Origin of the sequence: Pedobacter metabolipauper, assembly GCF_004362715.1 — a bacterium.
GTDB lineage: Bacteria > Bacteroidota > Bacteroidia > Sphingobacteriales > Sphingobacteriaceae > Pedobacter > Pedobacter metabolipauper.
Genome location: NZ_SNYC01000004.1, coordinates 57,672 through 173,014, shown reverse-complemented (window position 1 = coordinate 173,014; position 115,343 = coordinate 57,672). Strand labels below are relative to the sequence as shown.

Annotated in this window: 105 protein-coding genes (2 of these 105 cut by a window edge); 44 read left to right on the top strand and 61 right to left on the bottom strand. The window is 40.1% G+C overall.

The features are described from left to right. Positions 1-9, top strand: the end of a protein-coding gene (gene meaB, locus ATK78_RS07340; RefSeq protein WP_133575445.1) for a methylmalonyl Co-A mutase-associated GTPase MeaB. It extends 882 nt beyond the left edge of the window; the window shows 9 of its 891 coding nt (coding positions 883-891); the start codon falls outside the window, past its left edge; its stop codon occupies positions 7-9. Between the two features lie 83 nt (positions 10-92). Here the strand turns inward: meaB and ATK78_RS07335 are convergent, their stop codons facing one another. Further along, entirely contained in the window at positions 93-704 is a 612-nt protein-coding gene (locus ATK78_RS07335; RefSeq protein ID WP_243732475.1) for a glycosyltransferase family 32 protein, read from the bottom strand. 369 nt (positions 705-1,073) lie between these two features. Here ATK78_RS07335 and ATK78_RS07330 point away from each other — a divergent pair, with 369 nt between their 5' ends. The 5 genes from ATK78_RS07330 to recG all read left to right on the top strand — a co-directional run bounded on the left by ATK78_RS07330 (position 1,074) and on the right by recG (position 6,027). Then, positions 1,074-2,411 (top strand): OmpA family protein, encoded by a 1,338-nt coding sequence (locus tag ATK78_RS07330; protein WP_133576406.1) that lies wholly within the window; start codon positions 1,074-1,076, stop codon positions 2,409-2,411. A gap of 75 nt (positions 2,412-2,486) precedes the next feature. After that, the gene (locus tag ATK78_RS23085) at positions 2,487-2,627 is read left to right on the top strand and encodes a DUF6728 family protein (RefSeq protein ID WP_317126193.1); all 141 of its coding nucleotides are present in this window, start codon (positions 2,487-2,489) and stop codon (positions 2,625-2,627) included. After that, positions 2,624-3,004, top strand: coding sequence for a RidA family protein (locus ATK78_RS07325; RefSeq protein WP_133575443.1), 381 nt, complete (start codon positions 2,624-2,626; stop codon positions 3,002-3,004). Before ATK78_RS23085 ends, ATK78_RS07325 begins: the two co-directional genes overlap by 4 nt. Position 3,005: 1 nt before the next feature. Beyond that, a complete protein-coding gene (locus ATK78_RS07320) occupies positions 3,006-3,917 on the top strand; it encodes an EamA family transporter (protein WP_133575442.1) in 912 nt (303 codons plus the stop codon). A 4-nt stretch (positions 3,918-3,921) separates the two neighbouring features. Beyond that, entirely contained in the window at positions 3,922-6,027 is a 2,106-nt protein-coding gene (gene recG / locus ATK78_RS07315) for an ATP-dependent DNA helicase RecG (protein ID WP_133575441.1), read from the top strand. On the opposite strand, the gene ATK78_RS07310 is transcribed toward recG, so the two are convergent. The 4 genes from ATK78_RS07310 to ATK78_RS07295 all read right to left on the bottom strand — a co-directional run bounded on the left by ATK78_RS07310 (position 6,028) and on the right by ATK78_RS07295 (position 11,264). Then, a complete protein-coding gene (locus ATK78_RS07310) occupies positions 6,028-7,248 on the bottom strand; it encodes a serine hydrolase domain-containing protein (RefSeq protein WP_133575440.1) in 1,221 nt (406 codons plus the stop codon). Positions 7,249-7,346: 98 nt separating this feature from the next. Next, positions 7,347-8,090, bottom strand: coding sequence for a LytR/AlgR family response regulator transcription factor (locus ATK78_RS07305; RefSeq protein WP_133575439.1), 744 nt, complete (start codon positions 8,088-8,090; stop codon positions 7,347-7,349). Further along, positions 8,090-9,856: a sensor histidine kinase gene (locus tag ATK78_RS07300; protein WP_243732474.1), complete on the bottom strand. Its 1,767-nt coding sequence runs from the start codon at positions 9,854-9,856 to the stop codon at positions 8,090-8,092. Before ATK78_RS07300 ends, ATK78_RS07305 begins: the two co-directional genes overlap by 1 nt. 1 nt (position 9,857) lies before the next feature. Beyond that, a complete protein-coding gene (locus ATK78_RS07295; RefSeq protein WP_166664847.1) occupies positions 9,858-11,264 on the bottom strand; it encodes a TlpA family protein disulfide reductase in 1,407 nt (468 codons plus the stop codon). 195 nt (positions 11,265-11,459) lie between these two features. Between ATK78_RS07295 and fumC the strand changes: the two genes are divergently transcribed. The 3 genes from fumC to ATK78_RS07280 are packed head-to-tail and all read left to right on the top strand — an operon-like array spanning position 11,460 to position 14,194. Further along, complete coding sequence (gene fumC, locus ATK78_RS07290) at positions 11,460-12,857, top strand: class II fumarate hydratase (protein WP_133575437.1); 1,398 nt, start codon at positions 11,460-11,462, stop codon at positions 12,855-12,857. Positions 12,858-12,859: 2 nt separating this feature from the next. Next, the gene (locus ATK78_RS07285) at positions 12,860-13,372 is read left to right on the top strand and encodes a fumarate hydratase (RefSeq protein ID WP_243732473.1); all 513 of its coding nucleotides are present in this window, start codon (positions 12,860-12,862) and stop codon (positions 13,370-13,372) included. Between the two features lie 21 nt (positions 13,373-13,393). Next, the gene (locus ATK78_RS07280; RefSeq protein ID WP_243732472.1) at positions 13,394-14,194 is read left to right on the top strand and encodes a S1/P1 nuclease; all 801 of its coding nucleotides are present in this window, start codon (positions 13,394-13,396) and stop codon (positions 14,192-14,194) included. A 75-nt stretch (positions 14,195-14,269) separates the two neighbouring features. Here ATK78_RS07280 and cphA read toward each other — a convergent pair whose 3' ends face one another. Beyond that, positions 14,270-16,885, bottom strand: coding sequence for a cyanophycin synthetase (cphA, locus tag ATK78_RS07275; RefSeq protein WP_133575436.1), 2,616 nt, complete (start codon positions 16,883-16,885; stop codon positions 14,270-14,272). A gap of 298 nt (positions 16,886-17,183) precedes the next feature. On the opposite strand from cphA, the gene ATK78_RS07270 reads away from it, so the two are divergent. The 4 genes from ATK78_RS07270 to ATK78_RS07255 all read left to right on the top strand — a co-directional run bounded on the left by ATK78_RS07270 (position 17,184) and on the right by ATK78_RS07255 (position 21,906). Continuing rightward, the gene (locus tag ATK78_RS07270; RefSeq protein ID WP_133575435.1) at positions 17,184-18,059 is read left to right on the top strand and encodes a cyanophycinase; all 876 of its coding nucleotides are present in this window, start codon (positions 17,184-17,186) and stop codon (positions 18,057-18,059) included. A gap of 1 nt (position 18,060) precedes the next feature. Then, positions 18,061-18,903, top strand: coding sequence for an isoaspartyl peptidase/L-asparaginase (locus ATK78_RS07265; RefSeq protein ID WP_133575434.1), 843 nt, complete (start codon positions 18,061-18,063; stop codon positions 18,901-18,903). Positions 18,904-18,923: 20 nt separating this feature from the next. Beyond that, positions 18,924-19,604 carry a tetratricopeptide repeat protein gene (locus tag ATK78_RS07260; protein WP_133575433.1) on the top strand — a complete coding sequence of 227 codons (681 nt, stop codon included), beginning with the start codon at positions 18,924-18,926 and terminating at the stop codon, positions 19,602-19,604. 187 nt (positions 19,605-19,791) lie between these two features. Beyond that, on the top strand, positions 19,792-21,906 hold the full coding sequence (locus tag ATK78_RS07255; RefSeq protein ID WP_243732471.1) for a carboxy terminal-processing peptidase: 2,115 nt from the start codon (positions 19,792-19,794) through the stop codon (positions 21,904-21,906). Between the two features lie 303 nt (positions 21,907-22,209). Here ATK78_RS07255 and ATK78_RS07245 read toward each other — a convergent pair whose 3' ends face one another. Together ATK78_RS07245 and ATK78_RS07240 are read right to left on the bottom strand one after the other, a co-directional pair. Next, the gene (locus ATK78_RS07245) at positions 22,210-23,313 is read right to left on the bottom strand and encodes a CapA family protein (protein ID WP_243732470.1); all 1,104 of its coding nucleotides are present in this window, start codon (positions 23,311-23,313) and stop codon (positions 22,210-22,212) included. Between the two features lie 6 nt (positions 23,314-23,319). Beyond that, positions 23,320-23,874, bottom strand: coding sequence for a C40 family peptidase (locus ATK78_RS07240; protein ID WP_133575430.1), 555 nt, complete (start codon positions 23,872-23,874; stop codon positions 23,320-23,322). Between the two features lie 277 nt (positions 23,875-24,151). Here ATK78_RS07240 and pdhA point away from each other — a divergent pair, with 277 nt between their 5' ends. From pdhA to hisS, 3 genes are all read left to right on the top strand, one after another. Continuing rightward, a complete protein-coding gene (gene pdhA / locus ATK78_RS07235) occupies positions 24,152-25,147 on the top strand; it encodes a pyruvate dehydrogenase (acetyl-transferring) E1 component subunit alpha (protein WP_133575429.1) in 996 nt (331 codons plus the stop codon). Between the two features lie 32 nt (positions 25,148-25,179). Next, positions 25,180-26,829: a pyruvate dehydrogenase complex dihydrolipoamide acetyltransferase gene (locus ATK78_RS07230; protein WP_133575428.1), complete on the top strand. Its 1,650-nt coding sequence runs from the start codon at positions 25,180-25,182 to the stop codon at positions 26,827-26,829. An 87-nt stretch (positions 26,830-26,916) separates the two neighbouring features. Next, complete coding sequence (hisS, locus tag ATK78_RS07225) at positions 26,917-28,317, top strand: histidine--tRNA ligase (RefSeq protein ID WP_133575427.1); 1,401 nt, start codon at positions 26,917-26,919, stop codon at positions 28,315-28,317. On the opposite strand, the gene ATK78_RS07220 is transcribed toward hisS, so the two are convergent. Next, positions 28,314-29,081, bottom strand: coding sequence for a dienelactone hydrolase family protein (locus ATK78_RS07220; RefSeq protein WP_133575426.1), 768 nt, complete (start codon positions 29,079-29,081; stop codon positions 28,314-28,316). The two genes, hisS and ATK78_RS07220, sit on opposite strands and share 4 nt — an antisense overlap. 31 nt (positions 29,082-29,112) lie before the next feature. Then, positions 29,113-29,580 carry a nuclear transport factor 2 family protein gene (locus ATK78_RS07215; protein ID WP_133575425.1) on the bottom strand — a complete coding sequence of 156 codons (468 nt, stop codon included), beginning with the start codon at positions 29,578-29,580 and terminating at the stop codon, positions 29,113-29,115. 59 nt (positions 29,581-29,639) lie between these two features. On the opposite strand from ATK78_RS07215, the gene ku reads away from it, so the two are divergent. Next, positions 29,640-30,407 (top strand): non-homologous end joining protein Ku, encoded by a 768-nt coding sequence (gene ku / locus ATK78_RS07210; protein ID WP_133575424.1) that lies wholly within the window; start codon positions 29,640-29,642, stop codon positions 30,405-30,407. A 3-nt stretch (positions 30,408-30,410) separates the two neighbouring features. Here the strand turns inward: ku and ATK78_RS07205 are convergent, their stop codons facing one another. The 4 genes from ATK78_RS07205 to hutU form a co-directional block, all read right to left on the bottom strand. Beyond that, the gene (locus ATK78_RS07205; RefSeq protein WP_243732469.1) at positions 30,411-30,803 is read right to left on the bottom strand and encodes a response regulator transcription factor; all 393 of its coding nucleotides are present in this window, start codon (positions 30,801-30,803) and stop codon (positions 30,411-30,413) included. A gap of 237 nt (positions 30,804-31,040) precedes the next feature. Beyond that, entirely contained in the window at positions 31,041-32,342 is a 1,302-nt protein-coding gene (locus ATK78_RS07200; RefSeq protein WP_133575422.1) for an ABC1 kinase family protein, read from the bottom strand. 6 nt (positions 32,343-32,348) lie between these two features. After that, complete coding sequence (locus ATK78_RS07195; RefSeq protein WP_133575421.1) at positions 32,349-33,002, bottom strand: TetR family transcriptional regulator C-terminal domain-containing protein; 654 nt, start codon at positions 33,000-33,002, stop codon at positions 32,349-32,351. Positions 33,003-33,070: 68 nt separating this feature from the next. Continuing rightward, on the bottom strand, positions 33,071-34,741 hold the full coding sequence (gene hutU, locus ATK78_RS07190) for a urocanate hydratase (protein WP_208112324.1): 1,671 nt from the start codon (positions 34,739-34,741) through the stop codon (positions 33,071-33,073). A gap of 72 nt (positions 34,742-34,813) precedes the next feature. On the opposite strand from hutU, the gene ATK78_RS07185 reads away from it, so the two are divergent. Next, the gene (locus ATK78_RS07185; RefSeq protein ID WP_133575420.1) at positions 34,814-35,149 is read left to right on the top strand and encodes a hypothetical protein; all 336 of its coding nucleotides are present in this window, start codon (positions 34,814-34,816) and stop codon (positions 35,147-35,149) included. A 103-nt stretch (positions 35,150-35,252) separates the two neighbouring features. After that, positions 35,253-37,553 carry a TonB-dependent receptor gene (locus ATK78_RS07180; RefSeq protein ID WP_133575419.1) on the top strand — a complete coding sequence of 767 codons (2,301 nt, stop codon included), beginning with the start codon at positions 35,253-35,255 and terminating at the stop codon, positions 37,551-37,553. Positions 37,554-37,649: 96 nt separating this feature from the next. On the opposite strand, the gene hutH is transcribed toward ATK78_RS07180, so the two are convergent. Then, a complete protein-coding gene (gene hutH / locus ATK78_RS07175; protein WP_133575418.1) occupies positions 37,650-39,140 on the bottom strand; it encodes a histidine ammonia-lyase in 1,491 nt (496 codons plus the stop codon). 87 nt (positions 39,141-39,227) lie between these two features. Here hutH and ATK78_RS07170 point away from each other — a divergent pair, with 87 nt between their 5' ends. After that, entirely contained in the window at positions 39,228-40,217 is a 990-nt protein-coding gene (locus ATK78_RS07170) for an alpha/beta fold hydrolase (protein WP_133575417.1), read from the top strand. A 55-nt stretch (positions 40,218-40,272) separates the two neighbouring features. On the opposite strand, the gene ATK78_RS07165 is transcribed toward ATK78_RS07170, so the two are convergent. Further along, entirely contained in the window at positions 40,273-41,052 is a 780-nt protein-coding gene (locus ATK78_RS07165) for a M90 family metallopeptidase (protein ID WP_133575416.1), read from the bottom strand. Between the two features lie 2 nt (positions 41,053-41,054). Continuing rightward, positions 41,055-42,068 (bottom strand): Gfo/Idh/MocA family oxidoreductase, encoded by a 1,014-nt coding sequence (locus ATK78_RS07160; RefSeq protein WP_133575415.1) that lies wholly within the window; start codon positions 42,066-42,068, stop codon positions 41,055-41,057. A gap of 80 nt (positions 42,069-42,148) precedes the next feature. On the opposite strand from ATK78_RS07160, the gene ATK78_RS07155 reads away from it, so the two are divergent. Beyond that, positions 42,149-42,523 carry a hypothetical protein gene (locus ATK78_RS07155; protein ID WP_133575414.1) on the top strand — a complete coding sequence of 125 codons (375 nt, stop codon included), beginning with the start codon at positions 42,149-42,151 and terminating at the stop codon, positions 42,521-42,523. Positions 42,524-42,676: 153 nt separating this feature from the next. On the opposite strand, the gene ATK78_RS07150 is transcribed toward ATK78_RS07155, so the two are convergent. The 6 genes from ATK78_RS07150 to ATK78_RS07125 form a co-directional block, all read right to left on the bottom strand. Continuing rightward, positions 42,677-43,357 carry an OmpA family protein gene (locus ATK78_RS07150; protein WP_133575413.1) on the bottom strand — a complete coding sequence of 227 codons (681 nt, stop codon included), beginning with the start codon at positions 43,355-43,357 and terminating at the stop codon, positions 42,677-42,679. A gap of 175 nt (positions 43,358-43,532) precedes the next feature. Beyond that, entirely contained in the window at positions 43,533-44,231 is a 699-nt protein-coding gene (locus tag ATK78_RS07145) for an ABC transporter ATP-binding protein (RefSeq protein ID WP_133575412.1), read from the bottom strand. A 2-nt stretch (positions 44,232-44,233) separates the two neighbouring features. After that, positions 44,234-45,706 (bottom strand): DUF5687 family protein, encoded by a 1,473-nt coding sequence (locus ATK78_RS07140; RefSeq protein ID WP_133575411.1) that lies wholly within the window; start codon positions 45,704-45,706, stop codon positions 44,234-44,236. Between the two features lie 63 nt (positions 45,707-45,769). Then, positions 45,770-47,050: a replication-associated recombination protein A gene (locus ATK78_RS07135; protein ID WP_133575410.1), complete on the bottom strand. Its 1,281-nt coding sequence runs from the start codon at positions 47,048-47,050 to the stop codon at positions 45,770-45,772. A gap of 18 nt (positions 47,051-47,068) precedes the next feature. After that, positions 47,069-48,286 (bottom strand): DEAD/DEAH box helicase, encoded by a 1,218-nt coding sequence (locus ATK78_RS07130; RefSeq protein ID WP_208112323.1) that lies wholly within the window; start codon positions 48,284-48,286, stop codon positions 47,069-47,071. 42 nt (positions 48,287-48,328) lie between these two features. Next, positions 48,329-49,072 (bottom strand): DUF4197 domain-containing protein, encoded by a 744-nt coding sequence (locus ATK78_RS07125; protein ID WP_133575409.1) that lies wholly within the window; start codon positions 49,070-49,072, stop codon positions 48,329-48,331. 124 nt (positions 49,073-49,196) lie between these two features. Between ATK78_RS07125 and ATK78_RS07120 the strand changes: the two genes are divergently transcribed. Together ATK78_RS07120 and ATK78_RS07115 are read left to right on the top strand one after the other, a co-directional pair. Next, the gene (locus tag ATK78_RS07120) at positions 49,197-49,775 is read left to right on the top strand and encodes an RNA polymerase sigma factor (RefSeq protein WP_133575408.1); all 579 of its coding nucleotides are present in this window, start codon (positions 49,197-49,199) and stop codon (positions 49,773-49,775) included. Then, positions 49,768-51,090 (top strand): carboxypeptidase-like regulatory domain-containing protein, encoded by a 1,323-nt coding sequence (locus ATK78_RS07115; protein ID WP_133575407.1) that lies wholly within the window; start codon positions 49,768-49,770, stop codon positions 51,088-51,090. Before ATK78_RS07120 ends, ATK78_RS07115 begins: the two co-directional genes overlap by 8 nt. Here ATK78_RS07115 and ATK78_RS07110 read toward each other — a convergent pair. From ATK78_RS07110 to ATK78_RS07080, 7 genes are all read right to left on the bottom strand, one after another. Next, positions 51,087-52,097 (bottom strand): inorganic phosphate transporter, encoded by a 1,011-nt coding sequence (locus tag ATK78_RS07110; RefSeq protein WP_133575406.1) that lies wholly within the window; start codon positions 52,095-52,097, stop codon positions 51,087-51,089. The two genes, ATK78_RS07115 and ATK78_RS07110, sit on opposite strands and share 4 nt — an antisense overlap. Positions 52,098-52,109: 12 nt before the next feature. Next, positions 52,110-52,751, bottom strand: coding sequence for a DUF47 domain-containing protein (locus tag ATK78_RS07105; RefSeq protein ID WP_133575405.1), 642 nt, complete (start codon positions 52,749-52,751; stop codon positions 52,110-52,112). 87 nt (positions 52,752-52,838) lie between these two features. Continuing rightward, on the bottom strand, positions 52,839-53,864 hold the full coding sequence (locus ATK78_RS07100; RefSeq protein WP_133575404.1) for a sensor histidine kinase: 1,026 nt from the start codon (positions 53,862-53,864) through the stop codon (positions 52,839-52,841). A gap of 19 nt (positions 53,865-53,883) precedes the next feature. Continuing rightward, positions 53,884-54,762, bottom strand: a complete 879-nt coding sequence (locus tag ATK78_RS07095; RefSeq protein ID WP_243732513.1) for a TIGR03915 family putative DNA repair protein — start codon at positions 54,760-54,762, stop codon at positions 53,884-53,886. Between the two features lie 3 nt (positions 54,763-54,765). After that, positions 54,766-56,022 (bottom strand): putative DNA modification/repair radical SAM protein, encoded by a 1,257-nt coding sequence (locus ATK78_RS07090; RefSeq protein ID WP_133575402.1) that lies wholly within the window; start codon positions 56,020-56,022, stop codon positions 54,766-54,768. A 136-nt stretch (positions 56,023-56,158) separates the two neighbouring features. Continuing rightward, positions 56,159-56,809: an HD domain-containing protein gene (locus ATK78_RS07085; protein WP_133575401.1), complete on the bottom strand. Its 651-nt coding sequence runs from the start codon at positions 56,807-56,809 to the stop codon at positions 56,159-56,161. A gap of 39 nt (positions 56,810-56,848) precedes the next feature. Next, positions 56,849-57,121 carry a helix-turn-helix domain-containing protein gene (locus ATK78_RS07080; RefSeq protein ID WP_133575400.1) on the bottom strand — a complete coding sequence of 91 codons (273 nt, stop codon included), beginning with the start codon at positions 57,119-57,121 and terminating at the stop codon, positions 56,849-56,851. A 315-nt stretch (positions 57,122-57,436) separates the two neighbouring features. Here ATK78_RS07080 and ATK78_RS07075 point away from each other — a divergent pair, with 315 nt between their 5' ends. From ATK78_RS07075 to ATK78_RS07065, 3 genes are all read left to right on the top strand, one after another. Beyond that, positions 57,437-57,670: a hypothetical protein gene (locus tag ATK78_RS07075; RefSeq protein ID WP_133575399.1), complete on the top strand. Its 234-nt coding sequence runs from the start codon at positions 57,437-57,439 to the stop codon at positions 57,668-57,670. A 116-nt stretch (positions 57,671-57,786) separates the two neighbouring features. Further along, positions 57,787-58,989 carry an HlyD family secretion protein gene (locus ATK78_RS07070; RefSeq protein ID WP_133575398.1) on the top strand — a complete coding sequence of 401 codons (1,203 nt, stop codon included), beginning with the start codon at positions 57,787-57,789 and terminating at the stop codon, positions 58,987-58,989. Next, the gene (locus ATK78_RS07065; RefSeq protein ID WP_133575397.1) at positions 58,986-61,232 is read left to right on the top strand and encodes a peptidase domain-containing ABC transporter; all 2,247 of its coding nucleotides are present in this window, start codon (positions 58,986-58,988) and stop codon (positions 61,230-61,232) included. Before ATK78_RS07070 ends, ATK78_RS07065 begins: the two co-directional genes overlap by 4 nt. On the opposite strand, the gene ATK78_RS07060 is transcribed toward ATK78_RS07065, so the two are convergent. Further along, entirely contained in the window at positions 61,227-62,420 is a 1,194-nt protein-coding gene (locus tag ATK78_RS07060; RefSeq protein ID WP_133575396.1) for a THUMP domain-containing class I SAM-dependent RNA methyltransferase, read from the bottom strand. The genes ATK78_RS07065 and ATK78_RS07060 overlap by 6 nt on opposite strands. 72 nt (positions 62,421-62,492) lie before the next feature. On the opposite strand from ATK78_RS07060, the gene ATK78_RS07055 reads away from it, so the two are divergent. From ATK78_RS07055 to ATK78_RS07040, 4 genes are all read left to right on the top strand, one after another. Continuing rightward, complete coding sequence (locus ATK78_RS07055; RefSeq protein WP_133575395.1) at positions 62,493-62,861, top strand: DUF3127 domain-containing protein; 369 nt, start codon at positions 62,493-62,495, stop codon at positions 62,859-62,861. Positions 62,862-63,076: 215 nt separating this feature from the next. Next, a complete protein-coding gene (locus ATK78_RS07050) occupies positions 63,077-63,664 on the top strand; it encodes an NADPH-dependent FMN reductase (protein WP_243732468.1) in 588 nt (195 codons plus the stop codon). A gap of 113 nt (positions 63,665-63,777) precedes the next feature. Then, on the top strand, positions 63,778-65,622 hold the full coding sequence (locus tag ATK78_RS07045; RefSeq protein ID WP_133575394.1) for a sensor histidine kinase: 1,845 nt from the start codon (positions 63,778-63,780) through the stop codon (positions 65,620-65,622). Continuing rightward, the gene (locus tag ATK78_RS07040) at positions 65,619-66,314 is read left to right on the top strand and encodes a response regulator transcription factor (protein WP_133575393.1); all 696 of its coding nucleotides are present in this window, start codon (positions 65,619-65,621) and stop codon (positions 66,312-66,314) included. The genes ATK78_RS07045 and ATK78_RS07040 overlap by 4 nt, the downstream gene beginning before the upstream one ends. On the opposite strand, the gene ATK78_RS07035 is transcribed toward ATK78_RS07040, so the two are convergent. Next, positions 66,311-67,081 (bottom strand): GLPGLI family protein, encoded by a 771-nt coding sequence (locus ATK78_RS07035; protein ID WP_133575392.1) that lies wholly within the window; start codon positions 67,079-67,081, stop codon positions 66,311-66,313. The genes ATK78_RS07040 and ATK78_RS07035 overlap by 4 nt on opposite strands. Before the next feature lie 5 nt (positions 67,082-67,086). After that, positions 67,087-69,870, bottom strand: coding sequence for an outer membrane beta-barrel family protein (locus tag ATK78_RS07030; protein ID WP_133575391.1), 2,784 nt, complete (start codon positions 69,868-69,870; stop codon positions 67,087-67,089). 192 nt (positions 69,871-70,062) lie between these two features. Here ATK78_RS07030 and ATK78_RS07025 point away from each other — a divergent pair, with 192 nt between their 5' ends. Then, the gene (locus tag ATK78_RS07025; RefSeq protein ID WP_133575390.1) at positions 70,063-72,354 is read left to right on the top strand and encodes a helix-turn-helix domain-containing protein; all 2,292 of its coding nucleotides are present in this window, start codon (positions 70,063-70,065) and stop codon (positions 72,352-72,354) included. Here the strand turns inward: ATK78_RS07025 and dapF are convergent, their stop codons facing one another. Continuing rightward, complete coding sequence (dapF, locus tag ATK78_RS07020) at positions 72,355-73,167, bottom strand: diaminopimelate epimerase (RefSeq protein ID WP_243732467.1); 813 nt, start codon at positions 73,165-73,167, stop codon at positions 72,355-72,357. A 170-nt stretch (positions 73,168-73,337) separates the two neighbouring features. Here dapF and ATK78_RS07015 point away from each other — a divergent pair, with 170 nt between their 5' ends. Then, positions 73,338-74,885 carry a trypsin-like peptidase domain-containing protein gene (locus ATK78_RS07015; RefSeq protein ID WP_133575389.1) on the top strand — a complete coding sequence of 516 codons (1,548 nt, stop codon included), beginning with the start codon at positions 73,338-73,340 and terminating at the stop codon, positions 74,883-74,885. Positions 74,886-74,940: 55 nt separating this feature from the next. On the opposite strand, the gene ATK78_RS07010 is transcribed toward ATK78_RS07015, so the two are convergent. Beyond that, positions 74,941-76,053, bottom strand: coding sequence for a peroxiredoxin family protein (locus ATK78_RS07010; RefSeq protein WP_133575388.1), 1,113 nt, complete (start codon positions 76,051-76,053; stop codon positions 74,941-74,943). Positions 76,054-76,186: 133 nt separating this feature from the next. On the opposite strand from ATK78_RS07010, the gene ATK78_RS07005 reads away from it, so the two are divergent. The 3 genes from ATK78_RS07005 to ATK78_RS06995 are packed head-to-tail and all read left to right on the top strand — an operon-like array spanning position 76,187 to position 79,669. Next, positions 76,187-76,867 (top strand): succinate dehydrogenase cytochrome b subunit, encoded by a 681-nt coding sequence (locus ATK78_RS07005; protein ID WP_133575387.1) that lies wholly within the window; start codon positions 76,187-76,189, stop codon positions 76,865-76,867. 25 nt (positions 76,868-76,892) lie between these two features. Beyond that, positions 76,893-78,872, top strand: coding sequence for a fumarate reductase/succinate dehydrogenase flavoprotein subunit (locus ATK78_RS07000; protein WP_133575386.1), 1,980 nt, complete (start codon positions 76,893-76,895; stop codon positions 78,870-78,872). A gap of 26 nt (positions 78,873-78,898) precedes the next feature. Then, positions 78,899-79,669 carry a succinate dehydrogenase/fumarate reductase iron-sulfur subunit gene (locus tag ATK78_RS06995; RefSeq protein ID WP_133575385.1) on the top strand — a complete coding sequence of 257 codons (771 nt, stop codon included), beginning with the start codon at positions 78,899-78,901 and terminating at the stop codon, positions 79,667-79,669. Positions 79,670-79,737: 68 nt separating this feature from the next. Here ATK78_RS06995 and ATK78_RS06990 read toward each other — a convergent pair whose 3' ends face one another. The 7 genes from ATK78_RS06990 to ATK78_RS22725 form a co-directional block, all read right to left on the bottom strand. Then, the gene (locus tag ATK78_RS06990) at positions 79,738-80,214 is read right to left on the bottom strand and encodes an energy transducer TonB (RefSeq protein WP_133575384.1); all 477 of its coding nucleotides are present in this window, start codon (positions 80,212-80,214) and stop codon (positions 79,738-79,740) included. Positions 80,215-80,228: 14 nt separating this feature from the next. Continuing rightward, positions 80,229-82,295, bottom strand: coding sequence for a M56 family metallopeptidase (locus tag ATK78_RS06985; RefSeq protein ID WP_133575383.1), 2,067 nt, complete (start codon positions 82,293-82,295; stop codon positions 80,229-80,231). Next, positions 82,292-82,669: a BlaI/MecI/CopY family transcriptional regulator gene (locus ATK78_RS06980; RefSeq protein ID WP_133575382.1), complete on the bottom strand. Its 378-nt coding sequence runs from the start codon at positions 82,667-82,669 to the stop codon at positions 82,292-82,294. Before ATK78_RS06980 ends, ATK78_RS06985 begins: the two co-directional genes overlap by 4 nt. 191 nt (positions 82,670-82,860) lie before the next feature. After that, entirely contained in the window at positions 82,861-84,429 is a 1,569-nt protein-coding gene (locus ATK78_RS06975) for a M28 family metallopeptidase (RefSeq protein WP_243732466.1), read from the bottom strand. A 159-nt stretch (positions 84,430-84,588) separates the two neighbouring features. Further along, a complete protein-coding gene (locus tag ATK78_RS06970; RefSeq protein WP_133575381.1) occupies positions 84,589-85,371 on the bottom strand; it encodes an ABC transporter permease in 783 nt (260 codons plus the stop codon). Position 85,372: 1 nt separating this feature from the next. Beyond that, positions 85,373-86,281, bottom strand: a complete 909-nt coding sequence (locus tag ATK78_RS06965) for an ABC transporter ATP-binding protein (RefSeq protein WP_133575380.1) — start codon at positions 86,279-86,281, stop codon at positions 85,373-85,375. Between the two features lie 3 nt (positions 86,282-86,284). Next, complete coding sequence (locus ATK78_RS22725) at positions 86,285-86,461, bottom strand: hypothetical protein (RefSeq protein ID WP_166664846.1); 177 nt, start codon at positions 86,459-86,461, stop codon at positions 86,285-86,287. Positions 86,462-86,690: 229 nt separating this feature from the next. On the opposite strand from ATK78_RS22725, the gene ATK78_RS06960 reads away from it, so the two are divergent. Both ATK78_RS06960 and ATK78_RS06955 read left to right on the top strand, forming a co-directional pair. Then, positions 86,691-87,716: a sensor histidine kinase gene (locus tag ATK78_RS06960; RefSeq protein WP_133575379.1), complete on the top strand. Its 1,026-nt coding sequence runs from the start codon at positions 86,691-86,693 to the stop codon at positions 87,714-87,716. Then, positions 87,713-88,465, top strand: a complete 753-nt coding sequence (locus tag ATK78_RS06955; protein ID WP_133575378.1) for a LytR/AlgR family response regulator transcription factor — start codon at positions 87,713-87,715, stop codon at positions 88,463-88,465. The genes ATK78_RS06960 and ATK78_RS06955 overlap by 4 nt, the downstream gene beginning before the upstream one ends. Here the strand turns inward: ATK78_RS06955 and ATK78_RS06950 are convergent. The 4 genes from ATK78_RS06950 to ATK78_RS06935 are packed head-to-tail and all read right to left on the bottom strand — an operon-like array spanning position 88,462 to position 94,751. After that, entirely contained in the window at positions 88,462-89,208 is a 747-nt protein-coding gene (locus ATK78_RS06950; protein WP_133575377.1) for a lysophospholipid acyltransferase family protein, read from the bottom strand. The genes ATK78_RS06955 and ATK78_RS06950 overlap by 4 nt on opposite strands. 37 nt (positions 89,209-89,245) lie before the next feature. Further along, entirely contained in the window at positions 89,246-89,800 is a 555-nt protein-coding gene (locus ATK78_RS06945; protein WP_133575376.1) for an NUDIX domain-containing protein, read from the bottom strand. Positions 89,801-89,834: 34 nt separating this feature from the next. Next, a complete protein-coding gene (locus tag ATK78_RS06940; protein ID WP_133575375.1) occupies positions 89,835-92,243 on the bottom strand; it encodes an outer membrane beta-barrel protein in 2,409 nt (802 codons plus the stop codon). A gap of 18 nt (positions 92,244-92,261) precedes the next feature. Further along, positions 92,262-94,751 (bottom strand): outer membrane beta-barrel family protein, encoded by a 2,490-nt coding sequence (locus tag ATK78_RS06935; protein ID WP_133575374.1) that lies wholly within the window; start codon positions 94,749-94,751, stop codon positions 92,262-92,264. A gap of 98 nt (positions 94,752-94,849) precedes the next feature. Here ATK78_RS06935 and ATK78_RS06930 point away from each other — a divergent pair, with 98 nt between their 5' ends. Next, entirely contained in the window at positions 94,850-95,449 is a 600-nt protein-coding gene (locus ATK78_RS06930; protein ID WP_133575373.1) for a thioredoxin family protein, read from the top strand. Between the two features lie 27 nt (positions 95,450-95,476). On the opposite strand, the gene ATK78_RS06925 is transcribed toward ATK78_RS06930, so the two are convergent. Next, the gene (locus tag ATK78_RS06925; RefSeq protein WP_133575372.1) at positions 95,477-95,758 is read right to left on the bottom strand and encodes an ATP-dependent Clp protease adaptor ClpS; all 282 of its coding nucleotides are present in this window, start codon (positions 95,756-95,758) and stop codon (positions 95,477-95,479) included. An 81-nt stretch (positions 95,759-95,839) separates the two neighbouring features. Between ATK78_RS06925 and ATK78_RS06920 the strand changes: the two genes are divergently transcribed. Further along, a complete protein-coding gene (locus ATK78_RS06920; protein WP_133575371.1) occupies positions 95,840-96,886 on the top strand; it encodes a 3-oxoacyl-ACP synthase III family protein in 1,047 nt (348 codons plus the stop codon). 1 nt (position 96,887) lies between these two features. On the opposite strand, the gene ATK78_RS06915 is transcribed toward ATK78_RS06920, so the two are convergent. The 4 genes from ATK78_RS06915 to dcd all read right to left on the bottom strand — a co-directional run bounded on the left by ATK78_RS06915 (position 96,888) and on the right by dcd (position 101,837). Next, positions 96,888-97,763 carry an SDR family oxidoreductase gene (locus tag ATK78_RS06915; RefSeq protein ID WP_133575370.1) on the bottom strand — a complete coding sequence of 292 codons (876 nt, stop codon included), beginning with the start codon at positions 97,761-97,763 and terminating at the stop codon, positions 96,888-96,890. A gap of 3 nt (positions 97,764-97,766) precedes the next feature. Beyond that, positions 97,767-98,528 (bottom strand): enoyl-CoA hydratase/isomerase family protein, encoded by a 762-nt coding sequence (locus ATK78_RS06910; protein WP_133575369.1) that lies wholly within the window; start codon positions 98,526-98,528, stop codon positions 97,767-97,769. Between the two features lie 10 nt (positions 98,529-98,538). After that, positions 98,539-101,226: a carboxypeptidase-like regulatory domain-containing protein gene (locus ATK78_RS06905; protein ID WP_133575368.1), complete on the bottom strand. Its 2,688-nt coding sequence runs from the start codon at positions 101,224-101,226 to the stop codon at positions 98,539-98,541. A 74-nt stretch (positions 101,227-101,300) separates the two neighbouring features. Continuing rightward, positions 101,301-101,837: a dCTP deaminase gene (gene dcd, locus ATK78_RS06900; RefSeq protein ID WP_133575367.1), complete on the bottom strand. Its 537-nt coding sequence runs from the start codon at positions 101,835-101,837 to the stop codon at positions 101,301-101,303. 67 nt (positions 101,838-101,904) lie between these two features. Between dcd and ATK78_RS06895 the strand changes: the two genes are divergently transcribed. The 3 genes from ATK78_RS06895 to ATK78_RS06885 all read left to right on the top strand — a co-directional run bounded on the left by ATK78_RS06895 (position 101,905) and on the right by ATK78_RS06885 (position 104,028). Continuing rightward, positions 101,905-102,546, top strand: a complete 642-nt coding sequence (locus tag ATK78_RS06895) for a 4'-phosphopantetheinyl transferase family protein (RefSeq protein ID WP_133575366.1) — start codon at positions 101,905-101,907, stop codon at positions 102,544-102,546. 11 nt (positions 102,547-102,557) lie between these two features. Next, positions 102,558-103,253, top strand: a complete 696-nt coding sequence (lipB, locus tag ATK78_RS06890; RefSeq protein ID WP_133575365.1) for a lipoyl(octanoyl) transferase LipB — start codon at positions 102,558-102,560, stop codon at positions 103,251-103,253. A 67-nt stretch (positions 103,254-103,320) separates the two neighbouring features. Beyond that, positions 103,321-104,028, top strand: coding sequence for an SGNH/GDSL hydrolase family protein (locus ATK78_RS06885; RefSeq protein WP_133575364.1), 708 nt, complete (start codon positions 103,321-103,323; stop codon positions 104,026-104,028). A gap of 2 nt (positions 104,029-104,030) precedes the next feature. Here ATK78_RS06885 and ATK78_RS06880 read toward each other — a convergent pair whose 3' ends face one another. From ATK78_RS06880 to ATK78_RS06835, 10 genes are all read right to left on the bottom strand, one after another. Continuing rightward, positions 104,031-105,458 carry an L-serine ammonia-lyase gene (locus ATK78_RS06880; protein WP_133575363.1) on the bottom strand — a complete coding sequence of 476 codons (1,428 nt, stop codon included), beginning with the start codon at positions 105,456-105,458 and terminating at the stop codon, positions 104,031-104,033. A gap of 67 nt (positions 105,459-105,525) precedes the next feature. Beyond that, on the bottom strand, positions 105,526-107,163 hold the full coding sequence (gene groL, locus ATK78_RS06875) for a chaperonin GroEL (RefSeq protein WP_133575362.1): 1,638 nt from the start codon (positions 107,161-107,163) through the stop codon (positions 105,526-105,528). 54 nt (positions 107,164-107,217) lie between these two features. Next, positions 107,218-107,511, bottom strand: coding sequence for a co-chaperone GroES (gene groES / locus ATK78_RS06870; protein ID WP_133575361.1), 294 nt, complete (start codon positions 107,509-107,511; stop codon positions 107,218-107,220). A gap of 218 nt (positions 107,512-107,729) precedes the next feature. After that, complete coding sequence (gene secG / locus ATK78_RS06865) at positions 107,730-108,098, bottom strand: preprotein translocase subunit SecG (RefSeq protein WP_133575360.1); 369 nt, start codon at positions 108,096-108,098, stop codon at positions 107,730-107,732. Positions 108,099-108,112: 14 nt separating this feature from the next. Continuing rightward, positions 108,113-109,669 carry a hypothetical protein gene (locus ATK78_RS22875; protein ID WP_208112322.1) on the bottom strand — a complete coding sequence of 519 codons (1,557 nt, stop codon included), beginning with the start codon at positions 109,667-109,669 and terminating at the stop codon, positions 108,113-108,115. Between the two features lie 33 nt (positions 109,670-109,702). Further along, on the bottom strand, positions 109,703-110,200 hold the full coding sequence (locus ATK78_RS06855; protein WP_133575359.1) for an LptE family protein: 498 nt from the start codon (positions 110,198-110,200) through the stop codon (positions 109,703-109,705). Positions 110,201-110,202: 2 nt separating this feature from the next. Then, a complete protein-coding gene (locus ATK78_RS06850; RefSeq protein WP_133575358.1) occupies positions 110,203-111,435 on the bottom strand; it encodes a sigma-54 interaction domain-containing protein in 1,233 nt (410 codons plus the stop codon). 16 nt (positions 111,436-111,451) lie between these two features. Then, positions 111,452-112,900, bottom strand: coding sequence for a tRNA (N6-isopentenyl adenosine(37)-C2)-methylthiotransferase MiaB (gene miaB / locus ATK78_RS06845; RefSeq protein WP_133575357.1), 1,449 nt, complete (start codon positions 112,898-112,900; stop codon positions 111,452-111,454). A gap of 94 nt (positions 112,901-112,994) precedes the next feature. After that, on the bottom strand, positions 112,995-113,396 hold the full coding sequence (locus ATK78_RS06840) for a hypothetical protein (protein WP_133575356.1): 402 nt from the start codon (positions 113,394-113,396) through the stop codon (positions 112,995-112,997). A gap of 1 nt (position 113,397) precedes the next feature. Beyond that, a complete protein-coding gene (locus ATK78_RS06835; protein WP_208112321.1) occupies positions 113,398-113,967 on the bottom strand; it encodes an RNA polymerase sigma factor in 570 nt (189 codons plus the stop codon). Between the two features lie 136 nt (positions 113,968-114,103). On the opposite strand from ATK78_RS06835, the gene ATK78_RS06830 reads away from it, so the two are divergent. Next, positions 114,104-114,445: a hypothetical protein gene (locus tag ATK78_RS06830; protein WP_133575355.1), complete on the top strand. Its 342-nt coding sequence runs from the start codon at positions 114,104-114,106 to the stop codon at positions 114,443-114,445. A gap of 108 nt (positions 114,446-114,553) precedes the next feature. After that, positions 114,554-115,343: the start of an outer membrane beta-barrel family protein gene (locus ATK78_RS06825; RefSeq protein ID WP_166664845.1), read on the top strand. 1,694 nt of this gene lie beyond the right edge of the window; 790 of the gene's 2,484 nt are visible here — the first part of the coding sequence; it begins with the start codon at positions 114,554-114,556; its stop codon lies off the right edge, out of view.

Below are 115,343 nucleotides of genomic sequence, written 5' to 3'. Positions count from 1 at the left end.
TTAAGATAGCCGAAGGATAGTAGTTTTAATATTTTTTGAGCGCGTTCACCACCTTTGATAAGGTTTGAGGAACTTAAAGGCGTTTACCCTGTTTAAGGTTTAAGAACGGAACTGGTTATTTGTAGTTTCTTCCAATGATCCGATTTTTTCTCATACAGGAAGAATTTTCCGAGCTTATACTTAAATTTAAGATGTTTGCCATATTCTATTCCAAAAACGCGGTGAGGGATTTCTGGATTTTCTTTAAGGCATGCTTTTATGGCTAAAGAATATACGGTAGGCCCCGTCATGTGATGAACATCGTGAGGAAACCTATTGTTTCTGATGTTGTCATACATCATTTCCAAAGTCTTTTTTAAAAACGGATGTCCAGCCTCATAGATCATTGCCCATTGTACATAACATACCGGATTTTTTTCTGGGGAGATGACTGCCACATCATCGGATCTGATGAGGTTGTCAAGTCTGCCATTGATGCTGCTGTCAATATCCAGGTATACCCCTCCCTTTTTATAAAGTATGGCATACCTGAAAAAATCTGCTTTAGCGGCTCCTATATTTATTTGTTTATAGAGCTGGTAAACTTCATCATCAAATTCTGTTTGAAGAAATTCTTCGATACGGGTATCGTCATAGAACTCATATTGATATTCCGGGTTTCTTTTTCTAAATCCTGAAATGTGCCATTTAGTTAATAACGGCAATTTTGAAGATTTAAAGGTTTGATGTATTATTTTCGGAATTGACATGTTTTACGGTTCTGGAAAGGGTAAAAGTATCTGTTTTATGTGTATATCTCAAAATTGTATGACGGAAATGGTACGTGATGTCTTAAAAACTGGACTTTTTTTTAAAAGGATTAGGACAGTTCAATAGGAAATTTATGTTTATAGTGTTCAGATATACAATAACTTAGACAGGATTGGCGTTTGTGGTAAATATTGTTTAATATTGTCATGGAGCAAGTTTGGAACGGAGTTTGTATAAGACTTTGAGAAATTAAAAATTTGTTTAATTTTGCTACACAAAAAAATTATACAATTAAAATTTGTTTAACCTTAAAAAAGAAAATTATGAATTATTCTACTTTAAAAAAGAGTCTAGCAGTTTCTTTTGTAGCATTAATGGGAGTTACATCTCTCGCTAGTGCTCAGGATTCTACTTCGACTTCTTCTTCTGCCAAGGTATTTGGTGGTAGAGGTCAGTACAGAACGTGGTCTTTCGGTATCAATGGCGGTGTTTTAGCTCCAGTTGTTGCTATTGGCGGATCTAACGATTTTACCAACTGGGATGCTAACTTAGGTTACGGAATCTCACTTAAGAAACAATTGGGACATGCTTTTGGCTTAGAAGGTAACATTTTCCGCGGAAAATTATCTGGAAGCAATAAAGATGTTGCTGGTGGTTCTGTAAATGGTATCTCAGATTTCGAAACTGAAATCGGTTATTCAGCAGACATCAGAGGTGTTGTTAACGTTGCAACTGTTGATTTCTTACGTCGTGAGAACTCAGTAAACTTCTTCGTAACTGCTGGTTACGGTTTAATTGCTTATGCTCCACATCCAAACACTGCAAATCCTGCAACTGACTGGAAAGATGTTGCTGGCGCTGATCGTGATAAAAAATATGTTAAAGAAGCTTATATCCCAGTAGGTGCTGGTGTTAAATTTAAAGTTTCTGACCGCGTTGCGTTTAACTTAGGTTACACGATGAACTTTGTTGATGGTGATAATGTTGATGGAGTTTATGCTAAAGGAACTACTAAAGATAAATTCTCTTACAGCTATGCTGGTTTAGAGTTTTCTCTAGGTTCTTCAGCTAAGCCTAACCTGGATTGGGTTAACCCACTTGCTTTAATGTATGATGAATTAAAAGATCCTACATTGCGTCAAGAAGTTGAAGCATTGAAAAACCGTGTTTCTAACATTGAGAAATCTGTTGAAGATCTTAAAAAAGATACTGACGGTGACGGTGTTGCTGATCAATTTGACAAATGCCCAGGAACTCCTGCTGGTACTGCTGTTGACGGTTCAGGATGTCCTCTTCCAAAAATGACAACTGAAGTTGCAACTGGTACTACTGCTACTGGTTTTGAAACTATCCAATTTGAATTCAACTCATCAGTTTTAAAAACTGAAGCATATCCTGTATTAGATAAATTATCTTCAGTATTGCGTGAAAACGGTGGTAAAGTAACTGTAAATGGTTACGCTTCAAGCGAAGGTACTGCTGCATACAATTTGAAATTATCTAAAGACAGAGCTAATTCTGTTAAAACTTACTTAGTTAACTCTGGTGTTAACGCTAGTCAAGTTGCAACTAAAGGACTTGGTGAAGCTAACCCAATTGCTTCTAACGATACTGAAGAAGGTCGTATCCAAAACCGTCGTGTTGAGACTGCTAGAAACTAAGATTTTCTAAATAAATAAAAAAGAGGGCTTCAAATTTTGAAGCCCTCTTTTTTTTATTCCTACATTTGTAACCAGATGTATCTTTTTAGAAAAAAGGACCCGAACAGGCCGACTAATATTAACATTAAAATAATGCACATTATTAATGCAACAGCTATTATTGTATTTGCTGCAGGGGTATTGTGGAAACTGATTGACTTGATCTTATTAAAATGAACAAAATAGTAAACACTACAAATGCTCCAGCTCCTATTGGTCCATATAGCCAAGCCGTAATTGCAAACGGTTTTTTGTTTTTATCCGGACAAGTTGCTATAAATCCTGAAACAGGTGATGTTATCAAATCTTCTGTTGCCGATGAGACGCACCAGGTAATGAGAAATATTAAGGCTGTTCTGTTAGAAGCTGGTTATGGTTTTGAAGACGTTGTTAAAGTGACTATCTTTCTTTCTGATATGGATCTTTTTGCGGAGATCAACGAAATATACGGATCGTATTTTGAAGGTAATTTCCCTGCACGTGAAACACTTGCTGTAAAAGGATTGCCTAAAGGCGTAAACATCGAGATCTCTGTTACCGCTTATAAATCTTAATTTGCCTAAATCAAACCTGAAGTATTTCTTTGCAGCCATTCTCTCTGTTAGTATTTGGGGTTTTTTCTCTATTCCTCTAAGAAACCTGAAAGCATACGCTTCTGATGAAATTCTTTATTACCGGGTATTTACTTCACTCGTACTCATTTGGATTGCCATCTTTATGTTCAGGAGGAAGCAGCTTAAAGCCGACTTGGCTTACCTGTCTTCTGTTTCATTGCGAGAAAGAAAGCTCGTTTTGCTCCAGGTTACCGGCGCAACAGCCTTGCTGGTTTTAAATTGGTATACCTTCATTTATGCGGTTAATAACGTCAGCTTACAGTCTGCTGCATTTGCTTATATGGTTTGTCCGCTGATCACGGCTTTTGGTGGTTTTATTCTTTTAAAGGAGAAATTGTCCAGATTACAACTATTCTCTTTATTAATTGCACTGGTTAGCATTATCCTGCTCGCTACCGGATCTTTTATAGAAGTGCTATGGTCTGTGGTAATTGCACTATTGTACGCCTTATATCTCATTATTCAGCGTAAGATGCAGCACCTTGATAAATTGCATGTATTGGCTGTTCAAATTGCAATGGCTGTTCTGATGATGCTTCCTTTTTATTTGTACCATCATGAGTCTTTTCCCGTAGAAACTTTGTTTTGGGGCAACATTGTTATTATTGCATTGTTGTTTACCATCATTCCTTTATTTTTAAGTTTATATGCACTCATTGGCATTCCTTCTTCTACGCTAGGGATCATCATTTACATCAATCCGACTATCGCTTTTATTGTGGCCATTTTATATTTTAATGAAACACTGGACCCGAATAAACTATTTGCTTATTCATTGCTGGTTGCATCTGTTCTTATATTTAATTGGGGCATACTAAAAGATATCCTTACATTTAAGAGAAAAAATATTTAACGGTTTGTTTGCTGCAACTCTAGATACGACTATTGAATTTCTTAAGGGCGTAGGACCTAAACGTGCTGAACTTTTTCAGAAAGAGTTGGGTATCTTTACTTACGAGCAGCTGATTAGCTATTTTCCTTTCCGTTATATAGACAGAACCCGCTTCTATAAGATCAATGAGTTAGATCCTGAATTGCCCTATGTACAAATACTGGGCAGGATAACCAGTAAAGAACAAATTGGTGAAAAGCATAAGAAACGGATTGTTGCCCGGCTTACTGATGAAACCGGATCTATTGAACTGGTGTGGTTTCAAAGCCTGAAATGGGTGGATGATCATGTAAGTAAGGGAAAGGTTTATATTGTGTTTGGAAAGCCTTCCTTATTTAACGGGACTTTTAGCATTTCGCATCCAGAGCTGGAGCATTATCCAAGGCCGGCAACGGTGACTGGTAATTTAAGGCTACAGCCTGTTTACCATTCAACAGAAAAGCTTAAGAAGTTTTTTTTGGACAGCAGGGGCATACAGAAGCTGCAGGCTATATTGATTGAACAGCATCTGGCCGAGATCCGGGAAACTATCCCTCCATATATCCTGGAAAAATATAAAATGATCACCCGTAAGGAATCCATTTTAAATATTCATTTTCCAAAAGATGTAAAGTCACTTAAGGAAGCGGAGCGTCGTTTAAAATTTGAAGAGTTGTTTTTCATCCAGCTTCAGCTGCTTCATAATAAACAGCTTAGGGAACGTAAATTTAAAGGTCACTTCTTTAGTATTGTCGGTGAAAAGGTAAATACTTTTTATAAAGAGATCCTTCCTTTTGAGCTGACCAATGCACAAAAAAGGGTGATCAAAGAAATCCGTCTGGATACCCAGCGAGGCATTCAGATGAATCGTTTAGTGCAAGGTGATGTTGGAAGTGGCAAGACTGTTGTCGCGTTGATGAGCATGCTGCTGGCAAATGACAATGGGTACCAAGCTTGTATGATGGCCCCTACGGAAATCCTGGCACGCCAGCATTATCAATCTATCGTTGATCTGCTTGGTGATGGTCTGGTTAAGGTTGCCATACTGACCGGAAGCACTACTAAAAAACAACGAACCATACTGCATAAGGAGCTGGAAGATGGAGAAATCCATGTCCTTGTTGGCACGCATGCACTGATAGAGGATAAGGTGGTTTTTAAAGATCTGGGGCTTGTTGTAATTGATGAGCAGCATCGTTTTGGTGTGGAACAACGCGCTAAACTTTGGAGGAAAAATGTGGTTCCGCCACACATACTTGTAATGACCGCTACCCCCATACCACGCACCTTGGCCATGACCATGTATGGTGATCTGGATGTCTCTATCATTGATGAGCTTCCGGCAGGCAGAAAACCAATAGAGACTAAACATCTTTATGAAGGCCAGCGACTGCGGATGTTTGGTTTTATGAAGCAGGAAATTGCAAAGGGGCGACAGGTATATGTAGTTTATCCCCTCATTAAAGAAAGTGAAAAATTAGACCTTCTGCACCTTGAAGCTGGTATTGAGCAGATGGGTTACCAGTTCCCATTGCCGGATTATCAGATCAGTATTGTTCATGGAAAGATGAGCAATGCCGACAAGCAGTATGAAATGCAGCGGTTTATTACTGGTAAAAGCCAGATCATGGTGGCTACTACAGTAATTGAGGTCGGGGTAAACGTTCCGAATGCTTCTGTGATGGTCATTGAAAATGCAGAACGGTTTGGTCTATCACAGCTTCACCAGCTTCGCGGTCGGGTGGGCAGAGGTGCTGAGCAATCTTTCTGTATTTTAATGTCGGGCAATAAGCTGAGTAAAGACGGGAAACTTCGTTTAGAGACCATGGTAAAAACCAATAATGGCTTTGAGATCTCAGAGATTGATCTCCAGCTTCGTGGTCCGGGAGACATTTCTGGTACACAGCAAAGCGGAGTTCTTGATCTTAAGATTGCAGATCTGGCAAAAGACCAGCTGATCTTACAGGAAGCCAGAAGTACGGTTATCGAAATACTTGCCAAGGATTCTAACCTGGAGCAGCCTCAAAATAGTTTATTGCGAACTTATCTCAGCAAGAGAAGCAGAGGGATTGCTTTTGATAAGATCTCTTAATTAATCCTCGTCACTTCCTGGCAAAGATCCTGTACCAGAATAAGCACCTTTACGGATAACTGGTGTGTTTAAGTGCTTATAAAGTTCATCCAGATGCATTAAACTTCCATTGGTCAGGTTTCCTAAAAATATGATGACAATATTCTTCTGTACATCACGTACATAAATATGTCTGAAACCATGCCACCATCCGGTATGGTATACCACTTTTCTTCCCTGATCGCCATCGAAGATTCTCCAGCCATAGCCGTAATTAAAGTGTCCGTTGATGGGTTTGTTGTGACCTTTATAAGCAGAATCCAGGCTTGCTTTTTTTAGCAGTCTTCCGTTTTTCAGAGATTTATCAAATAATAAAAGATCATGCAGGGTGCTGTAGATTCCTTTATCACCAACTGGCCCGTCCAAAAAATTCTGCACTACTGAGTATCTCCAGGTGCGGTCATGCCCTACTACATCAACAGGGATCTTTGGATAAACTGTTGTAGAATATACATGTGTATTTTTCATGCCTGATGGTTTGAAGATATTTTCCATCATGTAATCTGCATAGGGCTTGCCGGTTACTTTTTCTATAATGGCAGCAAGTACCATGTAGTTGGAATTGTTATAATGAAAACGGGTGTCTGGCTTAGCATACCGGTTGGGTTTATGCTCGGCAATCAGGTTCATCACGTCGACATTACTCATTGGTTTTTTCTTATCTTTCCAAATGCCATCTGTAAAATAAACGTAGTTCATCATTCCGCTGCGGTGGGTAAGCAGTAATTTGACATTAATCCCTTCATAAGGAAAGTTGGGATAGAACTTTTTAACATCATCGGTTAAAGAAAGCTTTCCTCTTTCGATCAGCTGCATGATGGCTGTTCCTGTAAATGTTTTGGTTACCGAGGCAAGTTCAAATTCTGAATTTATTTTAAGACTGTCGCGGTGCAGATAATCGGCCCATCCAATTGCTTTTTCATAGAGGATCTTACCATCTTTAGCGACAAGCATATTGCCGTTGAAGCCATATTTTTTATGGAGGTTCTGTACAAAATCTGCGATCCACTTATCGCCTTTGGCAGGATTATATACTAAAAGCAGGCTATCTGCTTTATCATCATCTATGGTACGTTCGGTACTGGGTTCTTTTAGCGTTGCACTTTTTTTCGAGTTGGAGGAACAGGCAGTAAATAAAAAAGTGGCCATTGCAGCCACGGCTAATATATTACGATAATTCATGAATGGGTAGATACAGTTTAAAAGCCCGAAAATTAAGGATTATTAAGTCTTTAAACGCAAAAGAGTTTTAAACATTGTAAACCATACCGGAATACAGCTTATTTATTCAACAGGTTTTTTACACGCTCCCGGTTTGGTTTGGACACCGGAATCTTATAACCATCTGTTAATAAGAGGATACCGCCATCCTCTTTGAGCCAGCTTTTTACAAATGCCGGATTAACAAGATGTGACTGGTGGCTTCTAATAAAACCCTGTGGCTGCAGCATGTCTGCATATTCTTTTAGGGATCTTGAAACCACGATTGTTTCTCTGTTGATCAAAAAGAAGCTGGTATAGGTATTTGATGCTTCACAGCGGATAATATCATTTATCTGTACATACCTGATTTCCTGCAGTTGCGGTAAGGCAATTTTTACCGGGTTTTTTTCATCTTTCCGAACCAGGCTTAGTAAAAAGTCGAGCTGTTTATTTTGTGTTTTTTCTTTGAGTTTTATTGCGGCTTTGTTTACTGAAGAGATGAGTTCGTCGATATCTACTGGTTTTAGCAGATAATCTAATGCTGCAAACTTTACGGCCTGAATTCCATATTGGTCATAAGCGGTAACAAAGATCACCTCAAAGGATTTATTGGGCAGGAGCTTCAAAAGGTCAAAGCCGGATTCCGGTCCCATCTGGATGTCGAGAAAAATCAGATCAGGCTGATGCATGTTTGCCAGTTTGGCTGCACTAGCGATATCTAAAGCTGTCGCGAGGATATGAACCTGCCGGCAATGCCTGTTGAGCAGTGCCTGCAGGTTTTCTATATTGGAAGGTTCATCATCAACAAGGATCACATTCATTATAACCAGTCTTTTAGTAAAATTGTAATTATAGTACCTTCATTTGATGAATTTATGGAGAGTTCAGCAGGTGTATCTTTATAAATGGTGTTTAACAATTCTATTCTGCTCTTTGATAAATTCAGACCAAATGTAGGATAATTTAACGTGCTGTCGAACCCTTTACCATTATCACTTACCTGAAGTACCAGGTTGTTTTGTTTTTTGGTGATGGCGATCTCTATTTTGCCATCAGTACTTAACCCGGCAATTCCATGTTTAACGGCGTTCTCTACGAATGGCTGTAAGAGCATTGCAGGAATTTCAGCAATAGTGGCGTTAATTTCATCATCAATCTTTATGGAGTAAGTAAAGCCAAACCGCAACTGTTCCATTTGCAGGTAATCATCTAAAAGCATCTTCTCATCTGCAATGCTAATCAGTTCGTTGCTTTTTTCATCCAATACATTCCTTGTTAGGCGTGCAAACTTACCTAAGTAACGGTTCGCTGTATCGATATCATTCTTGTTCATCAGGTTTTGTATCCCTGCCAGGGCGTTGAACATAAAATGTGGATTTAATTGTGCCCGAACGGTACTGAGCTGCATGACGGCAAGTTCTTTTTTCTGTTTTTCAGTAATTAGCCTGATCCGGTTTCTCAGGATGAAGTACCAGATGACAAGCCCTGCAAGGGTGATTATGCTGAGTATACTTAAGGCAAACTCTTTATAAGTAATTAATATGGATTGATTGAGCGGCGGCAATACGGTAAATTTATAATGTGCCGCTTTACCGTTTAATAAACTAATGTACTTGCCTCCGGGAGGGAAAACCTTGGGTGTGAAGATCAGTTCATATTCTCCTGGCAGTTTCCAGTACTCTCTATATACATATAATTGACTGCGGTAGTCATAGAGATCTATAATCTCTGTCGTTCCTTTAATCGTTCTTTTTAATTTGACATTATAATTAAACGACCCGCTTCTACCCAATGAAATGTTTAACCTTACCAGCGAGTCACTTATCCTGAATTTTTTATGGTTAAGATCGGTGGTTTCTATGAAATTTTCATATTTATGGATATTTAATTCATCCAGGGAACTGTAAACCGGCCGGCTTGACAGATTATCTCTTATACTTTCTACCCCAACGGATAGTTTTGCAGGTTTAATCTCTCTCCAATCTATAACGATAGCATGTCTCTTTCTATAATTCTTGATATTGTAGATCTCAACTAATAACACCTGGTTAGGATGGTAATCAAATTTTCCAAGATAAGCGTATGCTGCTTTACCATTTTTAGTGGTTCTAAATATATCTGGCGTTTTCCATTGTACAAGTTCGTTATTAAAGTTTTGAACAATGTGATATCTGTAATCTTTTGCATCTTCTTTGGTAATTGATACATAAGCAAAATCAACACCGGCCTTTCCGTCAATAATTATTGACGGAATATCACGATTTCCCATACTTGTTTTTACGCCTTCATAAATTGCAGAGCCTGTGTTTTTTTCAAAGCGAACAGCCAAGGCTGCATTTGCATTAAACAAGGGGTCTCCTAAAAATAAGAACCGGTCCTTTTTTATAGCATCAAGTATTTCTTTTTTTTTGATGAAATCCAGTTGCTCCTTTGTTGCTTTACGAATGTCTAAACGTATGCTTCCAATAAATTTGAAATATTTATCATTAGTGTCTTCTGCTGTTGTATCTGCCGGAAGGTCTTTTTTCTGTGCATTGGTTTCTATAATAAAACAGACAAGGGCCAACAAAACAAGTATCTTTTTCATTTTATTTGCTGATCTGTGTGTTTAATATTGCTCTTAATTTCTCGGGGTTACTTGGCCTTGGTGCATCGGGGTCAACCATTTTCCCTTCTTTATCTATTATTATAAAGCGTGGTATTGAATTGGCGAAATACCGGTCTTGGACCTGGTTCTCCTGATCTTCTAGTTGTAACCACTCCGGCTTGGTCTCTTTTAAGATTTTATACCGGTTTGCCCTCGTCGTATTGTCATTTACTGCAATACTGATGAACGCAATCTTATCGTTATTCTTATACTCCTGATATACCTTATTCATATATGGGTTTTCTTCCCCGCATGGTCCACACCAGCTTGCCCAAAGATCGATATAAATTACTTTGCCTTTTAGGGAGGTTAGACTGTGCAATATTCCGCTGGTATCTGGTAAGTTAAAATCAGGAGCTGGTTTGCCAATCTGAAATGAAAACAATGTTTTCTTCCTTTTCGCGACCATGTTTAGCAGCATAGCCTTCTTATCTTCTGCGCTGATTAGATTTATGTTACCAGTTAAACGATCCAGTTCATCAGACTTTACAATGAAAGGAATCTTGTTTTTGAGATTATCTGTAAGCGCATGATCGAGTACTTTACCTTTATATAGCTGGATGATCTTTTCTGTGGGTGATGTCTCTCTATTTGCTTTCCGGTCTTTCTCCAGTTCGCTGTATAAGTAGGTGTCTTTTATAACAAAGCAGGCTAATCCACTTGTTAGATTTTTATCCTCATTCAAATCTGTCCATTTGAACTTTGGAAATACCTTATTAACTAACTTGTCCGTTTGTTCAGGAGTATAGTTGTTGGGATAGGCATATTCATAGAGTATGTTGAGTATTGTACTGTATTGCTGATCGATTAATACGCTCTGTTTAAAAAAAGCAGCGTAATGATCGTTTTTTATTCCATTAAATACTTCATCTGCCCTCTTTCTATTATCGAATCTTTCACGTTGTTTCCTGGCATAAGTGTCCTCGTCTTTAAGCTGCCACTTTACAGTGTCGGATATAAATCCTTTTACCGGTAAATGCTCCCAATACTTATTTACTGCAGCACCTTTTCCTGAGTATTTGATGGACTCTCTTGCAGATGTATGGTCTTTCACATCGGCACTGATCTGAATGTCGTAACCGGGAGCGAGGAAAATTTGAATCTGTATTTGTTTGCGGTTGGTGATGCCTGCTTTGAAAGGCTGGTTGATTGCTAAAGTTTCATAGCTAAATGTACCGTCACTATTTACAAGGATGCTGTCGGCAAAAATCCCTGCTTCCGAAGACGGCAAAATTTCCAGTACGCGGCTGGTACAGTTTAACAGTTTGCCGGTAATCTTTACTTTTTGCTGTGCCTGGGTAACTGTTGAATAAACCAGCAATGCTGCCAGCCAAATAAGTTTTTTCATAATTATAGCATTTGTTATTCTGTAAACCTGCATGTAAAAAGTGAACTCTAAAACCATTACTTAGTAAAGTCTGCTATTTACCGGGTATCCATACCTATTGAGATAGAATTTTTTTCACGGTGTATTAAACATCTGACAATTAAGGGCACATTAAAAGTATAAAAAACCTAAATTTGCGCTATAAACAAAAAAACGATGGATTTTAGAATAGAACACGATACGATGGGTGAAGTGAAAGTGCCTGCTGATAAATATTGGGGTGCTCAAACTGAACGTTCAAGAAATAACTTTAAAATTGGTCCGGAGGCTTCTATGCCAAAGGAGATCATACATGCATTTGGATATCTTAAAAAGGCTGCAGCTTTAGCCAATACTGAGCTTGGTGTTTTAACTGCTGAGAAGGCCGCATTAATTGCAAATGCTTGCGATGAGGTGATTGCCGGAAAACTGGATGATCAGTTTCCGCTTGTGATCTGGCAAACGGGATCTGGTACGCAAAGTAATATGAATGCCAATGAGGTCATTGCTTATCGTGCACATGTATTAAATGGTGGTGAACTGGGTGATGACAAGAAAGTTCTGCATCCAAATGATGATGTGAATAAATCTCAATCTTCTAATGATACCTATCCAACTGCAATGCATATTGCCGCATACAAACAAGCGGTTGAGATCACTATTCCGGGATTGGAGAAATTACGCGATACCTTAAGTGCAAAAGTTGCTGCGTTTAGCGGGATTGTTAAGACCGGCCGTACGCATTTTATGGATGCTACTCCGTTGACGCTTGGCCAGGAATTTTCTGGCTATGTTCAGCAAATAGATAATGGGATCAGGGCCGTGAAAAATGCATTGGTAATGATCACTGAACTGGCTCTAGGTGGTACAGCTGTTGGAACTGGTTTAAACACACCAAAAGGATATGATGTTTTGGTTGCTCAAAAAATTGCTGAGTTAACCGGTCTGCCTTTTGTTACTGCACCAAATAAATTTGAGGCTTTGGCTGCTCATGATGCAATGGTTGAGCTTTCTGCTGCTTATAAACGCAATGCCATTTCGTTAATGAAAATAGCAAATGATATCCGGATGCTAAGCTCTGGTCCGCGCTGCGGAATTGGTGAAATTATCATTCCTGATAATGAGCCGGGATCGTCAATTATGCCTGGTAAGGTTAATCCTACCCAGCCCGAGGCGCTTACCATGGTTTGTGCGCAGGTGATGGGTAATGATGTTACTGTAGGTATTGGTGCTAGTAACGGACATTTTGAATTGAATGTTTTTAAGCCTGTTATCGCGGCAAACGTACTTCAGTCGGGCAGATTACTAGGCGATGCCTGTGTTTCATTCAATGACAATTGTGCAGCGGGTATTCTTCCAAATTTACCGGAGATCAAAAAGCACCTTGAAAATTCATTGATGCTGGTTACGGCATTAAATCCACATGTTGGTTATGAGAATGCGGCTAAGATTGCTAAGAAAGCACATAAAGAAAATAAGACCTTACGTGAAACGTCTATAGAGCTTGGTTTATTGACCGGAGTACAGTTTGATGAGTGGGTAAAACCTGAAGATATGGTAGGAAGCTTAAAATAAGCATGGATAAATATCTTAACCAGTTTCTGCTGGTAATCTTGTTGTTCAGTTCATTTACCTTGTTACCGGCATGCAGAAGATTGCCGAATGTACAAGGGGAGGGATCGGCATTTTTGCAGGGTGTCTGGAACCAGGATCGTGTTTTGAATGCAGGTAATTTGTTGAGCTATACCCAGCATAAATTTAAGTTTACCTGCGATTCTTTTTATGTGGACTTAACCACTCATTCCAAGGTAAACTATTATGCAGACTCCTGCTTTAATAAAGGGGTATGGAAAGAACATGCGAAGGGTGTTTATGAAGTACGTTCAGACAGCCTTTTTTTGGAAGGTACTTATACCAAAGAAAATTACAAACAAAAGATCTCCGGATGTTACCAGATTGGACAATACATCAAGAGCTTTAAAGTTAAGCGGGGAGATTCTGCGTCCTTGTTTCTGGAAAGCACAGATAACCAGCGATCCATTGATCTTGTATTGAAAGAGAAGGTGGTGTGTAAACCCATGCAATTGTAAAAGACAAATTAGAAGTATAAAATGAAAAGAATCCAGGTTAATACCATTAAAATCATTGCCATTTGTATCATGGCTTACCTGCCTCTAACTTCAAGTGCCTGGGGGATGCTCGGACACCGGATTGTAGGACAAATTGCAGAGGAGCACCTGAGCATCAAGGCCCGTAAAGGTATCAAAAGCGTATTGGGCAATGAAAGCCTGGCTATGGCCAGCAACTGGGGAGATTTTATAAAGTCGAACCCGGCCTATAATTATTTGTACAACTGGCATTTTGTGAACCTGCCTGCCGATTTGGATCAGAAAGGAGTCTTTGATTTTCTTGAAAAAGATACCGCCGCAAATGTTTATAATAAAGTGCCTGCAATGGTTAAAGTTTTGAAGGATAAGCAAAGTACTGCAGATCAGAAAAAATTAGCTATGCGGCTATTGATCCATTTGGTGGGCGACTTAAATCAACCGATGCATACGGCGCGTAAGGAAGATCTTGGAGGAAACAGGGTTGTATTAACATGGTTTGGCGAAAAGTCTAATCTGCACCGCGTTTGGGATGAATCGCTGATTGGATACCAGCAGCTGAGTTATACTGAATATGCTGATGTGATCAATTTCCCGGCGAAAGCTCAATTGGAACAATGGAAGAATAATTCATTAAGAGATTTTGTATACGGATCTTATGTAGCTTGTAACCGCATCTATGCAGAAACTAAGGCAGATGATAAGCTAAGTTATAAGTACAACTATGATTTTGTAGATCTGTTGAACGAGCAGCTGTTAAAAGGAGGGATTTGCTTAGCAAATGTCCTTAACGATATTTATAAATAATTGAGAATGAATTTTAGTAATAACGCAAAGAGCGGCTCATCCAGAGCCGCTCCTTGCGTTATTACTATTTAAGTGTTAAACGCCGAATTCCTTATCCAGATATTCTGATACCTTACCAATTGCATTGTCGATCGTATCACTTAATATTGTGATAAATGATCCTGATTTTGCGGTAGCTATTAAATATTTCAGGCAATCGTCTCCATTATTATTGATAATGACCTCCATGCCCGGTTTAACTTCATTAATACCCTGTATAAGCAGATCAATCAGCTCCTGCTGTTCGCGGCCACGTAAATATTTTTCCTGACAAATGATTATTTTATCAAACATTTGTGCGGCAATGCGTGCTGTTTCTATAATGTCACCATCTCTTCTGTCGCCTGTACCTGATATTACACCAATATGCTCTGTAGCTTCTATGGTTTTGAGGTATGTTTTTATCCCGTTAAAGCCATCGGGGTTGTGTGCAAAATCAACAAGGATTTTAAATTCTTTAAATTTAAAGGTGTTCATTCTGCCCGGTGTTTGGGCTGCTGATGGAATAAATGTTTCCAGTGACATTTTGATGTCTTCGATCTTATATCCCCATAAGAAAGTAGAAAGGGTTGCTGCCAGTACATTCTGGATCATAAAATCAACACTTCCGCCAAAGGTTAGCGGGATGTGTGTAACTTTTTCAACCCGGATCTTCCAATCGCCTTTTTTAATGGTGATGTAACCGTTTTCATAAACAGCAGAGATTCCTCCTTTTTTGCTGTGCTCTACAATAACCGGATTTTTCTCATCCATGCTAAAGAAAGCAACATTACAATCTGCATTGGCTGCAATCTTAATGCAATACTTATTGTCTGCATTCAACACGGCCCATCCTGAACGTTTAACTGCGCCTATTACTACTGCCTTTACCCTGGAAAGATCGTCAAGCGTATCAATGTCAGAAATGCCTAAATGATCTTCCTGGATATTCGTTACTACGCCTATATCACATCTGTTAAAGCCGAGTCCGGCTCTCAAGATACCTCCACGGGCAGTTTCCAATACAGCAAATTCAACGGTAGGATCTCTTAAAATAAACTCTGTACTAACCGGGCCGGTTGTGTCGCCCTTCATCAGTAGTGTGTTTTGCACATAGATGCCATCTGAGGTTGTAAAACCTACCCGTGTTCCATTGCTCTTTACAATATGCGCAATTAGTCTCGTAGTTGTTGTTTTTCCATTCGTACCGGTAACTGCGATGATGGGGATCCTGGCGGATTTCCCCAGTGGATAAAGCATGTCTATCACAGGAGCAGCAACATTTCTCGGCAAACCTTCGCTTGGTGCCAGGTGCATTCTAAAACCAGGGGCTGCATTTACCTCAAGTACCACACCGCCGTTTTCTGGCAATGGTTGGGTCAGGTTTTCTGCCATGATGTCGATACCGCAGATGTCCAGTCCGATTATCCTGGAAATCCGTTCGCTGATAAACACATTTTGCGGATGAACCAGGTCTGTTACATCGATTGATGTGCCGCCAGTACTTAAATTGGCGGTAGATTTCAGATAAACGGTTTCTCCATTAGGAGCAATGGTATCCAATGTATACTGTTTCTTTTCCAGCAGATCCAGGGTATCCCGGTCAACAATGATCTCCGTTAATACATTTTCATGCCCATAGCCTCTTCTTGGGTCTTCATTTTCTTTATCGATAAGCTGCTGGATGGTACTGCTTCCATTGCCGGTAACATGGGCAGGAACGCGTAATGCTGCAGCCACCATTTTATGATCAATAACCAGGATCCTGAAATCGTATCCGGTTATAAATTTTTCAATGATAATCTTTCTGGAGTAGTTCTTAGCATATTCAAAGGCCGCGTAAGCAGCTTCATCTGTTTTTACATTGATTGATGCCCCTTTACCATGGTTTCCGTCCAATGGTTTAAATACGAGCGGATAGCCAACTTTTCTAATTGCATCCGGCAGGTCTTCAATTTCAGAGATGGTTACACCTTTTGCAACGGGTATTGCAGCATCTTGTAACAAACGTTTTGTTTCATCTTTATTACAGGCAATATCTACGGCGATGCTATTTGTTCTTTCGGTCATGGTGGCCCTAAAGCGAACCTGGTTTTTTCCATAGCCCAATTGAACCAGTGAACTTTTGTTTAATCTGATCCATGGGATATCCCTTGAGATTGCTTCGTCTACAATGGAACCTGTACTTGGGCCTAATCTTTCCAGTTCCCTTAACTCACGCATCCTCTGGATATCAGCCTCCAGATCGTATTCCAGATTATTGATCAATGCATCTGCAATCCTTACCGCTGCTTCGGCAGCATAAAGACCTGCCTTTTCTTCAGTATAGCTGAATACTACATTATAAATACCTTCTGTTTTTGTTTGCCTTGTTCTTCCAAAACCGGTATCCATGCCCGCCAGGGTTTGAATTTCCAGCGCGATGTGTTCAATCACATGTCCCATCCAGGTACCTTCATCTACCCGGCTTAGAAAACCTCCTGGTGCTCCTTTAGAGCAGCGGTGTGTGTATAAGCTGGGGATCAGCTTTTCTATACGTTCTCTAAATCCATCGATCACGTTTGTCGGGCTTTGTTCAAGTTCCTCCAGGTCTAAACGCATTTGGATCAATTTTTTTCTATTTATAGACCAGATGTTTGGTCCGCGAAGCACTTGTATGCCTAATATTTTCATTGATGTTTGTTTTTTATTCTTGTTTTAAGGTTAGGCTTCATAAGCCAGCACAATCAAAGAGAGGTAATTGCACCTGTTTTCTGCTTATCTATATCTACTTTAAATGGAAAGATCAAATTAGATATATTTCTTTAAATAAACGCATCTTCCCTATAAATGTTTTTTAACATCATTTGGGCAGGTAAAACAGTAAGTTTAATTGGGTAATTGTTGATAAGGTACTAATATTGATAAAAAAATCTAAAATATTTCACTATTGCATATATATTTGGAATTATTCGAAATATAATCACTTAAAATGACTCCGAAGGGTAAATTAATTATTATAGGGGGTGCAATAAATACCGGTAGTTTCACAGAGACACAGTTCGGGTTGCCCCAAAATATGAACTTTTTTGAAAGGGGTATTTTAAAGAAAATTACAATAGAGTCTGTCCACAATAAAGACTCCCGTTTTGAGATCATCACTACTGCATCTTTAATTCCTGAAAAAGTAGGGGAAGAGTATATCAAAGCTTTTTCACAGCTGGATGTACACAATGTTGGGGTTTTAGGAATCAATAACCGGGAACAAGCAAATTCAGCAGAGAATTGTGCACGCATCAAGGCTGCCGACGTTATTATTTTTACCGGTGGTGATCAGCTTCGTTTATCGTCCATTTTTGGAGGTACCTCTATTCATCAGATCCTGCTGGATAAATACCAGAACGAAGAGATTGTAATTGCAGGAACTTCTGCGGGTGCTGCGGCAAGCTCAAAGAACATGATCTATCAGGGAAGTAGTAAAGACGCGCTGTTAAAAGGCGAAGTAAAGATTACCGGCGGGCTGGGCTTCATCGATGGCGTTATCGTTGATACACACTTTGTACAGCGCGGAAGAATAGGCCGGCTTTTGTATGCTGCGGCAAGTAATCCTGGTATTTTGGGTATTGGCCTTGGCGAAGACACAGGTTTATATATATCTAATGGCAACAGGATGGAAGCAATTGGCAGCGGTATGGTTATACTGGTTGATGGCAGGCACATGGCGGATACCAATTTAACAGATGTCGAAATGGGCCAGCCGGTATCTATCAAAAATATGGTTGTGCATGTGATGTGCGATGGGGATATCTACGATCTTACTGACCATAAATTAACCATTCATCATCCTAAGTCGCTCCCTGTAAATTAATATGAAAGTAATCATCCACGGTGGATTTTTTAGTGAATCGGGTACCAACCAGGAGACCAAGAAGGCCAAACAAGATGCATTAGCTGCAATTGTTAGCGAGGCCTATACTTATCTTAAAGGGCATACAGCTTTAGAAACTGTAGTATATACTGTAAGCTTACTGGAAGATAATGAATTGTTTAATGCGGGGCTGGGTTCTCAGATACAAAGCGATGGAAAGGTTCGGTTGAGTGCATCGCTTATGGATGGTAAAACACAACGTTTCAGTGGTGTTATCAATATTGAAAATGTAAAAAACCCAGTGCAGGTATCCGAGAAACTTCTGGCTTGTGCAGACCGTGTACTTAGCGGTTCAGGAGCTGCTGCTTTTGCCCTTGATCATGGGTTTGAATACTTTGATCCGATCACTACACAAAGACAGGCAGAATATGAGGCTAAACTAAATCAGCAGGAGCGTAAGGGGACCGTTGGTTGCGTTGCGTTAGACCAGGACGGGAATTTGGCTGCAGCAACATCTACAGGGGGCAAGGGCTTCGAAATTCCATGCCGGGTTAGTGATTCTGCGACCGTAGCGGGAAATTTTGCGAATAATTTTGCAGCGATCTCCTGCACAGGTGTGGGCGAGGATATTGTAAATACAGCACTTGCTGCAAAAATTGTTACCCGGGTAACGGATGGATTTACTTTAAAGGAAGCAACTGAAAGATCTTTTAATGAATTGAAAACAATTGACGGCTTTGCAGGCGTAATCGGGATATCCGCAACTGGAGAAGTTTATCACCAGGATTCTCACCCCTACATGGTTTGGGCCTCTTTTGATGGTAGTTTACAGTTGTTTGCATAATTTTATTGTATCTTTATACAATGGATAAGCGCTTGTTAATTATTATTTTTCTTGGTTTTTTTAATCAGGCAATTTCGCAGACCCCTAGTTCACAACCGCAACAACCATCGGTAAGTCCGGGTGCAATCAATATTGTGGTTTCCAACCTGGAAGAGAATGAAGGAAATACTTATTTTGCTGAAGCGGAAAAGAACGAAAGAAGAGGTGAATATAATGAAGCCATCACTTTATTCGGAAAGGCTGCTTTCGAATACAACAGTGCCAAACAATTTTCAAGATATGCTGCTGCGCTTTTAAAACTCAGTAATGCGCACTACGCCCTTTCGCATTATACAGAAGCAGAACAGGTAGTGCTGAACGTAGCCCTAAAAACCTATTCGAAGATTGGCAGTAAAGCCGGCCAGATGGATTCTTATAAACAACTGGGTAAAATTTACCTGGCAGCGAATAAGTTTACACAATCCCTGTGGTTTTATACCCAGCAAGGGATTCTGGCCAAGCAAATTGGAAATAACTCCGCCTATATTGAATCGGTACTTGGTATTGCCAACGTGAAAATTAAGAAAAAAGAATATGTAATGGCATCCAGGGATATTAACCGGGCAGAGTTACTGGCTAAAGCAGCCGGCACCACAGCCTTTAGGGGCCAGATCAAAGAAGCCAGGTCCATGATCATTTCAAAAACAGGAAGTAAGAAATAATTTTAAAAGGCTTAATTGACGATTAAACGGAGCTGTTTTTTTAACTCGTTATTTAGTAGTTATTTAATTACTTTTGGTAAGTTTACAGAAAAGAGACAGTAATAATACTGTCTCTTTTCTGTTTATTTATGAAATTGGTATCATATTAGTGCATAATTATAAAATGGATTTTAAATTAGTAAAAGAGATGTTAAGAAGAATATTACTGGTAACCTTTACCGCCGCTGTACTTGCATGTCATGCATCACCAAAGACCCAGCCCATAGTTGATGGCGTAAGTAATATTGTGCCGGATGAAAAACAATCTTTAGTTTGCAAGGAGATTGTTGCGCTGATTGAAAACTATAATTATAAGAAGATAAAGATCACGGATTCGATTTCTTCCATTATTCTTGATAAATATATAAAGGACCTGGATCCATCAAGATATTACTTCTTAGAATCTGATATTAAAGATTTTGAAAAGTTTAGATATGAGCTTGATGACGATTTTAGAAACGGTGATCTTAGTGCGCCTTTTTATATTTTTAATATGTACCTAAAACGGTATAATGAATGGATCAGCTATGGATTAAGCCAGATAAAATCATCTTATGATTTTAATCAGAATGATACATATGTGTTCGATCGCGAAAATATGCCATGGAGTACTTCTGTTTCAGACTTAAATTCCATTTGGAAGAAAAGGGTAAAATATGAGTTGGTTAACCTTAAAATTTCAGGTACAGCTCCAGAGAAGAATGTTGAGGGGCTTACTAAAAGATATGAGAACTTAAGGGTTCAGGCTTCAAAAATCAATAATCAGGATGTTTTTCAACTGATTATGGATGCATTTACTGAAACCATAGATCCGCATACCAATTATTTTAATCCAACAAATGCCCAGGCTTTTACGGAAGATATGGCACGTTCTTTTGAGGGGATTGGCGCAAGACTGCAACTGGAGAATGAGATCCTTAAAATTGGCGAGATCATTCCGGGCGGACCTGCTTTTAAAAGTAAATTGTTAACCACTGGCGACCGTATTATTGGTGTTGCTCAGGGAAGTGCTGAATTTGAAGATATTACCGGTTGGAGAATTGAAAACTCTGTTGCTAAAATTAAAGGACCTAAGGGTACTAAAGTACGCCTGAAAATTATTCCTGTTGGTCAGGATGTATCGTCTAAACCCGTCATCATTGAATTGACCCGTGAAAAGATCGTTATGGAAGAGCAGTCTGCTAAAAAGACAGTTAAATCCATTCAGTCAAACGGCAAGCCGTATAAAATAGGGATCATTACTGTACCTGCATTTTATGCAGATGTTAATGCTGCAAGAAATGGTGATAAGAATTATAAGAGTACTACGAGGGATGTAAGGCTATTGATTGATACACTAAAGAACAAAGATCATGTGGATGCTATTGTGATGGATCTAAGGGCTAATGGCGGAGGTTCTTTAACGGAAGCGATTGACCTTACTGGTTTGTTTATTGATAAAGGTCCGGTGGTTCAGGTTAAGGATCTTAAAAATGAAGTTGATGTTAGTGAAGATACAAATCCGGGCGTTGCGTGGGATGGACCATTTGGGGTTATGATCGACCGTTTAAGTGCATCGGCTTCAGAAATCTTTGCAGGTGCGATACAAGATTATGGCCGCGGCATCATTATGGGAACTCAAACCTATGGTAAAGGAACAGTACAATCATCTATCAGAATGGATGATGTTGTTAACCCATCTATCTTACAAAAATTAGCGATGCTTGTTGGTAAAACCGGAGGTGCTGGCTCTTCTGCGCAAGCACAGCCACAGTTAGGGATCATTAACTTAACGATGGCAAAGTTCTATCGCGTAACAGGCAGTAGTACACAGCACAAAGGTGTAATGCCAGACATTGCATTTCCGTCTTTATATCCTATGGATAAGATTGGAGAGGATACGGAGAAATCTGCATTGCCATGGGATGAGGTAGGGAAGTCTAAGTTCATTCCTGTTGCCAACCTAAGTACAATTAAGCCTGAATTGATTAAACTACACCGGGATAGAATGGCCAAATCTTTAGATTATAAAATTCTGGAACAGGATCTTGCTGATGCTAAAAAGCGTGAAGGAGAAGTTTCGGTAACCTTAAATGAAGCGAAACTGAAAGCAGAGCGGGATAGCCTGGAAGCAAAAGCATTGGCAAAGACCAACCAGCTTAGGGCTTCAAGAGGTTTAGCTGCGCTTAAAAAAGGAGATAAGATTACAAAAGAAGAAAGCTTTGATTTTGTAGAAGATGAAAGCCTGAAAATAATGGCTGATTTTATGCAGATCCAAAAATAAAAAGGTTATAAATCAGAGAAAGGGATTGCAGTTTATGTAATCCCTTTTTTTGTGGCGTAGAATTTAAATATCGGGCATAGATATTGTAATAGCCATGGTCATCTAACTAATAATTTGATTTATGAATGTAAAACGTACTTTCGGAACTATCCTTACCATTTTAGGGATTATAGGACTTATTTATGCTGGATATGGTTTTGTTCAGCATTCGATACAAACTCGTGAACTCCTTGTAATTGGTATTATAGGAATTATATTCTTTGTGTCGGGAATTGGGCTGGTAAAGAATACTAAAGACGAAGCTTAATTGCTTTCTAATGCGATGCGGCCATTTCCGGAAAATTGAAGTTGATTTTCCGGAAAATCTGCATTGGTTAAAGACTTTATCTTTTTAAATGCACTGAAGGTGGTATCTAGCGTTAGGCGGTTTATTTTATCCTGTTTAACAGAAACTATGTCTGCAAAAAGAAAATTTCCCTGCCTGTTTATTTTAAGCTGCAGCAGCGGCGCAAAGCCATTGGATCCTTTCAGGCTAAACATGCCGTACGTACAGAAGTTACCCAGACTATAAGCAATAAATTTGTTTTTATATACTTCAACTGCACGGGTAACATGCGGACCGTGCCCCAATACCACATCTGCGCCGGCATCGATAACCCCATGTGCAAAAGCATATACGTTACCCCTGTTCTCCTGATAAAAGATTTCATTTTTTCTTGGTACATGCTCAAATTTAGCACCTTCTCCACCACCATGAAAAGAGACAATAACAATATCTGCCTGCTTCTTTAATTCAGCAACCAATAGTTTTGCGCTGTCAATCTTATTAATCGACATTGTGTTTTCATTGGGTGCAAATGCACAGAATGCATAGGTAATGCTATCCTTTGTAAATATTGAAAAAGGATGGGTCTGTAAACCGGCGTAGTTTATCGCCAGAGAATCCAGAATCGTGGTAGTTCGCTGGCGACCGTTTAATCCGAAATCACCAACGTGGTTATTTGCCAGGCTTAATACGTTGAACCCTGCATTTTTAATGATGCCGGCATAACGCTCAGGGACTTTAAATGCATAGCAGCTGGTGCTATTTGGATCTTTGCATTTGGTGGATCTGCCATTATTTAAAAAGCAGCCTTCGAGATTGGCAAATACAATATCTCCTTTTAAAAAAGTGTCTACTTCTTTAAAGCTGTGAATGGCATCATCTGCGGGAAGATTTGAAGCGGATGGGTAAGATGAACCCAGCATGATATCGCCAACGCCTATGATCGATATGGTGTCGTTTAGGAGCGCAGGTGTATCAATCAGGATGTTGCTTTGAGGTATGGTATTGGTATTGCCCATCCTGCAGCTTAGCAGAACTAAGAAGCCGGCAATAGTAAAGAGACCTGTATTTAAAAATTTCAATCGGGGTTATTCTTCAATAAGATCGTTTTTAACCGCATCAATTATTCTACCGCCTTTATAGAAGTATCTGGAATAATAAGGTTCGTTTAAATTACTGATTACGACGCCGCGGGTTGAAGAAGCATGTGCAAAACGATTATCACCTAAATAAATTCCAATGTGGGTAATGCTTCTGCTCTTTATTTTAAAGAATACCAGGTCGCCTTCTTTAAGTTCATCTTTAGGCAATGGATTTACCATGCTGAAGATATCGCGTGAATTTCTGAGTATGGTAGTGTTGAAAACTTTATCGTAAATGGCCTTGGTAAAAGCCGAACAATCGATGCCTTTTTTTGTATTTCCACCAAAACGGTAAGGTGTTCCAATCCATTCATAAATGAATTTATAAAGCTTAATATTAGATGTTGCATCAACAGCAACGCCCATTACCTGCGAAAAATATTGTGAGGCTAAGTTGTCCGGGTCTTCTAATTTATTAGTTTCTTTTGTTTTTGTTTGTGCGTTTAACGCAGAGATGCTGCACAATACAATTATAGTAGACAACAAAAACTTTTTTATCATGTTATACTGTTAAGTTTGGGTTATAGGCACTTACACTTAAACGTACACCACCAGGGGCTTATTGTTTGAATGGCAAACATATAAAATTTAGAAGTGTTATCCAAATGTCATCTGCATATTGTTGGAAGTTATTAACATTTTGCGCTTAAAGATTTGTTGATAACCTTATGCATTTAATTTGTGTTGTAACCTTAGTGTGCATTTTACATCATTTCTCTTCGAATTGTTGCAATAAAAAAGTAGATTTGCTCTCGTAAATAAAAATCAACACCCAACAATGAGTGCAGTAGAAATTAATAAAGATACCTATCTGAAGTGGTTTGAGTCGATGTTGCTGATGCGCAAGTTCGAAGAAAAAACTGGTCAACTTTACGGACAGCAAAAGATCCGTGGATTTTGTCATTTATATATCGGCCAGGAGGCTGTTGTAGCGGGAGCAATCTCTGCATTACAACCTGAGGATTCCATGATCACTGCGTATCGTGACCATGCTCATGCCCTTGCAAAAGGCGTTAGTGCGAATAGCATTATGGCTGAAATGTACGGTAAGGCTACTGGTTGTTCTAAAGGTAAAGGCGGATCAATGCACATGTTTAGTAAAGAGCATAATTTTTACGGCGGACATGGTATTGTTGGAGGTCAGATTCCATTAGGTGCAGGAATTGCATTTGCTGAAAAATTTAAAGGCACAAAAAATCTGAATGTTTGTTACATGGGTGACGGAGCAGTTCGTCAGGGTGCTTTGAACGAGGCATTTAACATGGCTATGTTGTGGAAATTACCTGTCATATTTGTTTGTGAAAACAATGGATATGCGATGGGAACTTCTGTGGAGCGTACTACAAACATGACTGATATTTATAAAATAGGTTTAGGTTTTGACATGCCTTGCGCACCGGTTGACGGTATGGATCCTGTTGCTGTTCACAATGCAATGGATGAAGCTGCTCAACGTGCAAGAAATGGTGAAGGACCAACATTCCTTGAAATGAGAACGTACCGTTACCGCGGACATTCCATGTCTGACCCAGCTAAATACCGTACAAAAGACGAATTAGAAGAATATAAAGCTAAAGATCCTATTGAAGCGGTTAGAGAAGTAATTCTTAAAGAAAAATATGCAGATGAGGCATGGATCGAGGAGATCGAGAATAAAGTAAAACAGATTGTTGATGAGTCTGTAAAATTTGCTGAAGAGTCTCCATGGCCTGAAGCATCAGAACTATATACTGATGTTTATGTGCAACAAGACTATCCATACATACAAGATTAATTTAGAACCCGTTTCAATAGATATATTATAGAATGGCTGAAATAGTTAGAATGCCCAAAATGAGCGATACCATGACCGAAGGGGTAATGGCTAAGTGGCATAAAAAAGTTGGCGATAAAGTTAAAAGCGGTGATGTTATGGCCGAAGTGGAAACCGACAAGGCAACCATGGATTTAGAATCATATTGGGATGGTACTGTTTTATACATTGGTGTAGAAGAGGGTAAAGCTGTTCCTGTTGATGCTGTTATTGCTGTTATTGGTAAAGAAGGCGAAGATTATAAAGCGGCTCTTGATGCTGAAACTGGCAGTACTCCTGCTAAAGAAGACAAAACAGCAGATAAACCTGCAGATGAGGCTGCTCCGGCACCGGCTGCTGCAGGATTAACGGATGCTGACATTGAGAAAATGGGTGTTACCGTAGTTCGTATGCCTTTATTAAGCGATACCATGACTGAAGGCGTAATTGCTGAATGGCATAAGAAAGTTGGCGATAAAGTAAAGGATGATGATATTCTTGCTGATGTAGAAACCGATAAGGCAACTATGGAAGTAATGGGATATGCTGAAGGAACTTTATTACACATTGGTGTTGAAAAAGGTCAGGCTGCGAAAGTAAACGGGATCATTGCCATTGTTGGACCAGAAGGAACAGACATTAGCGGAATTCTTAGCCAGGGCGATGCACCTGCTAAACCGGCAGCTGATCAGAAATCTGATGCTCCTGTTGCCGAAAAAACTGCTGCACCAAGCACTGAAAGCTCTTCTGAAAAAGAAGAAGTATCTGCTGATGGAAGCCGTGTTAAAGCGTCTCCATTAGCCAAAAGAATTGCTAAAGAAAAAGGAATTGACCTTAAACAGGTTTCAGGTAGTGCTGATGGCGGAAGGATCATTAAGAAAGATATAGAGAATTTTAAACCAGCTGAAAAAGCGGCTCCTGCATCAGCATCTGCTGCACCTGCAGAGAAAGCTGCTGCTCCGCTTCCGGTTTATGTTGGCGAAGAGAAATTCACAGAGAAGCCTGTTACTCAAATGCGTAAGGTAATTGCAAAACGATTATCTGAAAGCTTATTCACTGCTCCGCATTTCTACTTAACCATGAGCATTGATATGGATGGCGCTATAGCTGCCCGTACTAAAATGAATGAATTTGCCCCGGTTAAAATATCATTCAATGATTTGGTATTGAAAGCGGTTGCAATTGCATTAAAACAACATCCAAATGTGAACTCATCATGGTTGGGAGATAAGATCCGTTACAATGAACATGTTAATATTGGTGTTGCTGTAGCTGTAGAGGATGGCTTATTGGTGCCTGTTGTTCGTTTTGCAGATGGTAAATCACTATCCCGCATTTCTGCAGAGGTTAAAGACTTTGCACAACGTGCCAAGGCCAAGAAATTGCAACCTGCAGATTGGGAAGGTTCTACATTTACCATCTCTAATTTAGGCATGTTTGGAATCGATGAATTTACAGCGATCATTAACCCGCCGGATGCATGTATCCTTGCTGTTGGTGGTATATCACAAGTGCCTGTTGTTAAAAATGGTGCTGTTGTTCCGGGAAATGTGATGAAAGTTACGTTGAGCTGTGATCACCGTGTGGTAGATGGTGCTACTGGTTCTGCATTTTTGCAAACCTTAAAAGCACTATTAGAAGAACCTGTAAGGTTATTGATCTAACGGTTGTCCGAATAAAATTTAGTAAAGGTTGTCTGTGTAATGCAGACAACCTTTTTTATGCCTGTTAGTTTTTGTACTTTTGCACCCATGTCGAATATTAAGCCTTCTTTAGCAAAAGGAACCCGGGATTTTTCTCCACAGGAAATGGTTAAACGTAATTATATTTTTGATACCATTAAAAAGGTATTTAAGAAATATGGTTATGCAGAAATACAAACCCCTTCCATGGAAAATCTGTCTACTTTAACCGGTAAATATGGGGATGAAGGCGATAAACTGATCTTTAAGATCCTGAACTCAGGAGATTATCTTTCTAAGGCAAACCCGGGTCACCTCTCGGCCATGAACTCCAATGGACTGATCTCATCCATTAGTGAAAAAGCATTGCGTTACGACCTTACTGTTCCATTTGCACGTTACGTGGTAATGCACCAAAATGACATTGCCCTTCCGTTTAAACGTTTTCAGGTACAGCCGGTATGGCGGGCAGACCGTCCGCAGAAAGGCCGTTACCGTGAATTTTATCAGTGTGATGTGGATGTGGTTGGCTCTGAAAGTTTACTGAATGAAGCAGAGTTTATACTGATCTATCAGGAAGCACTGAGTAATTTGGGAATGACAGATTTTACCATTAAGATCAATAACCGCAAGATCTTATCCGGAATTGCAGAGATCATCGGAAAGCCTGAACTTATTGTAGATATGACCGTTGCGATTGACAAGCTGGATAAGATTGGGCTGGACGGTGTAGCTAAAGAATTGCTGGAACGTGGCTTTACTGCGGCAGATATTGATCAGTTGAAACCTGTTATTTTGCTGGAAGGATCGAATCAGCAAAAGCTCGAAAGTTTAAAGCAGGTGCTTTCGGCTTCCGCTACGGGTTTAAAGGGAATTGAGGAAATTGAAAAGGTATTTGTCTATGTTCAAACCTTATTAAGCAGCAGTACAATTAAACAGCCTGATCTGGAACTGGATATTACGCTGGCACGTGGTTTAAATTATTATACCGGGTGTATTTTTGAGGTAAAAACGAATGAAGCTGCCATGGGCAGTATAGGCGGTGGCGGTCGTTATGATGATCTTACCGGAATGTTTGGATTAAAAGGACTAACAGGTGCAGGTATTTCCTTTGGAGCAGATCGCATATATGATGTATTGCAGGAATTAGGTCTGTTTCCTGAGACTGTAGCAGCAGGTACAAAGGTGCTGATCAGTAATTTTGATGCAGAAGCCGAGCTTTATGCTTTACCTCTGTTACAGAGGCTTAGAGAGGCTGATATACCGGCAGAACTTTATCCTTCATCATCAAAGCTTAAAAAACAAATGAGTTATGCAGATGCCAAAGCTATTCCATACGTGATCCTGATTGGTAGTGACGAAATGCAGAGCAATAACCTGACCTTAAAAAATATGCAGTCCGGAGATCAGCAGAAGCTTACTGCTGATGAGATCATCGGATTGTTAAAGGCTGAGACCTTGGCCAGCTAATTGGCTAAGATCTCAGTTAAAAATAATTTCATATGTTCCCATGATCTTTTGGCAGCAAGTTCATTATATGCGGCTCCTTTAGCATTGTCATTACCTGCCTCCGGTTCCGTAAAAGCATGTACAGCATTTGCATAATAGATCATTTGCCAATCTGCTTTTGCATCTCTCATCTCTTGTTGAAAAGCCTGAACTTGTGCGGGTGGTACCGAAGGATCATCTGCACCATGAAGTACCAATACTTTTTGAGTAATTGCATTTGCTGTACGCGATGCTTCTTTTCCGAGTCCGCCATGAAAAGAAACCACCCCTCTAACCGGGAAGTTTGCCCTTGCTGCTTCTAGTGCACCGGTACCTCCAAAGCAATAGCCAATTACGACGATTCTGGATGCATCGGCACCTGCTTTTATTAATTCTTCCATGGCCACTTTGATCCGCTGCTGGTATTCCTGGAAGTTCTTTTTATAATAGCCAGACTTTTCGCCAGCACTTTTAGCATCTACAGGGTAATTGCCTTCGCCATATATATCTGCAACAAAAGCATAATAACCCAGCTTTGATAGCTCTTCTGCTACCTTTTTAGAATGATTGTCAATTCCTTTCCACGCCGGTAATATAAGTATTCCCGCTTTTTTCATCCCCGATTTTGAGGGACTCATAGAAAATCCATTTAATTTTTGGTTGCCATCTTTATAAGAAACAGGCTTAAGCTGGGCATAGCCGTTAACAGTTAAAACCGTAAGTATGCAAATAAGAAGTTTTTTCATGAATGTATAAGTTAATGCGAATGACTGTCAATTATTGTGCCTTCATATACGACAGCAGGTTTTTTGCGGCTTTCTTCCTGATCTTATTCTTTATAAATGGTGTCCAGCCCAATAGTAGTCCGGGTAATCCCAATGCTTGTTTTGCCCAGATATAAAAATTAAAGTTATCTTTATGACTGATTATTTTTCCATCCTTAAGAATAAAGGATGCTTTAATTTTATTCAGCACTTTTCGTCCGGTAACAGAGAAGGTGTATGCCGCTTGCCAATCTGCAGTTGCAGTATGCTCGTCTGCATAGATATTACTGAATTTAATTTCCAGATCCTTTCCGCTTTTAATGAGCATGGCCCACATGGACCGAACCTGTTTTGTGTCCAGATCTTTAAATACAGCGTCGCTAAAATCAGCCTCCTCAGCATAGCATTCCTGCATGCCTGAAATGTCTTTATGTTTAAAGCAGGTATAGAAATGCTGGATAAGTTTTTCGTTCGTATTCATATACCAATATAGCAAACAAAGCAACATTTCCGGTGTTAAAACAATATAAATCAATAATTATGAAGGCAGTTTGGAAGGGGTCTATCGGATTTGGACTGGTAAATATACCAATACGTCTTTTCTCTGCAGTGCAGAACAGTAACCTGGATCTGGATATGCTGGATGGAAAGGACCATTCAAAGATCAAGTTTCAGCGGATCAATGAGAATACCGGGAAAGTTGTTCCTTATGAGCGGATTGTCAAAGGATTTCTGCTCCGCGATAAATATGTGATACTAGACGATGATGATTATGAAGATGCCAGTCCTGAAAAGAGCAAAATGATCGAACTGGAAAATTTTGTGGATATCGATGAGATCAATCCTATTTATTACGAGTCCTCTTATTATGCAGAACCAGAGAAACAAGGTCAAAAAGCATATGCCTTATTGCTCAAGGCACTGATCAAATCAAATAAAGCAGGCGTAGCACGCTTTGTGCTTAGAAGTACGGAGAATTTATGTGTAATCCATCCTATGGATGAGATTATCGTGGTTACAAAGATCCGGTTTCCGGAAGAGATCCGTTCTCATGAAGAGATTGAAGTTCCTTCTTTAGCGGCCATCAGTAAGAAAGAACTGGATGTAGGTTTAGCACTTATTAAACAATATACTTCTGATTTCGATATTACAGGCTTCCATGATGAATACAGTAAAGAACTGCTTCGCATCATTAAGGCTAAAGCTAAGGGTAAGCGTGCAACTGTAAAGAAACTAAAGCCAAGAGAAGAATTAAGTGATGATCTCTATGGTCAGCTGATGAAAAGCCTGGGTAAGAAAGGGGCTTAACGATTAGTAGGTTTTTCCTGCCAGAATACCTTCTATGCGATCTAAAAGATCATCAATATCGAACGGCTTGGCTAAAAATCCATTTGGTTTGAAATCACCGTGTTCTACGTTTTGTGCAGTATAACGTGCAGAGATCATCAATACCGGAATAAGCTCTGTAGTTTCATTAGACCTCAGTTCTGATAATAATTCCCGGCCGTCACCGTCAGGAAGCATAATGTCTAAAATGATAAGATCTGGTTTAAACTGGTCTATATGCGGCATCATATCTACACTTTTATTGAGACCGGTAACTTTATATGCCTCACTTTGCAGGATCAAAGTGATCACATCTAAAATAGCGTGATTGTCTTCAATAACAAGAATGTTCTTATAAACTGTATCGCTTTTTGCCAAAATCGAGTTATAATTAGAATGCAAATATATTAAGTTGTTTGGTTTGTTCATAGTTTATTTAAAATTTATAAACAATAAATCAAATTGTGTGTCATTTATTTTACAAATTTTGGATACCTGCCGGCCTATGTTAAATTAATGTTATTCAATTTGAAACCTTTTGCACTTTTTGCAGTCTTATATATAGTTTTTAGTTTTAGGTTAGGTAGAGGTACAGTTGTGGCGGCTGTACCTCTCTTATTTTACATGGGGCTTATACGTGTCTGTATTTACCACAGCCTTTAATTCCTGTAAGATGCTGTATAGACCAAAGTTGGTGCGGTTTACATAAATAAAGTGCTTAACACCCCTTGCTTGTTTAAATTCGGGCATTTTAGAGATCTTTTCACCATACAGGTAAAGTTGGTTAAAGAAGTAAGGATTGTCGAAGTTAAATGTTTTATGGGTATACGGCATTGCAAATAAGGAGATCATTTCCCGGTATGCTTTATGGTAAAACTCAATCTGGTCATTGGTGTCATTTGGAAGGATCATCTCCAGTTTACGAAACGCTTCAATGGTTTTTTCCTGATCATGGATCACATCTGTGGAGATCAGGGAGAAAAAAGGGTAGTAAAAATCATCAGGCATTTCTTTAATACACCCAAAATCAATTACACCTAATTTTTCATCTGGTGTAATCAGAAAATTTCCAGGGTGCGGATCGGCATGGACTGCCCTTAATTCATGCTGTTGAAAATTATAAAAGTCCCACAGTGCTTGTCCGATCTTATTGCGCAGTTCCTGTGAAGGGTTTGTTTTTAAGAATTCTTTCAGATGCTTTCCATCGATCCAGTCCATAGAAATAATTCTTTTTCCGGACAGTTCGGGATAATAAGTAGGAAATACCACATGATCAAGATCTTTACAGGCTTCAGAAAATTCAATAGAACGCCTAACTTCAAGCTCATAATCGGTTTCTTCCAGTAAACGTTCTTCAACTTCTTTAATGTATATGTTCAATTCCTTTTCGCTCATTCCCAATAGCCGGAATGCAAAAGGCTTAACGAGCTTAAGATCTGAGGAAATACTATCTCCAACACCTGGATATTGAATTTTAACAGCTAACTTTTTTCCGTTTAATTCAGCGGTATGGACCTGGCCTATAGATGCAGCATTGCTGGAATGCAGATTAAATTTATCATAGATCTGGTCCGGTGTCTTTCCAAAGTTTTTGGTAAATGTCCGTACAATTAGCGGACCTGATAATGGCGGAGCGTTATACTGTGACTGGGTAAATTTGTCTACATAAGATTTAGGGAGGATATTTTTATCCATGCTCAGCATTTGCGCAATTTTTAGCGCACTGCCCTTTAACTCACTTAACGATTTATAAATATCGGTAGCATTGTCTTCATTCAGCTCATCCCTGTTCATTTGTGGATTAAACAGTTTCTTGGAGTAGTGCTTGATGTAATTTCCACCAATCTGGAAACCTGTTTTAACAAATTTAGCAGATCGCTGTGATTTGGTAACCGGGATACTATTTTGCTCTTTCATGCAGTTCTAAAGCCCCATCTTTTCTCTAAATTTCCCATTTCTGGATAGAAACTTACCGTAGTCAAGCAAATTATCGATTGGCGAATGCTGAAAGAGATCGAACGTTACATTGATCCCTTTCTCTATGGCTTCATCTGTTTTCTCAAATCCGGTACTATCATCATGAACCCAAAATTTGACTATAAATGCAAATTGCAGCCATACTGCATCCTTATACCGTTTGCTCAAGAACTTTCTTTGTGCCAGCTCTCCGCTTTCCAGTCCGTCATTGATCACATCATCTGCAAAATGTTCGAATATGGGTTTAACGCCTGAAAGGACATCAGGTGTATTCAAGCTATTCTTTGCAGACTTTAAGCTGTATATGATGAAACTTCTCTGTTTTTTGAGTACTTCAACGTAGCTGTAGAAAAAAGCAAGGATCTTATCCCGTGATGAATACTCTGCCCACACTTCCTGCTGTTGAAGCGTATCAATGGTTTCAACCGTCATCTCTACCCAAATGGTTTTTTCTATGCTCTCAAATGATGCATAGAACTCATAGAATTCGGATTCCGAGATCTTTAATTTTTTAACAAAGCTATAAACGGATTTAGGTTTTTCATCGTGTGTTAATACATAATCGATGTAGCCATTTTTAATTTGCTGAGCAGTTGCCATTTCTTTTTATTTATATAACGTGTAAGTAATCTGCTTGTTTTACAGAGTACTTAAAGTTAAGACATTATTTAATCATCTTTTTGTAATAATCCAAGGCGATGTTTTCTAAGCGTGTCTTTTGCAATATCATAACCGGCATCTGCATGTCTGATCACGCCCATTGCCGGATCATTGTGCAATACACGTTTTATCCGCGCCTCGGCGTCAGCTGTTCCATCTGCAACGATCACCATGCCGGCATGTATGGAATAACCGATGCCTACACCGCCGCCATGGTGCAGGGATACCCAGCTTGCCCCGCCTGCAGTGTTGATAAGGGCATTTAAAACAGGCCAGTCTGCAATTGCATCAGAGCCATCAAGCATCGCTTCTGTTTCACGGTTTGGCGATGCAACAGAGCCGGTATCTAAATGATCGCGGCCGATAACAAGGGGTGCTTTTACTTTCCCTTCTGCAACAAGTTTATTAAATGCTACTCCGGCCTTTTCCCTTTCACCCTGACCAAGCCAGCAGATCCTTGCAGGGAGGCCCTGGAAAGCAATGCGTTCCTGCGCCATCATGATCCACTGTTTCAGGCTTTCGTTCTCAGGAAACAGTTCGATGATCAACCGGTCTGTTTCATAAATATCCTGTGGATCGCCACTTAGTGCAGCCCACCTAAAGGGTCCTTTTCCTTCGCAAAAAAGGGGGCGTATGTAAGCGGGTACAAAACCTGGAAAGTCAAACGCATTTTTAACACCGGCCTCGAGTGCACGGCCGCGCAGGTTATTCCCATAGTCAAACGTAATGGCACCGCGTCTTTGCAGTTCAAGCATGTACTGCACATGCTTTGCCATAGTAGCATAAGCCAATGCGATATATTTTTCGGGATCTTTATTTCTAAGATCATTGGCATCCGCAACGCTTAATCCTTCTGGAAAATATCCGATCAGGGGATCATGCGCCGAGGTTTGGTCTGTTAAGGTATCCGGAATGATATTCCGGTCTGTTAGGCGCTGCAGGAGGTCTACCGCATTACAAACCACCCCAATAGATCTTGCTTTTCCTTCTTGCTTATATTGCAGGGCACGGTCTATCGCAATATCAATATTAAATTCAATTTCATCAATGTAGCGTGTTTCCAGTCTTTTGCAGATGCGCCACTCTTCAACTTCGGCTGCAAGGCAAACTCCTTTATTCATGGTTATGGCCAAAGGCTGTGCCCCGCCCATGCCACCGAGTCCGGCGGTAACATTTAAAGTATACTGCAGATTTCCATTAAAATGTTTTTTAGCCAATGCGGCATAAGTTTCGTACGTGCCCTGAACAATACCCTGAGATCCGATATAGATCCATGAGCCAGCAGTCATCTGTCCGTACATGATGAGGCCTTTATCTTCCAATTCATCAAAATGCTGCTGTGTGGCCCATTTTGGAACCAGTTGTGAATTAGAGATCAATACCCGTGGTGCATCTTTATGGGTAGGCAATATGCCTACAGGTTTTCCGGATTGGATGAGCAGTGTTTCATTTTCCTCCAAACTTTGAAGTGCCTTAATGATCAATACCAGTGCTTCCTTGTTTCGTGCCGCTTTTCCACGGCCACCATAAACAATGAGTTCTTCTGGCCGCTCCGCCACATCGGGATCGAGGTTATTTAAGAGCATGCGTAAGGCTGCTTCCTGCACCCAGCCTTTGCAGCTCAAAACATTGCCTGTTGGCGTTTGTTTTTTGCTGAGATCTAAGTTTAAATCCATCATGACTGTTATATATTGGTAATGTTATTAAACAAATGTATAGAATAATATATAATTGACTAGTTTTGCATCAAGTTGAGACGTAAACAAGCACATATCCATAAATTTCTGGCAATCTCATTGCTGTTGGTATTTGCCATTGCGCTCACGCCTTTTAGCGCATTTCATCATCATAATGATGAACCTAAGTGTGCTAAAGAGGGTTATACGTGTACACATAAATCTCATATTGGTAATCATGCAGAAAAATGCCTGGTCTGTGCCATGCATTTTGAGAAAAACTATACGTATTCTTCCTATCATTACCAGTTATTCGAACAATTAAGCCATAATACAATTGGCACAGCTGCAGTTAGCGGCACCTATTCTGAATTAATCAGTTTAGCGCTCAGGGGTCCTCCTGTAGTTTAATCTATTTTCTTTCTAAGGGAGCATGGCTCCTTAACCCAAATTTATAATTCTATTATGAACCCGTTCATTCGTGGTTCATGATTATTCACACAAATAAAATCTAATGAAAAAGATCCATCTTTTACTAATCATATTATTATATACATTTTTTTCTGTACGTAGTTTTGCTGCCGGACTTGCGGAATTTAAGGGAAAGGTTATTGACGCTGAAACCCAGGCCCCATTGGCAGGAGCAACCATTTATATTACAGATCTAAAAGCAATAACGAATACCAATGCACAAGGAGAGTTTATACTTAAAAATGTTCCTTCTAAGGGGCGGTTTTTACTGGAAGTACGTTATATAGGCTATAAAACACATTCCCAATATATTGATCTTGCTAACCCGGTTTCGATCAGCGTTGCATTGGAAACCTCCATCATTGAAAGTGCTGAAGTGGTGATCACTGGTTCTCCGTTTAGTTCTAATAATAAGACAAACAGTCTTTCTGTAGTTTCTATTGGAAAGGATAAGATAGCCCAATCCGGAGGAACAAACTTAATCGATGCGGTTTCAAAGGTACCGGGTATTTCACAAGTTAGTACAGGCGGGGCGATCTCTAAACCTGTAATACGTGGCTTAGGTTATAACCGGGTCCTTACCATGGTTGATGGTGCAAGAGAAGAAGCACAGCAATGGGGAGATGAGCACGGTATCCAGGTTGATCAGTTTTCTGCCGCCCGCATAGAGATACTAAAGGGTCCGGCAAGTTTACTTTATGGTTCAGATGCACTTGGTGGTGTTATTAATATTATTGATGATATTGTTCCTGCCCCGGGAGATTTTAACGGTAGCTTTACTTCAACCTATAGCACAAATAGCGGATTAACAGCTTCTTCATTGATGCTGCAGGGTAATGATAACGGTTTTGTTTACCGCGGACGCGCATCTTATAAGAATGCGTTTGGCTTTGGCTATAAAGATGCAATTGTTCCAAATTCAGGGTTTAATGAATTTAACCTGAATGGGATGGTTGGCCTAAACAAAAGCTGGGGTTATTCGCACCTGAGCTTTTCACGTTTCAATACCAATATTGGACTTGTTGAAGAAGGGCCGGATGACGCAGGGAATTACCTGAATGAGGATGGCGATGTAATTTCCAGATCACAGGCAAAGGACCGGAAATTAGGACTTCCTTTTCAAAATATCAACCATTACAGGGCAGCACTAAACAGTAACTTTATTCTTGGTGAAGGACAGCTGAAAACTACTTTTGCCTATCAGAAAAACCTGCGCAAAGAGTTCGAAGAAAGTATGGACGAAGCAGGGTTAAATCTGGATCTAAGTTCGTACACCTATGATCTGAAATATTATTTCCCTAATGCAGGGAAATGGGAACCTGCCATTGGTGTTCAGGGAATGTACCAGAAGAATGTCAATGAAGGAGATGAATTTCTGATCCCCGATTATAGCAGTAATAATATCGGTGCCTTTGCTTACCTAAAACGTAATTTTGAAAAAGGTGCCATCAACATAGGTGCACGCTATGATTATAAGAAGATAGAAGGTAAGGATCTGAACTTTGATGGGGAAGAGGTTTTTAATGGCTTTAATAATAAGTTCTCTAATGTTTCCGGATCATTGGGATTTGCCTTTGAGATTGCTAAGAACCTCGTGTTAAAAGGTAATGCTGGTTCTGGTTTCAGGGCACCAAATATTGCAGAACTCGGCGCTAATGGCCGTCATGAAGGAACGTTCCGATATGAAATAGGTAACAGCAATCTGAAACAGGAGACCAGTTTACAGTTTGATCTTGGGCTGGAATACACTGCTCAGCAGGTTACTTTTGGACTAAATGCCTATGCCAACCATATTTATAATTACATTTATCCGGGAAATTTCAATAACGAGACCATTGATACAGAAAATGAAAACGGTAGTGTAGAAACCTTACCGGTATATCGTTTTGTACAGACAGACGCACAACTATATGGCGGAGAGGCTTCTGTAGATTTTCATTTGATCAAATCTTTACATTTCGAGAATTCATTTGCTTATGTTAAAGGGATTAACCGTGCTGATGATCAGCCTTTACCATTTATTCCTGCTGCAACCATTAGCAATGAGCTACGTTTTGAACCTGTTGTAAAAGGCCTTTCAGATACCTATATTAAAGTTGGCGTAAGCAATGTTTTAAAACAAGCGCGTTTTGATTCATTTGAAACCCAAACCAACGGTTATACGTTGCTGGATGCAGGATTCGGGACGAGTATACAGACTAAAAATGGTAAGTTCAATGTTTGGGTTACCGGACAGAACCTATTGAATAAGGAATATTACAACCACCTGAGCCGGTATAAGCCAGCAGGTATTTATAATCCGGGAAGGAACGTTACTTTTGGAATCAATGTGCCTTTTATGTAAGGTATATTAACAGCTGATTAAGAGGTTTTTTTAATTTTATGTCATAAGAACCCGGTCCTGATTCTTTGAGATCCTGATTTTTTGAATGTCATAAATTTAAAAGAGCCTCTTTTTTTGCATGAAGGTAATTGTTGAAGCAACGTCTGCAGACATGAGCCGGTCCGCATCATTAAACGAAACCACCTCTCTATATGCGTTTATCAGTTCATCAATTCGTATGGATGATCTAAGCGGCTTTCTAAGATCCAGTGCTTGTGCTGCGGTTAATAACTCGATAGCCAGAATACGTTCTAGGTTGTTTAATACCCTTAAGCATTTTGTAGCTGCGTTAGCCCCCATGCTTACATGATCTTCCTGCCCATTGCTGGAAACAATACTATCTATGGATGCAGGACTGCACAATTGCTTGTTTTCACTGGCAATGGAAGCCGCAGTATATTGTGCGATCATCAACCCTGAATTTAATCCCGCATTTTTAACCAGGAATGGAGGCAGACCACGCTGTCCTGAGATCAGCTGGAAAGTACGGCGTTCTGATATGGAGCCAAATTCTGACAGTGCCAGGCATAGAAAATCTAAAGTAAGTGCCAAAGGCTGTCCGTGAAAATTGCCGGCAGAAATGATCCGGTCTTCATCAGGGAAAATGTTCGGGTTGTCGGTTACCGAATTGATCTCTGTTTCGAATACAGATTGAATGTAACGGATGCTGTCTTTGCTTGCGCCGTGCACCTGTGGAACACAGCGAAAGGAATAAGGGTCCTGTGTTTGTTTCCCGGGTTGATCAATCAGCTCGCTTCCTTTAAGCCAGCTGCTGATGCTTTCTGCGGTTTGAATTTGTCCGGCATGCGGACGGATCAAATGACTAAGCGGGTGAAAAGGGTCTATCCGGCAATCAAAGCTATCTATAGCAACTGCTGCAATGGCATCTGCCCATAAAGCAAGCTCATTGGATTTAATTAAGCAATAAACGCCATATGCACTCATAAATTGGGTGCCGTTTATTAATGCAAGGCCTTCCTTAGACTTTAACGTAAGCGGCTGCCAACCCAGTTCTTTATATAACTCTTTTGTGCTCGTTCTTTGCCCTTTATACCTAACTTCTGCTTCGCCAATTAAAGGTAATGCGAGATGTGCAAGAGGTGCCAGATCACCGGAGGCGCCTAATGAACCTTGTGTATAAATTACCGGAAGAATATCGTGGTTGTAAAAGTCTACCAGCCGCTGTATGGTTTCAAGCGCTATTCCGGAATGTCCATAACTCAGGGATTGTATCTTAAGCAGCAGCATCAGTCTGACAATTTTCTCAGGAACTTCTTCGCCGGTGCCACAGGCATGAGATAAAAGCAGGTTATGCTGGAGCTGAGATAACATTTGGTCTTCAATTTTTACGTGCTGTAAATAACCGAAACCTGTATTTATCCCATAAATGGGTTCATCGTGATTCGCCAGCTTGTCATCGAGGTATCTTCTGCACTTTTCTATTCTTTCAATAGCGATATCTGATAATCTTATCGCCGTCTGTTCCGTAATAATTTTAGAGATCAGGTTAAGGTCTAACCTTTCAATTCCAATCAGATAAGTACCCATTCTCAGTTTATATTTTAACAAAAATATAAATAATGCTTAAGTTTAGAACTTTCAATACCCATTTATTGTTCTCTTTAAAAATTAACTATGTTTAAGAAACTATTACGCGTTGCTCTTGTTTCGCTTTGCACTTTATCTACTGCCTTCGCTCAAAAAGCAGACACATTATCGATTACCCTTGAGAATGTAAAATACGATTACCCTGTAAAATTTTTCCCGGTAACGACAGAAGGTCAGGATTTGCGTATGGCCTATATGGACATTGCCCCAACACAGCTTGCCAATGGTAGAACGGTAGTTCTTTTTCATGGAAAGAATTTTGGTGGTTACTACTGGAAAGATGTGATCAAAGCGTTAACGAGCAGAGGTTTTAGGGTAGTGGTTCCGGATCAGATCGGGTTTGGTAAATCATCAAAAGCATTTATCCACTACAGCTTTCATCAAATGGCGCGCTGGAATAAAGCGTTGCTTGATACACTGGGTATTAAAAAAGCAAATATCCTGGGGCACTCCATGGGTGGAATGCTTGCCACGCGTTTTGCATTGATGTATCCGGAAGTTACAGAAAAGCTATTGTTAGAGAATCCTATCGGTTTAGAAGATTACCGCAATTTTGTTCCATACGTAAGTACAGAACAACAGTATAAAACAGAATTGAAGTCTACTATAGAAAGCGTTAGAAAATATTATCAAAGCTCCTACTTTACCGTATGGAAGCCTGAATACGAAACTTTGGTTAATGTTGCTGGGGGGGTAACTTTTAGTGCTGATTTTCCACGGTATGCAAAGATTGCTGCCATGACATTTACCATGATCTATGAGCAGCCCGTTGTTTATGAGTTTTATAATATAAAGGTTCCAACCGTTCTGTTCATTGGCAAGCAAGACCGTACCATTGTTGGCAAGGGGCTTTTAACACCTGATCAGCAGGCTATCCATGGCTTGTATAATATTTTAGGTAAACAGACTGCTGCTAAGATTCCAGGAGCGAAAATCATAGAGTTTGAAGGCTGTGGTCACATTCCGCACATTGAGATCCCGACAGAATTTACTGTGGCCCTATTGGGAAGTTTATAAATGCTTTAAGTTCACGGAATGTTCCAGGAGCTTAAAGCATTTTGCAGTACTTAGATCATGCTTTTTGTTGTACCGGGTCCTGTAGAAATGTTTGTGCTAATATTTCATATAACTCCGGATGTTTCTTTTTGAACTGATCGGGTTTTTCAAAGAAATACTCAGAAACCACAGCAAAGAATTCTGCTTCATTGGTAATGGCATAAGGGTTAATGTCTGATTTTCCCTTTTCAATGCGCTGCATTTCCTGATGGACCATTTTTATCCATGGTAATGTATATTCATGTTTCATGAGGTTTTCAGGAATGCCATCCGTTGCCCCATCAGATTTATCCAGCAGGTGAACAAACTCGTGGATACCTGTATTTTCTTTATCTGCTGCATTTGAGAATCCAAGTAACAAGGCAGATCTGGATAAGATCATTTGCCCATTCATATAGCCTTCTCCAACCATGCCCATAATTTGCCGTTCAGCACCTTCAAACTGGAAGTCTTTATTGAAGGTGTCTGGATAAAGCAAAACGTTTGTTAAGTTATTGTATTTCCACTTGTCAAATCCAAATATTGGAATAATAGCACTTGAAGCAACTAAGAGTCTATCCAATGGACCAATAACGATACCAACCCCTTCTATGCGGATATAACTGAGAAAAGTTGCGATCTTATTTTCAAAAGTTACTTTCTTTTGCTCATCAAGTTCACGGTAAAAGTGAACATAGTCTGATAAGATCTTTTTATCAGAGCTGGTTAATATCACATTGTTCTTTGAACGGGATTGATAACCCCTGTATATGTAAAAAGCCACAATGACAAACAGGGTGATCAGGATGTATGACATGCTTAAGCCTCCAGGATCTCCAATTGTGTAATTACCTGTTCCTGTGTAACCGGATAGTCAATATCATTAACAATGCTTTGGTAAATGGCTTCAAATAACGGCAGATAGCTGCCTCTTAAAGAAGGAACCGGATGAACAGTTTTGTTTCCTTGCTCATCAATCAAGGTAAGTTTTCCGGCTGTACCTTCAGCTTCGAATCCATATGCTTCATCATTAAGCTTCATTCCTTTTAGCAGTTGCTCTTCCTGACCGTCGGCCCTAACCTTTTGTAAAGATCCGTCGGTACCATTTAACACAAAAGCAGGAAGGGCATCAACAACCAGCATATTCGAATGCACAAATACATTGACACTGTCCGGATAACTCAGGTGAATAGAGAAGTAATCATCCACTTTAGTATCCTTGCGGTTCTTTCCTAAAATTTTATGGAATGATTCTGGTTTACCAAAAATACTTATTGCCTGATCCAGAAGATGCGGTCCAAGGTCGTACATCAAACCGCTTGCTGCTATTGGTTCTTCCTTAAATAGTTTAATACCAATGGTTGCACGGTATCGGTCATATCGAAAATGAACTTCATTGAGCTTGCCCAATTTGCCGCTTTCAATAATCTGTCGTACCGCAGTAAAGTCGCTGTCCCATCTTCTGTTCTGGTAAAAGAAGATCTTTTTACCTACCTGTTCGGCCAGGCTAAATAATTCCTTTGCTTCAGCAGATGTTGCTGTAAAAGGCTTTTCAACCAATATATGTTTGCCCGCATTTAATGCCTTTACAGCGTAATCAAAATGCGTGTAATTTGGGGTATTGATGATCATGAGTTCAATGGCTTCATCATCAAAAAGCTCATCCAGCGTGTTGTAGCTGATTATCCCGGGATAATCGTTCTTTGCATTTTTTTGATTTCGTTCCGTTATTGCATGTAATTTAAAGCCGGGATGCGCATGTATAAAAGGCGCATGAAAAACTTTCCCAGACATACCATAGGCCATTAAGCCTGTTACGATTTCTTTGTTCATAGGCTAAAAATAGTAAATCACTTTACTAAACGCTACATTTTATTGCAATAAAGCTTCTTTCGTAATTGTATCTTTGTATCATGAAACCTGCAGAAACACATGCAAAATGGAAAGTCTTACAGCAAAAGATTGCTCATGAATTTGATTCAGATATCCCCGATCTTAAGGTTGTTCTTTTTTTAATTGGTGTACAGGAACTTGGAAAAGGACCAGGGAAGTACAGCAAGCGACAGAAAGAAGAACTGATGCATATTGCTACCTGCAGATTATTAAGTGAAATGGGTTTCTATGAATTAGAAGGTCTTGACCAGGATGGATGGCCGCATTGGAACCTGGTAAAACCTGTGCCTTCTTTTGCAATGATGGAACAGGAACTTCTCCTAAAATCACTTGCTATACACTATTTTGAAGATATCTATGGCGAAGAAAGCGGTAGTAATTCAGAAAGTATTTAGAGAACGTTTATAGAACATTCAGAAAGTGTCCCCGGAGCGTTAGAAAAACGTTGAGAACGTTATAAGTTGAGAATATCGTAAAAACTACGTCTAATAAAAAACCCGATACACATGGTGTACCGGGTTTTGTTTTTTATAGGTAGATGATATAGATTATTTTCCTTGAGCCTGGGCTTCTTTTTTCAATTGGTCATTGGCAACAATTACTACCTCAACCCTACGGTTGGCAGATCTTCCGTCTTCAGTTGCATTATCAGCAATTGGCTCAGAGAATCCTTTACCTAAAGTGATCAAACGTGATGAAGGAACACCTTGTGAAACGGCATAAGCTTTAACTGCAGCGGCTCTTCTTTCAGAAAGCCCCATGTTATAAGATTCTGTACCTTTATTATCTGTATGACCTATGATCTTAATATCCGTTCCAGGATATTGATTTAATGAGCTTGCTAGTGACTGAACATTAGTTTTAGCCTGTGCTGTTAAGTCTGCTTTGTCAAAGCCAAATAGAATACCACTATCAAATTTTACAATGATACCTTCACCTTCACGGATCACTTCTGCATTCGGAATTGCATTCTGGATTTCTGCGGCTTGTTTATCCATTCTTTTTCCAATAAATCCACCAGCTGTACCACCTACAGCAGCACCAATTACAGCACCTACTGCAGTATTACCTGCTTTTTTACCAATAATAGCACCAATTACACCACCGGCAGCAGCACCGATACCTGCGCCTTTTTGTGTTTTTGTTAAACTATCGCATCCTTGAAATGCCATTGCACCAATTGATAATGCTATACTAAATGTTGCTATTTTAAATTTTGAAGTAATCATAATATTTTTATTTATTTACATCCGGTGTTAATCAAACGTAGTGCCAGTTTTAGCCTTTTGTATTTTTATTGTTGCAAATAATGAATTTAGCCAGCGCACATAAGATCAAAGGACATTAAAGATCCTTTGAGGGCGACTAAAATTCAGTACAATTGTTTTATTTTAAAATTTGATTTTATTCTGAGAAATAGGCTTCCAGTTCTTTTAATGTATTCTCATCCGTATGAAAATCTTTAATCACAATACCTTTCTCTAACAGAATGATCCGGTCGCACACGTCAGTAACGTGGTTTAAATCATGACTGGAAATTAATGTGGTCATTGTACGTTCTGTTTTTAATGTTTTTATCAGGGTTTTTAATCTGATCTGTGTAGTAGGGTCAAGATTTGCAAAGGGCTCATCCAGCACTAAGAACTCCGGATCCTGCATCAATGCAGCAGCAATTCCAATCTTATTCTGATTGCCCTTGCTAAAATCGCGGATATACTTGCCGCTATTTAAGATCTCACCATTAAAAAAATCAGCATACTTTGCCAGGTATGCTTTTACATCAGCTATGCTTAAATCGTGCAGGCTTCCTATAAATGTGAAATACTCTTCCGGAGTTAAATAATCGATCAGGAAACCCTCATCTAAAAATGATGCGGTATAGTTTTTCCAGGCGTCGCTCTGCATTACATTTTCTCCCTTTGATAAGATCGTACCTTGTGAAGGGCGAATCAGATCCAGAAGCATACGGAAAAAGGTAGTTTTACCGGCACCATTATTACCGACCAAACCAATAGTTTCTCCTTGTTGAATTTGTATGTTCTCAATATTTACAACAGTTTTACCGCCATAAATTTTCTGTAAATTGTTAACTTCTAAAATCATAATTATTCTCTATAACCCTCAGACATTTTATATCGTTGTTGTTCAAATCTTTTGGTAATATAATTTACCCAAAACCCACGCATCAGCAGCATGATCAATCCAAATGCAGAAAGAACCATTAGACCTACATAAGGCATATTTAATGCCCCAAAAGGTAAATAAATTAGAATAGGCGTTAATGCATATGGCAGAACAAGAATCCATTGCGTTGCTCCCATACCCTGGTAATTAAAGCTTGCACTTTTTGTAATGTCTAATCTTTTATAGTTCATGGTGCCCAAATACAGGACAACTACGATTCCGAACCCTACATTATACAGATAGGTAGCTACATGAAGCAATAGTAATTTAGGACTTAAAAACCCATAAAAGCTGGCCAGTATAGTTACCAGCGTACATGCGATGGTGAACAACAGGAATTTGGCCTTTATAAAATCTTTAAAATTGATCTTATTGCTCAGTAAACCATCAAAGTGCGTGCTCTGCCATGCAAATAAGAATTGTCCGTAGGTGATGATAAAGATACCTGTCATAAAGATTGCGCCGAACATCATCTTCCCGAACTCATTCCCGGCAATGGCCTTTTCTTTGTAAAAGATGAAGCCGTATAACAGGAACAAAAATCCAAGCATTGCTGTTGAGCGCGACCGTTTATGCCGCAGAATTAATTTTAATTCTAAGGCTGCAAGGACACCGACCTTTCCAAAGCGGTTTAAAAACGCATAATCTGTACTAACCTTTTTCTCTTGTGCCGTACTTAGTTCTTCTACATATAAGTTCTTGCGCAGGTAGGTTGAGTTGATTGTAAAAATCCCGAATGCAGCTGCAGTAAAGATCAGACCTAAGTAGGGCTGAGCAGCAATTGAGCCGAAAATGGCATCAGATGCTTTCATAATAGAAATCACTTTGTAATATTCCAGCGCAGCAAACGCAGCAAGAACACCCAGACCAATAACAGTATATATGATGTTAGAAATGGATTTTCTTTTAATGTATAATACAAGGTAGTTGTTAAACACCATGATAGACAGGATGGCTACAATGTACATCAGCGTAGTCAGGCCGCCGTATGCCGATAGTATATGGATAAAGCAGAATGGCAGAAAAATAAAGAACGGCCAAAGGTTAAATGCAGAAAACATGGCCTTTGCATTCAGAAACTGGATGATCTTCCGTTTTGGAACTTTAAGGTGCAGGTAAGGAATGATGCTTAATGTTGGCAGCTCCTGCAGCTGCATCCGCATTAAAAAATCAAAGGCAAAGTAGTATAAGATTAAACCATTAAAGCTGGTAATGGCATCCTGGTCTTTAAATATCTTTGGTAGAAAACTGGCCATCCCGAATCCAATAGCCAGGGCAATTGCTAGAAAATAAAGCATAAAAAAGCCGAGTACGACTTGTGCAGCTATGCTGCCTCCTTTATTTCGGGAGCGCCAAAATGACTTTTGTTGATGGCTTAAAAAGGTTTTTAGCATATCAGGTATTAGTAGTTATTCTTTATTTGTTTATTAGGATTGGATATTTTTGCTTTTGTTACATCAATATCCATATTTGTCCTTCCAGTTGTGCCTGAGTTTTTCCCTCATTTTTTCTTCTGCGGCATTTTTACCAGGGTCATAAAGTTTGGTTCCGCTAAGTTCATCCGGAAAATATTCCTGCGCAGAGAAATTTCCGGCATAACCGTGAGCGTATTGATAATCTTTCCCATAGCCAATGTTCTTCATCAGTTTGGTGGGCGCATTTCTGATGTGTAGCGGGACGGGCAGGTTTCCAGTTTGTCTTACTAACGCCTGCGCCTGGTTGATGGCTTCGTAAGAAGCGTTGCTTTTTGCTGAACTGGCCAGATAAGTTACGCACTGGGATAAAATGATCCGGGCTTCCGGATAGCCAATGACATTGACTGCGGTAAAGCAGTTGTTTGCCAATAGCAAAGCATTCGGGTTTGCGTTTCCAATGTCCTCAGAGGATAAGATCAATAATCTGCGGGCAATAAAGAGCGGGTCTTCACCCCCTTCAATCATTCTTGCCAGCCAGTATACCGCAGCATTGGGGTCACTTCCGCGTATAGATTTAATAAATGCAGAAATAATGTCGTAATGCTGCTCTCCGGCCTTATCATATAAGGCTAGGTTTTGCTGGGCATGTGCCAATACATTTTCATTGGTCAACACAATTTTATTGCCGCCAATTCCATTTACAGCAATCTCTAAAACATTTAATAACTTCCTGGCGTCACCACCAGATAAACGGATCAGCGCTTCATGCTCCTTAATGGTAATCTTCTTTTCTTTAAGCACAACATCCTGTTTGATGGCCGTTTGCAGCAAGCCGGAAAGTTCGGTTTCGTCCAATGATTTAAGAATGTAAACCTGGCATCTGGAAAGCAAAGCAGAGATGACCTCAAAAGAAGGATTCTCTGTGGTTGCCCCTATTAAAGTGACTAATCCACGTTCAACCGCACCAAGTAAGCTATCTTGCTGAGATTTGCTAAACCGATGAATCTCATCTATAAATAGGATGGGAAGCCCCATCAGGCTATTTTTAAGCTGTGCTGCCCTGTCAATAACCTCTCTAATATCCTTTACACCAGAATTGATGGCGCTTAAATTAAAGAACGGACGGTCCAGTGTTTGCGATATGATATATGCGAGCGTAGTTTTTCCAACTCCCGGCGGACCCCAAAAGATCATTGATGGAAGCTGACTGCTTTGTATCGCTTTTCTTAATACAGCCTCTGGCCCCACCAAATGTTTTTGCCCAACATACTCATCGAGATTTTGGGGGCGCATACGTTCAGCTAAAGGAGGGAGGTTCTGCATAAAGTAAAGATATGAATTTTACTTAGGTTTCTTTTTCCAGAATTTTCGTTTTTGATCGGTTTTTGGACGACCTACAGATGATGCTGCAGAAGCAGTTTCTGAAGGTGCTTCGCCCAGATGCTCAGGTAAAGGCATGCGGTCAATCTTCTTATCTATCAGTTTTTCAATGTTTGCAAACTTACGCTTGTCCTTGTCATTTACAAGGGTAATCGCGGTGCCTGTAGTGGCAGCCCTTGCCGTTCTTCCAATCCGGTGAATATAATCTTCAGGATCATGCGGAACATCAAAGTTAATGACCAAACTGATTCCTTCAACATCTATGCCTCTTGAAAGAACATCTGTACCTATCAACACAGGAACTCTTCTATTCTTAAATTCAAGTAAAATGCTCTCCCGTTCTTTTTGGTCGAGATCAGAATGAAATGCTTCAGCTTTAAAACCAAGTCCGCGGAATACTTTACCTAATGTTTTTACTTTATCTTTTGTGGAGGCAAAGATCAGGATACTCGGATATTCCACATTTTTCATGAGTTCAGTAAGCAATTTTACTTTTTGTTCATCATGAACGATATAGGCTTGCTGGTTAATACCGGCAGCGGGTTTTGAAATCGCAATACTGATCTGTTCCGGATTGTGCAGTAGTTTACCTGCCAATGTTCTAATCTTAGGTGGCATAGTTGCAGAGAAAAGAACAGTTTGCCTCTTTTCAGGCAAAAAGCTAACAATGCGCATAATATCGTCATAGAAACCCATGTCCAGCATTCTGTCTGCCTCATCAAGAACAAGGTGCTGAAGCTGATCCAGCTTTAAAAGTCCGGAAGACAGGTGAGAGATCAAACGGCCAGGTGTTGCAATGATAATATCCACACCTTCGCGCATGGAGCGTTTTTGCTGTTCATACGCAATACCATCGCCACCACCATATACGGTTAATGAGCTGATATTTGTAAAATAGGACAAAGCCTCTACCTGCAAATCTATTTGTTGGGCCAGTTCTCGGGTGGGAGCCAGGATCAGGGTATTGTTGTGTCGTTCCTCAGTTCCGGCAATCATGTTCATGATTGGCAAAAGATAGGCTCCTGTTTTTCCTGTTCCTGTCTGAGCGCAGGCTATTAAATCTTTTTTATCTAGAATTAGTGGGATGGCTTCCTGCTGAATGGGCGTTGCATTGCGAAACCCCATTGCCAATAATCCTTCAAATAGTTCCGGGTTAAAATTAAAATCTTTAAAATCCAATTACTTCTATGTTGTTAGTTTTACCGTATAAAAGTACCCTTTTTATTTTGTTTTATTCTTATCTGCGTAACCAAATACTTTTTGCAGAAGTGTGGTAGAGCGGGCCCCGATATTATCCCTGATCTTAAGCTCTTCCTGTGCAACCTGGATAAACATTCCTTCTATCGCTTTTTGAGCTACATAGTCAGACAGATCCGTTGAAACTGGTTTTACCAATGGGATCTTATTGTATTGGCTGGCAGCATCGCCCCAATACTTGGTAGCCCCAACTTTAGTAAGGCTGCTTGAAATAACCGGTTTAAATTTTTCCATGAGCTGAGACGTAGTTACTCTTTTAAAATAAGTGGTTGCGGCATCCTTATTTCCAAGAAGAATATTGGTGGCATCGGCAATGGTCATTTGCTTAATGGCTGAGATAAATATAGGTTTTGCTTCTTTGGCGGCATCTTCGGCAGCCCGGTTTAGACTGGTAATTACATTATCTGCCAGTGAGCCAAATCCGATAGTACGCAAGGTTTTTTCTACTTTCTGAGCTTCGGGTGGAAAAAGGATCTTTACAGCCAGGTTTCCTAAAAAGCCGTCTTTAGCAGAAAGCTGATCTGCCCCGTTCGAAGTACCGATCTCTAGTGCCTGCTTAATTCCAAGTCCGATCTCAGCCGTGGTAGGATTACCACCTGCAGGAATTTGTTTCAGTATATCACCTATGCGGGCCTGGCTTTGAACATCACAGCTATTCAGTAAAAAGCATGCAATTAGCGGCAGGCAAAGAAGTCTTATATTTTTCATTATTGTTTTTCCGATGAAGATAACAAAACTTCGGCCATGTTTGGCTTTGATCGGGCATATTTAAGAAATTCGGTACAGTATCAAAAAATATTTTTATACTTGAGCAAATTATGTTTTAGATCCCTTGAAGTTTATAAAGAATAATGCCAAAATACAGGAGCAGGATGATGCTGCTTTAATAACCGGGTATAAAGCCACAGGCGACCTGGAAGTATTGGGCGTGCTTTATAACAAATATATGCACCTCGTATTTGGAGTTTGCTTAAACTATCTGAAAGATGAAGAGCAAAGCAAGGATGCGGTTATGCAGATCTTTGAAGAGCTGGTGCTAAAGCTTAAAGTTCATGAGGTTAAGAACTTCAAAAGCTGGCTTCATGTATTGTCCCGCAATTACTGTTTAACGATCCTTCGTAAAAATTCGAAGTACAAAACCATTTCATTGGAAGATAGTTTTGTGGAAAACACAGATTTTGTGCATCTTGATATGGATGATACAAAGGAGACTAAGCTTACGGTCATGGAAAAGTGCATGGAAACCCTTTCTGAAGAGCAGCGCATCAGTGTAGATTTGTTTTATTTGCAGGAGAAATGTTATAAGGAAGTGTCAGATCTTACCGGTTATGATATGCTTAAAGTAAAAAGTAGTATTCAGAACGGTAAAAGGAACTTAAAAATTTGTATAGAAAAGAACAGTGGTGAATAATGATTGGTTAGATATAGCAGTTTTAGAAGATTATCTCGATGGTAAGCTTGATTCTAAAGCCATGAACAGGGTAGAGCGTGAAGCGCTTGAAGATCCTTTTGTGGCAGAAGCGTTGGCAGGCTTGAGTGCGTCGCCCAAGCGGTCGCTGGAATCTATTTCCCTGCTTCAGAAACAGCTGCACGATCGCATTGCAACTCAGCAAACGTCTAAAAAAACTGCTGTAATTACCTGGCAGCGTTTAAGTATCGCTGCAACAGCTGCAGTATTGTTTATATCGGTTGGTATTATGTTCTGGATGAAACAGGTTAACTATCAGCAAGCAGTGGCAAACCGCCCTAAAAAAGTGGATGTGGTAATTGCTCCTTTGCCGTTAGACAGTGGCGTAAAAGAAGCAGCGGTTATTGCTGCGGCTAAATTGCCAGAAAATAATGCGTCTTCGTCAGCAGATCATACAGCGGTTGCAGTTGATCAGGCAATTCGTGCGGCTAAAGAAAATAGTTATGCGGTAAATTCAAAAAAGAATGCAGTTCGTGCCAATGAGACTAGATCTGCATACGTTGAAAATAGCTTAGCAGATAAAGAGACTAAGGTTGCGGCAGCTACTGAAATTAAATCGAACAGTCTGAATGAGGTTGTCGTTGTTGCTTTTGGAACATCTGCCAGGAAAGAATCTGTTGGTTCCGTATCGGTGATGCGTGCAGCTGAGCAGCCGGTAAAAAATGGAATTGCCGGCAAAGTTGTTGAGCAATATAATGGTGAGCCAATACCTGGCGTTACAGTTACCTTGAAAGGTACAAATACTAGCGTACAAACAAATAGCCAGGGTGAATTTCTAATTACTATTGATACTGCTCTTAAAGCTCCTGTCTTGGTGGCAAGTTATATTGGATTTACAAAAGCAGAGGCATTGGCAAAGAAATCGGGGAGTCAGCTTTTAACGATCATGATGCAGGAAGATGGAAATTCGCTAAATGAGGTTGTGGTAACTAGCCAGTCCTCTGATGTTGCAAAAGCACTTGCAGGCAACGTTTCAGGTATATCTGTACAAGGCAGGGTTCCCGCTAAGGAACATGATAAGTTTGATGATTATCTGAATAAGAACAACCGTTATGCTAAAGCACCAAAGATTGGAAGATCTGTATTCTTAAATTTTACACTGGATAAAAGAGGCCATCCTGAAAATATTAAAGTGATCAGCGGAATTGACGATAAATACAATGCAGAAGCAATCAGATTGGTGCAGGAAGGTCCGAAATGGAAAAAGCTGCCTAAATCAGCAGCTTCTTCCAGTATTTCTGTTAAGATAGATTTTTAAAAGAACAGATGAATAATGCCGTAAACGATTGCGGCCAAAGTAGCAGAAACAGGGATCGTTAAAACCCATGCCCATAATAAGCTAACAGTAACACCCCAGCGAACTGCAGAAACCCTTTTTAATAAACCAACGCCGACAATAGATCCGGTAATGGTATGGGTAGTAGATACAGGGATACCAAAATGTTCTGTAATGCCCAGTGTTACCGCACCGGCAGCTTCAGCAGCTACACCTTCAAAAGCATTTACTTTTGTGATCTTGGAACCCATTGTTTTAACAATTTTCCAGCCACCGCTCATGGTGCCCAACGCAATAGCAGCGTAACATGAGATCGGAATCCATTCGGGCATTTTATCTCCGGTTTGTAATACATTAGATGCGACCATAGCTACATAGATGATACCCATAACCTTTTGGGCATCATTACCACCATGCGTAAAGCTTAAAGCAGCAGAAGATACGAGTTGTAACCTTTTAAACCATTTTTCTGCAACGGAAGGACGAGCGTTCTTCGAAATATGAAGAATAATAATGGAAATAACCACAGAGATCACCATACCAATAACTGGTGCCAGAACAATAAATGCAACCACTTTCAAAATTGGCGCTAAATTGATGGCCGACATTATATTTACACCTAAGGAAGCAGCCTTAGCCATACCTGCGCCAGCAAAGCCGCCAATCAGGGTATGCGAAGAGCTGGACGGAATTCCGAACCACCAGGTAAATAAGTTCCACATAATTGCAGCAATCAGACCGGCAAGGATTACCTCAAGGGTAATGAAGTTTTCCAATACTGTTTTAGCAATGGTATTGGCAACTTTATGATCTGTAAAATAGAAGTATGCTGCAAAATTAAACAATGCAGCCCAGAGCACAGCCTGGAAAGGAGATAATACTTTTGTAGATACGATGGTAGCAATAGAATTTGCAGCATCGTGGAAGCCGTTAATATAATCAAACGCAATTGCCAGGACAATTACAACAACCAATAAGGTAGTTACCATTTTTTTAAAGGTTTAAGCGTTCTTAACCAGGATAGATTCCAACACATTGGCCGCATCTTCACATTTATCTGTTGCCATTTCTAAAGTTTGGAGCACTTCTTTTTGTTTGATCAGTTCAATTGCATTCGTTTCAAACTCAAATAAACGGGCAATGGCAAGGTTACAAACATAATCAGCCTGGTTTTCTCCGCTGTTAATCCGTACACAAGCATCAGCAATTACGCGGATGTTCTTAAAGCTTCTTAATTCTTTAATTGCTTTTTCCAAATCGGTACACATTTCAACAAGCAATTCAGCAAGTTTAATCATGGCATCGCCAATATTGGTGATGTTATACAATTCGATGTTGCTGGCAGATGCATGAATATAATCTGCAATATCATCCACGGCACTAGCCAGTGCATGTATATCCTCTCTGTCAAAGGGCGTAATAAAGTTTTTACTTAGTTCTAGGAAGATGGAATGGGTAATGTCATCACCAACATGCTCCAGGCGTTCAACCTCCTTAATATATTCTTTTCTTTTTTCTACATCGCTTGCAGTTAATGCAAGTAATAAGGCTTCAGAAATTCTTAGAGCATTACTTCCCGCCTGTTCAAACAGAGGCTGAAATTTTTTGTCTTTTGGGGTGAAGAAGTTAAAAATACTATTCATCTTATCTATAAAATATGATACAAAAGTAGGAACTGCAATGTTAAGTTAGTGTTAAGGATTGCGCTAGTTTAAACAGTTTAATGTAATTTATCCTATTTTTTCAAGTGTAAAAGCAAATGTAGTTCCGATTTGAAGCGTGCTTCTAACGGAAATAATCTGCTGATGCGCTTCCAATATATGTTTAACGATTGCCAGTCCAAGCCCTGTTCCGCCAACTTGTCTGGAACGGTGGGTATCGATTCTATAAAATCTCTCAAACAGGCGTGGAAGGTGCTTTTCATCAATTCCAATACCATCGTCAGTTACTTCGATCAGGTATTGATCGTGAAGTTCAAAAATCTTGATTGCGGTAGAGCCATTCTCTTTACCGTATTTTATAGAATTTGAGACCAGGTTAATCATTACCTGTCTTACTTTTTCACGGTCTGCATTTACAAATGCAGGGTGTGTATACTTCTCTTTAAAGCTGAGTTTGATTCCACGTTTTGAAGCTTTATCTTCAAGCGATTCCATTACTTCTTTGGCGAGTACTACGAAGTCAAATTTTTGGTAATTGATGGGTACTTCTCCAGATTCGAGTTTAGAGATTGAGTCCAGGTCATTGATCAGATAGCTTAACCGCTCTACATTGTTGGCTGCTTTAACCAGAAATTTAGCTGCAGTTTCAGGGTCATCAATAAGGCAATCCTGCAGGGTATCAATATAGCCTTGTATAGCAAATAATGGAGTTTTAAACTCATGAGAAACATTAGACAAGAACTCTCTTCTAAACTGTTCCTGTTTTTTTAAGACATCAATTTCCCGCTTTTTTGCACCAGCCCACTCTTTTACCTCATTTTCTACATCATTGATCGGGTCTGAACTTACATATTCACCCAATGCATCCTTAAGGTCTTTACCCAATTTGAGGTTATGTATCATCTTGTAGATCAGTACAATTTTAGAGTAGATGTATTTTTCAAGCAGGTAATAGAATACTACAAAACTGGTTAAAAAAGACGCTCCAAATGCAATGAGCATATAATACAGGCTTTTTTGAAAATAAAAATTTACTAAACTGATGGAGATGGCAACGGCCAACGCAGTGATGAGCACTAAAACACTTAACTTCATAAGGCAATTTACAAGATATTTATGAATCTTGTCGTTTTTCTGTAAGATATTTCCAGTACCTTTTTGGTACATGCTGAATATGGAGCTTTGTGTTTTTTCGAGCCACAATATTGGTGCTTTTAAAGTAATCCTTCCAAAGCATGGCATATAAAGATTCTTTGTCAGACCGAATATTTTTCGCTGGTTTGCTCCATACTTTGCTGGTAGTCTCATTTTCGGTGCTACAGGCACCTTCAAGGTTTCCTGGAATCTGTATGCTTTGGGGATTTTCTTTATGCTCAGCACTTTCGATATTCTCTACGTTCTCAGGGCTTTCAACGTTCTTCATTTGTATTTCTTCAACAATATGGAGATCGTAATACAGGCCATAATGTCTTTTAAGATCATAAATAATCCAACGCTGATCGGCATACCTGTTCTTAAAATGGTTCATGATTAAGGGAAGTACGTTAAAGTCCGGATCAATGCCGCAATAAAACATGCCATCGGCAGTATGCTCAAATCGAATAAAAGCTTCCATGCGGTGCTTTTCACGTTCAACCTTATGCGCAGTTTGTGATAGGGCCAGGACATGCGCATTGCCATAATTTGCTTCAGCGCCAGGCGGATTGGAAAAGATATAACATGCAAACTCAAATAAGCTGGAGTAGGCCTCGGGCAGTTCAGACAAAAAGGTACAATAAAAATGTCTGATCCAGCGCTTATCCAATTTACGCTGCAGGCCTTTCCAAACCCGGTCAGCTTTATTTAGATCATTATCAACCTGGAATGTTTGTATAAAAGCATCAGGCTGATAATGCTGAACCGTTTTTAAGATCACAGGACCTGGCTTGCGCTCAAACCATTCGAACACGGCACAAAGCAAACCCTCCAGGCTTCCGTCGATCAGGTAAATTATCATCTAAAATAGAATGAGCTGATTTACGTCATTTTTAATATACTTACTTTGGCTTTCTGCCAATATAAACGACTTGATCTGTGTACTTTGATAGTCCTTTAGCTGGTATGGAGTATCTGCACATTTAATGAAATGACGGGCCCGGTTATACGCTACACCAATCTTTTTAAGCTGGTCTATCCTAAGCTTACCGAACTTGCGTGCCTGTACAATCTTTTTAGCGGAGCCCACCCCAATTCCAGGTATCCGCAAAATCATTTGATAAGAAACGATATTAATGTCGACCGGAAAATGATGCAGGTTTCTAAGGGCCCAGCTCAATTTGGGATCAATGTCAATATCCAGATGCGGATTGGCATCATTGAGCAGTTCATTGACATGAAAACCATAAAAGCGCATTAGCCAGTCGGTTTGATACAACCGGTTTTCCCGGATCAATGGAGGTTGTGAACCGAGAACGGGGAGCCTGTTGTCATTACTAATAGGAATATAACCAGAATAGTAAACACGCTTTAATGAAAAGTTTCTGTAAAAGGCATCTGCGGTTTGCATAATATCCTTATCTGTTTCCGGAGTTGCACCGATCACCATTTGAGTACTTTGGCCAGCGGGAACAAATTTAGGAACACTTTTGATCAGCTTCTTTTCTTCTTTGAACTGGATAATTTGATTCTGTACAAAACTTAAAGGTTTGATCACATCCTGGTGACTCTTTTCAGGAGCGAGCAGCTTTAATCCGGCTTCTGTAGGCATCTCCAGGTTAATGCTCATCCTGTCCGCATACATGCCGGCTTCTCTAATCAGTTCATCGCTAGCTCCAGGAATGGTCTTTAAATGGATGTAGCCATTAAACCGTTCTTCCAGCCGAAGCTTTTTTACTACCCTAACAAGCCGCTCCATAGTAAAGTCAGCATTTTTAAAGATCCCTGAACTAAGAAATAAACCTTCAATATAGTTTCTACGGTAAAAATTCATGGTCAGTGATACGACCTCTTCCACGGTAAAGGCAGCACGTTCAATATCATTGCTCTTTCGGGAAACACAATATGCACAATCGAAAATACAGTGATTGGTTAACAGGATCTTTAAAAGAGAAACGCAGCGCCCATCTTCAGTATAGGTATGGCAAATACCGGATGCGTGGCTATTGCCTAATCCTTTATTGTCATTTTTCCGTGTTCCGCCGCTGGACGAACAGGATACATCATACTTTGCTGCATCCGCCAATATATTTAGTTTTTCCCTAATCCGTTCAGACATATATAAAATATTTGCTAACAAATATAGTATTAATACTAAGTATATTAGCCGATGAGCATATTAAAGATATTCCTTATAGCTATTTTGTTGATCGGGTTGATGCTGGTAGGTATAGATATTGGCATTAACCGGACTATTACTGGGAGTAACTGCCAGCTTCTAAAAAGAACTGATCAAGGTAGGCCAGCATAAAATCATGACGCTGGGTTGCAATATTTTTTCCTTCCTTTGTTTTCATCAAATCTTTAAGCAGCAGAAGTTTTTCGTAAAAATGGTTAATAGTTGGCGCAGTAGAATTCTTATAAGCTTCCTTACTCTGATTTAATACTGGTTTTATTTCAGGGTCATACATCAGCCTGTTTTTATAGCCGCCGTAAGTAAAAGCGCGTGCAATTCCAATTGCACCTATGGCATCAAGCCGGTCTGCATCCTGTACAATGTCGAGTTCTTTAGAATGAAAATTCACCATACCGAGACTGGCTTTATAACTCAGATTTTTAATTATTTGCTGCACATGGTTAATCAGTTCATCATCAAGGTTCAGCGTTTTTAGAAAATCTCCGGCTATTCTTGGTCCAATCTCTTCATCACCGCCATTAAACTTGCTGTCAGCAATATCATGAAGTAATGCAGCCAGGGCAACAATCAATTCATTGCCTTTTTCTTTTTCATTGATCTTTAGTGCCGTGTGATAGACGCGCTCAATATGAAACCAATCGTGGCCGGCTTCTGCACCGGCAAGTTTTTCTTTAACAAATTTTATTGTTTGATCTTTAAGGAACTCCATAGCATTGCTTTTGGAGCAAAGATAATTCAATTGTAGCGTTTAAGATCTGGAAGATCCATTTTGAGCAATGATTTGTATAAATTCAGCATGGTCAAGTGACATCAGTTGGGTGGTCTCGATCTCCAGGATATTTGAGATCTGGAACAGTCTGTCTACAGTTATTTTACTATATCCCAGTTCAATTTTACTGTAAGCATTTTGAGAGATACCTAATTTTGCCGCCAAATAGTCTTGTGTATAATTTCTAAACTCCCTAATCTTCCTGATATTCCCCGCTACAACTTTAGCATTTGAGGCAAGTTGGTCACCCATAAAATTGATATTTAATTCATATTGCTGTACTAACGAAAAAAAACAGGCCATAGATTTCCATTTCCGCATTTATAGGGCTTTAAATGAATCATTCGAACATGCGCGAAATTCAATCTGGTTACTTATTATTATTTCAGTTGATACAACTCCAAGTGATAACTTATTCTTTATTGTTGTTTCAAAAAGAATTGATAATAAAACCTTTAGCTATTTATGGTCGTTAATTAAGTAACAAAAAGCAACATCTACTTATGCTTTATTGAGGAAACAGCCGAAAACCTATAACAGAGCAGGCAAGAATTAATAATTTGTATTATGAAACTTCAAGAATTAAATCAAAACGAAATGACGCAGATCAATGGTGGCGGACTGTTTGGAAGTAATGATTCACAAAGTTCAAACAGTTTAACAGGTTCCATAGGAATAGGCAGTTTATTGTCATTCTCAACCGAAACGCAAGATGGCGATGAGCGTTCTAAATCATCATTCTCTGTAGGTAACGGAATTGGATTAGATCTCGGTGGACTTTTTAATAATCTGCAGAGCTAAGATCAGTTATTAATTAAAATCTGTAAAAAGGGGAACATTTAATGTGAATGTCCCCCTTTTACTTTTTAATCCAAACCCGGCTTAAATTCATTTCGTATATAAATCGAAATCATTTTATGGATCAGGATAAATACATTTTTCCACAGGAGATCATTGAAAATACTGCGGAATTCCATTTTCACAGCCACAACTCCTTTACTCAGATTATCTATAAGACCATTCTGGTTGCGATGACCATAGTCATATTTGCTATTTTTTTTATTAAGGTAGATGTGAATGTGAAAAGCAATGGTTTGTTTAGGCCGCTTGAAGAAAGAAATGATATTAAGCCACTGGTAAATGGTCGGGTTGATTCTGTTTTTATCAAGGAGAATTCTCATGTAAAAGCCGGACAAGTTCTTCTAACGATCAAAAGAGAATCACTTGAAGGAAGAAATGACCTGGTCGAATTGCAGCAATCTGATGTTGAGGCTCAGCTGGCCGACCTAAATAAATTGATCTATGCGTATAAAAAGAATAATTGGTCTAAGAGACTTGATTTAGAGTCTGGTATTTTCAGTCAGCAATATAGCCTGTTCATGCAGAAAATTGTGGAAGCAAGATCGCGGTTAAGACTTGCCAAGAAGAACCATGACCGATTCTTATATTTATACCGGCGACAGGCAGTTTCAGCGTCGGAATATGATGAGATGAAACTAAAGTTAGATAACATTAATAATGAGCTTTCATTAATTGCTGAAGATCAAGGCAGTAAATGGCAGTCCGAATTAAACCTTTTAAAGATTCAGAACCGCGAGCTGCTTTCACAAAATGAACAGTACAGTGAGGAAAAAGAATTCTATACCCTTCGTGCTGCAGTAACGGGCTCAGTTCAGCAGCTAAAAGGTATTCAGCCTGGCAGCCTGGTTAGTGCAAATGAACTGCTTGGAGAAATCTCTCCCGATTCCGGGTTAATTGCGGAGACCTACGTTCTGCCTAAAGACATTGGTTTGTTAAAGGTAGGTACAAAGGCGAAATTCCAGATAGACGCTTATAACTATAACCAGTGGGGAATGGTTACCGGAAAGGTAATGTCTATCTCGAATGATATTTTTATGGACAATGGAAAACAACCTTATTTTAAAGTGCGGTGTTTATTAGATGTGCATGAGTTAAAGCTAAAGAATGGATATGTGGGTAAGATCAAGAAAGGGATGACCTTGCAAGCCCGGTTCTTTGTAACCAGCAGAACCCTTTTTCAATTGCTTTATGATAAAGCCGATGACTGGTTAAATCCAAATGTGATTACCGATCCTAAACAACAAACTACCAGTCTATGAGCGTAGAGAACGTAGAGAACGCTGAAAACTTCGAGCGCTTTAAGCGCTTTAAGACAATTATCGCTGCCATTAAAAAGAGACTTAGTGAGCGTAAAAGGAACAAATTAATCCATGTTAAGCAGCACGATGCTACAGATTGCGGAGCAGCTTGTATTGCATCAGTCGCAGTGTTCTATAACCTTGATCTTCCCATTGCACGAATCCGTCAATTTGCATCAACAGATACCAAAGGAACCAATGTACTTGGCCTTATTGAGGCCTCTGTGAAAATTGGTTTTACAGCAAAAGGTGTAAAAGGAGATTACGAAAACCTGTTTAATATTCCTTTACCTGTAATTGCACATGTGGTGCAGAATAATATGGCACATTACGTGGTTATATATAAGATAACTACCATGCATATTGAGATTATGGATCCAGCATTTGGCGAAACCCAGAAGATCCAGCATGAGGAGTTCAGGCAAAGGTGGACTGGTGTTTTGATCATGTTGCTGCCTGGTGATGATTTTTCAGGTGGTGATGAGCGTGCGGGCATTGAACAGCGATTCTTGTATTTGCTAAAACCACACCGCAGCATATTGTTGCAAGTGCTGATAGGTTCTGTATTTTATACCATTTTGGGATTGTCTACTTCTATCTTTTTACAGAAAATTGTAGACAATGTACTTCCAGAGGGTAATCTGAATTTACTGAACCTGATGGGTACAGCGATGATCGCCATTATATTTCTGCAGCTCTTTATTAATCATGCAAAGACATTGCTCACCATCAAAACCGGTCAGCAGATTGATGCCCGGCTTATTCTTGGCTATTATAAACATTTGCTGAAATTACCGCAGCAGTTTTTTGATACCATGCGTGTGGGAGAGATCATCTCCAGGATGAATGATGCGGTAAAGATCAGGGCTTTTATTAATGATGTATTGGTTGGGTTTTTAGTGAACGTTTTCATTCTAATCTTTTCCTTTGTATTGATGTTCACCTATTACTGGAAACTCGCATTGATCATGCTTACCGTAGTGCCCCTCTATGCATTGATCTATTACTTTTCTAATAAGCTGAATAAAATAACGCAGCGTAAGCTTATGGAAAAAACGGCAGAACTTGAAAACCAATTGGTAGAATCTGTAAACTCAGTAAGTACCATCAAGCGTTTTGGCCTGGAAGATTTTTCGAACCTTAAAACAGAGATGCGTTTCATTAATCTGCTTCGTACCATTTACACATCCGGTACCAATTCATTGTGGGTAGGTAATATGAGTGGTTTTGTATCGGGATTATTTTCGGTGATATTATTGTGGACGGGAGCTACATTTGTGATCAATAATTTAATTACCCCAGGAGAACTTTTGTCTTTTTATGCGATCATTGGTTATTTTACAGGTCCGGTGATCAGTTTGATTGGTATGAACAAGGTGATGCAGGATGCAAGGATTGCGGCTGACCGGTTGTTTGAGATCATGGATCTGGAAAGAGAATCTACAGAAAACAAAACAGACCTGACTGCAGACATGATTGGTGATATTCATTTTAAGCAAGTAAATTTCAGGTATGGTACACGGGTTACTGTTTTTGCAGATCTGACATTAGATATAGCAAAGGGTAAAATTACAGCAATTGTAGGTGAAAGCGGTTCGGGTAAAACGACACTGCTGTCGCTGCTCCAAAATATTTATCCGCTACAATCCGGGGGTGTTCTTATTGGAGAATATGACATTAAGTACATTACCAATCATAGTTTACGCAGAATTGTTGGCGTTGTTCCTCAGGATGTTCACTTATTTGCCGGCAATGTTATTGAAAATATTGCCATTGGTGATATGGAGCCTGATATGAAAAAGATCATCCGCATATGCGGAGAGATCAGCATTCTCGAATTTATCGAAAAGCTACCAAATGGATTTGATACATATCTCGGAGAGAATGCTGCAAATCTATCCGGCGGACAGCGTCAGCGCCTGGCTATTGCACGTGCATTATACCGGGACCCAGAGATCCTGATCCTTGATGAGGCAACTTCATCTCTTGACTCTACTGCAGAAGAACATGTACATAAAGCCATTGAACTGTTACGCAGCAAAGGAAAGACCATCATTTTGATTGCCCACCGTTTAAGCACGGTGGTTAATGCAGATAAAATTGTAGTATTAAACCAGGGGGAATTAATTGAAGAAGGTACACATAATGATTTGATCCTTAAAAAGGGAGCATATGCTGCAATGTGGGAAAAACAAGTATTATAACTCGTCTTTTACCAATCTTTCACCTTCGGGTCTTCTCGTCCCATCGTACAATTCATACTCAAGCATCCGGCAATCCAGTTTGCCATTATAGAATTCTATTTTACGCGTAGCCTTGAGGCCGATTTTCTTTGCCAGATCAGGGTTTCCGGTAAAAATATAACCAAAGTAACCTTTGCAGTCCTGTTTCATGAAATCGCCCATGCGTTTGTAAGTCAACTCCAGTTTAGAGTGTACACCCAGGCGTTCACCATATTCCGGATTAAATATAACGATGCCCTTACCGCCTTCCGGTACTTTAGTATCGGCAAAGTCACACACTTCAAAAGATATCAGGGTATCAACACCGGCAGTTTTGGCATTCTTACGGCTTACATCAACAGCGTCTTCAGAAAGGTCAGTCGCGATAATCTGCAGATCAATATTCTTTATGACTTGTTCTTTTAAGATCCGGCGTTCAGCAAAGAATGCTTCTTCGTCATAACCCAGAATGTGCATAAAACCATAGTTCATACGAAACAGGCCTGGTCTGCGGTTGGTTGCAATCAATGCCGCTTCAATGGCTAACGTTCCAGATCCGCACATTGGGTTTACAAAAGGTGATTTTTGATCCCATTTTGTGCTTAATACAGCGCCTGCTGCCAATGCTTCCAGCATGGGTGCTTTTCCAGGTATCTTGCGATATCCATGTTTAGCAAGGGTTTCACCCGAAGTGTCTATGAAAATGTCAGCTTCACTGTCTTTCCAGTACAAATGAACTACTGCTTTATTGGCATCTGAGCCTGAATTTGGGCGAATACCTTTCTTGTCTTTGATGCGGTCTACAATGGCATCTTTAACTTTCAGGTTGGCAAACAACGGAGTGGTAATCGTTGGGTTATCCACATTTGAAGTTACAGAAAAATAACCTGAAAAATCGATCAGTTCTTCCCAGGCCATTTCTACCAATTCCCGGTACAACTCTTCCGGATCATTAGCTTTAAAGCTCTTTAAACAATATAATATCTGGCTGGCGCACCTTAAGTTAAGGTTCAGCTTAATGCATTCGGAAAGCGTAATATCCAATTCTACCCCAGTAGGAAAATCTCTTACAATGGTATAGCCCAGGGCAGTAACTTCATCCTGTAAATAGGTAGAAAGACGCTTGTTGCAGGTTATAATAACCTTACTTTTTGTGTGGAAAACTTGCATAATTAATTGTACGAAGTTATCAATAAAAATATAGAGATTTGAACTTCGTAGTAGAATAAAATAGTATTTGTTATGGAGATAAAAGGAAAAGTGCATGAAATCGGTGCATTACAACAGGTGAGCGAGACTTTTAAAAAACGCGATCTTATTATAGAATATGCAGAAAACCCTACTTATCCTGAGTTTATCAGGTTTGAAGCTTTGCAAGATAAAACGGCTTTGTTTGATGCTTTAAAGCAAGGTGATGATGTAGAAGTTTCCTTCAATTTACGTGGTCGTCCATGGACAGATAAAGCCGGAAAGACCTCTTATTTTAACAGTTTAGTAGTATGGCGGATCAATGCGTTAACAAATGGCGCTGCCGCAGCATCTACACCAGCATATGCACCGCCAGCTGATTTAAACAGCGCACCGGGCGAGGATGATGATCTTCCTTTTTAAGACCTTTTTTAAATAAACAAATTGACCACCGTGCCGTCCTGATTCAGGGCGGCATTTTTTGTAGTAATAAAATCTTGCTCATCCTGGCATTCGTTAGCATACCCTGCGCACATCAATATCTCAAATTAGACAAAGGCATACCTTATTATGATAAGCATAGCCCATTTAAGAATGGGTACATGCAAACAACAATCTTTAACTGCTGTTATGATATTATGGAAATATCAGCTATGTACAATTTGAAAATCATATCATCTACAGTCAGGCCTGGAAGAAAAGGGCCGGTTATCGCCAAATGGATCACAGAAATTGCCCGTAAAAATACAGAGTTCACAGTAGAGCTGTTGGATCTTGGCGAAGTAAAACTTCCTTTAATGGATGAGCCAAATCATCCATCCATGCAGAAATATGAACATCAGCATACCAAAGACTGGAGCGCAAAAATAAGTGAGGCGGATGCGTTTATCTTTGTTACCGGCGAATATAATTTTGGATATCCTTCTCCACTCAGAAATGCATTGGAATACCTGGTTAAAGAATGGGGATATAAAGCCGCAGGTATAGTAAGTTATGGCGGAGTTTCTGCAGGTACCAGGGCGGCCAATAGTTTAAAGGGAGACCTGTCTACTTTGAGTATAGTGCCACTTTCTGCTGCCGTAAATATTCCATTCTTTTCTAAGTCCATTAATGAAGATGAAGATTTTGAAGCCAATGAGATCTCTTTAAAAGCTGCAGACGCAATGCTTAAAGAATTGCTGAGATGGACTAAAGCATTAAAGCCTTTAAGAACTGGTGAAATTTAGCATTATACCTACTCTAAATTCGTTAATAATCAGGTAGTTTGAAAGACTGTTCTGTTAAAAAGTGTTAAAATAACAGCTTTATGTCCCAGCTTCGTTAATTTTGACTCTCCACTATGAAGAAAAGAAGTCTCTGGCTAATTACCGGCTTAATGACCATAGCATTGCTAGGTGTATTTGTGATGCAATTATATTACATCAGGGAGGCCTATAATTTAAAATCCCAGCTTGTTGATCACGATATAAATGAAGCAATAAATGCAGTTGTTAGTAAGGTTCAGAAGAGAAATGCCGCAATGCACCTTACAAAAAAACGCTCGGAGCTCGAAGTAGAAAAAGAGCGTGATTTTAGAGATAAGGCACAGCAAATCGTAGATTTCAAAGAGAAATATAAAGAACAGGAAGCAAAGCGTAAACTTGAGCAGCAGAAAAAGATCATTGCCGATCTGAATACGCGGGATAGTTTGGTCAGGGCTATTTATGGAAACCCAAGCATGATCAGCGAAGAAGTTTATCAGGCGATTTCCAACCCCGCAAGTAAAACAAAATCTCCGCTTCAGGTTGATCTAAATGTAAATGTTGATTCCTATGGCAACGTTTCAGGAAATATCAATCAAACCATAATCCGCAAGAAAGCATCTACATTTATTCTTGCTCCGGGTAATTTACCGGATAGCATCCGTTATCTGGCCACCAATCCAATAAATTTTAGACCCATGACCATCACTATGGAACGGGTACTGCCGGAAGTTGCAGTTAAATTTCATATGCAGGATAAACTGGCCTTTCAGAAATATAAAGAAGGATTGGCAGAATTAATGAATGATACCGTTGTCATTGATGAAGATAACTTAAATTATCTGCAGGATGTAGACAAAGAAATGCGTCAGGTAAATGTACCTATTAGCCGACGGATCTCGAAAGATGATCTGGATACACTGATTAAAAAGGAGCTTTTAAATCGTAATATCAACCTGAGCTATAACTTTTGGCTGAAACTTGCCAATAAAGATTCATTATTATATCAAAAGGTTTCTAACCATGCAATGGACGTTTTGCCTGAAAATACCTATAAAACCTTATTATTTAGCAATGATATTTTTAGAGACCCCGGGATGCTTTTTGTTGATTTTCCTGAAAAAAAATCGCTTATACTAAGTAATATGTGGGCTACAGTAGCCTCTTCTGCCGGCCTGTTATTGGTATTGATGTTTATTTTCTCTTACACCATTTATGCCATATTAAAGCAAAAGAAAATTTCTGAAATGAAGACAGACTTCATTAACAACATGACCCATGAATTTAAAACTCCTGTGGCAACGATCATGATTGCCAGTGAAGCACTCAGGGATCCGGAAATTGTTGAAGATAAGAATAGGATCCGCAGACTTGCCGGGATTATTTATGATGAAAATGTAAGGCTTGGTAACCACATTGAACGTGTGCTGAGTATTGCACGTTTGGAAAAGAAAGAACTAAAGCTGGAGCAAAGCGAAGTAGATATGAATGATCTTATTGCTGCAGTTGTAGACAGCATGGGGCTGCAGCTGCAAAAAAGAAATGCAGTTCTTGATTTAAACTTAAATGCGGCAGAACCTGTGGTTTCCGGAGATGAACTTCATCTTTCTAACGTAATCTATAATCTAATAGATAATGCGAATAAATACAGTAAAGAAATACCTAAAATTACCATCAATACCAGGAATACAGCAAAACACCTGATCATTGAAATTACCGATGAAGGTATTGGAATGACTAAAGAGCATACAAAACGTATCTTTGATCAGTTCTACAGGGTTCCAACAGGTAACCTGCATGATGTAAAAGGCTTCGGACTAGGATTAAACTATGTACAGGATATTGTAACACAAATGCATGGAACGATTAAAGTACGCAGTGAAAAGGACAAAGGAACAACATTTGAAATAAGCTTGCCATTAACAAAAATTAACCGCACATGAAAAGAATTTTATTGGTAGAAGATGATCCTAACCTGGGCTTGCTTTTGCAGGATTACCTGCAGCTAAAAGGTAAATTTGAAGTAGTGCTATGCGTTGATGGTGATGAAGGCTTACGGGCCTTTACAAAGCAAGAGTTTGATTTATGTATTCTGGACGTCATGATGCCTAAAAAGGATGGTTTTACCCTCGGTAAAGAGATCCGTAAGATCAATGTTAATGTGCCGGTCATTTTTGCAACAGCAAAGGCCATGATGGAAGATAAAGCTTCTGCCTATGATCTTGGAGGCGATGATTACATTACCAAGCCTTTTAGAATAGAAGAATTACTATTGCGTATAAATGCGTTGTTAAAAAGAGTAGCACAAAAGGAGCCTGTAGATGCAGGCCCTTCTCAAAGTACTTTTCAAATTGGCGACTATACCTTTGATTATACCACCCAACTCATTCATTATAAGGGTCAGCAACAAAAATTATCCACAAAAGAAGCAGAACTGCTTCAGCTGTTATGCCTTAAAAAGAATGCTGTTCTAACCAGGGAAGAAGCTCTATTAAGCATCTGGCATGATGACAATTATTTTAACGGACGCAGCATGGATGTGTTTCTCAGTAAGCTTAGAAAATACCTTAAAGAAGATCCTAAGGTTGAGATTTTAAACGTACACGGTAAAGGTTATAAATTATTAGTAAACTAAAGCAAGAAAGTTTTTAAAGCCGATTGGGCATACTCACCCCAATCTTTTAGTGCAGAATTTATCGTTGCCCGTAAGCCTTTATTGTCTGTTGCTTTTCCTTTTGCAGGAACTTTTAATTCATTTGCTGTTAATGAACGGTCTGTTACCATTTTTGCAAACCAAGTCACGTTTTCATGCGGTAAGGCTACGCCCAATATCATACCCGGTAATCCGGTAAATGATTCCGGCCCTCCGGATACAGGTATCTTATCGGTATAAAATGCAACCACATAAATAGAATCCAGGATCACCGCATTAGCCCTTCTGCATTCATATCCGGCTATGGTGCGGACTTCACTGGTAATTTTCCAGTTGATTTTTCGTGTTGTATCTTTAACGAGGAAGGTTTCTTCATATACTTTCTTCTGTGTGATAAAGGTTCCTGCCGCAAGATCGGTGTAGGTTATATTACATTGATCAACAACGAAATCACTAAAAATACTTCGTGATGTTTCTTTATCAGCAAGAGGTGTAAACAAAGTTTTGCTTTTCGAAAAAGCCAGTGTACTTTTCTGGATCCTGAACTGAGGATTGTTCTTTTTGAACGCATCAAAAGCGTCCCGAAAGTAACCGTCAGGATTTCCATCTGTCATTTTTTTGATAAGCGCATGCATATTAGTGCTTTTCTCAAATTCTATGATCCCGTCTGTAGGAAACCTTGCATTTTGTGCTTTAAGGCAGGTTCCTGCAAATATTAAACAAATCAGTAGTAATGTTTTATTTTTCATGGCGTTTATTTTTTTGTGACAGATCCACCCATTTTGTTAAAGTCCCAGATTATGCCACCCATAAAATAGCGCTGAATGGTTGTATAACGATCTTGGGTGATCATATTATTATATGCTGATCTTCTGAAACCTGCATTTTGATTTAATAAATCATTTCCCGATATCCTCAATTGCAGGTTTTCTGCTTTAAAGAATTTTTTACTGATGGATGCGTTCCAAATGAAGCGCTCAAATTTTTGGTCAAACGTCTGTGTTTTGGCGGTATATTCATAGTTACCATCTGATGATACACTGATCTTGCCTGGCAGTCTTACATTGAAATAGGCCGAACCGGTAGATCCCCATCCTTTATTGTTGCTTGAGGTTTGTAATGAAGAAGAAATATCATTGTATGAAGGACCAAACGAAACTCTGAAATCATATTTATCTTTATTTTGAGAAAGCGATAATGTTGGCCCATATGTATAAGATTTAGTCACGTTCAATACGTTGTTGATCATACTGTAGCTTTTACCTCCCCGTATATCCAGGTCAATACCTACATTAAGACTTATTTTTTTTATTTTCCGTGAGGTTGACAAGTTGAAATAAAAATTAGATGGTGATTCATCCAGATTGATTGCCTGGTACGTATTTTTACCTGCTTCATCGGTAACTGCATTATTTGTAATTGGATTAGAGGTAAAGGAATACGATCCGTAAAAGTAGAGGGATTGCTCACTTAATATCTTATACGAATTGTAGTTGAATGAAATACTGTTTTGGAACGATGGATCAAGGTCGGGATTACCAAGCGTAACATTAAGTGGATCTGTGTTTACACGGACTGGTTGAATTTGATCAATATTTGGCTGCGTAGTATATCCATAATAGCTAATGCTTATTGCTTTTTGCTGAGAAAAACGATAACGGTAAGAGGCCTGTGGATTCCAGTTGGCAAAGCTTCTTTTATAGGCATTATCTGTATACACATCATATTGTTTAAATTGTACGCCGGTTACCTTTGTACCCAGCGTTATGTTAGATTTCTCTTTGTTATAACTGAAAGATGCACCACCGAGGTTAGACAGTTGATCCAGTTCAAAGTTATTGCTAAATTTACGGTCAAGCTGATCATAAACACCTGCTCCGGATTGATTGAAAGACTTTTTGTCTGAGCTGCTATTGTTGATATCGAGCCCATAATTTAATACAAGGGAAAGGACTTTAGAGATCGGTTCTGTATAGGTAATGTTGGTGTTAAATATAGAACTTAGAGTATGGTTTGTTTTATATTGATCAATGTTCTGGATGCTGTCCCGCTGTTCATTGACGTTGAAAAATTCATTGGTAGAGTTTAAATAGCCATCCGTTTCATTCTGACTGATTTTCTGCGTGGTCCTTACCGATAATGTTCTTCCTTTCTTTTTCAATTTTTTAGTCCAGAAAGCACTTGCATTAAATGCTTTTTGATCGCCATCATTGCTTAGTGAGCGTATTCCTGAGTTGATTAATGTATTATTTTCCCGAATGGATGATGAAAGGAAATTATCCCTGGTTTTGCTGCTCTTTAGTGAGCCGTCTACATTTACCTTTAAAGTAGATGTTGTATCAAGTTGTACCGTATAAATACCATCAAGCTTCTGTCTGAACATAGAATTGTCGAACTTTTGATCGGAAAAACTGTTAATTAGTCCATTAGGCAGGTTGTTTTGGGTAATATTGTTCCTTGTTCCTTTTACATCAATTAACCCAATTTTATAATTGGTATTTATGCCTTCCTTATCTTTATTCCATTTGTTCTCATAATGAAGGCCTCCAGTTTTTGCTGATGGAATTCCCTGGCCATTATACTGGCCGTCAAAAGAATCAAAGTCGTCTCCGCCAGATGAGATATACATCATACCATCGTCTGTCATTTCTATATTAGCCGAAGAACCATACTTGCTGCTGTCTTCCCAACCCAGCCCTGTCTGACCGGTATTACCTGCCATGCCATAAACCGAAAACCGCTGTTTGTTTTTAAATTTATTGAACATGGCCTGACCCTGATAAAATTGGTCTGTGCCTACACTGGCATCTACTTTTCCGAAATAACCGTTCTTTTTATCTTCTTTTAATTTGATGTTGATGGTCTTTGTCTTTTCTCCATCGTCAATACCTGTAAATGCGGCCTGATCACTTTTTTTATCATACAACTGTACCTTGTCTACCATATCGGCACGGATATTTTTGGTAACCAGGGTGGGGTCATCACCAAAAAATTCTTCTCCATCTACCAAAACCTTACCCACACTCGCACCTTGTGCGGTAATCTTTCCATCCTTATCAACCTGTATGCCCTGAAGCTGCTTCAGTAAATCTTCAACCTTATCATTGGGTTTTATGTTGTAGCTGCCCGCATTAAACTCAGTGGTATCTCCTTTAATTTTAATGGCAGCAACTTTGCCCGTTATGATCACACCTTCAAGTAACGTCGATTTAAGGATCAGGTTTAAAGGGCCAAAGTTTTTAGATGGATTTAACGAGTCCAGCGTAAATTCTTCCACATAATCTGCATAACCCGGGTACGTAGCCAATAAGATAAATTTACCTGATCGTAAGTTGTTCAATAAAAAAGTACCTTCAGCATCTGCACGTGTATATTTTACCAGGGTCGAATCTGTCTGATTTAAAATGGTAATTGATGTGTTTACCATTTTATAAGTTGCAGCAGTATCGGTAATAGATCCTTTAACGGTATATGGGTTTTGCGCAAATGCAAGTAAAGCACTGCAAACAAATAGTAATACCAGAGAGGTAACTTTCATAAGGGTGGGTTTGGTGCGGCTAATATAAACTAAAAACTTAGTAGTAATATTGTTTGAATGTTAAATTTTGTTAAAAGATATTAAATTTAAATAATTACAGAAAAATAAGGCTATTTTTTTATAGTCAAGGATTAATAAGAGTGGTTTATAGGGAAACTTGGTTAAAGTAATTAGTTCTTGTTAACTTTGCTTATGTCTAATTTAGAAAATGCGAATCCTGCAGAACTTGCTGCAAGGTTTGTAAATTACACTTCCAAGCATATTTTCCTAACGGGTAAAGCAGGAACAGGTAAAACAACTTTTCTTAGAAATTTAATTGAGCTTACGCATAAGAAGGCTGTAATTGCCGCGCCAACAGGTATTGCGGCAATTAATGCGGCAGGAGTTACCATTCATTCCTTATTTCAACTCCCATTCGGCACCTATTTACCGAAGTCGCCTGCAGCAGATGGCGATCATTATAACCAGCAATACAATACACCGAAGTCTATTGTCAGGCATTTGAATATGACGGCTTCAAAGCGCAAGGTATTGATCGATATGGAGCTGCTCATCATTGATGAGGTAAGTATGCTTCGTGCCGACCTATTGGATGCCATAGATATGGTTCTGCGCTATATCAGACGGAATAATACGGCAAGCTTTGGCGGAGTACAAGTCCTCTTTATTGGAGATTTGCACCAGCTGCCCCCTGTTGTAAAATCTAATGAATGGAATTTATTGGGACAGTTTTACAAAAGTGCTTATTTTTTTGATGCACAGGCACTTCAGCAGGACCCTCCGGTATATATTGAACTGGAGAAGATTTACCGGCAAGCAGATGAGGTATTTATTAATTTGTTAAATAACCTGCGCAACAATCAGGTAACTGCGCAAGATGTAGCCCTGCTTGAAAAATACTATAAATCTGATTTTAAGCCCTCCATCAACGATAAGTATATCACTTTAACCACTCATAATAATAAAGCCGATGCATTAAACAAACAGAGTCTGGAAGAATTGGTTGTTCCTGCTTATTTGTATGTAGCAAAGATTGAAGATGAATTTAGTGAGTATGCTTATCCTGCTGAACACATTTTAGAACTTAAAGTGGGCGCACAGGTTATGTTCATTAAAAATGATCCTACCGGAGAACAGCGTTTCTTTAATGGCAAGATTGCAATCGTTACCGCCCTAAAGCCAGATCTAATCGAAGTTCAGGCAGAAGGAAGCAACGAAAAGATCATACTCGAAAAATATACCTGGAAAAATATAAAGTACACTACAGACAAGGTAACTGGCGAAATTACGGAAGACCTCGCAGGTACCTTTACACAATATCCGCTTAAACTGGCCTGGGCAATTACAGTTCATAAAAGTCAGGGTTTGACATTTGATAAAGCAATTATAGATATAGGTAATGCCTTTGCCCCCGGACAGATCTATGTAGCACTTTCCAGGCTACGGTCTTTAGATGGGTTGATTCTGACCTCCCTGATCTCTGGATCCGGTATCCGTCAGGATCAGAATGTGTCTATGTTCTCTAAAAACAAACAAGACCATATGATACTTGAAGAAAGGATCAAGCAAGAGAGTGAAGCTTTTCTAAGGGCATATCTATTACAGTGTTTTGATCTAAACCCGCTGGACAATTTTGTCTATGAGCATGTTCACTCATATACTAAAGACATTAATAAATCTGCTAAGCAGAAGCATTATAAATGGGCTGCCCAGTTACTAAAAGAGTTGAGTGAAGTGAAAGCCCATTCCAATAAATTCCTTTTACAGATCCAACGCTTATACCAGGTTAGAACTGAAGAAGGAATGAATATCCTCCTGGACCGTACCATTGCTGCTGAGCACTATTTTAATCCTTTGCTTTCTAAGTTCTCCAAAAATATTTTTGAGCGTATGGAACTCGTTAAGCAAGACAAACAGGTTGTCGCCTTTTTAACAGAACTGTTAGAGATGGAAGCCCTATTCTATGAACAGGTTAAAAAGATCAGAAAAGCAACTGCGCTTTTAAAAGCAACCATAAAAGGGGAAGAATTTACAAGAAAAGAGGTTAACGGGTTATTAAGCCAGGCAGACCGGGCATCTCAGATGGAAAAGGTATTTGCCATGCCCGGCAAGCTCGATTTTACGGAGAAAAAAACTAAAGCTAAAGGAAAGTCTGCAGGTGCAAATTCAGTACCGAAAGAACCAAAACCAGATACTAAAGAATTATCGCTGGAACTTTTAAAGGCAGGTAAAACCATTGCTGAGATTGCATTGGCCCGTAAAATGGTTATGGGGACTATCGAAGGACACCTGGCGCATTATGTTGCACTACAGGAAGTATCTGCCAAAGAGATCATTGGCGCTAAAAAGCTGGATAAGATCCTCGGTGCTATTGATGAGTTGAACACAAGACAAATGAATGCCATACGCGAGCATTTAGGACGTGATTATTCTTTTGGCGAGATTAAGATTGGTATTGCTGCTTTCCAGGCAGAAAGAGATTAGCTAAATGCTGACGTCACCTTCAAAAACCTGTTCTGCAGGGCCGCATAAAAAAACATTGGTAAATTGTTCACCATTGTAATCAAACGTTATCCGCAAATTACCACCCAAAACTTTTACGGGGGTTTGTATGTGCCCGCTTTGCTGTTTGTGTTTGGCCATAGATAAGGCTACAGCAGTTACTCCAGTTCCACAGGCATAAGTTTCATCTTCCACACCGCGTTCAAAGGTGCGTACAAACAAATGATCACCCCTGTCTTCAACAAAGTTTACATTAATGCCTGCTGCTTTATAGGTTTCATTGTTTCTGATCTCTTTGCCTTTCTGGTATACATCAAGATCATTTAATGCTTCGGTTTGGGTTACGTAATGCGGGGAGCCAGTATTCAGTACGTAAGCATCGCCATCACGGTCAATGGTATCAATGTCAATCATTTGAAGTTCAACTTCATTACCTTTTCCTGAAATTTTGGCATAATGCGGACCATCTACTGCCAAAAAATTAGTTTCTATGTCAATTATTCCCAGATGCTTAGCAAAAGCAACGATGCATCTTCCACCATTGCCACACATACTACCCAGGTTTCCATCTGCATTGAAATAGAGCATCTCAAAATCGTAACTACTATGGTTCTGCAAGAGCATTAAACCGTCTCCGCCAATGCCAAAACGCCTGTTACATAATTGCAGCACGGTATTATTATCTGTATCTTTAAAAGATAGATCGCGATTATCTATCAAAATAAAATCATTTCCGGCGCCCTGGTATTTAAAGAAGTGAATATTCATTTTTAGCGTATGTTGCTCATTTAACATTTTTTAACAGAATTCATGACGTATTACAGATGCAAATATCGTTCATATGGTATTAAATTTGAATAAGTCAATCAAAAGAAAATAAATAATTGTTACAATATGATATTAATGTGTGTCTAACACCTGCAATGTCAATGGAGTATAAGTAATAACACTAAACAAATATATAAATGAAAAGAATCGGATTAATTGTGTTGGCTGCATTTATAGGTGGTGCGGCTGCTATCGGTGGCTACAAATTGTTAGAACCGAAAAATAGTGATTTATCGTTTGCAGATGAGCAAAATGTGCGGTTTGCAAGTAATCCAAAAATTTCTTCTGCAGGAGCAGTAGATTTTGTTGAAGCGGCGGCGTCTGTTTCTCCGGCTGTGGTTCACATCAGAACTTCATATTCCGGCGGATCTCAGAAAAGTGCTTCTCCAACAGATTTGTTTGAAGACTTCTTTGGTGGCGGCGGTCGCAGGTCGCAGCGTGCGCCAAGAGCTGCTTCTGGTTCTGGTGTAATCTTAACGCCAGACGGCTATATTGTAACCAATAACCATGTGGTTGATAATGCAGATAAGATAGAAGTGGTGCTGTCAGACAGACGTAAGGTAAGTGCTACCGTGATTGGTAAGGATCCAAATACGGATTTGGCACTGATCAAGGTAGATGCTACGAATCTTCCGGTAGTACGTATGGGAAATTCTGATAACGTTCAGATCGGTGAATGGGTATTGGCTGTTGGTTTTCCTTTAGATCTTCAAACTACGGTTACTGCCGGAATTGTAAGTGCTAAAGCGAGAAGTATTGGCATTTTAGCCCGTGATCAGCAGCAGGAGGTTACTCCTGAAGAGTATGAAGAATACCAAAGAACGGGTAAAGTTCCTGCTGGTGCTGCAAGCAATAGTATTGAATCATATATCCAGACCGATGCGGCCATTAACCCTGGAAACAGCGGCGGGGCATTGATCAACGCGAACGGTGAGTTGATTGGTATTAATGCAGCTATTGCATCTCAAACTGGTATGAACGTAGGCTATGGCTTTGCGATCCCGGTAAACCTGGCTAAAAAAATCCTGGATGATTTTAGAAAATATGGTGCTGTAAAACGAGGCTATGTAGGTGTAACCTTTACTGCACTTGATGCTGATAACTCTGAGCGGTTAAAAGTGAAAGATATTTCAGGTTTATATGTTACAGGTGTGGTTCCTAAAAGCGGAGCAGAGGCTGCCGGCATACAGCAAGGCGATATCATTAAAAAAGTTGATGGTGCCATAATCTATGATTCACCAGATCTGCAGGAAAAGATCGGACGTTTAAGTCCTGGTGATAAAGTTCAGCTTACCGTGTTGAGAGCATCTGGTGATACGAGGAATTTTAACGTGACCCTTAAGGGTGATGATATGCTTAATGTATCTAAACCGGTTCTGGCTAAAGCAACAGGTGCAAGCATAGATAAGCTGGGTGCTTCTTTTGCCCCGGCTCCAGCACAGCTTAAAACAAAGTATGGCGTTAAAACTGGTGTTGTCGTTACCGGCGTTCAGCCAGGAAAGCTGTTTGATTATTATGAGATCCCAAAGGGAACATTGATCACCAGCGTAAACGGTAAGCCGATCAGCACGGCAAAAGATGTAGAGCTGGCATTACCAAGTTCTAAAAATGGTACTGCAAGTATTTCCGGGATCGGACCAGAAGGTAAGTTTACCTTTACTTTCCCTAAAAATATAGACAATTAAAAGGGAATAGTGATCAATAGAACGGGAGGTATGATAAATACCTCCCGTTTTTTATTTAAAGCTTTTTTAATTCATCTTCAAGTTCGAGTTCCAACTCTCCAATAGAGACGTCCTTTTTCAATATTTTGCCAGCTTGATCGGTAATCAGCACATAAGGTGCTTTATGATCACTGATTGTTGCATTTGGAGATTTTGCGCCCAACAGGTCTGAGTACTGAGGCCAGGTAAGCTTGTCATCTTTAACAACTGTTGTCCACCATTTCTCATTCTTATCGTAAGCAATGCCGATAAATTCAACTCCTTTTGCTTTGAACTTTTCATACAAGGGAACCAGATCCTTATTGTTTTCTCTGGATAACCTATCGTAGGAAGTCCAGCAAATGAAAACATTGATCTTTTTTAAGATACTTTTAGAAAAGAGCTGTCCCTGCAAGTTTTTTCCTGAAAGATTAGGCAGTGTAGCACCTGCTGATGAACTCAGTGCTTTTTCAATATCTTCAGCAAATGCTTTCCCATCTTTACTGTCCTTTACCTCTTTATCCAGGCCGTTAAAAATAGTGCTGTAGATCCGGGCTTTTGCGTCTAGCCCCCCCAATTGTTCCAACAGTAATATCGTATGGTTTGATTTTGGGTATTTCTTAGCAAATGCTGCAACAATGATCAGGTTGTTATTTTCCCTTTTCTCTACCCAGGTATCATATTCTTTTACAGCAGCATCAATAGTTGATGGGGTGGCCTGATCCATGTTTAATGTTGCCCGTGCTAAATTTTCTTTTACCGTTTTGCTCATACTGGATTTCAGCTTGTAAAATTCAATGAATTCCTGTTCGGCTGCTGATGTAGAACTTTTAACGGGATATTCAAACTTATCATCCGCACTGGTTTCTATTTCATAGGTATCCTGATCCAGGTAGATCCAGAATTCTCTTTCCGTCCCATCATTGATCGAGAGCCTGGCATATCCTTTCTTAGGCTGATAGAGACTTATGGTTTGTTTGCCATTGACCAGGTTCTTAGTGGTTATGGCTGTAGTTTTTCTCGCGTTATAGATACTTATTGTTGCATTTGGGCCGTATCCTTTTGTATTTAGATTTAAAGTGGCCTCTCCTGAACTGCAGGATAAGAGCGTTCCGATAAAAATCAGAGCAGGCATATTTAGTTTTTTCATTTAAAAGTTGTCATGGGGCTGTAAAATCTAGAACGTTTCTAAATAGCTCTATTCTCGTTATTTTATGCAAAGGATTAACAAATTAATTCTTTTATTAAATACTTTTGCAGGTATAGGACTAAAATATAAATAAATGGCTAGTTTCGGAAACGCTTTTTCCTCTTCTATAGGAAAAAAATTAATAATGGGTATTACCGGCCTGTTTCTTATTACATTTCTTCTCGTGCATTGCTTTCTCAATTCACTTATTTTTCTTAACGACGGTGGGTTAACTTTCAATGAAGGTGCACACTTTATGGGTACCAACTGGATCATTCGTTCCATGGAGATCGTTTTGTTTGCAGGATTATTGCTGCACATTATCCAGGGCTTCAGGCTTGTTTTACAAAACCGTGCGGCCAGACCGGAGCGGTATGCAGTAAATACAGGATCTGCAAATAGTAAATGGTACTCACGCTCCATGGGCTTGCTGGGAACATTGCTGCTGATCTTTTTGATTGTGCACATTTCTAAATTTTGGGTGGCTTCGCGTTTTACAGGTATTCCATCTGTTGATGTAAACGGCAATCATGACCTGTTTGCTTTGATGGTAGAAACGTTCAAAAATCCATTATTGGTAATCTTGTATGTATTGTCAATGATCTCATTGGCTTACCACCTGTTGCATGGCTTCTCTTCAGCATTCCAAACCCTCGGATGGAACCACAAGAAATATACGCCTATCATTAAAGCGCTTGGTTTTTGGTATTCAATTGTGATCTCTGTGCTTTTCGCAGCGATGCCTGTTGTCATGTACCTGGGCCTTATTAACTAATTTTTGATCTTTAAGTTTAAATAACATGGCAGAAATAAATGCTAATATACCTGAAGGAGAATTAACCGAGAAATGGACTAAGCTTCGTTCTTCAATGCCATTGGTTAATCCGGCCAATAAAAGAAGCATAGAAATCATCGTAGTTGGTTCTGGTTTGGCTGGTGCATCTGCAGCAGCTACCCTTGCAGAAATGGGGTATAAGGTTAAATGCTTTTGCTTTCAGGATTCACCAAGAAGAGCCCACTCTATCGCGGCTCAGGGTGGAATAAATGCAGCAAAAAATTATCAGAATGATGGTGATAGTACCTATCGCTTATTTTATGATACCATTAAAGGTGGTGATTACCGTGCCCGTGAAGCTAACGTTCACCGTTTAGCAGAAGTGAGTGCAAATATTATAGATCAATGTGTAGCACAAGGGGTGCCTTTAGCCAGAGAATACGGAGGTTTGTTAGACAACCGTTCTTTTGGTGGTACACAGGTACAACGTACTTTTTATGCAGCTGGTCAAACCGGTCAGCAGTTGCTTCTTGGTGCTTACAGTGCATTAGAGCGTCAGATCGGGATGGGTAAAGTAGAGATGTTTACCCGTCATGAAATGCTCGAAGTTGTAAAGGTTGATGGTAAAGCACGTGGTATCATTGCACGTAACCTGATTACTGGTGAGTTGGAACGTCATTCCGGACATGCTGTATTGTTATGCAGCGGCGGATACGGAAACGTATTTTATCTGTCTACCAATGCGATGGGAAGTAATGTGACCGCAGCCTGGAAAGCGCACAAAAAAGGAGCTTTCTTTGGCAATCCATGCTACACGCAGATTCACCCTACATGTATCCCTGTTTCAGGAGATCACCAGAGTAAATTGACGCTGATGTCTGAGTCATTGCGTAATGACGGAAGGATCTGGGTTCCTAAGAAAAAAGACGACAACCGTAAGGCAACCGATATTCCTGAAGAAGAGAGAGATTATTATTTAGAGCGCAGGTATCCTGCTTTTGGTAACCTGGTACCTCGTGATGTGGCATCGCGTGCAGCTAAAGAGCGTTGTGACGCCGGATACGGTGTAGGTAAATCGAAACTTGCAGTTTATCTGGATTTTAAGGCCAATACCGAGCGTTACGGACGGATTGAAGCCAACAAGCATAACATTCATAACCCGGATAAGGAAACGTGTATGCGTTTGGGCCGTGATGTGATCAAAGAGAAATATGGTAACCTGTTCGATATGTACAAGCAGATCACAGGCGAAGATCCATATGAACTTCCAATGCGGATCTATCCTGCTGTTCACTATACAATGGGCGGATTATGGGTAGATTATAACTTGATGACCACTGTGCCGGGCTTATATGCATTGGGTGAGGCCAACTTCTCAGATCATGGTGCTAACCGCTTAGGCGCATCTGCATTGATGCAGGGACTTGCAGATGGCTATTTTGTTATTCCTTATACCATTGGTGCCTATTTATCAAAAGAACTTTCTACAAAACCTATTCCTCAGGATCACCCTGCTTTTATTGAGGCAGAAGCCAATGCAAAAGGTATTATTGACAAATTCTTTGCCATTAAAGGAACCAAATCCGTTGATTATTTCCATAAGAAATTAGGAAAGATCATGTGGGAGAAATGCGGAATGGCGCGGAATGTAAAGGGACTTACGGAAGCGATTGCTGAGATCCAGCAGTTGCGTCAGGATTTCTGGACTGATGTGCGTGTACCGGGAGTAGCCAATGAATTTAATCCTGAACTGGAAAAAGCAGGCCGTGTAGCTGATTTCATCGAACTTGGTGAACTGATGTGTATTGATGCATTAAACAGAAATGAATCTTGCGGCGGACACTTCAGGGAAGAATTCCAGACTGAAGAAGGTGAAGCATTGCGTGACGATGAAAACTACGCTTATGTTGCAGCATGGGAATTTAAAGAAGGTGTTAAATTTGAACTGCACAAAGAAGAGCTTAAGTTTGAAAACATCAAGGTTGCACAAAGAAGTTATAAATAATTGCTAAGTACTAAAATCTCAATATCATGAGTACAGGAAATATGAATTTAACGCTTAAGATCTGGCGTCAGAAAAATAACAAGGCCAAAGGTAATTTGGTAGATTATAAAGTATCAGAGATCTCTCCTGATATGTCTTTCTTAGAAATGTTTGACGTGCTGAACGAAGATTTAATTTCTAAAGGCGATGAGCCTATTGTTTTTGATCACGATTGCAGGGAAGGGATCTGCGGTTCATGCTCTATGTTTATTAACGGCAGACCTCACGGACCTAAAGAAGGAATTACGACCTGTCAGCTGCACATGCGCTCATTTAAAGATGGCGATACCATTGTAGTTGAACCATGGAGAGCAAAGGCTTTTCCGGTAATTAAAGACTTAACAGTAGATCGTACTGCATTTGACCGGATCATTGCCTCTGGAGGATTTATTTCGGTAAATACGGGTAATGCGCAAGATGCCAATGCACTTCCAATTCCGAAAGTCCAGGCAGATTCTGCTTTTGAAGCAGCAGCGTGTATTGGTTGCGGGGCTTGTGTAGCTACCTGTAAAAATGCTTCAGCTATGTTATTCGTATCGGCAAAGATCTCTCAATTGGCACAATTGCCTCAGGGACAGCCGGAACGTTACCGTAGGGTTCAAAGCATGGTTGCACAGATGGATGCCGAAGGATTTGGAAATTGTACAAATACAGGAGCCTGTGAGGCTGAATGTCCTAAAGGCATTTCATTAGAGAACATTGCAAGAATGAACAGAGATTTTTATTCTGCAAAATTTGTATCTGAAGAAGATATTTAATAGATTTATCGAACGAGACAAGGGTATTAACTAAGAAACCCGGCTATTTAGCCGGGTTTTTTGGTGTCTTATGCCTTTTTATCGGTTAGTGTGAAACTTATTGGAATATTAAATTTTGTCCGTACAACTTCACCTTTATACTTTCCAGGGATCCACTTTGGTGATTTCTTTAATACGCGTACGGCTTCTTCGTCCGTTCCGGCACCTAGTTTTCTATCAATCTTAATATCGCTTAGGCTACCATCTGTTTCAACAACAAAGCTAACATAGACTTTTCCTTCGGTGTTGTTTTTAATGGCCATTGGAGGATATTTTAGATTTGTCCGCAGATACTCATAAAACCCATGTGTTCCCCCGGGAAAAGAGGGCTGCGAATCCAGTGCTACAAAATCATAAACTTTCGAAGTGTCTTTTGTTATCGGTTCCGGTATCTTTTCCGTAACTGTCATTGTATCAGAAGATACCGGTTCCTTTGGCTTGTCCGTGTTGGTACATGCGAATAGCGTGGCTGCAGTTAAGCAGCCAAAAATCATTAGCTTTTTCATATCAAATTTAGTTTTTAGTTGTTTTCCGAAGATCTTTTTATAGTTCCTAACCTGGTTACAATAAGGATTGCGCCATTTTTCCCTTCATCACCATAAAGGGCAACAGCTGATTTTTCTTGAAGCACATTTATGGACTCTATTTCCTTGTCACTAAGCATAGATAAGGCCGCTTCATTCTTTTTTTCACCATTGATCACATATACCGGTGGGTTCTTTACATACTGAGCCCGCTTTAAAAGCGTCAAATTAGTACCCATATATGCTGTTTTAACTGCATTTTGTTTAGCTGAAGCTTGTGATGTACCTGGCAGCTTTTTCTCTCCGCTGCTCAGGGAAAAACTTATTGGGATATTGTATTTAACCCGTACTGTTCTTCCATTCTGGATCCCAGGAATCCATTTTGGGGATTTTTTAAGTACCCTTACTGCTTCTTCATCTGTTCCGCCACCCAATCTGCGGTCAACTTTAATATCGGTAAGCGCACCATCTCTTTCTACTACAAAAGATAAGTATACTTTGCCCTGAATGTTGGCCTCTTGAGCCATTATCGGGTACTTAACTGTATTCTTTAAATATTCATAGAATTTCGTAACCCCACCCGGAAAGGAGGGTTGTGTTTCCAGGCTTACAAACTCATATACCCTTTCATCCTCCTGATTAGCGGACTTTTTAAAGGCTATAATGTTTATCGGATTTAATGTTTTGTATCCTTTAAGTTCTATAGCTGCTTCGTTCTGAATCGGTGTATTTACCCCATCTAATCTGAAAGAAACCAGCATGGAATAATCCCCATCATTCAGACTTTCAAAATTTTTATAAGAAAGTATGGTCCTGATTACTTCTGTATCGCAGTCTGATCCCAATGATTTTGCCACAATGCCAAGACCTTCTATATCGCCATCTTTGATGCTGAATTTAATTTGGCTATTGCCCTGAACACTAGCTGTAAAGGCTTCATCTGGATATTTTATGTTGCTTTGTAAAAAGCTGTAAAATCCGGTTAAATCTGCATCGGGATTACCTTTAACCTCTGTTTGCCGGACATCGGTTTTGATGTCTGGATTCTTTATTTCTTTTACTGCCACTGGAATGGTCTGCTGTACCACTTCAATAACAGCATCCTTTACCAGTGTTAGGGGGCGGTCTAGCGGAATTTCACCGGCCATAGCCTGGATATTTTCATTATTGCGGATCGTAGCAGATGACATGACCAGGGTTGTGGCAAAAAGGGGTACGAATAAGCCATATTTAAGAATGGCTGTTTTAGTTGATCTTTCCTTGTATAACATCTTAATCCTTTTCTTTACCAATGATTTGGTAAAGAAGCTGTTTGTCAAAGTGCTTGGTGCTATACCAAATGCACTGCTCAATAGCAATAATGCATACTGTTCCTTATCGCCCTGAAATTTGGCCGCCTCTTCATCGGCAAGGTACTCGTGGATGTTCTTTACCGTAAGCTTGTATAGGTAGGTAATAGGGTTAAACCAGGTGATGATACCCAATACCTCAAAGAATAGAACATCCAGCGTGTGGAGTTGTCTGGAGTGGATCTCCTCATGCCGTTGTATGGTTTGAAGTTGTGGAAGTTCCTGGTCAACAATCTTCTTATTGAAGAAAGAGAAAGCAGAACCCTTTACCTCATTTTTTAAAGAACCCTTTAAAAGGGAACCCTTAAAAAGAGAAGGTTCAAAGAGAGAACGTTCAAAAAGAGAGCGTTTAAAAATGATCTGAATGGAGACCAGCTGATAAATCAGCCGGGCTGTGAAAAACACTACACCCAAAAGATAAAGCATAACAATGACGTTCCCGAGATTAAAAGAACTTTCGGATTCCCTGGCTATCGCTACCTGTGTTACGAATTGATTCAGCTGATCAACTCCAATATACACAGTTTGCGCCACCGGCTGCTTGGTAAACCATTCAAATCTTAAAAAGGGAATGGCCAGAGAAAGCATCCCGGCAGATACCAGGTAAATACGGTTCAGGATAAAGTACGTTTCCTTGTCCAGCAATAACTTATAAAAGCCATAAAATACAACTAAGTATATATTGACTTGCAGAATGTAGTGTGCCCAACTCATTTCGGTCTGTTTTTGATTTTATTGATCATTTTAAGAATCTCATCTACATCGCTCAGATCCAGTTTCTCCTCTTTAACAAAGAAAGAGAACATACTTTCTACTGAATTTTCAAAATAGCTGCCCAACAGTTTCTCGGTAGCATGACGCTTATAATCTTCCCTGCTAATCAAAGGGTGGTACTGGTGTGCTTTGCCAAATGCTTCATGGCCAATAAATCCTTTAACCTCCAGTATTCTTATGATGGTAGATACCGTATTGTATGCAGGTTTAGGTTCTGGTAAGAAATCCATTACATCTTTAACGAACCCCTTTTCTATTTGCCATACAATCTGCATGATCTGTTCTTCCGCTTTTGTTAAATCTTTTATTTCCATATCCATGTTTATTATTTACTAATCCGGTTATATTGTTTGCGCACTCATAACTAAGATAGTAGTATAAACTTAAAACTAATATTTTAGTTTTCAAAGTTTTATTTCATATATTTTTCTTGAAGAAGAAAAAAGGGCTTTTAAACAACGAATCCCCGGCATTTCGCAGAGGATTCGTTGTTTAAAACTAAAACTTACGGTTTAGGTGTTTCCGGAGCTTTTGGAAGTTCCTTTCTTGGAATCTGTGCCGTACGCTCTGAGGTATTGTACACAAAAGCTGCTACAATGGTAGCTGCTCTTTTAAGATCCTCTTCTACAAGGCGGTCAAAAGTATCCTGGTTGGTATGGTGTGTACGGGTATTGTAATCCATTGGGTCCTGGATAAACTGAAAACCCGGTATACCTACTGCATCAAATGCCTGGTGATCTGTTCCCCCGGTATTGTTAATGGTAACAGTTTTAGCACCTATGTCGTTAAACGGGGTTAACCATTCTTTAAAAATCGGCCCTGCCTCGGCATTGCCCTGCAGGTAAATTCCCCGGATAGCGCCTGTACCATTGTCCAGGTTGTAATAGGCACTTACCTTTTTATGGTCTTTAGTAAGGATCATTGTTTTTGGATCAGCAAAATGTTTGGCTACATAGTTTTTTGATCCATATAAACCTTGTTCCTCAGAACTCCACAGCGCAATTCTAATGGTTCTTTTTGGTTTAAAATCTATAGCTTTTAAGATACGCATCACTTCCATCATCACTGCAGATCCGGCAGCGTTGTCCGTTGCCCCCGTTGCAGAGTGCCACGAATCATAATGGCCACCGATCATTACAATTTCATCTTTCAATTTTTTATCCGTTCCAGGTATTTCAGCGATCACATTATATCCGTCCGGATCCTGATCATAGAATGATGTTTTTATATCGGCCTCAACCTCTACTTTTTCTCCGGCACGCAATAAGCGAAGAATGTGCAAAAAATCTTCCGGAGAAACTTCAAGCTCAGGAGATACTGGTTTTGCATCCAGTGCATATGAAGCACCGTTGCTGGTAAAGAAAGTACCATGATTACCCCTTGCATAGGTTAGGATTAGGCCTACTTTTTCTTCCAGGAGCATGGTGTTCATTGCTGCACGCACTTCTCTCATTTTCATCATTTGTGCCATCACATTGTTATTGCCTGCCGGTCTTCCTGGCCGCTGTGCTGCCGGTGTTGCCTGCTCCATCTTTGCTAATGTAGAATCCGGATGTTTAACGGCGTCAGGTTTGTAAGTAGTTACCAATGGCTGAAGTGTAACCTGGTCAAATAATACGATTTTTCCGGCAAGCTTGCCTTTATACTTATCCAGGTCAGTTATGGTATCCGCTTTAATTAAAATTACTTCAGATTTAATTGGCCCGTTTGTACCTGGGGTCCATGCTTTTGGGGATGCGATAATGGCATGATAAAATGGAAGTGTTGTAGCGGCATAATATTTATCAACCTGCCATCCTTTCCCAAATTTACCCCAGGCTTCCAGCTGCACATTTTTTAAACCCCAGTCGGTAAGTTGTTTAACTGCCCAGTTTTGTGCTCTTTTTAAACCCGGTGAATTGGACAAACGCGGGCCAGCAACATCAGTGATCTGAAAGGCAATATCCATTACTTTTGATTTTTCCAGCCCCTCGGTGCGTATTTTTTGCATTGCTGCCGGATCTACTTTTTCTTGTGCAAGCACAGAAAAACAGATCGCGATCGCTAGCATAGTGATTGTAAATTTTTTCATCATATAATTTAGGTTAAGCTATTATAACTCAATTTACATTTTATGATAAATAAAAGAGGTATCCTCCCAATATTTTTACAAGGATAGACCGGCAAAATTTTTAATCAAAGAAAATGGCGGTATCAAACCGCCATATCTAACTATTAACTAAAACTAAATGGGTTATTTGACGCTTTTACGCGCTACAATAAAGTAACCAACTGTAAATAATACAACTGCGTAAATTAAGCTGGTATAGATTTCCTGGGTAAAAATCTCCGGGGTGCCTTTTCCCTTTGCCATAGTGAGCGCCATCGAAGGATGACTATATGGAACGGTATAGGCATATTCCCATCCCTTAGTATACAAGATGATGCCCATAATTATACCTATAAAGCCAATGCCCATAGGCTTCAGAAAGTCTGACCAGATCAGGCTGATAATAAATTGAACGGATAATATACCCAAAGAAGATAAGAACAGCTTCAAATATAATTTGGATAGGATCTCTATCGGTGAATATTCATTGAATTTTAGCCCCTTCACCAATACCTGCAGTAAGTTTCCGAACAGATAGGTTAATGACGCAAATAAAAACAAGCAGCAAAATATCAGAAGCACTGCATAAAGATACTTTGCTGCATAGATAGAGAGTTTATTTAGCGGTTGTGCGAAGAGTGTTTTCCAGGTATCGTTCTTGTGTTCAATATTATTTACAGAAAAAGCCATAAAGATGACGTAAAATGGAAGGATCAGCATGCCCATCACACCAAGAGCGCCACCGCTATAGTTCATCCACAATACCATGCCCGGGTAGTTCATCTTCAGGATCTTTTCCGAGTTGGTATAAAAGCCAAAGGTAATCAGGCCGCAGATTACAACGGGTAATAAGATGGCCGCCCAAAAGGCAAGTGTTTTTCTCGATTTATAAAATTCGGATTGCAGGGATATCAATAAAGAGCGCATATTAGTTGTTTTTTGTAATGTCTAAGAATAAGTGTTCCAGATCTTTTCTGATTTGGTAAATGCTGGTTACTATAAAGCCATTTTGTACCAGCAGTGTATTTATTTTACCATTCTCTTCTGCAGATTTGAACAGCAGACTGATTTTATTTTCTGTTGTTGCAATCAGTTCATAGCCATTTTCAGTTAATAGCGATGCGGCCTGTGCTGCATTCTGAACTTCAATTTCCAGAGTAGGCTTACTCAGATCATGAAGCTCATTGATGGTTCCCTGAAATAATAGTTTTCCTTTATTAATGATGCCAACATGCGAGGCGATACGTTCAATTTCACTCAATAGGTGGCTCGATACCAAAATGGTCTTGCCATGTTTGCTGGCCAGATCTATCATCAGGTTACGGATCTCAATGATGCCGTTAGGATCTAAACCGTTCGTTGGCTCATCCAGTAACAGCAGTTCCGGATCAGACAGCAAGGCCAGGGCTATACCCAAACGTTGTTTCATTCCCAATGAATACTTTCCTGCCTTTTTATTAGCCGCATCACTAAGACCAACCAGTTCTAGCAGGTCTGTTGATTTTGCTTTGTCTATGTTGAGCAGCATGCACCTGTTAACCAGGTTTTCCCTACCAGTCATGTGTGCATAGATAGCTGGTTGTTCTACAAGTGCACCAAGGCGCTTTAAGCTTGCTATTCTATTTGAGTTGATTTCTTTACCAAAGAGAAATACGGTGTCTTTAGGAGATTTCAGAAGATTAAGGAGAATTTTTATAGACGTTGTTTTACCTGCACCATTTGGCCCAAGAAAACCATAAATACTTCCTTTCTTAACTTTTAAAGACAAATCGTCTACTACCTTTTGTGTGCCAAAATAGTAGTTTAACCCGCGGGTCTCAATGATTAGATCGCTCATATATTAGTTAGAGAATGGGTTGCTGATTTTGATCGTGGCCGCTTTTGCTGCAACAGAAGATTTTAAAGCAACTTCTTCATTCTGAGTTGTGGTATTACTTGTAGTTATTGTTAATAACATCATGATAAAAACAGGAACCAATAAAAGTAAAAATGGCGATACGTTTGTTAACCTTTTCATAATCGTTTTGTTTTGATGAAACAAATAGAATAAATTTAAAAATGCTGCTAAAATCTTTTAGACCAAGGCCATTTTATTATAGATCAACGCCAGAATAGAACTGCTTTATAATTTAGCGGTTTATTTGTCAATTTCGTAGAAAAAAAATGCCAGTTCGTCGAAAGTCAACCACGGTAACCATTAGATTTTTTTACTTTGTACGTATGCAATATTTGTTGAGAACTGCTAGATGAAGAATAAAGGTGCCTTTATAGTACATTTTATATTTTGGTTATTAATGGCCATCGTTAACCTGCTTGGAGTTGATCTAAAGATGACGATGTACGAGCAAATGGTGAGATTTGGCTATTTTGCAATTATAAACATTTCCATCTTTTACATTAACTATACCCTGCTCATCCCTTTACTGGTTAAGGAACAAAAAAAGTACGGTCTGTACATGTTGTCCATTTTCCTGCTAATTGTAATCATGGGCGTAATCAAAACATTTCTGGCGGCTTTAAACCCTGAAATTGTTTTAACACATATCAGTGAAAGTACCGAGAAAGTATATTATACAAAAATAGGCAAGTTCGCATTGGTCACTATTTTTACCTCAGGTTTCTTTATTGTGGTCAGTTCGCTGATTAAATTTGCGGTAGACTGGTTTGGAAATGAAAGCGTACAGCGCAACCTGGTTAGCGAAAAAAAGGAGATGGAACTCCAGTTTCTGAAGTCGCAGCTTAACCCTCATTTTCTGTTCAACTCCCTTAACAATATCTATTCACTGGCGTATCAGAAATCAGATAAAACACCAGATGCGATCTTAAAGTTATCAGAGATCATGCGGTATATGATCTATGAAAGTAATGACAGCTGGGTGTCCTTAAGTAAGGAGATCGAATACGTTCAAAGCTTTATTGAGCTTCAGAAACTGCGGTTTAAAGATGGTGCCGCTGTTGAGTTTAGTCTGAATGGCGAAATTGATGATCAGCAGATCGTCCCGTTGATCCTCATCTCTTTTGTAGAAAATGCATTTAAGCATGGTGTTGCCAATGATCCTGAAAATCCAATCCGGATCAATATCATCGCCAATCAAAAGATCCTGCATTTTAGTGTAACCAATAAAAAGAATAAATCGAATAAAGACCAGATGGGGGGCGTAGGCTTATATAATGTAGAACGAAGACTACAGTTACTTTATCCCGAAAGGTATAAATTAAATATCGTAAATTCGGAAACCCATTATACCAGTGAATTAATGCTTGATATATGATAAAGTTAAAATGTATTGCGGTTGATGATGAGCCGCTGGCACTAGATATTATTGAAGATTATGTTTCTAAGGTGCCTTTTCTGGAACTCGTTAAACGAACAGAAAATGCCATCGAGGCACTTCAGCTGGTACAGGCGGGTGGTATAGATCTTGTGTTTTTAGACATCCAGATGCCAGAGCTTACCGGAATCCAGTTCCTGAAGATCGCGAATGGAAAGGCCAGTTACATTCTTACTACAGCATATTCCCAATATGCATTGGAAAGTTATGACCTCAATGTATCAGATTACTTATTAAAACCTATTGCTTTTGACCGTTTTTATAAAGCAGTAGAAAAAGTTCATAACCAGCAGACTAAAGCTGCAGAAGCTGTTCCAACCCCTCAGCCCGTAGTTACATCAGCTCCATTTTCTGCTGCAGCCCACCCCATTCAGGATTTTATCTTTGTAAAAACGGAACATAAGATTCAGAAGATCCAACTGGATGATATCCTTTATATAGAAGGTTTAAAAGATTATATCTCTATTTTTACAAAAGCAGAGCGGATCATAACCTTACAAAATATGAAGAAGATGGAAGAGACATTGCCTCAGGGACAATTTATCCGGGTTCATAAATCATACATCATTTCGCTGGATAAAATTGAAAGCATCGAGCGCAGCAGGATCTCTATCCATGGCAAAGTGATCCCAATAGGGGATACCTACCGGGATGAGTTCTTTAAGCACATTGATAATAAAAATATCTAAGGTACAATCACCTGGTTTAGCTGAACACGGATTGCATTTTCTGCCTCCAAAACAATATCTTCCGGTTTTTTTGCATCAGGCTCTACAGGGCATAAGACCGTCCAGCGTAAACGCTCGCCAAAGCTTAACGGATAGTTTCCATACTGTACAATCTTCCAGGAATTTTCAATGGCAACGGGAACGATCAATGCATTAGGAACCGCCTTTAAAAGCGTTGCAATGCCACCAATCTGAAAGGTTTTCAGCTTCCCGTCCTTAGAACGTGTTCCTTCCGGAAAGATCACGGTAGACCAGTTGTTCTCTTTCATCCTTCTGCCCAGCTTTATAATTTCAGAAATAGCCTGTTTGCTGTCTTTTCTGTCAATATTTGCACCACCGCCATATTTCAGGTTAAAGGAAATTGAAGGGATCCCTTTCGTAAGCTCTATTTTAGAAATGAACTTTGCATGGTACTTTCTTAAAAACCAGATCAGGGCCGGAATATCGTACATGCTCTGGTGGTTAGCAATAAAGATGATTGGCCGGTTTACCGGAAGTTCCTGGTCATTTACAAAGGTAACGGATGAGCCCAGGGCGAGGTCACAGTACGTAAGAAAGAAATTAAGAATATCAACAGACACCTTATGTGCCTTATATCCAAAAAAACGATAGCAAATCCATTGAACTGGCTGAAAAATAACCAGCGTAAGAAAAAACAAAAAGTAAAAGACAGGGCTAAATATATAGCCTAAAAACTTGTTCATAGTGATTGATAAAAGCGTACAATATTACTTAATTTGCTTATAAATTTCCTTCTTGTAAAAGAATCTTAGTTCTTAAAATAGCAGCAACACTCATGCTATCGGTAATTTGGCCATGAATAACCATTTGATAAACTTCTTCAAACGGAAGTTTTCTAAGCATTAACTGTTCTGTTTCTTCAGGTTCTGCAATACCCATGCTCAGATCTTTCGCAATGTAAACAATCGCAAGCTCATCGCTTACGGAGTTAGAGAGGTGCATCCGCTGAATCTCAATCCATGTGCTGGCTGTTAAACCGGTTTCTTCTAACAACTCACGTTTTGCACTTTCTAAAGGCTCAGCATCAAGAGGCCCCCCACCCTCAGGTATTTCCCAGCTGTATGCATTTAGTGGAAATCTGTACTGACCAACAAGCCAGGTATTAAGATCATGGTCTAATGGGAGTATGCCAATGGCATAATTTTTAAAGTGTACCACACCATAAATTCCTTTGCCGCCAGATGGGTTGATCACATTATGCTCTGTAAGCCCAATCCAATTGTTATCATAAACTTGTTTGCTGTCAACCGTTTCCCAGGGATTGATGTTTTCCATGGTGCAATATAACAAAATTCTAATTTCAGATTAATTATGGCTTAGGTGGCGGCGGTATTTTGTTAACCCTGGTAAACCGGTAGTTTAAACTCAGTGTAACGTTACTGGAATTACTGGCCCAGTAATTTTGAGCTATAAAGTTAGTGCCCTGATTGGTAGAAAAGTTAGTGCGTTTTCCGAAAGGGTCATTGATACTTACCCTCGCACTTAACTTGTTCTTCATAAAAACCTTTCTGGCACCCATCCATGTAGTCATAGAACCTTTACTTCTGCCTTGTGCATTCGTAATGTTGGCATAATTAACATTACCTTCAAAAGCTGTTTTAAAGGGAAGTTCCATAGACATTCCAAAGCGGGCCCTTAAACTTGAGCCAGTCCTGCTTAACGAGCTGTTTAAGGAGGATGTATAGTCATCCTGGCTAAAGCTAACATTCGCATTTGATGAGATGGTCTTAGTAGGCCGGTAATTGCCGTTAAGAATCAATACATAGGTTTTGTAGGCTCCGATATTGTCATAAGTAGTTTCTGATATTCCCGTTTCAAAAACGGTGCGGTAACGCTCAATTACGCCTTTACTGGTAGAGTAGGATAAACGCGGGGTAAATGACCACCGTTGTCCGTAGGTAGCAAAACTTAGCTCTACCTGTTGTACATAAGCGGGTGACAAGTCTGGATTTCCAAAAGATATGTTTAATGGGTCGTTATTGTTAATCTGGGGGTTTAGCGCATTTTCCCTTGGCCGGTTAACCCGCACGCTATAAGCAGCACCAACCGTATATTTTTTATTGAACTGCCGGTTCACAGAGAAATTTGGAAATAAACTGAGATACGGATCAATATGATACATGTCTTCAGCAGAAAGGTCAAAGTTAACAGCGGTTAGTTCAGCTCTTAATCCGGCCTTTGCACTCCATTCTTTTCCTCTTAAATTGTAAGCAGCATATCCCGCAAAGATATTTTCATAATAAAGAAACTCATTGCTCAGGTTGTCATTAATGACATATTGCTGTGTGATATAATCAAAATTCTGACTTAGCTGATCGTTGTTGTTTTTACGGTAATTGAACTTAATACCCAATTCGATCTGGTCTCTTTTTTTAAAAACAGGCTTGTCATAATCAGCATTAAGATTAAGCCCGTTATTGCTGATCTCATTGTTGTTTTCCTGAAGTGACGACCTAAAGGTTTCCGGCAAAAAGTAATCCCTGTTCAGTAAGCGCTGCCGCTCGTCCTGGTTATCATTATAGGTAATACCCAAGCTAAGTTTACCACCTGTGGTATCTGTTTTTATGCTGTAGTCTACATCAAAAACAAAATTGTGGTTATTACCGTCAGAGGTATTGGATTGATTTCTTAATCTTCTTTTGTCCAGGTCCCCGTCAATATTCTCAATGAGATCCTCATCTAAATAGTGATAATCCGTTCCGGAATTACTAGTGCTGCTGTTGGTATTAAAGTTTGTAGATAAACGCAGGTTTTGTGCCTTGCTAATGTCCCAGTCAAAAGCCAGTCTAACATTACCGCCGTTTCCGAGGTTCTCACTATTGCCATAATTATCGTGATAATAAGTGGTGTCTGTAAAGAAGTTCTCCCGGTAATTGTGATTTTCATTTTTCCCGATCGTATAGTTATATGCCGCCCCGCCGTTGACTGAATAGTTCTTGCTCTTATAAGAAGCATTGGTATTCGTGTTGGTGTTTCCCTGCAATCCGGCAGTAATACCTGCATTGCCGCCAAAGCCGATCTTGAAACCTTTCTTCATCACAATGTTAATAATGCCCTCACCATCGCCTGAATATTTAGCAGGCGGATTGGTCATTACTTCAATCTTCTCTATCGCGTCTGAAGGTAAAACATTAAGCAGGTCGCCAATATTGGAGGTCATATAATCTGATGGCTTTCCATCTATAAAGATCCGTGTGCTCCTTTTGCCGGATATAGATGCTTTTCCATCCATATCAATCTCAACCATCGGCACATTTTTCAGTACATCACTTGCGGTACTCCCTTCGGCAAGGATAGATTTCTCAACGTTGTAGGTAATCATATCCGATGAGAATTGGATCACGGGCTTGTCTGCCGAGATGGTAACCTCACCCAGGTTATTCTGATCGCTGCTTAGCTTTAGGGTGCCCAGATTTTTTTCAGGGATCTCCGTGGTAATCACAACTTGGTTTACGGTAAGTGTAGTAAAACCAATGTAACTGACCTTGAGCGTGTATGACCCAGGCTTTAAATTGCTGAATTTAAAGATGCCGTTCTCATCCGTAGGCGTGGTGAGCAGGGGCTGTTCAGAACCCGGTAAATAGATGGCAACAACTGCAGAGGGGATGGAGAGCGCTCCAACCTGCTCAACAACCTTTCCTGTGATGATTCCTTTTTCCAGTGCCATGGCACCTAAAGAGATCAGAACAAAGAAAAGGCTGATGATAAGGGTTTTCATGGTTTCATGCCGGGTATATTAAAATGATTCTTCATCAGACCGCATTTCCTGCTGATCTGGTTTTTTACCTTTTTTAGGACCGAAGTCGCTTTTACCAAAACGATAAGAATAGGTTAAGTTAGCCATAGTACCCTGCATCATCCTTCTAAAATCAACAATGGTATTATTGGCTTCGGTAGTCATACTCCATCTGCGTGAATTAAACACGTCCCTGATGTTCAGGCTTAAAGAAGATTTTTTGTTCTTAAAATCATATTTTGCACCTGCATCCAAACCGAACATGGCATTTCTCTTACCCTGTGCCATTACTTCTGCTGCACGGTAATCTGCTTTCACCTGTAAAGTTACCGCATAAGGTAACACAAAATTATTTGTTAAGTTGGCATTCCAGCTAAAGCCAGAATTTTCAACGATCCCAAATGCAGGAACACCCTCAATTTTACTTTGATATAAATTTACGTTTCCGGTAAAGTTCCATGGTTTGGCAACATCTACACGGGCAATCAGTTCCAATCCGCTGGACAGGTTCTTGGTTAAGTTTTGCGGGGTAGTTATGGTAATTCCGTTTTCATCAGGCTCAGTTCTTACCCGTTGAATCACATCATTGGTTTGTCTAACATAAACACTTGAAGTCAGCGTTACTTTAGTCCAGTATTTGCTATAGCCCAACTCAAAAGCGTGAACATCCTCTGGTTTCAGGTTCGGGTTACCACGACGGTAGTTTAACGGATCAGATACATCCAGGAATGGATTGGTATCCCATCCTCTCGGACGGTTAACCCTTCTGCTGTAACTGGCCTGTATTTGTTGCTCTCCGGCAAATTTCTGGGTTAAAAACACACTTGGGTATAAACGGGTATAGTCAACTTTACCAGGAGAATAAACCAATTGATTGGCCTCATAAACACCCAGACGGGTATTTAAAGCAGCATCTTCAGCCCTTAAGCCCAACTGGTAACCAAAGTTGTTAATTTGGTTCTGGTAGTTCAGATACAAGGCATGAACCTCATCCTTACTGTTAAACTCATTGGTTAATGCATAATTTACGTCGTAATTGCCGGTAATGTTATTGAAGTTGTCAGATAACGTGCTGTTTTCTGAGAAGCGGATCTGGCTGCGGTAACCGGCTTCAATTTTTCCAACCTTTCCAACCGGAAGTGTGTAGTCGGCTTGTATGTTATAGTTTCTGTTAAAACCAGTACCATCGTTACGTTGTATGTCAGGCAGGTTATTTACATCATTACCATCAATATTGTAGATGTAGGTATTGTAGATCTGATAGTTGTCATTGTCACCTTCAGAGAAACTAAAATTAAAGGTAAGTTCTTCCTTTGGTTTTTTGAATTTCTGGCTAAAGTCAAGGTTCAGGTCGTAGCTGCCACCGGTACCAATATTTGAATTGTTCCTGCGGCTTAATTCCAATGGATTACTTTGCTGCCCAAGTTTATCAATGCTCAGCAATTCGTTCCTGTCGTTATCTCTGATGTTAAAACCCCCTGAGAAACTCAAAACGCTCTTTTCTGCCAGGTAATAATCAATCCCAGCTTTTACATTGTGACCTTTATCCAAAGATTTTGAATCTGTATTTTGATTGGCAAAAACAGTTGGAAATGTACTGTTCAGGTACGTAATGTTACTGTAACCTCCACCGGGACGGTTACCATAACGGTAGCTGTAATTACCAAAGATATTAACCTTACTATTCTGGAAACTTAGGTTTGTATTGGCGTTGTAACTATCCCTGTTGCCTGCAGTAAGCGCAACAGAACCATTAAAGCCAAGCTTCTTGTTTTTCTTCAAAACAATATTGATGATACCCGATTGGCCTTCAGCATCATATTTAGCAGATGGATTGGTAATTAGTTCCACACTTTCTATAGAACTTGCCGGGATAGATTGAAGGATCTGGGCTACATTACCGCCAGCAATCAGTGATGGTTTTCCATCAATCAGCACCCGAACACCACTTGATCCCCTTAAGCTTACATTCCCTTCTATATCTGTTTGAACAGAAGGAACATTTTGAAGCAGGTCAGAAGCAGATCCGCCTTCACTTACCAAACTTTGGTCCACAGAGAAGATCTTTTTATCGATCCCCATTTGGATCGTGCTTTTTGGTGCACTGATGGTTACCTCATTCAGTGCAGTTCCTTTTGCACCTTTCATTTTAATGGTTCCAAAATTTACTTCTTTTTGAGTAGCGGTGATAGAAACAGAGTCTCTAACCATGGTTTGAAAGCCTACATAACTTATTTTAAAGCTAAACACACCGATAGGTAAACCTGTCATAACCAGGTTTCCATTGGCATCAGTCTGGGCACCTTTAACAACCGCTTTTGTTTTACGGTCAATTAGTATGGCATTGGCAAAGGGTATAGTTTCATTATTTTGGGCATCAACAACCTTGGCCGTAATTTTGCCTTCGGCAGTTGTTTGTGCATTAAGTTTTACAGTTGTAATACAAATGGCAAGCGTTAAAAACAGTACTTTGTACACGTTATTCTTCATCTCGAATTCTTCTTTTTTTATTAATTTATAATGGATTGACAAAGGAACGGCCAGGAAGTTTAATAATGGAGGCCGTAACTATTTTATTACAGCTAAATATGATCAATTACAGTAATATTTTTGTTAACGACGGAATAAGCTATGAAGCTTATCGTCTTTTGGTAAATGAGCTTTTATCTGAGCACAAAACCACAGGTACAGACCATTCTGATGCGATGGTACATTATTCTAAAATGAATGTACAGCGGATGAACAGGGTAGATAAAACCGTACAGCTTAATGAGTTGCTTCTGGGTGTATTGTCCGGGATTAAAAGGAGCTATCGTTTTCTGGTCATCTCAGAAGGGTGGTGTGGAGATGCTGCCCAGATCGTGCCTGTGTTTAATAAGATCGCTGCAGATTTTCCGGAACAGTTTGAACTTAAGCTGGTATTAAGAGATCAGAACTTGCCGCTTATTGACGCACATCTAACAAACGGTGGGAGGGCAATTCCGGTACTGCTGGTATTAGATGCTGAAGGTAACCTAATGTACCAGTGGGGGCCAAGACCGCAGGTATTACAGCATCTTCTTGCAGAATGGAAAAAAGAAAGTACAGATATGATGGAGATTGCTGAAAAGGTTCATGGCTGGTACGCTAAAGACAGAACGCAAAGCACGCAGGAAGAACTTACTCAATTATTAGGTCAGCTCGGTTAAGCTATAAAACAATAATTACAGAAGCGCCTAATCTACAGAAACGGTTAACCCTTCCTGTTGTAATATTTTACGGTAAACTTCCATTTCAGTGAATGATCCTTCCAGAACAGCACACTTGCCTTTGTTATGTACTTCCCATGCAATTTTCTCAGCCTGGTTTTCTGAATAATCCAGATATTTCATCATGCAGTGGATCACATGGTCAAAAGTATTTACATCATCGTTCCAAAGTATTAAACGGTGAACGGTTTTTAATGAAGTCAGGATCTCTTCTAATGTAAATGTTTCTTCTTTTGTTTCTGTAGACATTTTACAAAAATAAGCTAATTTCAAAATAATGTTGTAGTTAAAGTTATTTTTGCCTAAAATTAATATTAAAACACCAAATATATGCAGCGTTCAAAAATCGCCGGTATCGGTTACTACGTTCCAAAAAATGTTTACACCAATAACGATCTCTCGCGTTTCATGGACACCAATGATGAATGGATCCAGGAAAGAACGGGAATTAAAGAACGCCGTTTTGCAGACAGGTTAGAAGAAACCACCACCACCATGGGTGTAGAAGCTGCTAAAATAGCTATTGAACGTGCAGGGATCACCGCACAGGACATTGATTTTATTGTTTTTGCAACGTTAAGCCCTGATTATTATTTTCCTGGCTGCGGGGTATTGCTGCAGCGTGAAATGAAAATGAAGGAGGTAGGGGCCCTTGATATCCGTAACCAGTGTTCCGGATTTATTTATGCCTTGTCTGTAGCAGACCAGTTCATTAAAACAGGTATGTATAAGAATATTCTGGTTGTGGGCAGTGAGAAACATTCATTTGCAATGGATTTTGAAACAAGAAGCCGGAATGTATCTGTCATATTTGGAGACGGGGCTGGTGCAGTTGTATTGCAGGCGGCACAAAATGAAGACCAGGGAATTTTAAGCACCCATTTGCATAGCGATGGCTCAGAAGCAGAGATTCTCGCTATGTTCTATCCGGGCTCTCATGCCAACAAGTGGTTAAAGGATAAACCTGCCTATCCGGATCAGGAATTAGGCGGTTTATTTATGACAACCGAACAATTAGAAGGAGGCGCTGCATTGCCTTACATGGATGGACCAGCGGTCTTTAAGAAAGCGGTTGTTAAGTTTCCGGAAGTCATTAAGGAAGCATTAACGGCAAATAACCTGACTGAAAAAGATATCGATTTGCTGGTTCCTCACCAGGCCAATCTCCGCATCAGTCAGTATGTGCAGCAATTGCTTGGTCTGGAAGACGACAAAGTATTTAACAATATCCAAAAATATGGCAATACTACGGCAGCATCTGTTCCTATTGCGTTGTGCGAGGCATGGGAAGCCGGCAAGATCAAGGAAGGCGACCTGGTTTGCCTGGCCGCTTTTGGATCTGGGTTTACCTGGGCAAGCGCACTGATCAGGTGGTAGGCTAACTGCCTTTAGCTGATCTTGTTAATTGCTCAAAAGCATCCCACATTTCATTAGGGATTGCTTCCAGGCCATTAAACTGACCAGCACCCTGCAACCATTCTCCACCATCAATGGTAATTACCTCCCCGTTGATGTAGCCGGCAAAGTCGCTGATCAAAAATGCAGCAAGGTTTGCAAGTTCCTGGTGCTCACCAACACGTTTTAATGGAACACGGTTTTTGAAGTCAAACTTTTCAGCAAGATCACCAGGCAGCAACCGTTCCCACGCTCCTTTGGTTGGGAATGGTCCGGGAGCTATCGCATTGGTGCGGATCCCATATTTGCCCCATTCTACAGCCAGAGAGCGGGTCATGGCCAATACACCACCCTTTGCGCAGGCAGAAGGTACTACATAAGCAGATCCGGTAAAGGCATAAGTTGTTACAATATTTAAAATACTGGCAGGTTGTTTTTCTTTGATCCAGTGTTTTCCAAAGGCCAGTGTACAGTTCACCGAGCCTTTTAACACAATGTCAATAATGGAAGAAAATGCATTGGCAGACAGGCGCTCTGTGGGTGAGATAAAGTTTCCTGCTGCATTATTCAGTAATCCATCTACCTTTCCAAAGGTTTTTATGCTTTCTGCAAGTACCTGCTCTACCTGTTCATATTCACGAACATCGCAGGCAAGCGCCAATACTTTACCGCCAGTTGCCTGCTCCATTTCTGAAGCTGTCTTCTGCAGTACATCCAGCTTACGGCTGGTGATCACCAGGTTTGCACCCAACTGCAGAAAATAAGTACCCATTGCCTTCCCAAGTCCTGTACCGCCACCGGTAATGACTATAGTTTTTCCTTTTAAGGCATCATCTCTTAACATTGGCTCATTAAACATGACTTATTTCTTTTGCAGGTTATCGATAATTGTTTTTAGAATGCTTCGCGTTGCGGGAGACCACCATTGTTTAAGCATAAGCTCCAAAGATTCACTTTGATCAGCCGTGGTTGCACGGATCAGGTCCTCCCGGATGTTCAGCTTGCTTTGCTCCCAGGTATTGCGTTCCATGCTCATATATTTTCTAATCTTCCGCTCAGCCGCTGTTAAAATGCTCGCCGGGTTAGCCAGCTCATCAACCAGCCCAATCTTCAAGGCTTCGTCAGGGGTAAACAGCTTTCCTTCCAGCAGGCTTCTGGATGCATTTCCTTTGCCAAGCCAAAAAGCATACAGGCTAAAAATACTGTTGGGTACAATAATTCCAACAGGAACCTCATTTAGCCCAATAATATAATTTCCCTCAGCCATCACCCGGTAATCACAAGCCAATGCAATGACGCATCCGCCAGCAGGGCTATGGCCATTTATAGCCGCAATAAGCGGTTTCTTAAACGCGGTAATGGTTGCTGTAAACTCCAGAAAAAGCTTCCAGAAAGAAGCAACCTCCTGTTCGTTATAATTGTATAGCTCAATCAGATCTAAGCCGGCAGAAAAGAAATGATCTTTACCGGTAATCATTGCGCCGGCAATATTCTGGTCTGATGAAATGTTCTTTAAAATATCATTTAGCTCGGTAATCATTTCGCGGTTCATGGCGTTAGACTTTCCCCTGTCTAGCGTAATGATGCTCAAATGATCTTTTATGGTTACTCGTATTGTATTCATCAATCTATTTTTATTTTACTTCATAGGTATGTACGGCATGTACAATATTACCAAAAAGATCCATACCCTCCACTACAATCCGGTATGTTCCGGTCTCGCTGGTATTGTAAAAATTGAATTCGGCTTTTCCGCTTTCATTGGTTACAATATGAGGGTTCCAATATACGGTAGACCTGAAATCGGACCTGTTATCGGGGGTCTCCACATCATATTTTGGAGAGTAGAAAGTCCTTAAAAGGCTAAATCCCTTTGGGTTATAAGTGATAATGCCGGGGGCAAAAAAAGAGGCCGCTGAGCGGGCTTCCCCTCGTTTTGTTGTAATGAGTAAGATACCGCCAGCTCCATTTGAGCCATAAATGGCCGTAGTTCCAACAGATTTCAAAACCTCAATGGTTTCTATATCATCCACAACAATATTATCCAGAAAATCAGAACCAACATTCATCCCATCAACCATGATCGTCATTGGTATTTGTCCGCCATTTCTCATCAGATAAGGTACACCTGCCCTCATGATCATTCCTGCAACTCTTCCCTGCAGACACTGAGAAAGGGTCATACAGTTTTTAATCTGGTCTGCGGTAATTACCTGATCGGCATTTCCGGCACCATTCCAGTTGGAAGAATTTTTGGCCGGGTTCTTTTTCTCAGTAATGTTTACTTCTTTCAATACAATGCTTCGTTCCAGAACACCGCGCCTGGTCAGTTCATCAAAATAATTCTGGCTTTGTTTTAAATACCCGGAAAGGGCTTCATTTACATTGATCTCAATGTCGCCGGTGTTTTTGTTCCTGGTAACAACCTGGTTTGGTACTGCATCTATTTTGATGTCTACACTTTTTCTGCCCTTTTCATTTCTTGCCTGAACAATAAACTTGGTGCTGTCAGTAAAACTCAGTTCGAATACAAAACGTCCCTTATCATCAGTTAAAGTGTCTGTAGCAAAAAAGCCACCGGAGGATGAAAATAAGGATACCTTACCTTTTGGAACAGGTTTGTTGCCATAGGTGGTAACAGTACCGCTAATCTGCATGGTTTTCTCTGCCTGAAACCGGGTAACAGGCGGAGTGTTGCTCAATACGTTTTTCCACAGTATCCTGCTCCATCCCTGGGTAAGCATCAGGTTGTCCAGGTTCCTCTGCGCCTTTTCATCTTTATTTAAAAAGTAATAGTTGGGTTTTTCTATATAGCCTGCAAGATCCGAAGTCAGCAATAAGGAGCTTAATATATTGCTTTCACTTTCTTCATTTGGCTTTACAGAAGCGGTATTGGTTACCGATACAGAGAAGCTACCCTGAACAGGCTTACTGCTGTTAGAGGCCTGAAGGGTGATGTCAACTTTTTCTTTTGGTGAGTAGCTTGTTTTTGAGGTAGAGATCGTAGTATTGATCTGGTCAGCTCCATTGTTCACAAATACAAGGCGCTCGCAAATAGGCAGATTGGCCGGAGAGAACAGGGTAAGCTGAATAATGCCAGATGGCAGATCTTTTTTTGGAATAGAGGCTACGGCCACTTGTTTCTGGCTGCTTGTTTTAACAGTAAAATAGACGTTGCTGCTATGCTGGGCAACAAGCCTAAGCTCACCCTGCCCTACAAATTTTTTACTGATCAGGATCTTAACGACTATATTCTCTTCATTGCTGCTGGTGGAGATGATGTAACCTTCCGGTACAACGGTTGGCAGGCTCATGGTACGTTGTGAACCATCTTTAAACGTTACTTTAGCAGAATACGTTTGTCCCGTTTCCGGAACCAGCATAAAATTGCCCATACCCAGGTGTTCTGTAGCAGATTCTGTTACCGCTAAACCATCCTTATTCAGGATAGACACCTTAATATCTTCGCCCAAACCGGCCGCGTTTACCGCCTTTATTCCGATTTTATTAGGCATTTCTAACAACATATTGCCACTTTCAGGAAAGAACTGAACATCAACGGCAGATGAAGCTGCATTAACAGGAAACTCCTTGGTTATTTTCTTTTTATCAGGAAGGGTTAAAGTGGCAATGATCTTTCCGGATTTATACAATGCCGGCTGGCTATTTAGAAAGCTGAGGTTTATTTTTCCCTGCGCATCGGTAACCGCTTTACCTTTGGCCATACTCTTGTAGTTGAGCTGTACATCATAAGAAACGTCGTTTTCCACATAAGGCTTACCATCTTTATCTTTAAAGTCGATGCTTACATTTACTTTATCGGCATTGTTCTCTTTGCTAAACTCGTATTTTGTACTGGTAAAAACCTGGTTGGCCCATGAGTTTCCAATTTGAATGGTTTTGTCGAAGAAGAATTCCGGACCAGCATTCCTCATCAGCTGGGTGTAGGCCCTTATGCGGTAATTGCCTTCCGTAAAAGTATCCGGAAGCTTAAAGTCACCCCAGCTAATACCATCCATCAGCGGCAATTTTAGCTGCTGCTTTACAGAGTCCTTTTCATTGATCAGCTCAACATAAAGGATTCCGCTGATTGAAGAAGGTTTTGAGGTTTGGGAGTTGATCACATAAGCCTTAAACCAAATGTCATCACCAACCGCGTAGTAAGGCTTGTCTAAATGAAGATGTACCTTTTCCTGGGGGTATTTCTCGGTATAATCCTGCATTTTCTTTATTAATACAGAAAATGGATCGTCATCGATCTTGTAAGCAAGGGCTGCGCAAGCCACAATGAATAAGAAGAAAAGGGATAAGTTACGTCTCATAAGCATTTGAGCATTAAATAATAATGCCTCAATATACGTATATTGAGGCATTATTAAAAACTTAGTTCTTCGACTTAGAATTTATTCTTCCACATCATGCTTTCTACAGGTTTGGTGGTTTTATTGTTGTATTTGGCATTCGTCTTTGCATTGTACATGGTCTGGATATCACCTTCAACCATAAAGTAGATGAGCTGTCCAATGGGCATACCTGCATAAATGCGTACAGGCTGTGCGCAAGAGATCTCCAGGGTCCAGGTGTTGCAAAACCCAACATCGCCCTTACCAGCAGTGGCATGAATGTCTATTCCAAGTCTTCCAGTGCTGGATTTTCCCTCTAAAAAAGGAATGTGTGCATGGGTTTCCGTGTACTCTAAGGTTACCCCAAGGTATAATGTTCCGGGATGCAGTACATACCCTTCTTTTGGGATTTCAAAATGTGTTATCGCATTGTGTTCTTTTGCGTCCAGGATCCTGTCTTTATAAGTAGCCAGGTATTTGCCCAAATGGACATCGTACGAGTTTGTACCCAGACACTCCCCATCAAATGGTTCAATTATAATTGTTCCTTTTTCTATTTCTTCCAGTATTCGCTTATCGGACAGTATCATTTTGTCAAGTATTTGGACGAAATTATGATTAATTTAAGATACTTTTGCATAGTTTTCTAAAATAGGGATGCCCATAGTTTTTAATAAAAATATTGACGATGATACCATACTTGCCGTATGGAAAATTGAAGAAACTGAAGAAGCGCTAATCTCAGGCCTTCAGTTGAAACAACATGAACTGGATTTTATTAATTCATTAAATAACGGCAAGCGGTTACTGCATTGGTTAAGTACACGGCTTTTGCTAAGGGTAATGCTCAACACATCTGAGTATATAGATTGCAGAATGGATGAGCATGGAAAACCATATCTGCCAAATTCAGGATATCACATTTCGTTAAGCCACTCTTATGATTATGCGTCAGTAATTATCGGCAAGTCAAGAAAGGTTGGTGTAGACATAGAACTGATCAAGCATAAAATTAAAAGCATCAAGCATAAATTCCTGTCAGATCTTGAACTGGCACAAAAACATATAGGCGATAATACCAATGGTCTTTACGTGTGCTGGTGCGCAAAAGAAGCGATCTTTAAATGGCATGGCCGAAAAGGATTAGAATTTAAAAAGCACATTCACATCAAACCTTTTAAACTGAAGGATGAAGGCAGTCTTCAGGCAGTTGTAGAGCTTCCGGAAGGAAACCAGGAACTTACCGTGCATTACTTTAAAACCGATGATGGCTACATGCTGGGGTATGTAGTGGCTTAATTTCTTTGCAGATGAATAAGAAAGTTAAATTTACAGACTGGGGTCTTACAGATTACCAGGAAGCCTGGTCAAAACAAGAAGTGATCTTTGATCAGACCGTATCTGTAAAAACACAAAACAGAACCAATAACACGAGTAACGAAACACCCAATTACCTGGTGTTTTGTGAACATCCCCATGTGTTTACCCTGGGCAAAAGCGGAAAGCCAGAAAATTTATTGCTGGATGACAGCGGACTGATTGAAAAAGATGCGGTCTATTATAAAATCAACCGCGGCGGAGATATCACCTATCATGGGCCAGGACAACTGGTAGGATATCCCATTCTGGATCTTGATAATTTCTTTACAGACATTCATCTCTATTTGAGAACCCTGGAAGAGGCCGTGATCTTAACCCTGGCAGATTATGGTATTGAGGCCGGCAGGTATCCGGGATATACCGGAGTATGGCTGGATGCAGATAATGAAAAAGCCCGTAAAATCTGTGCCATGGGTGTGCGTTGCAGCCGATGGGTAATTATGCATGGATTTGCCTTTAATGTAAATACAGACCTGGAATACTTTAAATATATTGTTCCATGTGGAATAGATGATAAAGATGTAACCTCTATGCAGCGTGAATTGGGATACACTGTAAATCTGGATGAAGTTAAAGATAAACTGAAAACACACATCGCCGCTTTATTTGCAATGGAATTATATTGATGATGGAACTGTACTAGCGATAACGCTGCAATACATCTGAGCGCGTGTTGATTTCGTAAACTATAGCATGAAGATATTCGTGGTATTTTTAGGTTTGTTTTTGGCAACGGCTTGTACCAAACACGGGGATACAGACCCCGTTATAGATACCAAAGTAAATATGGAGACTAAACAATTAACTTATCTCGCCCTGGGCGATTCTTATACAATCGGTGAATCTGTACCGCTGAAAAGTAATTTTCCAAACCAGCTGGTTCAGCAGCTTAGTGCAAAAGGCATTGCTGTAGAAGCCCCGCAAATCATTGCACGGACAGGCTGGACCACATCCGAGCTGCAAGGCGCAATAAAATCTGCTGCTGTACAAAAAAAGTATGACCTCGTTACCTTGCTCATTGGTGTAAATAATCAATATAGGGGAGAGTCAGCTGTAACCTACCGGAAAGAGTTTAAGGAGCTTCTTCAAACTGCAATTGGTTTTGCCGGAGATAAAACACATGTCTTTGTTGTTTCAATACCCGATTGGGGAGTAACCCCATTTGGAAAGAAAAGCGGGCGTAACCCCGAAACGGTTTCTAACGAGATCAATGCCTTTAATGCAATTAACCGGGAAGAGACTTTAATGGCAGGGGTAAGTTATACCGACATTACACCGGCATCACGCGCTGCGGCATCAGATCTTAGCCTGGTTGCTGATGATGGTTTGCATCCGTCCGGCAAGATGTATCTGGACTGGGCACTACAGGTAAGTCCGGCCGTACTTAAAATTCTAAAATAGAATTAACACTCTGGTAAGCTGATCGGTATATTGGTGGCAAGACCACCGTCTGATGTCTCTTTGTATTTTGAGTTCATATCCAATGCCGTTTCCCACATGGTATTTACTACGGCATCAAGGCTTACTTTGGCATTGTCCGGATTACTTTGCAGGGCAAGCTGACTTGCCGTAATTGCTTTAATTGCACCCATCGTATTCCGTTCAATACAAGGAATCTGAACAAGTCCGCCTATTGGGTCGCATGTTAACCCTAAATGATGTTCCATCGCAATTTCGGCAGCCATTAAAACTTGTCGCTGCGAGCCTCCCAAACACTCTGTAAGGGCGGCTGCTGCCATTGCTGACGATACGCCGATCTCTGCCTGGCAACCGCCCATTGCAGCAGAAATGGTTGCCCCTTTTTTAAAGATACTTCCTATTTCAGATGCACAAGTAATGAACTGGGTGATCTTTTCTTCGGTAAAACCGTCACAAAAAACGATGTAATAATGCAGCACTGCAGGGATCACACCAGCAGCACCGTTAGTTGGTGCAGTTACCACCCTGCCAAATGACGCATTTTCTTCATTTACAGCAAGGGCAAAGCAACTCACCCAATCTAAAATATAGTTAAATCCCATGCCGCCTTTGCGGATGGCTGCAATCCAGCTTTCATAATCATCATAGGTATGCTGTCCAATCAGCCTCTTATTTAATGCAGCAGCTCTTCTGCCCACATTTAGTCCTCCCGGTAAGAACCCGGAAGTATGACATCCCCTAAACGTACATTCTTTCATCACCTGAAAGTGCTGAAGAATCCCTTTTCTGGTTTGGGCTTCGGTACGCCAGGCCAGTTCATTTTCCATAACTACTTCAGAAACCTTGAGCCCGGTGGTTAGGCACCAGTGCAGAAGATCGCTGGCTTTTTCAACGGGAAACGGCAAGTCTACCTGTTCTTTTTCATTTCCGCTATCACCCTCCTTAACTACAAAACCCCCGCCTATGGAGTAATAGGTTTCAGAACGGGCTTTACCCGAATCTAAAAAAGCCTGAAAGGTTACCGCGTTGGGATGGAAAGGAAGACTTTCGAAGAATAGAAAAGCAAGGTCACCCTCATAGCTAAAAGAAATGAGTTTTTCCCCGCCCAGCAACAATAACTGGTCTGTTTTTATCGTATCTATAGTAGAGTCAATGGCGTTGACATCAAAGGTTACGGGGTCGGCACCATTTAAACCAAGAAGAATAGCGATATCTGTACCGTGCCCTTTTCCGGTTTTGGCCAATGAGCCGTAAAGCAGGATTTTGATCTGTACAGTACTGTCCAGTAAGTCCAGCTGTTTTAATGAGGCAACAAATTGCTGAGCAGCTCTCCATGGCCCAAGCGTGTGTGAGCTTGAGGGGCCAATGCCTATTTTAAAAATGTCAAATACCGAGATCTGTTCCCTATGCATGGCTACAAAGCTAAAAAAACCCGCTGATACAGCGGGTTTTTTTGTTGCATATTATTGAACAGATGAATTACATCATACCGCCCATACCGCCGCCGCCCATTGGAGGCATACCACCTGCAGGAGCATCATCAGGATCGTCAGCTAAAACGCATTCTGTTGTTAACAACATCGCTGCAATAGAAGCTGCATTTTCCAGGGCTACACGACCAACTTTAGTTGGGTCAATAACACCGGCCGCAATTAGGTTCTCGTATACATCAGTACGTGCATTGTAACCAAAGTCACCAGTACCTTCTTTAACTTTTTGTACAACGATAGAACCTTCAATGCCAGCATTCTGGCAAATTTGACGCAATGGCTCTTCGATCGCACGTTTTACAATTGCAATACCAGTAGTCTCATCTTCATTAGCACCTTTCATTCCGTCTAAAGCTTCAATAGCACGGATAAAAGCTACACCACCACCAGCAACAATACCTTCTTCAACAGCCGCACGGGTTGCATGTAAAGCATCATCAACACGGTCTTTTTTCTCTTTCATTTCAACTTCAGAAGCTGCACCAACATAAAGAACCGCAACACCGCCAGCTAATTTAGCCAAACGCTCTTGTAATTTCTCTTTGTCGTAATCAGATGTAGTCGTCTCAATCTGAGCTTTGATCTGGTTAATACGTGCTTTAATATCTTCAGACTGACCAGCACCATTGATTACCGTTGTGTTGTCTTTATCAACCACAACTTTTTCAGCAGTACCTAAATAAGTAAGGTCGGCATTTTCTAATTTATAACCTCTTTCTTCAGAAATTACAGTACCACCCGTTAAGATAGCGATGTCTTCTAACATTGCTTTTCTTCTGTCGCCAAAACCCGGAGCTTTAACAGCAACAACTTTCAGAGATCCACGGATCTTGTTCACTACTAAAGTAGCTAAAGCTTCGCCATCAAGATCTTCAGCGATGATCAATAATGGTTTACCTGTTTGTACTTGTTTTTCAAGAACAGGCAACAATTCTTTCATGTTGCTGATTTTTTTGTCATAGATCAAAATGTAAGGGTTTTCTAATTCCGCTTCCATTTTATCCGCATTGGTAACAAAGTAAGGAGATAAGTAACCACGGTCAAATTGCATACCTTCTACTGTTTTTACTTCAGTTTCAGTACCTTTTGCTTCTTCAACAGTAATTACACCGTCTTTACCAACTTTACCCATTGCTTCAGCGATCAAAGCACCAATAACTTCGTCATTGTTTGCAGAGATAGAGGCAACTTGTTTAATTTTATTATTGTCTTCACCAACAGTTTGAGACTGTGCTTTTAAGTTAGCAACGATTGCAGTAACTGCTTTATCGATACCACGTTTTAAATCCATTGGATTTGCACCCGCAGCAACGTTTTTAATACCGGCAGTAACAATTGCCTGCGCAAGAACAGTAGCAGTAGTAGTTCCGTCACCTGCAATATCAGCAGTTTTAGAAGCCACTTCTTTCACCATTTGTGCACCCATATTTTCAATTGGGTCTTTCAACTCAATTTCTTTAGCTACAGTAACACCATCTTTAGTGATTGATGGTGAACCGAATTTTTTATCTATGATCACATTACGTCCTTTAGGACCTAAAGTTACTTTTACCGCATTAGCCAAAATATCAACACCTCTTTTCAGGGCGTCACGGGCTTCTACATTATATTTTACTTGTTTTGCCATTGTTAAATATTGTTATTAATGAATTGTATAGGTTTTTTTCTGAGGTTACTCAGATTAAAGAACTGCATAAAGATCACTCTCACGCATAATAAGATACTCTTTACCTTCGTAAGTAATTTCTGTACCACCATATTTACCATATAAAACCTGATCACCAGTTTTAACAGATAAAGGGATTAACGTTCCTGATAAATCAGAGAACCTGCCAGGGCCTACTGCGACTATTGTTCCTTGTTGAGGTTTTTCTTTAGCCGTATCCGGAATGTAGATACCCGAAGCTGTTTTTTCTTCAGCTGGAGCAGCTTCAACAACTACTCTATCACCAATGGGTTTAATGTTTAAAGCCATAACTTATTATTTATTGTTTTTGTTTTTTAATTAATGTAAGTTTAATTACGTCGGTAAGGACTTATCAGTTTTTATGCCAATGCGCTATAGTTGACAAATTTACACGGCATTGTCAGCTAAAGGATTATGTCAAAGTAATTTTGTGTCAGAGTGGCAGAAACATAAAAAGCCCGGTACGTATTGCGTACCGGGCTTCGTAATTCTTTAAATATGTACGATTATTTCTTCGTCGTATCTGTTGTTGGTGCAGGAGAATTAGCAGGAGCAGGTGCATTAGCCGGAGCAGTACCATTTCCAATCGGAGAAGGAGTTGCTGTTTTGTCTAATAATTCCTGCATTTGTGAATCTCCGGCTGCAGATGAGCCACCAGATTTAGCTACAGTAGTAATGGTTAATGTGATCACTACAATAAGAGCCAATAGAACCCAGGTTCCTTTTTCTAAAACATCACCTGTGCGTTGAACGCCGAACATATTGCTGCCGGCACCGCCTGTTGCCAGACCGCCGCCTTTAGGATTTTGTACCAAAACAAATAATGCTAAGGCAATACAAATAATGATTAATAAAATGATTAAAAAAGTAAGCATAGTATGTTGGGTTGTTAAATTTTCTTTTCTATCGATTGAATAAGGTCGGCAAAGTAACGGCTTTTTTCTGGAAACTTCAAACTTAATTTTTCATAAGTATCTATCGCCTTGTCATAAAGCATTTGCTCGATATAAATTTTGGCAAGGGTTTCAGAAACGAGGTCGTTGTGGTCTTCAGCACTTTTTTTCGCTTTATTCTCGTTATTGATCTGCTCCGGATTTGGCGGGCTGATCTGCGGTTCATTCTTGATGAAGCTTTCAATGATCTCAATTCCCTTGTTTTTCGGTCCGTTTACTGAAGGTCTGTATTCAGCATCTTCATCACTAAAAGGACTCTGCAAATGAAAGATATGTTCTACATATTGCTGTTGCAGTTCATTTGGTCTGCCGCGCTTTGGAGATGCATAAGGCTGAAATATTTGCTGGTATTCTTTACGCGTTTTAGCTAACCACCATAAAAAAGTATAAGGCAGTTTATCGTCATCATATTTGCTGACTACATGTTCATCTGTTTCAGCGAAAGGTTCAGTCGGTTTGTCGTGTTCAATATTGTTAACGCGCTCCACGTTGTCAACGCGCTCCATGTTTTCTTTTTCTGAAGTATCTTCAGTTAAATATTCAGCAGTTTCGACATGTGCAACGGGTTCAGCATCTTCTGAGTTTTCAACTTCCTCAATGTGCTCAAAATTATTAAGGTTCTCAACGTATGCTGTATTTTCTGTGGTGCTTTCAACATGGTCATCGTGAGTTGTGGCTTGCCCGTTTAAGTTGCGGTCATCCTGTTCAAACTCTTCAGGCTCATGTTCTCTACGTTCTCCACGCTCTTCGGAAACCATTTCAACTTTGAAATTATCCTGAAAAGCAAAGAAATCGGTTGATACTATATTCTCTAAAACCAGGTTGTTTTCCAGCCTGACATCTGTGTTCCTGATTTTTTCCTGTGCCATGAAGCTGGTGGTATCAATTTCACCAATTTCATCAAAAGTCTCCTGTTCGTCAGTTGCAGGTTCTGGTTTGTATTCAGAAGTAACCATCTCAACAGCGGCTTCAACAGGAATTTCTTCGACAGAATTTTCATCAAAAGTTTCCTGCTCATCAGTTTCCTGTTCCGGTTTATATCCCGAAGTAACCGCTTCAACAACAGGCTCTTCAAAAGGATTCGTCTCAAAATGAATTTCTTCAAAATTACCCGCTTCAGGAGAAGTTTCATCTGAAGAGACTTCCTCAGAGGGCACCTCATCAATGATCACCTCATCAATGGCTTCAGGCTGGTCTGCCGGAGACTCAATGCCAGCCGGATTAATTACCGTAAAATTTGTTCTAATCAGCTGATCAGTATGGTGAAGCACGTTGTGCAATAGCTGGCCATTCGTATATAAAGCGGCTGATGCAATAGCTTTTGCTTCAGGATCAGTAGTTAAAGTGGCCTTCGCCAGCAACAGATGTATGGGTTGAAAGTATGGGTAGCGTTCAGCGAAACCTATAAGCATAGCTGCATCATCCGGGGTAACTTTTCCGGGCTCTGCAATCAATGCTTTAAGCTGTTGGTTTATATTTGTATCCTGCTCCACGGTGCTAAGTTAGTAATTGATCTCTATTTTAGCTTACCATTGTGCAAAAGCCCTGTTAAAAATATCTTCAGTAAGCTGGGCTGTTACATCTTTAATTAAGCCGGGTTCCTGTGCCTGCAGACTACCGGTGAGTTTAAAGACCTTATAGCGTTCAAAAGACTCCTCAAAACTTTGCTTAGGGTTTAGGTTATTGATATATTTTACATTTATTCTGATGGTAAGCCTGTTGGCACCAGCTGTAGGCTGATTGTTATCTTGTATGGCTTCAGGGGTAATCTCGTAACCGGTTATGTTTCCGGAAAAAACACCATGGGCTTCATTTGTGGTTAAACTTAGCCGGGTCTGGTTCCTGATCCTGGTCTTCAATGACTCCGTAAATTCAGAACTCAAAGAAGCCACAACAAGGGGAGCGTTGTTCTCAAAAGCAGTTACATTTACCGTCTTCATATCTGCAGGGATGGATGCGCCATTCAAGCCGATCTTACAGCCGCTAAAAACGAATAAGACCATCAGTATATATAGATTCTTCATGCTTAGGTTAAGTTGAGTTCTTTAATTTTACGGTATAAGGTGCGTTCAGAGATCCCAAGTTCCTGGGCGGCAAATTTACGCTTGCCCTTGTGTTTTTTCAAGGCTTTCTTGATCAGGTCTGACTCTTTATCGATTAAAGATAAAGATTCTTCAACTTCTTCCGCCTCATGGGTATAATTATAATCTACAGGCGTATTCTGTATGGGCTTTTTTATGGTAAATGTAGGCTCGTGACTGATCGTCTGGTCTACTTCCTGGTAGAGCTGGTTGATATAGTGCGGGTTGTCTGCCATAATATGCGACGTGTTCCCCCCGCTTTGAATAATCTCTGCAACCAGTTTTTTCAACTCCATCATGTCCTTTTTCATGTCAAAAAGAACCTTGTAAAGAATATCCCGTTCCGTATAGTCTTCTTTGCTGCTTCCATTAATAGCCATAGGCAGGTTCGTGGCGCTTTCATTGGGAATGTAATTCAATAAAGCAGCAGCATTCACATTCCGGTCTTTTTCAAGTACACAGATCTGTTCGGCAATATTTTTCAGCTGCCTTACATTTCCCGGCCAGCTGTAATTGCTTAACATTTGTATGGCATCAGGCTCAAGCTGAATACCAGGACTGCGGTATTTATCACTAAAGTCTGCAGAGAACTTGCGGAACAATAAATAGATATCTTCTTTACGTTCATGCAGTGCAGGGATGCGTAGCGGAACGGTATTGAGCCGGTAATAAAGATCCTCACGGAACTTGCCGGATTTAACGCGGTTGTATACATCCACATTGGTGGCGGCAACGATCCTGACATCTGTTTTTTGAACCTTGGAAGAGCCTACGCGAAGATATTCACCACTTTCAAGGATTCTCAACAACCTGGCTTGGGTGCCTAGCGGAAGTTCAGCCACCTCATCAAGAAATATGGTACCGCCATTGGCAACTTCAAAGTAACCTTTTCGGGCTTCATGAGCACCGGTAAAAGATCCTTTTTCGTGGCCAAACAATTCTGAGTCTATGGTTCCTTCCGGTATGGCTCCGCAGTTAACGGCTATAAAAGCACCGTGTTTCCGGGTACTCATCTGGTGGATAATATGAGAGAAAACCTCTTTACCACTACCACTTTCACCAGTAATTAAAACAGACATATCCGTTGGAGATACCTGTCTTGCTATATCTATTGCCCGGTTTAACAGCGGAGAACCTCCAATTATTCCGAAACGGTTTTTAATGTCTTGTATGTCCAAAATGAAGCGTATTTAATTAAACAATCTGAGGTTCTTCAACTACTGCAGTGCCCAGCAAAGTAGCAGAGGTACAACGGTCAATATGAACATAAGCATACTGTCCGGCCTCAATACCTTCAGCTGCAGGGAAAACAACCATGGCATTCTGGTCGTTTCGTCCACAAAGATCCTGATCTGATTTTTTGGAACTTCCTTCTACCAGGATCCTAACCGTTTTTCCAACAAATTGCTGTAAGCGGTAAAGAGAAGTTTCCTGCTGTTTTAAAAGTATTTCACTAAGCCTGCGTTTCTTAACTTCTTCAGGGATATCGTCAGCAAATTTACGGGCGGCCAGTGTACCGGGCCTTTCTGAGTAGCTGAACGTAAATGCAAAATCGTATTGTACATAATCCATGATACTCAGTGTTTCCCGGTGCTCTTCTTCCGTCTCTGTGCAAAAGCCAGCAATAATATCTGAAGAGATCGCACAATCCGGAATGATGCTGCGGATGGCGTCTATTCTGTTAATATACCACTCGCGGGTATAAGTACGGTTCATCAGCTCCAGTACCCTGCTGCTTCCGGATTGAACGGGCAGGTGAATGTAATTGCAAATATTGTCGTGCCGGGCAATGGCATATAAAACCTCGTCGGTAATGTCTTTAGGGTGCGATGTTGAAAAACGAACTCTAAGATCGGGACTAACCAGTGCAACTTTTTCTAAAAGCTGGGCAAAGTTCACTTCGATCCCTGCATCCTCATCTGCATCCTTGCCTTTCCATTTGTAAGAGTCAACATTCTGGCCAAGTAAAGTAACCTCCTTATAGCCCCTGTCAAACAAGTCCTGTGCTTCAGCGAGAATGGAATGCGGGTCTCTGCTTCTTTCGCGGCCCCTGGTAAACGGAACCACGCAGAAAGAGCACATGTTGTCACAACCCCGCATAATAGAAATGAAAGCAGTAATGCCGTTTCCATTTAAACGGACCGGACTAATATCGGCATAGGTTTCTTCGCGGGACAGCAATACGTTGATTGCCTTGTGGCCGCTTTCTACTTCATTCAATAACTGTGGAAGTTCACGGTAAGCATCAGGGCCAACCACAACATCAACAAGTTTCTCTTCTTCCAGAAATTTTGACTTTAAGCGTTCTGCCATACAACCAAGAACACCAACAATAAGCTTGGGGTTCCTGCGTTTTTCTGCACCGAACTGAGAAAGACGGTTACGGACCCGCTGCTCCGCATTTTCGCGGATCGAGCAGGTATTGATAAATACAACGTCAGCCTCTTTATAATCACCAGTCGTTTCAAAACCCTGGTCCAGTAAAATGGAAGCCACAATTTCGCTATCCGCAAAATTCATCTGGCATCCATAACTTTCAATATACAGTTTTCGGCCGTTGCGTACCCGTGGGGCATCAATAATCAAAGCCTCTCCCTGGCGCTCTTCATCGTGTGTCTTATCGGTAACCTGTAGATCAATCATAAATGGGTTAACATTTTTAATGGTCTCAAAAATACACAATTTAATTTATAAATGACAAATTGGCAGGGTGCTAAATAAAATTTGTTATTAGATTTTACACAATCGTTCGCTTCTTTACAAATTTCTGATCAAGGTACTGGATGATCAGAAAGCCGGCAATAACCGCAGCGATAATATATTTAACGGAGAACAGGAAAGAAAACAGGCGCAACGTCAATTCAGTTTGAAACCTATACAGGGCCAGACAAGAAATCATACTGATGGCTATAGCTACTGCAACCGCCAGAATCTGAGATTTAAAGCCTCCGGGGCTGGCATAGGCTATCCGGGTAACCCTCCCCGCGAAGCCAAACGGCAAGCTGATTTCCGGTTCTTTCTTCAATACTTCAAAAAGCCTAGTATAGGTATGGATATCTTTATCAGCGGCAATCATAGCCGCATCCACTTGCTTATTTTCCAGCATTTCCTGGATTTTCTGATCGTTAAGCGCTTCCATATTATTTCTCATCTTGCAAATACACTTCCAATTTTTCCTTTAATAATTTGCGTGCCCTGAACAGGTAATTTTTAATGGTCCCTTCGGGCATTCCCGTAATTTCCTGGATCTCTGCATATGAAAATTCCTGCAGGTGATACAAAGTTAATGCCGTACGGTAAGGCAGCGGCAGCTGGTCTATTAGATGATGCACATAAGCAGCAACATCTTTTTGGATCAGGATATGCTCAGGGGTCTCTTCACTAAAATGATACTGCTCAAGCAGCAGCTCATCATCATTGATCCGCCTCTGATTTTCGGTTTGGTATTTTCTGAGGTGGTTGATCGCCGTCAGGTAAGCAATCCGTGCAATCCAGGTGCTCAGTTTGGCATTAAAGCTAAACTTATGGATGCCCCTATGCACCTTAATGAATACTTCCTGGCAAACGTCCATCACATCATCCTCGCTCCTGATCAGTTTGCTGGTTACATAAAGAACCAGCTTTTCATATCGCATTACCAGGGCCTCAAAAGCTTTAGGGTCCCCCTGTAAAATTTTAGCAACGAGCTCCTTTTCCTGCAACATGACCATTAGACACGGGTAACCTCTTAAATGTTGCAGTTGCCAAAAATTAACGTATTTTCCAGAAATAGTTTCCAATTGCTGCAACATTTTAAAATGCAGCCGTGTCTACTGGGCAATTGTTCATCATCAAAAACGTATCATCATGCAATATTTAGAAAGCATATTAGTCTCCATATCCTTCTTCGCGGCAACCGTTATACTGGCTGTAGCTATTCTTAACTTCATCTTAAAAATGCGCCTCATCAATTCCGGCCAGTCAGATCCCGAGCTGTTAAAGCTATTGGGCAGCTCATTTGACCATAAGGTGGCCGCCTTGAAATGGGGGGTTATTTTATTGTTCGGTGGTATAGGTTTGGTTGTCATTTATTGTGTTCCGGATGCTCAAATACTCGAGTCGCCTTTGCCATATGGAATTGAGATGATCTTTGTCGCCATGGGCTTTCTGGCCTACTACCTGCTGGTGCGCAAAAAAAGCAACCCCTGATCAGATCATTAACCATTAAAACTTAACGCATCCAATCACACCAGCATTTTCCTGCTGATGGGAATGGTATGCCCATACTTTTTGTCTCATCAATCAACCAAATACTACATGAAAACATTTAAACCCGGTCCTGGTATCGTCCTGCTTTTAATACTGGCCAACATATTCGCCTTAAGCAAATGTGCAACGGCCCAAACAAACCCTGCTTTCTTTTCCGTTTCCGGGAAACTGGTCGACTCGTTGAGTAAAAGACCCGCGGCCTGGGTAACCATCAGTATTAAAGATCCAGCGCTTAAAAATATGGCGGCCGGGACTACCGACAGCAGCGGAAATTTTATCTTGCAGAAGCTCCCCGCTGGCAGTTATACACTCCATGTAGCGCGGATAGGCTACTTGAAAAAAGTAGTAGCATTAACGATTACAAATGCACATTCTGGTATGCGCTTAGACACGGCCTCAGGCACGAGCTCAGGGGCAGTCCCGCAGACCATAGATGTTGGTACCCTGGAGCTTCGGCCGGATGTGAAACAGTTGAAAGGGGTTGAGGTTACCTCAGCCAGGCCTTTGGTCCGGCAAGAGTCAGACCGGCTGGTATACGACCTGCAGTCAGATCCCGATAGTAAAGGAAGCAATCTGCTGGATATGATGCGTAAAGTCCCGTTTGTTTCGGTAGATGCAGATCAGAATATCCTGTTAAAGAACAATTCCAGCTTTCAGATCTTTATCAACGGTAAGCCGTCGGCACTGGTGACACATAATCCAAAGGAAGTATTGCGGAGCATGCCGGCGTCTGCCATTCAAAAGATAGAGGTGATCACCAATCCGCCGGCAAAATATGATGCAGAAGGATTTGCGGGTATTATTAATATCGTAACCAATAAGAAGCCGGGCGATGGGT

Coding starts and splice junctions, on each gene's coding strand:
- ATK78_RS06920 (WP_133575371.1), top strand. CDS start 95,840: ATGCAGCGTTCAAAAATCGCCGGTATCGGTTACTACGTTCCAAAAAAT.
- ATK78_RS06905 (WP_133575368.1), bottom strand. CDS start 101,226: ATGAGACGTAACTTATCCCTTTTCTTCTTATTCATTGTGGCTTGCGCA.
- ATK78_RS07025 (WP_133575390.1), top strand. CDS start 70,063: ATGTCTAATTTAGAAAATGCGAATCCTGCAGAACTTGCTGCAAGGTTT.
- ATK78_RS07260 (WP_133575433.1), top strand. CDS start 18,924: ATGGATAAGCGCTTGTTAATTATTATTTTTCTTGGTTTTTTTAATCAG.
- ku (WP_133575424.1), top strand. CDS start 29,640: ATGAAGGCAGTTTGGAAGGGGTCTATCGGATTTGGACTGGTAAATATA.
- ATK78_RS07040 (WP_133575393.1), top strand. CDS start 65,619: ATGAAAAGAATTTTATTGGTAGAAGATGATCCTAACCTGGGCTTGCTT.
- ATK78_RS07135 (WP_133575410.1), bottom strand. CDS start 47,050: ATGCAGAACCTCCCTCCTTTAGCTGAACGTATGCGCCCCCAAAATCTC.
- ATK78_RS07060 (WP_133575396.1), bottom strand. CDS start 62,420: ATGCAAGTTTTCCACACAAAAAGTAAGGTTATTATAACCTGCAACAAG.
- pdhA (WP_133575429.1), top strand. CDS start 24,152: ATGAGTGCAGTAGAAATTAATAAAGATACCTATCTGAAGTGGTTTGAG.
- cphA (WP_133575436.1), bottom strand. CDS start 16,885: ATGAAAATATTAGGCATACAAGTGCTTCGCGGACCAAACATCTGGTCT.
- ATK78_RS07070 (WP_133575398.1), top strand. CDS start 57,787: ATGGATCAGGATAAATACATTTTTCCACAGGAGATCATTGAAAATACT.
- hutU (WP_208112324.1), bottom strand. CDS start 34,741: ATGATGGATTTAAACTTAGATCTCAGCAAAAAACAAACGCCAACAGGC.
- lipB (WP_133575365.1), top strand. CDS start 102,558: ATGAATAAGAAAGTTAAATTTACAGACTGGGGTCTTACAGATTACCAG.
- ATK78_RS06960 (WP_133575379.1), top strand. CDS start 86,691: ATGAAGAATAAAGGTGCCTTTATAGTACATTTTATATTTTGGTTATTA.
- ATK78_RS06970 (WP_133575381.1), bottom strand. CDS start 85,371: ATGCGCTCTTTATTGATATCCCTGCAATCCGAATTTTATAAATCGAGA.
- ATK78_RS07105 (WP_133575405.1), bottom strand. CDS start 52,751: ATGAATAGTATTTTTAACTTCTTCACCCCAAAAGACAAAAAATTTCAG.
- ATK78_RS07000 (WP_133575386.1), top strand. CDS start 76,893: ATGGCAGAAATAAATGCTAATATACCTGAAGGAGAATTAACCGAGAAA.
- ATK78_RS07280 (WP_243732472.1), top strand. CDS start 13,394: ATGAAAAGAATCCAGGTTAATACCATTAAAATCATTGCCATTTGTATC.
- ATK78_RS06915 (WP_133575370.1), bottom strand. CDS start 97,763: ATGTTTAATGAGCCAATGTTAAGAGATGATGCCTTAAAAGGAAAAACT.
- ATK78_RS06940 (WP_133575375.1), bottom strand. CDS start 92,243: ATGAAAACCCTTATCATCAGCCTTTTCTTTGTTCTGATCTCTTTAGGT.
- ATK78_RS06830 (WP_133575355.1), top strand. CDS start 114,104: ATGCAATATTTAGAAAGCATATTAGTCTCCATATCCTTCTTCGCGGCA.
- ATK78_RS06955 (WP_133575378.1), top strand. CDS start 87,713: ATGATAAAGTTAAAATGTATTGCGGTTGATGATGAGCCGCTGGCACTA.
- ATK78_RS07075 (WP_133575399.1), top strand. CDS start 57,437: ATGAAACTTCAAGAATTAAATCAAAACGAAATGACGCAGATCAATGGT.
- ATK78_RS07230 (WP_133575428.1), top strand. CDS start 25,180: ATGGCTGAAATAGTTAGAATGCCCAAAATGAGCGATACCATGACCGAA.
- ATK78_RS06835 (WP_208112321.1), bottom strand. CDS start 113,967: ATGGTCATGTTGCAGGAAAAGGAGCTCGTTGCTAAAATTTTACAGGGG.
- ATK78_RS06945 (WP_133575376.1), bottom strand. CDS start 89,800: ATGGAAAACATCAATCCCTGGGAAACGGTTGACAGCAAACAAGTTTAT.
- ATK78_RS07050 (WP_243732468.1), top strand. CDS start 63,077: ATGGAAATATCAGCTATGTACAATTTGAAAATCATATCATCTACAGTC.
- ATK78_RS07045 (WP_133575394.1), top strand. CDS start 63,778: ATGAAGAAAAGAAGTCTCTGGCTAATTACCGGCTTAATGACCATAGCA.
- ATK78_RS06980 (WP_133575382.1), bottom strand. CDS start 82,669: ATGGAAATAAAAGATTTAACAAAAGCGGAAGAACAGATCATGCAGATT.
- ATK78_RS07080 (WP_133575400.1), bottom strand. CDS start 57,121: ATGGGTGACCAACTTGCCTCAAATGCTAAAGTTGTAGCGGGGAATATC.
- ATK78_RS07195 (WP_133575421.1), bottom strand. CDS start 33,002: ATGGCAACTGCTCAGCAAATTAAAAATGGCTACATCGATTATGTATTA.
- ATK78_RS06985 (WP_133575383.1), bottom strand. CDS start 82,295: ATGAGTTGGGCACACTACATTCTGCAAGTCAATATATACTTAGTTGTA.
- ATK78_RS07295 (WP_166664847.1), bottom strand. CDS start 11,264: ATGAAAAAACTTATTTGGCTGGCAGCATTGCTGGTTTATTCAACAGTT.
- ATK78_RS07055 (WP_133575395.1), top strand. CDS start 62,493: ATGGAGATAAAAGGAAAAGTGCATGAAATCGGTGCATTACAACAGGTG.
- ATK78_RS23085 (WP_317126193.1), top strand. CDS start 2,487: ATGTATCTTTTTAGAAAAAAGGACCCGAACAGGCCGACTAATATTAAC.
- ATK78_RS07310 (WP_133575440.1), bottom strand. CDS start 7,248: ATGAATTATCGTAATATATTAGCCGTGGCTGCAATGGCCACTTTTTTA.
- ATK78_RS07090 (WP_133575402.1), bottom strand. CDS start 56,022: ATGTCTGAACGGATTAGGGAAAAACTAAATATATTGGCGGATGCAGCA.
- ATK78_RS07200 (WP_133575422.1), bottom strand. CDS start 32,342: ATGAAAGAGCAAAATAGTATCCCGGTTACCAAATCACAGCGATCTGCT.
- groES (WP_133575361.1), bottom strand. CDS start 107,511: ATGGCTTTAAACATTAAACCCATTGGTGATAGAGTAGTTGTTGAAGCT.
- ATK78_RS07325 (WP_133575443.1), top strand. CDS start 2,624: ATGAACAAAATAGTAAACACTACAAATGCTCCAGCTCCTATTGGTCCA.
- ATK78_RS07085 (WP_133575401.1), bottom strand. CDS start 56,809: ATGGAGTTCCTTAAAGATCAAACAATAAAATTTGTTAAAGAAAAACTT.
- secG (WP_133575360.1), bottom strand. CDS start 108,098: ATGCTTACTTTTTTAATCATTTTATTAATCATTATTTGTATTGCCTTA.
- hutH (WP_133575418.1), bottom strand. CDS start 39,140: ATGGGTACTTATCTGATTGGAATTGAAAGGTTAGACCTTAACCTGATC.
- ATK78_RS06930 (WP_133575373.1), top strand. CDS start 94,850: ATGATCAATTACAGTAATATTTTTGTTAACGACGGAATAAGCTATGAA.
- ATK78_RS07285 (WP_243732473.1), top strand. CDS start 12,860: ATGGATAAATATCTTAACCAGTTTCTGCTGGTAATCTTGTTGTTCAGT.
- ATK78_RS07125 (WP_133575409.1), bottom strand. CDS start 49,072: ATGAAAAATATAAGACTTCTTTGCCTGCCGCTAATTGCATGCTTTTTA.
- ATK78_RS07005 (WP_133575387.1), top strand. CDS start 76,187: ATGGCTAGTTTCGGAAACGCTTTTTCCTCTTCTATAGGAAAAAAATTA.
- ATK78_RS06925 (WP_133575372.1), bottom strand. CDS start 95,758: ATGTCTACAGAAACAAAAGAAGAAACATTTACATTAGAAGAGATCCTG.
- ATK78_RS06885 (WP_133575364.1), top strand. CDS start 103,321: ATGAAGATATTCGTGGTATTTTTAGGTTTGTTTTTGGCAACGGCTTGT.
- ATK78_RS06895 (WP_133575366.1), top strand. CDS start 101,905: ATGCCCATAGTTTTTAATAAAAATATTGACGATGATACCATACTTGCC.
- ATK78_RS06965 (WP_133575380.1), bottom strand. CDS start 86,281: ATGAGCGATCTAATCATTGAGACCCGCGGGTTAAACTACTATTTTGGC.
- ATK78_RS07065 (WP_133575397.1), top strand. CDS start 58,986: ATGAGCGTAGAGAACGTAGAGAACGCTGAAAACTTCGAGCGCTTTAAG.
- ATK78_RS07110 (WP_133575406.1), bottom strand. CDS start 52,097: ATGGTAACTACCTTATTGGTTGTTGTAATTGTCCTGGCAATTGCGTTT.
- ATK78_RS07300 (WP_243732474.1), bottom strand. CDS start 9,856: ATGAAAAAGATACTTGTTTTGTTGGCCCTTGTCTGTTTTATTATAGAA.
- ATK78_RS07170 (WP_133575417.1), top strand. CDS start 39,228: ATGTTTAAGAAACTATTACGCGTTGCTCTTGTTTCGCTTTGCACTTTA.
- miaB (WP_133575357.1), bottom strand. CDS start 112,900: ATGATTGATCTACAGGTTACCGATAAGACACACGATGAAGAGCGCCAG.
- ATK78_RS06995 (WP_133575385.1), top strand. CDS start 78,899: ATGAGTACAGGAAATATGAATTTAACGCTTAAGATCTGGCGTCAGAAA.
- ATK78_RS06950 (WP_133575377.1), bottom strand. CDS start 89,208: ATGAACAAGTTTTTAGGCTATATATTTAGCCCTGTCTTTTACTTTTTG.
- dcd (WP_133575367.1), bottom strand. CDS start 101,837: ATGATACTGTCCGATAAGCGAATACTGGAAGAAATAGAAAAAGGAACA.
- ATK78_RS07155 (WP_133575414.1), top strand. CDS start 42,149: ATGAAACCTGCAGAAACACATGCAAAATGGAAAGTCTTACAGCAAAAG.
- ATK78_RS06880 (WP_133575363.1), bottom strand. CDS start 105,458: ATGCATAGGGAACAGATCTCGGTATTTGACATTTTTAAAATAGGCATT.
- groL (WP_133575362.1), bottom strand. CDS start 107,163: ATGGCAAAACAAGTAAAATATAATGTAGAAGCCCGTGACGCCCTGAAA.
- ATK78_RS07265 (WP_133575434.1), top strand. CDS start 18,061: ATGAAAGTAATCATCCACGGTGGATTTTTTAGTGAATCGGGTACCAAC.
- ATK78_RS07220 (WP_133575426.1), bottom strand. CDS start 29,081: ATGAAAAAACTTCTTATTTGCATACTTACGGTTTTAACTGTTAACGGC.
- ATK78_RS07030 (WP_133575391.1), bottom strand. CDS start 69,870: ATGAAAGTTACCTCTCTGGTATTACTATTTGTTTGCAGTGCTTTACTT.
- ATK78_RS06935 (WP_133575374.1), bottom strand. CDS start 94,751: ATGAAGAATAACGTGTACAAAGTACTGTTTTTAACGCTTGCCATTTGT.
- ATK78_RS07160 (WP_133575415.1), bottom strand. CDS start 42,068: ATGAACAAAGAAATCGTAACAGGCTTAATGGCCTATGGTATGTCTGGG.
- ATK78_RS06990 (WP_133575384.1), bottom strand. CDS start 80,214: ATGAAAAAGCTAATGATTTTTGGCTGCTTAACTGCAGCCACGCTATTC.
- fumC (WP_133575437.1), top strand. CDS start 11,460: ATGGATTTTAGAATAGAACACGATACGATGGGTGAAGTGAAAGTGCCT.
- ATK78_RS07240 (WP_133575430.1), bottom strand. CDS start 23,874: ATGATAAAAAAGTTTTTGTTGTCTACTATAATTGTATTGTGCAGCATC.
- ATK78_RS06840 (WP_133575356.1), bottom strand. CDS start 113,396: ATGGAAGCGCTTAACGATCAGAAAATCCAGGAAATGCTGGAAAATAAG.
- ATK78_RS22725 (WP_166664846.1), bottom strand. CDS start 86,461: ATGAAAAGGTTAACAAACGTATCGCCATTTTTACTTTTATTGGTTCCT.
- ATK78_RS07305 (WP_133575439.1), bottom strand. CDS start 8,090: ATGAATGTGATCCTTGTTGATGATGAACCTTCCAATATAGAAAACCTG.
- ATK78_RS07145 (WP_133575412.1), bottom strand. CDS start 44,231: ATGATTTTAGAAGTTAACAATTTACAGAAAATTTATGGCGGTAAAACT.
- ATK78_RS07215 (WP_133575425.1), bottom strand. CDS start 29,580: ATGAATACGAACGAAAAACTTATCCAGCATTTCTATACCTGCTTTAAA.
- ATK78_RS06910 (WP_133575369.1), bottom strand. CDS start 98,528: ATGAATACAATACGAGTAACCATAAAAGATCATTTGAGCATCATTACG.
- ATK78_RS06855 (WP_133575359.1), bottom strand. CDS start 110,200: ATGAAGAATCTATATATACTGATGGTCTTATTCGTTTTTAGCGGCTGT.
- ATK78_RS07140 (WP_133575411.1), bottom strand. CDS start 45,706: ATGCTAAAAACCTTTTTAAGCCATCAACAAAAGTCATTTTGGCGCTCC.
- ATK78_RS06975 (WP_243732466.1), bottom strand. CDS start 84,429: ATGATGAAAAAATTTACAATCACTATGCTAGCGATCGCGATCTGTTTT.
- ATK78_RS07015 (WP_133575389.1), top strand. CDS start 73,338: ATGAAAAGAATCGGATTAATTGTGTTGGCTGCATTTATAGGTGGTGCG.
- ATK78_RS07150 (WP_133575413.1), bottom strand. CDS start 43,357: ATGATTACTTCAAAATTTAAAATAGCAACATTTAGTATAGCATTATCA.
- hisS (WP_133575427.1), top strand. CDS start 26,917: ATGTCGAATATTAAGCCTTCTTTAGCAAAAGGAACCCGGGATTTTTCT.
- ATK78_RS07165 (WP_133575416.1), bottom strand. CDS start 41,052: ATGTCATACATCCTGATCACCCTGTTTGTCATTGTGGCTTTTTACATA.
- ATK78_RS07100 (WP_133575404.1), bottom strand. CDS start 53,864: ATGAAGTTAAGTGTTTTAGTGCTCATCACTGCGTTGGCCGTTGCCATC.
- dapF (WP_243732467.1), bottom strand. CDS start 73,167: ATGTTAAATGAGCAACATACGCTAAAAATGAATATTCACTTCTTTAAA.
- ATK78_RS07270 (WP_133575435.1), top strand. CDS start 17,184: ATGACTCCGAAGGGTAAATTAATTATTATAGGGGGTGCAATAAATACC.
- ATK78_RS07255 (WP_243732471.1), top strand. CDS start 19,792: ATGTTAAGAAGAATATTACTGGTAACCTTTACCGCCGCTGTACTTGCA.
- ATK78_RS07035 (WP_133575392.1), bottom strand. CDS start 67,081: ATGAAAAATAAAACATTACTACTGATTTGTTTAATATTTGCAGGAACC.
- ATK78_RS07330 (WP_133576406.1), top strand. CDS start 1,074: ATGAATTATTCTACTTTAAAAAAGAGTCTAGCAGTTTCTTTTGTAGCA.
- ATK78_RS07180 (WP_133575419.1), top strand. CDS start 35,253: ATGAAAAAGATCCATCTTTTACTAATCATATTATTATATACATTTTTT.
- ATK78_RS07010 (WP_133575388.1), bottom strand. CDS start 76,053: ATGAAAAAACTAAATATGCCTGCTCTGATTTTTATCGGAACGCTCTTA.